Source organism: Nocardia sp. CA-084685 (assembly GCF_050955785.1).
Lineage (GTDB): Bacteria > Actinomycetota > Actinomycetes > Mycobacteriales > Mycobacteriaceae > Nocardia.
This window is the reverse complement of the sequence record NZ_CP192094.1, coordinates 5221769-5336592: the sequence shown is the minus strand read 5'-3', so window position 1 is coordinate 5336592 and position 114824 is coordinate 5221769. Positions and strand designations below refer to the sequence as shown.

At 63.8% G+C, this 114824-nt stretch carries 106 protein-coding genes, 11 pseudogenes and 2 CRISPR repeat arrays (2 of these 119 running past the window's edge); of the genes and pseudogenes, 60 read left to right on the top strand and 57 right to left on the bottom strand.

All coding sequences use genetic code 11. The features are described 5' to 3' along the window. Both ACQP2U_RS23985 and ACQP2U_RS23980 read right to left on the bottom strand, forming a co-directional pair. Positions 1–890 (bottom strand): annotated as a pseudogene (locus ACQP2U_RS23985) (MFS transporter); it reaches 496 nt to the left of the window's first position. A gap of 69 nt (positions 891–959) precedes the next feature. Next, positions 960–2549 carry an SMI1/KNR4 family protein gene (locus ACQP2U_RS23980; protein ID WP_433709538.1) on the bottom strand — a complete coding sequence of 530 codons (1590 nt, stop codon included), beginning with the start codon at positions 2547–2549 and terminating at the stop codon, positions 960–962. A gap of 1504 nt (positions 2550–4053) precedes the next feature. Between ACQP2U_RS23980 and ACQP2U_RS23975 the strand changes: the two genes are divergently transcribed. The 15 genes from ACQP2U_RS23975 (at position 4054) to ACQP2U_RS23905 (ending at position 16175) form a co-directional block, all read left to right on the top strand. Then, positions 4054–4194 carry a hypothetical protein gene (locus tag ACQP2U_RS23975; protein WP_433709537.1) on the top strand — a complete coding sequence of 47 codons (141 nt, stop codon included), beginning with the start codon at positions 4054–4056 and terminating at the stop codon, positions 4192–4194. A 15-nt stretch (positions 4195–4209) separates the two neighbouring features. Then, on the top strand, positions 4210–6105 hold the full coding sequence (locus tag ACQP2U_RS23970) for a hypothetical protein (protein ID WP_433709536.1): 1896 nt from the start codon (positions 4210–4212) through the stop codon (positions 6103–6105). Between the two features lie 185 nt (positions 6106–6290). After that, the gene (locus ACQP2U_RS23965) at positions 6291–6908 is read left to right on the top strand and encodes an ESX secretion-associated protein EspG (RefSeq protein WP_433709535.1); all 618 of its coding nucleotides are present in this window, start codon (positions 6291–6293) and stop codon (positions 6906–6908) included. Continuing rightward, a complete protein-coding gene (locus ACQP2U_RS23960; protein WP_433709534.1) occupies positions 6901–9057 on the top strand; it encodes a hypothetical protein in 2157 nt (718 codons plus the stop codon). The genes ACQP2U_RS23965 and ACQP2U_RS23960 overlap by 8 nt, the downstream gene beginning before the upstream one ends. After that, positions 9054–9899 (top strand): ESX secretion-associated protein EspG, encoded by an 846-nt coding sequence (locus ACQP2U_RS23955; RefSeq protein ID WP_433709533.1) that lies wholly within the window; start codon positions 9054–9056, stop codon positions 9897–9899. The genes ACQP2U_RS23960 and ACQP2U_RS23955 overlap by 4 nt, the downstream gene beginning before the upstream one ends. Before the next feature lie 112 nt (positions 9900–10011). Then, positions 10012–10359 (top strand): hypothetical protein, encoded by a 348-nt coding sequence (locus ACQP2U_RS23950; RefSeq protein ID WP_433709532.1) that lies wholly within the window; start codon positions 10012–10014, stop codon positions 10357–10359. Next, positions 10352–10687 (top strand): YbaB/EbfC family nucleoid-associated protein, encoded by a 336-nt coding sequence (locus ACQP2U_RS23945; RefSeq protein WP_433709531.1) that lies wholly within the window; start codon positions 10352–10354, stop codon positions 10685–10687. Before ACQP2U_RS23950 ends, ACQP2U_RS23945 begins: the two co-directional genes overlap by 8 nt. Positions 10688–10727: 40 nt before the next feature. After that, positions 10728–11294, top strand: coding sequence for a hypothetical protein (locus ACQP2U_RS23940; RefSeq protein WP_433709530.1), 567 nt, complete (start codon positions 10728–10730; stop codon positions 11292–11294). Next, positions 11291–12571, top strand: a complete 1281-nt coding sequence (locus ACQP2U_RS23935) for a hypothetical protein (protein WP_433709529.1) — start codon at positions 11291–11293, stop codon at positions 12569–12571. The genes ACQP2U_RS23940 and ACQP2U_RS23935 overlap by 4 nt, the downstream gene beginning before the upstream one ends. A 30-nt stretch (positions 12572–12601) precedes the next feature. Beyond that, the gene (locus ACQP2U_RS23930; protein ID WP_433709528.1) at positions 12602–12910 is read left to right on the top strand and encodes a PE family protein; all 309 of its coding nucleotides are present in this window, start codon (positions 12602–12604) and stop codon (positions 12908–12910) included. A 17-nt stretch (positions 12911–12927) separates the two neighbouring features. After that, entirely contained in the window at positions 12928–13923 is a 996-nt protein-coding gene (locus ACQP2U_RS23925; RefSeq protein WP_433709527.1) for a PPE domain-containing protein, read from the top strand. Then, positions 13920–14702, top strand: coding sequence for an ESX secretion-associated protein EspG (locus ACQP2U_RS23920; RefSeq protein ID WP_433709526.1), 783 nt, complete (start codon positions 13920–13922; stop codon positions 14700–14702). The genes ACQP2U_RS23925 and ACQP2U_RS23920 overlap by 4 nt, the downstream gene beginning before the upstream one ends. Positions 14703–14793: 91 nt before the next feature. Beyond that, on the top strand, positions 14794–15129 hold the full coding sequence (locus ACQP2U_RS23915) for a WXG100 family type VII secretion target (RefSeq protein WP_433709525.1): 336 nt from the start codon (positions 14794–14796) through the stop codon (positions 15127–15129). 37 nt (positions 15130–15166) lie between these two features. After that, on the top strand, positions 15167–15481 hold the full coding sequence (locus ACQP2U_RS23910) for a WXG100 family type VII secretion target (RefSeq protein WP_433709524.1): 315 nt from the start codon (positions 15167–15169) through the stop codon (positions 15479–15481). A 415-nt stretch (positions 15482–15896) separates the two neighbouring features. Beyond that, positions 15897–16175, top strand: coding sequence for an alpha-L-rhamnosidase C-terminal domain-containing protein (locus ACQP2U_RS23905; protein WP_433716569.1), 279 nt, complete (start codon positions 15897–15899; stop codon positions 16173–16175). Positions 16176–16947: 772 nt separating this feature from the next. Here the strand turns inward: ACQP2U_RS23905 and ACQP2U_RS23900 are convergent. The 3 genes and pseudogenes from ACQP2U_RS23900 to ACQP2U_RS23890 form a co-directional block, all read right to left on the bottom strand. Beyond that, positions 16948–17145: a hypothetical protein gene (locus ACQP2U_RS23900; protein ID WP_433716808.1), complete on the bottom strand. Its 198-nt coding sequence runs from the start codon at positions 17143–17145 to the stop codon at positions 16948–16950. A gap of 79 nt (positions 17146–17224) precedes the next feature. Further along, positions 17225–17458, bottom strand: a pseudogene (locus tag ACQP2U_RS23895) (methyltransferase); the annotation flags it as partial. Between the two features lie 364 nt (positions 17459–17822). Beyond that, positions 17823–18740, bottom strand: a complete 918-nt coding sequence (locus tag ACQP2U_RS23890; protein WP_433709523.1) for a sigma-70 family RNA polymerase sigma factor — start codon at positions 18738–18740, stop codon at positions 17823–17825. Between the two features lie 119 nt (positions 18741–18859). Between ACQP2U_RS23890 and ACQP2U_RS23885 the strand changes: the two genes are divergently transcribed. Next, positions 18860–19744: a hypothetical protein gene (locus ACQP2U_RS23885; RefSeq protein WP_433709522.1), complete on the top strand. Its 885-nt coding sequence runs from the start codon at positions 18860–18862 to the stop codon at positions 19742–19744. A gap of 182 nt (positions 19745–19926) precedes the next feature. Then, complete coding sequence (locus ACQP2U_RS23880) at positions 19927–20430, top strand: nitroreductase/quinone reductase family protein (protein ID WP_433709521.1); 504 nt, start codon at positions 19927–19929, stop codon at positions 20428–20430. Between the two features lie 451 nt (positions 20431–20881). Here ACQP2U_RS23880 and ACQP2U_RS23875 read toward each other — a convergent pair whose 3' ends face one another. After that, on the bottom strand, positions 20882–21250 hold the full coding sequence (locus ACQP2U_RS23875; protein WP_433709520.1) for a hypothetical protein: 369 nt from the start codon (positions 21248–21250) through the stop codon (positions 20882–20884). Positions 21251–21661: 411 nt separating this feature from the next. Then, complete coding sequence (gene eccE / locus ACQP2U_RS23870) at positions 21662–23305, bottom strand: type VII secretion protein EccE (protein ID WP_433709519.1); 1644 nt, start codon at positions 23303–23305, stop codon at positions 21662–21664. 99 nt (positions 23306–23404) lie between these two features. Between eccE and eccB the strand changes: the two genes are divergently transcribed. Then, entirely contained in the window at positions 23405–24943 is a 1539-nt protein-coding gene (eccB, locus tag ACQP2U_RS23865) for a type VII secretion protein EccB (RefSeq protein ID WP_433709518.1), read from the top strand. 47 nt (positions 24944–24990) lie between these two features. On the opposite strand, the pseudogene ACQP2U_RS23860 reads toward eccB, so the two are convergent. The 6 genes and pseudogenes from ACQP2U_RS23860 to eccA all read right to left on the bottom strand — a co-directional run. Then, positions 24991–25410 (bottom strand): annotated as a pseudogene (locus ACQP2U_RS23860) (transposase); the annotation flags it as partial. Between the two features lie 565 nt (positions 25411–25975). Beyond that, the gene (locus ACQP2U_RS23855) at positions 25976–26188 is read right to left on the bottom strand and encodes a hypothetical protein (RefSeq protein WP_433709517.1); all 213 of its coding nucleotides are present in this window, start codon (positions 26186–26188) and stop codon (positions 25976–25978) included. Positions 26189–26503: 315 nt separating this feature from the next. Next, positions 26504–26857 (bottom strand): hypothetical protein, encoded by a 354-nt coding sequence (locus ACQP2U_RS23850; RefSeq protein WP_433709516.1) that lies wholly within the window; start codon positions 26855–26857, stop codon positions 26504–26506. Between the two features lie 146 nt (positions 26858–27003). Then, on the bottom strand, positions 27004–28017 hold the full coding sequence (locus ACQP2U_RS23845; RefSeq protein ID WP_433709485.1) for a transposase: 1014 nt from the start codon (positions 28015–28017) through the stop codon (positions 27004–27006). A 106-nt stretch (positions 28018–28123) separates the two neighbouring features. After that, positions 28124–28450 (bottom strand): annotated as a pseudogene (locus ACQP2U_RS23840) (hypothetical protein); the annotation flags it as partial. Between the two features lie 171 nt (positions 28451–28621). Beyond that, positions 28622–30457: a type VII secretion AAA-ATPase EccA gene (gene eccA / locus ACQP2U_RS23835; protein WP_433709515.1), complete on the bottom strand. Its 1836-nt coding sequence runs from the start codon at positions 30455–30457 to the stop codon at positions 28622–28624. A gap of 123 nt (positions 30458–30580) precedes the next feature. On the opposite strand from eccA, the gene eccD reads away from it, so the two are divergent. From eccD to ACQP2U_RS23810, 5 genes are all read left to right on the top strand, one after another. After that, a complete protein-coding gene (eccD, locus tag ACQP2U_RS23830; protein ID WP_433709514.1) occupies positions 30581–32080 on the top strand; it encodes a type VII secretion integral membrane protein EccD in 1500 nt (499 codons plus the stop codon). Continuing rightward, complete coding sequence (gene mycP / locus ACQP2U_RS23825) at positions 32077–33459, top strand: type VII secretion-associated serine protease mycosin (protein WP_433709513.1); 1383 nt, start codon at positions 32077–32079, stop codon at positions 33457–33459. The genes eccD and mycP overlap by 4 nt, the downstream gene beginning before the upstream one ends. A gap of 629 nt (positions 33460–34088) precedes the next feature. Next, a complete protein-coding gene (gene eccCa / locus ACQP2U_RS23820; RefSeq protein ID WP_433709512.1) occupies positions 34089–38120 on the top strand; it encodes a type VII secretion protein EccCa in 4032 nt (1343 codons plus the stop codon). 27 nt (positions 38121–38147) lie between these two features. After that, complete coding sequence (locus ACQP2U_RS23815; protein WP_433709511.1) at positions 38148–39758, top strand: hypothetical protein; 1611 nt, start codon at positions 38148–38150, stop codon at positions 39756–39758. A gap of 238 nt (positions 39759–39996) precedes the next feature. Next, positions 39997–41532 (top strand): hypothetical protein, encoded by a 1536-nt coding sequence (locus ACQP2U_RS23810; RefSeq protein ID WP_433709510.1) that lies wholly within the window; start codon positions 39997–39999, stop codon positions 41530–41532. Between the two features lie 375 nt (positions 41533–41907). Here ACQP2U_RS23810 and ACQP2U_RS23805 read toward each other — a convergent pair whose 3' ends face one another. Genes ACQP2U_RS23805 through ACQP2U_RS23790 form a run of 4 tightly spaced genes read right to left on the bottom strand, consistent with a single transcriptional unit; the run spans position 41908 to position 44670 of the window. Continuing rightward, positions 41908–42705, bottom strand: a complete 798-nt coding sequence (locus ACQP2U_RS23805; protein WP_433709509.1) for a zeta toxin family protein — start codon at positions 42703–42705, stop codon at positions 41908–41910. Between the two features lie 3 nt (positions 42706–42708). Next, entirely contained in the window at positions 42709–43923 is a 1215-nt protein-coding gene (locus ACQP2U_RS23800; protein ID WP_433709508.1) for a zeta toxin family protein, read from the bottom strand. Then, positions 43920–44411, bottom strand: a complete 492-nt coding sequence (locus tag ACQP2U_RS23795; protein ID WP_433716568.1) for a recombinase family protein — start codon at positions 44409–44411, stop codon at positions 43920–43922. The genes ACQP2U_RS23800 and ACQP2U_RS23795 overlap by 4 nt, the downstream gene beginning before the upstream one ends. Positions 44412–44418: 7 nt before the next feature. Next, on the bottom strand, positions 44419–44670 hold the full coding sequence (locus tag ACQP2U_RS23790; protein WP_433709507.1) for a Smr/MutS family protein: 252 nt from the start codon (positions 44668–44670) through the stop codon (positions 44419–44421). Positions 44671–44944: 274 nt separating this feature from the next. On the opposite strand from ACQP2U_RS23790, the gene ACQP2U_RS23785 reads away from it, so the two are divergent. After that, entirely contained in the window at positions 44945–45544 is a 600-nt protein-coding gene (locus ACQP2U_RS23785; RefSeq protein WP_433709506.1) for a chloramphenicol phosphotransferase CPT family protein, read from the top strand. Between the two features lie 74 nt (positions 45545–45618). Here the strand turns inward: ACQP2U_RS23785 and ACQP2U_RS23780 are convergent, their stop codons facing one another. Together ACQP2U_RS23780 and ACQP2U_RS23775 are read right to left on the bottom strand one after the other, a co-directional pair. Further along, positions 45619–45930, bottom strand: coding sequence for a hypothetical protein (locus ACQP2U_RS23780; protein WP_433716567.1), 312 nt, complete (start codon positions 45928–45930; stop codon positions 45619–45621). A 379-nt stretch (positions 45931–46309) separates the two neighbouring features. Next, the gene (locus tag ACQP2U_RS23775) at positions 46310–46792 is read right to left on the bottom strand and encodes an Lrp/AsnC family transcriptional regulator (protein ID WP_433709505.1); all 483 of its coding nucleotides are present in this window, start codon (positions 46790–46792) and stop codon (positions 46310–46312) included. 111 nt (positions 46793–46903) lie between these two features. Here ACQP2U_RS23775 and ACQP2U_RS23770 point away from each other — a divergent pair, with 111 nt between their 5' ends. From ACQP2U_RS23770 to ACQP2U_RS23740, 7 genes and pseudogenes are all read left to right on the top strand, one after another. Continuing rightward, entirely contained in the window at positions 46904–47389 is a 486-nt protein-coding gene (locus ACQP2U_RS23770; RefSeq protein WP_433709504.1) for a DUF2000 domain-containing protein, read from the top strand. Positions 47390–47619: 230 nt separating this feature from the next. Beyond that, complete coding sequence (locus tag ACQP2U_RS23765; protein WP_433709503.1) at positions 47620–47877, top strand: hypothetical protein; 258 nt, start codon at positions 47620–47622, stop codon at positions 47875–47877. Beyond that, a complete protein-coding gene (locus ACQP2U_RS23760) occupies positions 47874–47996 on the top strand; it encodes a hypothetical protein (RefSeq protein ID WP_433709502.1) in 123 nt (40 codons plus the stop codon). Before ACQP2U_RS23765 ends, ACQP2U_RS23760 begins: the two co-directional genes overlap by 4 nt. A 169-nt stretch (positions 47997–48165) precedes the next feature. After that, positions 48166–48339, top strand: a complete 174-nt coding sequence (locus ACQP2U_RS23755) for a hypothetical protein (protein ID WP_433716807.1) — start codon at positions 48166–48168, stop codon at positions 48337–48339. Beyond that, positions 48279–48704, top strand: a complete 426-nt coding sequence (locus ACQP2U_RS23750; protein WP_433709501.1) for a DUF1254 domain-containing protein — start codon at positions 48279–48281, stop codon at positions 48702–48704. Before ACQP2U_RS23755 ends, ACQP2U_RS23750 begins: the two co-directional genes overlap by 61 nt. Next, positions 48610–49512, top strand: a pseudogene (locus tag ACQP2U_RS23745) (DUF1214 domain-containing protein). Before ACQP2U_RS23750 ends, ACQP2U_RS23745 begins: the two are co-directional and overlap by 95 nt. A gap of 58 nt (positions 49513–49570) precedes the next feature. After that, positions 49571–49804: a hypothetical protein gene (locus ACQP2U_RS23740; protein ID WP_433709500.1), complete on the top strand. Its 234-nt coding sequence runs from the start codon at positions 49571–49573 to the stop codon at positions 49802–49804. A gap of 198 nt (positions 49805–50002) precedes the next feature. On the opposite strand, the gene ACQP2U_RS23735 is transcribed toward ACQP2U_RS23740, so the two are convergent. Then, a complete protein-coding gene (locus ACQP2U_RS23735) occupies positions 50003–50164 on the bottom strand; it encodes a hypothetical protein (protein WP_433709499.1) in 162 nt (53 codons plus the stop codon). 28 nt (positions 50165–50192) lie between these two features. On the opposite strand from ACQP2U_RS23735, the gene ACQP2U_RS23730 reads away from it, so the two are divergent. From ACQP2U_RS23730 to ACQP2U_RS23715, 4 genes are all read left to right on the top strand, one after another. Then, entirely contained in the window at positions 50193–50795 is a 603-nt protein-coding gene (locus ACQP2U_RS23730) for a TetR/AcrR family transcriptional regulator (protein ID WP_433709498.1), read from the top strand. Then, positions 50792–51148 carry a DoxX family protein gene (locus tag ACQP2U_RS23725; RefSeq protein ID WP_433709497.1) on the top strand — a complete coding sequence of 119 codons (357 nt, stop codon included), beginning with the start codon at positions 50792–50794 and terminating at the stop codon, positions 51146–51148. Before ACQP2U_RS23730 ends, ACQP2U_RS23725 begins: the two co-directional genes overlap by 4 nt. A gap of 67 nt (positions 51149–51215) precedes the next feature. Next, the gene (locus ACQP2U_RS23720; protein ID WP_433709496.1) at positions 51216–51608 is read left to right on the top strand and encodes a hypothetical protein; all 393 of its coding nucleotides are present in this window, start codon (positions 51216–51218) and stop codon (positions 51606–51608) included. Positions 51609–51682: 74 nt separating this feature from the next. Next, entirely contained in the window at positions 51683–52288 is a 606-nt protein-coding gene (locus ACQP2U_RS23715) for an MFS transporter (protein ID WP_433716566.1), read from the top strand. Between the two features lie 136 nt (positions 52289–52424). Continuing rightward, a CRISPR array of direct repeats spans positions 52425–53126; the repeat unit is 30 nt; unit sequence GTTGCCAACCCTCGCAGGGGCGATGAGGAC. Positions 53127–53238: 112 nt separating this feature from the next. On the opposite strand, the gene ACQP2U_RS23710 is transcribed toward ACQP2U_RS23715, so the two are convergent. From ACQP2U_RS23710 to cas6, 8 genes are read right to left on the bottom strand one after another with little or no spacing between them, the layout of a single operon-like run. Further along, complete coding sequence (locus tag ACQP2U_RS23710) at positions 53239–53457, bottom strand: CRISPR-associated endonuclease Cas2 (protein WP_433709495.1); 219 nt, start codon at positions 53455–53457, stop codon at positions 53239–53241. A gap of 46 nt (positions 53458–53503) precedes the next feature. Next, the gene (gene cas1b, locus ACQP2U_RS23705; protein ID WP_433709494.1) at positions 53504–54484 is read right to left on the bottom strand and encodes a type I-B CRISPR-associated endonuclease Cas1b; all 981 of its coding nucleotides are present in this window, start codon (positions 54482–54484) and stop codon (positions 53504–53506) included. Further along, positions 54485–54982, bottom strand: coding sequence for a CRISPR-associated protein Cas4 (locus ACQP2U_RS23700; RefSeq protein WP_433709493.1), 498 nt, complete (start codon positions 54980–54982; stop codon positions 54485–54487). 3 nt (positions 54983–54985) lie between these two features. Further along, positions 54986–57361 (bottom strand): CRISPR-associated helicase Cas3', encoded by a 2376-nt coding sequence (cas3, locus tag ACQP2U_RS23695; RefSeq protein WP_433709492.1) that lies wholly within the window; start codon positions 57359–57361, stop codon positions 54986–54988. After that, positions 57358–58029, bottom strand: coding sequence for a CRISPR-associated protein Cas5 (cas5, locus tag ACQP2U_RS23690; protein ID WP_433709491.1), 672 nt, complete (start codon positions 58027–58029; stop codon positions 57358–57360). The genes cas3 and cas5 overlap by 4 nt, the downstream gene beginning before the upstream one ends. Beyond that, on the bottom strand, positions 58026–59078 hold the full coding sequence (gene cas7i / locus ACQP2U_RS23685) for a type I-B CRISPR-associated protein Cas7/Cst2/DevR (RefSeq protein ID WP_433709490.1): 1053 nt from the start codon (positions 59076–59078) through the stop codon (positions 58026–58028). The genes cas5 and cas7i overlap by 4 nt, the downstream gene beginning before the upstream one ends. After that, positions 59075–60472: a hypothetical protein gene (locus tag ACQP2U_RS23680; protein WP_433709489.1), complete on the bottom strand. Its 1398-nt coding sequence runs from the start codon at positions 60470–60472 to the stop codon at positions 59075–59077. The genes cas7i and ACQP2U_RS23680 overlap by 4 nt, the downstream gene beginning before the upstream one ends. Beyond that, positions 60469–61014 carry a CRISPR-associated endoribonuclease Cas6 gene (cas6, locus tag ACQP2U_RS23675; RefSeq protein ID WP_433709488.1) on the bottom strand — a complete coding sequence of 182 codons (546 nt, stop codon included), beginning with the start codon at positions 61012–61014 and terminating at the stop codon, positions 60469–60471. Before cas6 ends, ACQP2U_RS23680 begins: the two co-directional genes overlap by 4 nt. A 388-nt stretch (positions 61015–61402) precedes the next feature. On the opposite strand from cas6, the gene ACQP2U_RS23670 reads away from it, so the two are divergent. The 4 genes from ACQP2U_RS23670 to ACQP2U_RS23655 all read left to right on the top strand — a co-directional run bounded on the left by ACQP2U_RS23670 (position 61403) and on the right by ACQP2U_RS23655 (position 67809). Beyond that, a protein-coding gene (locus ACQP2U_RS23670) for an IS3 family transposase (RefSeq protein ID WP_433709487.1) occupies positions 61403–62514 on the top strand; the annotation gives its coding sequence in 2 pieces (ribosomal slippage) (positions 61403–61670 and positions 61670–62514; 1113 coding nt in all). 1181 nt (positions 62515–63695) lie between these two features. Further along, a CRISPR array of direct repeats spans positions 63696–64254; the repeat unit is 29 nt; unit sequence GTTGCCAACCCTCGCAGGGCCGATGAGGA. Between the two features lie 92 nt (positions 64255–64346). Next, the gene (locus ACQP2U_RS23665) at positions 64347–64784 is read left to right on the top strand and encodes a transposase (RefSeq protein ID WP_433709486.1); all 438 of its coding nucleotides are present in this window, start codon (positions 64347–64349) and stop codon (positions 64782–64784) included. Then, positions 64781–65794, top strand: coding sequence for a transposase (locus ACQP2U_RS23660; RefSeq protein WP_433709485.1), 1014 nt, complete (start codon positions 64781–64783; stop codon positions 65792–65794). Before ACQP2U_RS23665 ends, ACQP2U_RS23660 begins: the two co-directional genes overlap by 4 nt. A gap of 1337 nt (positions 65795–67131) precedes the next feature. Beyond that, positions 67132–67809 (top strand): transcriptional regulator, encoded by a 678-nt coding sequence (locus tag ACQP2U_RS23655; protein ID WP_433709484.1) that lies wholly within the window; start codon positions 67132–67134, stop codon positions 67807–67809. A gap of 413 nt (positions 67810–68222) precedes the next feature. Here ACQP2U_RS23655 and ACQP2U_RS23650 read toward each other — a convergent pair whose 3' ends face one another. Further along, entirely contained in the window at positions 68223–68945 is a 723-nt protein-coding gene (locus tag ACQP2U_RS23650) for a transposase (protein WP_433709483.1), read from the bottom strand. 341 nt (positions 68946–69286) lie between these two features. Between ACQP2U_RS23650 and ACQP2U_RS23645 the strand changes: the two genes are divergently transcribed. Then, the gene (locus ACQP2U_RS23645) at positions 69287–69574 is read left to right on the top strand and encodes a hypothetical protein (RefSeq protein WP_433709482.1); all 288 of its coding nucleotides are present in this window, start codon (positions 69287–69289) and stop codon (positions 69572–69574) included. A gap of 223 nt (positions 69575–69797) precedes the next feature. Here the strand turns inward: ACQP2U_RS23645 and ACQP2U_RS23640 are convergent, their stop codons facing one another. From ACQP2U_RS23640 to ACQP2U_RS23605, 8 genes are all read right to left on the bottom strand, one after another. After that, positions 69798–70391, bottom strand: coding sequence for an IS5 family transposase (locus ACQP2U_RS23640; protein ID WP_433709481.1), 594 nt, complete (start codon positions 70389–70391; stop codon positions 69798–69800). A gap of 243 nt (positions 70392–70634) precedes the next feature. After that, entirely contained in the window at positions 70635–71909 is a 1275-nt protein-coding gene (locus tag ACQP2U_RS23635; RefSeq protein WP_433709480.1) for an allantoate amidohydrolase, read from the bottom strand. Then, entirely contained in the window at positions 71906–73225 is a 1320-nt protein-coding gene (locus ACQP2U_RS23630; RefSeq protein ID WP_433709479.1) for an FMN-binding glutamate synthase family protein, read from the bottom strand. Before ACQP2U_RS23630 ends, ACQP2U_RS23635 begins: the two co-directional genes overlap by 4 nt. Before the next feature lie 10 nt (positions 73226–73235). After that, entirely contained in the window at positions 73236–73952 is a 717-nt protein-coding gene (locus ACQP2U_RS23625) for a protein glxC (RefSeq protein WP_433709478.1), read from the bottom strand. Further along, positions 73937–74836, bottom strand: coding sequence for a class II glutamine amidotransferase (locus ACQP2U_RS23620; protein ID WP_433709477.1), 900 nt, complete (start codon positions 74834–74836; stop codon positions 73937–73939). Before ACQP2U_RS23620 ends, ACQP2U_RS23625 begins: the two co-directional genes overlap by 16 nt. Positions 74837–74857: 21 nt before the next feature. Beyond that, the gene (gene glnT, locus ACQP2U_RS23615) at positions 74858–76195 is read right to left on the bottom strand and encodes a type III glutamate--ammonia ligase (protein ID WP_433709476.1); all 1338 of its coding nucleotides are present in this window, start codon (positions 76193–76195) and stop codon (positions 74858–74860) included. Positions 76196–76232: 37 nt separating this feature from the next. Then, positions 76233–77423, bottom strand: a complete 1191-nt coding sequence (locus tag ACQP2U_RS23610) for an NAD(P)/FAD-dependent oxidoreductase (RefSeq protein ID WP_433709475.1) — start codon at positions 77421–77423, stop codon at positions 76233–76235. Further along, positions 77420–78151, bottom strand: coding sequence for a HutD family protein (locus ACQP2U_RS23605; RefSeq protein WP_433709474.1), 732 nt, complete (start codon positions 78149–78151; stop codon positions 77420–77422). Before ACQP2U_RS23605 ends, ACQP2U_RS23610 begins: the two co-directional genes overlap by 4 nt. A gap of 501 nt (positions 78152–78652) precedes the next feature. Here ACQP2U_RS23605 and ACQP2U_RS23600 point away from each other — a divergent pair. From ACQP2U_RS23600 to ACQP2U_RS23580, 5 genes and pseudogenes are all read left to right on the top strand, one after another. Next, positions 78653–80968, top strand: a complete 2316-nt coding sequence (locus ACQP2U_RS23600; protein WP_433709473.1) for an FdhF/YdeP family oxidoreductase — start codon at positions 78653–78655, stop codon at positions 80966–80968. Then, positions 80968–81587, top strand: a pseudogene (locus ACQP2U_RS23595) (formate dehydrogenase accessory sulfurtransferase FdhD); the annotation flags it as partial. The gene ACQP2U_RS23600 and the pseudogene ACQP2U_RS23595, both read left to right, overlap by 1 nt. Next, positions 81588–82913, top strand: a pseudogene (locus ACQP2U_RS23590) (SDR family oxidoreductase); the annotation flags it as partial. A gap of 66 nt (positions 82914–82979) precedes the next feature. After that, the gene (locus tag ACQP2U_RS23585; RefSeq protein ID WP_433716565.1) at positions 82980–83300 is read left to right on the top strand and encodes a histidine kinase dimerization/phosphoacceptor domain-containing protein; all 321 of its coding nucleotides are present in this window, start codon (positions 82980–82982) and stop codon (positions 83298–83300) included. A 28-nt stretch (positions 83301–83328) separates the two neighbouring features. Beyond that, positions 83329–84321: a response regulator transcription factor gene (locus tag ACQP2U_RS23580; RefSeq protein WP_433709472.1), complete on the top strand. Its 993-nt coding sequence runs from the start codon at positions 83329–83331 to the stop codon at positions 84319–84321. A gap of 367 nt (positions 84322–84688) precedes the next feature. On the opposite strand, the gene ACQP2U_RS23575 is transcribed toward ACQP2U_RS23580, so the two are convergent. Then, positions 84689–86116 carry an amidase gene (locus tag ACQP2U_RS23575; protein ID WP_433709471.1) on the bottom strand — a complete coding sequence of 476 codons (1428 nt, stop codon included), beginning with the start codon at positions 86114–86116 and terminating at the stop codon, positions 84689–84691. A 733-nt stretch (positions 86117–86849) separates the two neighbouring features. Here ACQP2U_RS23575 and ACQP2U_RS23570 point away from each other — a divergent pair. Continuing rightward, positions 86850–87502: pseudogene (locus ACQP2U_RS23570) on the top strand (thiamine pyrophosphate-dependent enzyme). Between the two features lie 752 nt (positions 87503–88254). Here ACQP2U_RS23570 and ACQP2U_RS23565 read toward each other — a convergent pair. Beyond that, positions 88255–88926 carry an MspA family porin gene (locus tag ACQP2U_RS23565; RefSeq protein ID WP_433709470.1) on the bottom strand — a complete coding sequence of 224 codons (672 nt, stop codon included), beginning with the start codon at positions 88924–88926 and terminating at the stop codon, positions 88255–88257. Positions 88927–88991: 65 nt separating this feature from the next. Next, complete coding sequence (locus ACQP2U_RS23560; RefSeq protein WP_433709469.1) at positions 88992–89666, bottom strand: MspA family porin; 675 nt, start codon at positions 89664–89666, stop codon at positions 88992–88994. A gap of 1351 nt (positions 89667–91017) precedes the next feature. Here ACQP2U_RS23560 and ACQP2U_RS23555 point away from each other — a divergent pair. The 5 genes and pseudogenes from ACQP2U_RS23555 (at position 91018) to ACQP2U_RS23535 (ending at position 93138) form a co-directional block, all read left to right on the top strand. After that, complete coding sequence (locus tag ACQP2U_RS23555) at positions 91018–91266, top strand: hypothetical protein (protein WP_433709468.1); 249 nt, start codon at positions 91018–91020, stop codon at positions 91264–91266. A gap of 157 nt (positions 91267–91423) precedes the next feature. Next, positions 91424–91567, top strand: coding sequence for a hypothetical protein (locus tag ACQP2U_RS23550; protein WP_433709467.1), 144 nt, complete (start codon positions 91424–91426; stop codon positions 91565–91567). Beyond that, positions 91506–91850 (top strand): annotated as a pseudogene (locus ACQP2U_RS23545) (hypothetical protein); the annotation flags it as partial. The gene ACQP2U_RS23550 and the pseudogene ACQP2U_RS23545, both read left to right, overlap by 62 nt. 288 nt (positions 91851–92138) lie before the next feature. Further along, complete coding sequence (locus tag ACQP2U_RS23540; RefSeq protein WP_433716564.1) at positions 92139–92666, top strand: AmiS/UreI family transporter; 528 nt, start codon at positions 92139–92141, stop codon at positions 92664–92666. 226 nt (positions 92667–92892) lie between these two features. Then, a complete protein-coding gene (locus ACQP2U_RS23535) occupies positions 92893–93138 on the top strand; it encodes a hypothetical protein (RefSeq protein ID WP_433709466.1) in 246 nt (81 codons plus the stop codon). A gap of 198 nt (positions 93139–93336) precedes the next feature. Here the strand turns inward: ACQP2U_RS23535 and ACQP2U_RS23530 are convergent, their stop codons facing one another. Then, on the bottom strand, positions 93337–93519 hold the full coding sequence (locus ACQP2U_RS23530) for a hypothetical protein (RefSeq protein ID WP_433709465.1): 183 nt from the start codon (positions 93517–93519) through the stop codon (positions 93337–93339). A 385-nt stretch (positions 93520–93904) separates the two neighbouring features. Here ACQP2U_RS23530 and ACQP2U_RS23525 point away from each other — a divergent pair, with 385 nt between their 5' ends. Then, complete coding sequence (locus ACQP2U_RS23525; RefSeq protein ID WP_433709464.1) at positions 93905–94402, top strand: hypothetical protein; 498 nt, start codon at positions 93905–93907, stop codon at positions 94400–94402. Between the two features lie 437 nt (positions 94403–94839). Here ACQP2U_RS23525 and ACQP2U_RS23520 read toward each other — a convergent pair whose 3' ends face one another. The 12 genes from ACQP2U_RS23520 to ACQP2U_RS23465 all read right to left on the bottom strand — a co-directional run bounded on the left by ACQP2U_RS23520 (position 94840) and on the right by ACQP2U_RS23465 (position 104222). Continuing rightward, positions 94840–95094 (bottom strand): hypothetical protein, encoded by a 255-nt coding sequence (locus tag ACQP2U_RS23520; protein WP_433709463.1) that lies wholly within the window; start codon positions 95092–95094, stop codon positions 94840–94842. 294 nt (positions 95095–95388) lie between these two features. Beyond that, positions 95389–96609 (bottom strand): PucR family transcriptional regulator, encoded by a 1221-nt coding sequence (locus ACQP2U_RS23515; RefSeq protein WP_433709462.1) that lies wholly within the window; start codon positions 96607–96609, stop codon positions 95389–95391. Between the two features lie 302 nt (positions 96610–96911). Continuing rightward, positions 96912–97544 (bottom strand): GntR family transcriptional regulator, encoded by a 633-nt coding sequence (locus ACQP2U_RS23510; protein WP_433709461.1) that lies wholly within the window; start codon positions 97542–97544, stop codon positions 96912–96914. A 126-nt stretch (positions 97545–97670) separates the two neighbouring features. Then, positions 97671–97979 carry a hypothetical protein gene (locus ACQP2U_RS23505; RefSeq protein WP_433709460.1) on the bottom strand — a complete coding sequence of 103 codons (309 nt, stop codon included), beginning with the start codon at positions 97977–97979 and terminating at the stop codon, positions 97671–97673. Between the two features lie 19 nt (positions 97980–97998). Continuing rightward, positions 97999–98511 carry a flavin reductase family protein gene (locus ACQP2U_RS23500; protein WP_433709459.1) on the bottom strand — a complete coding sequence of 171 codons (513 nt, stop codon included), beginning with the start codon at positions 98509–98511 and terminating at the stop codon, positions 97999–98001. Next, positions 98511–98924, bottom strand: a complete 414-nt coding sequence (locus tag ACQP2U_RS23495; RefSeq protein ID WP_433709458.1) for an ester cyclase — start codon at positions 98922–98924, stop codon at positions 98511–98513. Before ACQP2U_RS23495 ends, ACQP2U_RS23500 begins: the two co-directional genes overlap by 1 nt. A 3-nt stretch (positions 98925–98927) precedes the next feature. Next, positions 98928–100424: an aldehyde dehydrogenase gene (locus ACQP2U_RS23490; RefSeq protein ID WP_433709457.1), complete on the bottom strand. Its 1497-nt coding sequence runs from the start codon at positions 100422–100424 to the stop codon at positions 98928–98930. Beyond that, positions 100421–101179: an alpha/beta fold hydrolase gene (locus ACQP2U_RS23485; RefSeq protein WP_433709456.1), complete on the bottom strand. Its 759-nt coding sequence runs from the start codon at positions 101177–101179 to the stop codon at positions 100421–100423. The genes ACQP2U_RS23490 and ACQP2U_RS23485 overlap by 4 nt, the downstream gene beginning before the upstream one ends. Continuing rightward, a complete protein-coding gene (locus ACQP2U_RS23480; protein WP_433709455.1) occupies positions 101176–101727 on the bottom strand; it encodes an amino acid synthesis family protein in 552 nt (183 codons plus the stop codon). Before ACQP2U_RS23480 ends, ACQP2U_RS23485 begins: the two co-directional genes overlap by 4 nt. After that, positions 101724–102332, bottom strand: a complete 609-nt coding sequence (locus ACQP2U_RS23475; protein WP_433709454.1) for an amino acid synthesis family protein — start codon at positions 102330–102332, stop codon at positions 101724–101726. Before ACQP2U_RS23475 ends, ACQP2U_RS23480 begins: the two co-directional genes overlap by 4 nt. Next, positions 102329–103474: an LLM class flavin-dependent oxidoreductase gene (locus tag ACQP2U_RS23470; protein ID WP_433709453.1), complete on the bottom strand. Its 1146-nt coding sequence runs from the start codon at positions 103472–103474 to the stop codon at positions 102329–102331. Before ACQP2U_RS23470 ends, ACQP2U_RS23475 begins: the two co-directional genes overlap by 4 nt. A 13-nt stretch (positions 103475–103487) precedes the next feature. Beyond that, positions 103488–104222: a GntR family transcriptional regulator gene (locus ACQP2U_RS23465; protein ID WP_433709452.1), complete on the bottom strand. Its 735-nt coding sequence runs from the start codon at positions 104220–104222 to the stop codon at positions 103488–103490. Positions 104223–104454: 232 nt separating this feature from the next. Between ACQP2U_RS23465 and ACQP2U_RS23460 the strand changes: the two genes are divergently transcribed. The 4 genes from ACQP2U_RS23460 to ACQP2U_RS23445 all read left to right on the top strand — a co-directional run bounded on the left by ACQP2U_RS23460 (position 104455) and on the right by ACQP2U_RS23445 (position 108326). Further along, positions 104455–105930: a purine-cytosine permease family protein gene (locus tag ACQP2U_RS23460; RefSeq protein WP_433709451.1), complete on the top strand. Its 1476-nt coding sequence runs from the start codon at positions 104455–104457 to the stop codon at positions 105928–105930. An 80-nt stretch (positions 105931–106010) separates the two neighbouring features. Continuing rightward, entirely contained in the window at positions 106011–107276 is a 1266-nt protein-coding gene (locus ACQP2U_RS23455; RefSeq protein ID WP_433709450.1) for a bifunctional 3,4-dihydroxy-2-butanone-4-phosphate synthase/GTP cyclohydrolase II, read from the top strand. Between the two features lie 22 nt (positions 107277–107298). Beyond that, positions 107299–107574: a hypothetical protein gene (locus ACQP2U_RS23450; protein WP_433709449.1), complete on the top strand. Its 276-nt coding sequence runs from the start codon at positions 107299–107301 to the stop codon at positions 107572–107574. A gap of 86 nt (positions 107575–107660) precedes the next feature. Continuing rightward, complete coding sequence (locus ACQP2U_RS23445; RefSeq protein ID WP_433709448.1) at positions 107661–108326, top strand: helix-turn-helix domain-containing protein; 666 nt, start codon at positions 107661–107663, stop codon at positions 108324–108326. Between the two features lie 80 nt (positions 108327–108406). Here ACQP2U_RS23445 and ACQP2U_RS23440 read toward each other — a convergent pair whose 3' ends face one another. After that, positions 108407–109753: an ammonium transporter gene (locus ACQP2U_RS23440; protein WP_433709447.1), complete on the bottom strand. Its 1347-nt coding sequence runs from the start codon at positions 109751–109753 to the stop codon at positions 108407–108409. Between the two features lie 302 nt (positions 109754–110055). Between ACQP2U_RS23440 and ACQP2U_RS23435 the strand changes: the two genes are divergently transcribed. Then, positions 110056–110424, top strand: coding sequence for a hypothetical protein (locus tag ACQP2U_RS23435; RefSeq protein WP_433709446.1), 369 nt, complete (start codon positions 110056–110058; stop codon positions 110422–110424). Here ACQP2U_RS23435 and ACQP2U_RS23430 read toward each other — a convergent pair. After that, a complete protein-coding gene (locus tag ACQP2U_RS23430; RefSeq protein WP_433709445.1) occupies positions 110415–110861 on the bottom strand; it encodes a MarR family winged helix-turn-helix transcriptional regulator in 447 nt (148 codons plus the stop codon). The genes ACQP2U_RS23435 and ACQP2U_RS23430 overlap by 10 nt on opposite strands. Positions 110862–111631: 770 nt before the next feature. Beyond that, a complete protein-coding gene (locus ACQP2U_RS23425; protein ID WP_433709444.1) occupies positions 111632–111805 on the bottom strand; it encodes a hypothetical protein in 174 nt (57 codons plus the stop codon). A 505-nt stretch (positions 111806–112310) separates the two neighbouring features. Here ACQP2U_RS23425 and ACQP2U_RS23420 point away from each other — a divergent pair. The 3 genes and pseudogenes from ACQP2U_RS23420 to ACQP2U_RS23410 form a co-directional block, all read left to right on the top strand. Beyond that, positions 112311–112775: pseudogene (locus ACQP2U_RS23420) on the top strand (SulP family inorganic anion transporter); the annotation flags it as partial. A 158-nt stretch (positions 112776–112933) separates the two neighbouring features. Next, a pseudogene (locus ACQP2U_RS23415) lies at positions 112934–113131 on the top strand (carbonic anhydrase); the annotation flags it as partial. 79 nt (positions 113132–113210) lie between these two features. Next, positions 113211–113438 carry a hypothetical protein gene (locus ACQP2U_RS23410; protein WP_433716806.1) on the top strand — a complete coding sequence of 76 codons (228 nt, stop codon included), beginning with the start codon at positions 113211–113213 and terminating at the stop codon, positions 113436–113438. Positions 113439–114661: 1223 nt separating this feature from the next. Here the strand turns inward: ACQP2U_RS23410 and ACQP2U_RS23405 are convergent. Continuing rightward, a protein-coding gene (locus ACQP2U_RS23405) for an IS5 family transposase (protein WP_433716563.1) crosses the window boundary here: on the bottom strand, positions 114662–114824 show its 3' end. It continues 632 nt past the right edge of the window; the window shows 163 of its 795 coding nt (coding positions 633–795); its start codon lies off the right edge, out of view; it ends in the stop codon at positions 114662–114664.

Here is a 114824-nt window from a genome sequence, read left to right as displayed (position 1 = left end):
AGTCCGGCGTGAAGTGCGTTGTAGCCCAGCACGTTCTGCAGGAACAGTGGGGTGAAACACCACATCGCGATGGAAGTTCCGCCGAGCAGCGCCAGCGCGCTGACCGCGACGGCTACTCGCCGGATTCGGAGGAGCCGCAAGGGCATCAGCGGCTGGGCTGCAAAGCGCGCCTCTACCACGGCAAAGGCCGCGAGCAGCAGGAGCCCCGCTCCTATCGAACCAAGTACACGGGGCGAAGTCCAGACGTGATCGGCGGTTTGCATCGCTCCGTATACCACAGCGGCCAACCCCGTCGTTGCGGTGATCGCACCGCTGAGGTCGAGCGATTCGCTCCGGCGGGTTTGCTTGTCCGACAACGTAATTGACGCCAGCACGATCAGAACCGCACCGATCGGCACATTGATCAGGAAGATCCACTGCCACGACAAGCCAGTAGTGATGGCTCCGCCCGCGAGCGCGCCCATCATCCCGCCAACGCCGCCCGCAGCAGACTAGACCCCGAAAGCCCTTGCCCTTGCCCGCTTTTCGGTGAAGCTGGTGTTGACCACCGCCAATGTCGCCGGTGCCATCATCGCGGCTCCCACGCCCTGCGCTACGCGGGCTGCCACCAGTATCTGCGGCGCAACCGCCAGACCTCCGGCAAGGCTCGACACAGTGAACAAAGCTAATCCGCCGACCAGCATCCGACGTTGGCCGAATAGATCGGTGGTCCGGCCGGCCAGCAACATCAATCCTGCGACGGCGATCAGGTAGCCGTCCACCACCCAAGCCACGCCGGTGGCGGTGAAACCGAGATCATGTTGGATCGTCGTCAACGCGATGTTCACGATGGACGCGTCGAGGATGACCATGAACTGGCTGACGGAAGCCAGCCCCAGCACCAACCGCATGTGATTGGTGCGCGAATTGGCCGGGTTATCGACTTCGACTGGGGTGTCGTTGGATTGGTACAAGCTCAGTCACCGGAGCTGGCCGGAAAGGCGGAACACCTCACCCGTCGGGATGCCTAGGCGCTGTGACCACGCCACGGCTTCATCCAGAGACGGAGAGTTGTCGATCAGCTGAGCTGCGGCGAGAGTGGCGGGGAGCTTTCCTTGGTCCAGCAGGATTTCCCACTGATACGGCCGGAGAGCCAAATAGCGTAGCTCCGGCAGATCAGCCAACACTTTCAAGTCGCGGACCTCGGCCTTCGAGAGATCCAAGCCGCGAAGGGTCGATACGGTGCGCAGTGGCGTGATATCGACAGAGACCATGGTTTGCACGGCCAGGGACGTGAGGGTGCGATGATCGCTGAGATCGCTGAGATCGCTGAGATCGCCGAGATCGGCGTTGGCCAAATTGATGTGCAGCGATTCAATAGGCAGGTGCCGAATCGGAGCGAGGTCTCGAACGGGGCACCGCACATATAGACGCCGCAGGTTCGGTGCGGCAGCCAGGGGGGCAAGATCGATCGGGCTCGAGCCGCTGATGGTGACCAGTTGAAGGCTCGGTGTGACATCGTCGAGGATCTCGGTTCCGCCTATGAGTAACTTGGGACCAGTCTCGTAGTCAGGGGCCGAGATGGAGATCACGTCACCGGGTCGGTATATCTCGAACTGTTCCAGGTCGAGCGCACTCAGATAGTGACCCAGCAACGAGGTTACCGAATCGGCGACATAGGCTGGGCCGTCGGAATAGTCGCGACCAGTGAGGATGACCTGGCCGGGGTGACCGTGACGGGCCGGAGCCATGTCCACCGCCATGTAGTTGCCAGTTAGGTTGGTGCCGATCGGTATCCACCCAGGATGGCCTCCACAGCGTCGAACAGTCTCGGGGGGTTGGGCATCGAGAACAACCCAATCCCAGGCCAGATGCCAGCCGAACTGCTTTGTCATGGTCGCGTATAGGTCTCTCTCCTCCTCGAGAGTCGCGACAACCGTTTCGAGCGGCATCCACGCTTTGCCGCCGAACAAACCCCCTGTGCCGCTGTCCATTTCGCCGTCGGCGTACAAGTACAATGCCCGCAGATCAGCAGGTAGCGGTTGACCGATGCGGCGCTCGGCGGCCGCGAGCGCTGCTGCCGATACCGGCGGTCGTAGTTGATCGGGCCGCCCCAAGATCGTCGCACGGCGCTGCAAGTACTCGTGAAACCGTTGTAGTGCGAGTTCGGGATCGCCTTGTGCATCGGATGCCCCAGCGTCCTGCGCGTCACCGGGCCACGGCATTTCATATGTGGGGTCAATTACCGCCAGATATCCAGGTGATGATCCGAGGGTCCGCATGACACCGTGCTGCACTGCAACCAATCGGTATTCGCCAGTTGGGTCGCATGTGAGTGTGATCGTTGCTTTTTCCCAGTTGTTGGACTCCTTCGCCTTCGCCGCAATTGCTCGCATATCTTCCTGCATAATCCTCAACGAGCCCAATGAGTCTTTACTCATGTATGGCACCGATCGACCGTCCACGATGTAGGACACCAACGCATTGGATTCCGATACGGCTGCCGTCCATCCTGCGGGCGCATTCGCGATCATGTTCTCGACGGCTCGTTGCACGGCGGACTCAATCAAGATGGTGCTCTCCTACAGTGACGGGGCGATCGGAATCGCGGTGACCACAAACCCGCGGGGCTACGCGAGGCTGTTGGTGTTGAAGATAGAAGCCTGGGAACGTCGCAGAGCGTAACCGTGCGGTGGCGGACTGAATATCCGCCATAGTGCCGATGTTCGTATGCCGCGTTGGAGAAATTCGCACCGACAGTGGGGATTCCCTTGTTCAAGTCACCGGTGTCATCGACTGCGAACATCGCAGCCCGTCGCGCGGGTCGACGCGAATGCATGCACTAGCTGTTGCACGAGGTGTTCTAACAGGCACTGCCACCCAAGAGAATTGGGATGAGTACGGCAGAGTCCTCTCCGACGAAGTCGCGAATGCAAGCGGCTACGACGGCAGCGGCAATGGCCGCCACATTGGGGGGAGGCGACGGCATGAACAGTGGCGTAGCCGCTAGTCGCGGTGGAGAGGGGGCCGCGGAAGCGGCGACACCGAACGCTGCGCCGATTTCCGCTGCCGCGGATGCGACTGGCGGGTATCGGAGGTCGGTCTACCTGCATGAGGTGGCGGATGTTGTTCTTGGCCCGGATCGTAAAGCGGGGAGGGATCCGAATAGATGCCGAGTAACGGATGCTCGTGATGAGTGGAGAGTTGCCGATCGCGCAGGACGATCCGTACCCCGACGCTGAGCGCCAGAGCGGATACGCCGAGAACGAAAAATGACGGCGGTATCGCCTCGATCGGGACTGTGCGCCAGGTACTTTCACAGATTCGCGACAGGCAGGCCGCAATCGCCGAGAGCGGAGGGTGCTACTTCGCCATCGTCCATAGGTTGTCGGCTGAGGAGATTCATCGTTTGCCTGGGCAATGAGATGCATGTTGAGGACCGCAACACATCTGCCAGGGATTGCGCCGGCCACGATCCCCGACGGCCTACACCAGGTCGACTCGGGTTTCTCGGTGGCCGATCACGAAATGCCTGCGGACGGCCGGCGCCGGATCTGACGTCGGCGGGTTCGAGTCCGCCGCGGTGGTGTGCATGATCTGGAGAACGCCGGGCTTAGTCCTCGACGGCGGGTGATAGCGGCCGATGTCGTCGACAATCTGACCAACCGCATTATATGCGACCCCGGCCCAAATCACGGAGCGAGGGCCCTTTCCTTGTGCGGTCAGTTTTTCCGCGAAGGTCCGGCACGAATCCAGCACCGGACAGCTGAGGCAGGTGCTGATGGCCGTACGCCAGGCTTTTTTCGAACCGACGTCGAGATCCCAATTGTCCGGCTGCGCGGCGCAGGGCGGTTGAGGGGCTGGTAGTGCAGAGTCTGTTGGTGTGATCGGAAAACCTGGCATCGCAATTCTCGGTTCATGGAACGTTTTGCAAATGCTATGGACGAGGCTGAGGCCGAAACATCCGCGAACATACGTAGATTCGCCGGCTATGGCCGGCCAGCCCGAGGTCGTGGCGCTTCCCATGTTTGGGAACAGGGGAGCTGCGGACTCGGCGGATGTACCGTTCCGCACGTGAGCGAGCCGAATCTTCCAGCGGTGGATAGCACGGCGTTGTCCGTGGTTGCGGTCATCAGCCTGGAACACCAGGAATGCCCCGACTCGGCCGAGATCGTCTTCGACTCGGCCGAGATCGTCTTCGGCCGCGTGTGCTGAAACGGCGGCGATGCTATGGCCAAGAACAACCCCGTCGACCAGATCGGGAATCAGTGGGCGCAGCTCGCCGAGAAGGCGGGTAGCGGAGAGATCCGGTTCGACCCCAAGGTCGCCGCCACCGTGGCGGCGAAGATCATCGCGGCTCTCGAACAGGTGGCAAACGTCGAGAGACAAGCCTCCGCAGATGGATTCGCCCTGCAAGCGGGCTCCTTCGGAATGCTGCCGTACGAGGCGGGTGATCGGCAATCCGGTGACTATCAAGGCGGCGGGCCGAGTCCTGGCGAGCAAACGCGGCAGATCTACACCACCCTTGCCTCGCACACCTTGAAGGACGGCCTGCTAAGCCATGCGAAGGTGCTCAACGAGATGTTGGACACCTATCTCAATATCGGCAAGATGTACCCCTCCACCGACAGCACCTCGGCAGCGATCTTCGACGATGCCGCGAAACGGCAGGCGGCCCTGCTGAATCCGTCAACCACGACCGCCCCCGCGGTCGCGGTTACGTTGGACACGAATGTGCCCACCGAAAGCTTGACGCAAGATCCGCCTTCAGGGCCAAAGGCCAATTCGCACGACTACGCCGACCGCATGGACCACGCCCAGATGGTGGCGGCGACCCGGCCCACATACTACGGCGGCAAGAGCGACAACAAGGCGGTCACGCCGTTGGACGCCACCCAGCTCAGCTATCACGATTTGTTCTATCTTGGCCAGACAATGGACCCGCAAGCCACGAGCTCGACAGCGGGATTCTGGTGGCAGATGGCAGGGCAGCTGTATTCCCGCTTCGCGGACTTGAAGTCAGTGCTGGGCGACCAGAGTGTTACACAAGCGTGGGACGGTGCGGGCTATTCGGCGGCCGTCAAATCGATGTCCACCTACGGCGAGCAACTCGACACACTGACCGGCGGTATGTACGGGGCGCACGGCATGCTGATGCACGTGGCGAGCTGGATGAACGTCGTGAAGCCGCAGTTGCCGCAGGATCCGGTTCCGCCGGAAGACCAGGGTGTGTCCGGCGGTGAGCTACAGGCGCTGAGCTATGGGGACACCCGTCCCTACCTCGATGCCTACGAGAATGGTTACGCGCCGAACGTCGTCACCGACCCGTCGTCATATGTGCCGCATATCCCGCCTGCCGCGCCGGTTACCTATGCCGCCGCGAAAGATTCAAGCCCTTGGGGCCCGCCCGGACAACCGGTCGGCGGCTTGAACACCAGCGGTCCCCGTATCGGCGCGCTGCCGGGCACCGGGCCCAGCATGACCGAGCTGCAGAATTCCGGGTTGTCGGATTGGAATCAAATCCCGCTTGACCCCGGGGATCCTTATGACCGGCCGTCGCGCGAGACTATATATCCCGGTATCGACCCGAATCGGATGCCGCCGGGTGGTAAACCCGGTGATCCGAACGGATCGCCCTACTCCACCAAACCCGCCGGGAATCCCGGCGGGAACCCATTGAGCCAGGCGGAAAACGCGCTGGGGCAGGCGAATTCGGCGGCACAGCGAGGACCGCAGCCCAATTCGCCAACAGCGAGCGGTTTGGCGAATCTGGCTAATGCTCATAAGGCGGCGGTGGGCAAGCCGAAAACCGGCGCGCTCGGTGGCGGTGGAGGGGGAGGCGGCGCCGGAATCAAGGCCGCCGAGTTGGCGAAAGAGGCGGCGCAGGAAGCCAAGTTGTTTCCACGAGCCGCGGCCGAAGCCGAGAAGGACGTGCTTGCCGCGCGGGCAGGCATGGCACCGCAAGGCGGGTACGGGGGCGGCTATCCGGGCAGCGGCATGGGTGGCGCCAAACCGTCGGGAGAGGAAAAGGAAAAGAAGCGCGCCGAGTACCTGTCGTCGAAACGGTATCTGGCGGAAGCATTCGGCAAGCCGCCAGCGGCCGCGAAACCGGTTGTCGAGCAATGACACTCGATACCGCACGGAAATGGCAATGCGGCGATCTCGAGTTCCTGGAGCGGTGGCGGGCGCGCACAGGTGAGCGGTTTCCGCCGCCGCCGTTGACATTTCGGACCTCGATCGTGAGCCCTGACGAGTTGAACCGGCGACGCGCGCAGGCGCGTGAGCACGCACGGGAGTTCCCGGACCCGGTGTTGGACGAAGTGATCGACAGCATCGCCCGCCCCGACATCCGGGTCACCGCACACGCCCTTGGTGCGGACCCGATGGCCATGTCGCGGTGCGTGCGTATTCTCGCGACCCGACGCGGCGGCTATGGCTACATCGTCACCCAGCGTTTGGGCGAAAGCATCTGGCATGCTAAGGGATACACGATCACCGAGTTCCCAGCGACAACCTTGGCCGACGTGGTAGTCGGGCACCTGCCGAAGGTCGGGCGGGGCAGCCATGCGCAGATCGACCTTTCACCGGTGGTGAGCCCGGACGACATCGACCACTCCTACCGCCGTCCAATGGCGACCGACTCAGTCGACGACTACAGCAGCGACACCGAGCGTGCCCGCGCGTTCGTCGAAGCGCCGGTGGATTCCCGCGGCCTGATCGAAATAGAGCAGGGCATTTCGAAATTCGGCCCACGCGGCCAGCTGCGGCTCCGGCTCGGCTGGCGTGACCTCGTCGGCGACGGCCGCTACGCATTGCTCGACGACACCACTCCGCGCGCAGTCGCCGTCGACGTGCCCCGCCTGACCGCCCTCATCAACGCCCGGATCATCACGGTGATCGAGACGATAAAGGACGAGAACCATGGCTAGCGGCGGCAGCAGTACCGACGGCGCGCCCCCGAGCGCCCCTCCCACGCCGGATGACACCAGCTATATCGACACGTCGAGCCCGCCGACGACGAGCCCGTCGAACCCGTGGACGGGCCTGACGGCACAAGGTAAGAGCCAGACACTCACGATGGCCCACAATTCCGCGATAGCGTGCGCAGCAGCGGCCGACAGAGCCCTGAGCCGGATCAGGGGCATCGAGTCGGCGACAAACCTGCTGTATCTGCGTTCGTCGATGGGCGAGTATCCCACTGGGTATCTGTCTTCGGGCACACAGATGGCCGTGGCTTTCAACGATCGGGCCACAAAGCTCGAGGACTGCCTCAAGCGGCACGAAGTGGTGCTACAAGGCATGATTGATACCTTCCATGCCGCCGACAAGCTATACAAGGCGACTGATAGCGCGAACGCTGGACTGTTTGGCAACAGCCCGTCCGTGGCGGCCACGTCACTCGCGCTCGACTCTGCTTCGGTGGATCTCGACCCCAGTATTTCGCCGAGCTCGGTGCTGCCATCCGGTGTTGCCTACGATCCAGATAAGACGGCACCGACCGACAGCGAGCTCTACACCCGCAAAGCCCAGTTACCTGGCGTGATCCACGATGAACACGGCGTCGACCACCTCGACAATCAGGGAGTCCTGAAGTCGATGGACGGGGACTCACAGCGGGCGTCGGCGGGTGCCAACCCTGCATTGACGGAACCTACAAGAGTCTTCGATGCACCGCTCAACCTGGAGAACTCCGATAGCCTGCACCGCGACGAATTCTACCGCTTATATCTCAGCATTGATTACGCGCAAGTTATGCACGCGGCCGCGCAGTGGCTCTACCTTTCGCAGCAGCTGTCGATGGGAATGAACGACCTTCGGACGGCACTTAAGGACATCGTCGGTGGTGGAGACTCCGGTGTGGGCATAGCGCCGTGGCAGGGCGCGGGGGCCGTCCAAGCGAATCAAGCAAGCAATGACTACGTGAACAGCGCACAAGACTTGGCCGACAACATGAAGATCATGGGCTCAAAGCTGATCTTCACGGCAGAATGGCTCAATCAGTTTCGGATCATGCTGCCCGACAATTCGGATTACAACTCAGACCACGAGTCCGATTGGCGCCACCACTTCGACCAGTTCTACAAGCCGGGCGCGACAGCAAGCATGGCCAGCATGCCGAAGATGCCGATGCCCGTCGACGCGACCACGGGTTCCACAGTGCCAAACCCACTGACGAACCCGGCAGGGGGCTCGGCGTTGACCGGGGTCGACCCAAAGGTACTCAGCGATGCGGTCTACAACGATGCCGCAGCACGTCTCGACGGGCAGTTGAAGGATCCGAACAGCGGGCTCGGCCACGTGTTAGCCGACTACAAGAAATATGCCGACGCCGCCGCTGCGGCTGGGGGCGGGCATTATGGTTCGTCGGGCGCGGCGAACGGCGGCTCGACCGGCGGAAATACCGCGGGCGCGGCGGCCAAGTCGGCTGCGACGGATCAACCGACTCCGCTGGAGCAACAGATTCTCACTAGATTGGACAAGCTCGAAGCCCAGGCCGCGAAACAGCCGAACTCCAATTACCAAGTGCCCACTGCGAACCCACCCGGCCCGCTGGAGCGGATTGTTCAGCCAATTCAGGGAAGGCCGACCTCGCCGCTGGACGGGCAGACTCAAACTAGCGCTGGCACAGCCGCAGGCGTGGCGGGCAACGCTGGGGATCCGGTGTATCCGGCAAGCTACAGCCCGTATTCGACGGCCGGGCAAAGCCAGGCGGAGCTGAGTGAGCTGGCGGCTATCGGGCAGCAGGTGGCCGGTGTGTTCCAGCAGTTCACGAATCTTCTGGCGCAGGAGATTCAGCAGCTGACGCCGTCGATCGAGCAGGCCCTCGACGCGGCGGCTCACCACGACATGATGGACCGCGAGGCGAAGGATCCGGGCGGGCACGACCAAGCTGGGCCCGGGCCGGACGAGCCTCCGCGTGCGCAACCCCGAATGTTCCCGCGCGAAGAACTTCTTGCCGACATGCCGATCGCGGCGGCCGGGCAGGCGGTCGACGCGGTGACCGGTGGCGCGGACGCAGCCCAGGATGACGCCACCACGCAGGCCAACGCTACGGCAGAGCCGTCGGTCGACGCATGATCCGTACCTGGAACCTGACCGATTTCGAGCTCAATGTCCGGTGGCGCGAGCTCTCCGCGGAGCGCCATCTTCCCAAGCCGTTGTACTTCACGTCGCGGATCATGATGGAAGACGATTACCAGCGGGAGATCGCCATCGTGAGCGATCAGCTGAAGGGCAGGCTGGACCTGTCCTTCGACTCCGCGCTGAGCATCATGATCGACCCGGACGTACGGTTGGGAGTGCACGGGTTCGACGGTAGGGAGCCGCGCAACGCGGCGGGGCGCATCCGGGTCGCTGCGGCGCGCAAATGGGAGCGGTGCGTAGTCATCACCCAGATACCTGGCGAGACGATCTACCACAGTGGCGGCTATGCCGTGAGCGAATGTGAGTCCATGGAACTGGCACGGCTGCTCGTCGAGCAGCTCCCCGACGTCGATGCGGGCAAGCGTGGCCGGGTGGAGCTAGCGGGCACTAGGGACTATTCGTTCGGTCGGTCGGTCGCGGCCGAGTCTTCGGACGCCGATGAGTACGACAACGTCGCGGAGCGCTCCGAGGCATTCCGCAGCACCACCGCCACCACGATCGGCCAGATCGAAATCCGCCAGGGCAGTTCGCGTTTCGGGCCGCGTGGGGTATCGCATCGCACGCTGGAGTGGCGGGACCTGGTCGATGACGGCCGGTATGTGATGGATGACAATGCCACCGTCGCTGTTCCGGTCGACAGGGACCGGCTGCGCGCCATGGTCGACACCGATATCGGCATGGTCATCGGCGCGATCGAAGACGAGACCGGAATCAGCGGGAGCTTGTACTTGCCTACCGAAACGCGACGATTCTCGGTCACTGAAGAATCGTGGTAACCAGCCCGCATCGCCCGTGACGCGCCTCGCAGGGCCAATTCTCACTATTGGGAACATCAGGCGATATCGGTAAAAGCCTGTCGTACCTTCGCTTTTGAAGGGCAGGTGTGAAATGTCAGCCTCGGAACTGGGACTCCTCGTCGGTACTGCCGAATCCGCCACAGGCCGGATATCGGTGGAGACAACGGAATTGGGATTGCCACTGTCGGTGGTTGTAGACCGAGCCGAGTTACAGCGCCATCCGGCCGATTTGGCGGCCGAGATTGTTCGGTTGTGTCGTCAATCAGCGAATCGTGCGCGGCTGGCGCGGCGGGCGGACCTGGCGGAGGCCGGTGTGGCACACGACGTGCTGAATCGGATGGGCCTGCCCACCGCGGACGGGCTCGCGCTGGCCGAGTTGGTAGAGGAGACCGAGTACGAGTACGCCCCGTGGAGTTGGCTGAGGAGCGGCCGTGACTGAAGCGAATTTCCGCTATTTGACGGATGTTTCGGCCGCAGTGGACGCGTTACGGTCGCATGCCGAGCGAATGCTGGAGCTGAACGAGCAGATATGCGCCATCCAGGTGGTGGAGACATCATCCAACGGCGCGGCAACTGTAATTGTGGATGGTGAGGGCAGATTGGTGGATATTCGTCTCTCCCATGGCATTTCCCGTTTGACACCGACAGAGTTCGGGCAGTGCCTCGTGGACACCTCGCGTGCCGCCGCGCGTCGCGCTGTGGAGAAACAGGCCGCTCTGGTGGCGGCATTCAACGACACCGACGCGGATTCCTCCAACTCCTCCTAGAACCTTCATGCCACGTGGCGTTGACCTAAAGGACAATCAGATGAATCAAGTAGCGGTCATTCCCGAGGCTTTCAGTGCGCACGGGGACATCAACGCGACCCAGGCGAGCATGGTGACGGTTGCGGGCACGGTAGACCAGGTCACCGCCATCCAAGCCGCCTCGGCGGTGTTCGGGCCGATCGCGGCGGACTTCCTCGCCGCCTTCGCGGTAGCGCAAGCCAACCACGCGCAGGCGGTGGCCGAACTCGCGAACGTGCATGCCGCCACGGATGTGACATCGCATGCGGCGGCCGCCAACTACGAATTGGCCGACGCTGGCTCCGCGGCGGGTTTCGACGGGCTCGTCTCGCCCGACAGCATGCCGGCGTTTGGCACCGACGATGGCGCGACGCCCACCTCCGCACCGGAGAACGACACCAATCCGGATGTCGCGGAGCAGCCTCCGGGGCAGGAAATGTCGCAGGGGGCTGCGCCGGGGTCGGGCGGAGTGTCGCCGGATCGGGTGTCGCCCCGGCCGATTTCCGTCGCCGCAGCGGCTGAGCACACCGTCGCGCAGCCGTTCGCCGCTGCAGTCAGATCGGCGACGACTGGTTCGGCGACGATATGAATCCGTCATCCCTCGGCATGCACCCTGCTCCCGCGCCACTGCACCCAGATGTGTTAGACGTATTGCGGCACACCGGAATCGGGCCACCGGGGAACAACCAGTCGTTGGATCAGATCCTCGCTGGCCTCGGATTGCCGCCGCTGCCGGACTTTCCGCCGCTGCCGCAGTTGCCAGGATTGCCGCCGCTGCCACCGCTCGACCCGGCCGCGTTGATGCGGCCGATCACAGACATGCTCGGGAACTTCGGTACCGGCAATCTCGGGATGGGGCCGATCAACCCGGTCCAGTTCTTCTCGCAGGTCGTCAACGGTCTCACCCAGGTGATGGCCCTGGGGTCGACGGCGATCAGCGCGTTGTCAGCGTTGCAGGGCGCGGGTACCCAAGCGGCGGTGGCGAAAGCGTCACAGGCACAGGGCAATGCGGGTGCGGTTACACAGCAGGCTGGCCAAATTCACTCGCTGCTGTTGTCCGCTGCGGCCGTGGTCCAGACTGGTAATGCTGAATTGGCGGCCATCGCTACGAAACTGGCCGCTGAGATCGCCGTCGCCGCGGCGACACCGGGCGGACAGGCATTCATCGCAGCGGCCACAGCCGAGGCAGCGACCGAAGCGGCGGCGGTGGTGGCGCAGGTGCGCGCCGGATTGAGCGCGCTGACCAGTCAGATGACGGTGGCAGGACGGCCGGTGCCGATCACGCCCCCGCCGAACCCTGCGCCCGCGCAGCTGCAGAATGCCGCCGAACAGGTTCCTCAGATGCTGGAACAGGTCGCGCAACCGGTGACACAGTTGCTGCGCCAAGGCGAGAAGGCCATCGAGCAGCAGGTTCGCTTGCGTCCGGAGTATCACGGGTCTGTCGCCGAAGCCAGAGCGCACGAGACCGGTACCGGCGCGATAGGCGCGGTCGCACCGATGGCGTTCGCCTCTCCCGGCGGCGGTCCGGTCGGGGTCGCACGTGTGCCGCTGCAGCAGGTCGTGACCGAGACGCCGGTCGGACCGCCCACTGAGGCGGTCGTGCGGGCAAGCGAGATGGATGCGGCCGCGGGCGCGGAACTGTCGGCTGAAGAGTCCGTCGCGACGCGGGGAGGCACACCGATGATGCCGATGGGCGCGGCGATCGGCGCGCGCGCCGCCGAGACCTCGGTGCCAGCCCGGGAGTACCTCGTGAGCGCCGAGCACGGCGATGAAGTCGTCGGCGAACTCGGGGATGTCGCGACGCCGGTGGTCGGCGGCGCGGCGTCGCGCCAGGCGGATTCACCGGACAAGGCATTGACGCTGTAGCCCAGTACCCAGCACGACCAGGAAGAAGTCATGAACGGACACGTCGAATTCGATTCGGTGGCGGCCGACCGGGTTGCCACGCGACTGGACGCATTGGCCGACAGGCTCGATCACACTTTGAGCGGAACGCATAGCGCACTCTCGCCTATCCCGGCCGGCGCGGACGCAGTGTCGGCCCGCGCCGCAAAGACCTTCGAGAACGTCGGCGACGGCTTTCGACAGTCCTATGCCGGTGGCGTGTACGAGCTGCGAAAGCTGGCCGCGCAGATGCGCTTTCATGCGCAGTCCTTCCGTAGCGTGGACGCGCTCAACGTGACGTTGTTCGACGGATTGTGCTGAGCGGACGGGAGACGGCTATGTTCGAGCCGAACGGCTTCACCGGGCGAATCTGGGAGGCCACGCCCGCGGACCAGCTTGTGCGCGATCTGGTCACCGGACCCGGCGCGCTGCCTATGGCCGATGCGGGCATGGCCTTCGGTCAATTGTCGGCGGTACTCGCCGAGGCAGCGGTGGAGTATCACGCGATCCTGGGTGAGCTCGGCAGCGCGTGGCGGTCGGCAGACAGCGATGCTGGGGTGCAGCAACTCGCGGCGTTGCGGAACTGGATGGTGGAGGCCGCCGAAGCCGCCGCGACCAATGCTGCGCGTGCGGAGGCGCAGGCCATCGCGTACACCATGGCGGCTGCCGCGATGCCGGGAGAGGCGGAGCAGGCCCTGTGGCAGGCGTTGAAAGATATGACGGCACAGGGTATTCCGCTGGGCGGACCGTTGGTGGGAGCGGCCGCGTCTATCGAGGACCAGGCGCACGCGGCGAAAGCGCGGGCCGCGCAAGTCATGCAAGACTACGAGGCAGCGACAGAGCCGGTCGCGCAGCCTTGGACACCGCCCCCGGCGCCCGTGCTCACAAGCGAGGCCGCACTGGTGGCCGAGAAACAGGACGCTGTGCCGCGCTCGCCGATGATCCGTCAAGGTCCGGCGCCGCTGGCCGCGTCTGCTGGATACCGCGGTCCATCGGTATTGCCCGTGCTGCAGACGATTGCGCCCATCCCCGCGGCCGCGCTGGGTGAGACTGTGCTCGTCGACGAGCAGATCGTCACCGATCAGCAGGTTGTCGAAACAGCAGCTCCGGCAATGCAGCTCACGCAGGCACCGATGGTGCCGGGAACGATGGCACCCGCGGCCACCGCGGATGCCGAAGAATACACCCCCGCACGCGCCGCCGCGGGGCCGAGCGCGGGCGCGGAGTTCGACGCGCTGGCTCCGGACGCCGGGTGGGCCGCCGCGCCACCCGTGCTCGGTGGCACCTCCGCACCCCAGGTGCGGACGATCGGCGCGGGGGCGGAGCAGATATGACAACCCTGACCGAAGAGGCGCTCACGGCTGCGGTCGACCTGCTCCAAATTCCCGCTCTGCCGGTGGTATTGGCGCTTGAGCCGCACTACGAGACGATTGCGGCGGCGCGGGGGGCCCACGAGGCGGCGCTCAGCGCGTTGCGGGTGCGTGGTCTGGTGGACGAATACGGCGATGTGGCAACCGATATTGCATCGGCCTTGTTCACCCTCGCGCAACCGGACCGGCAGTTGGTCGCCCGGTCATCCGGGCAATCGGGAATTCGGCGCATGTGCTTGGCGCGGCGTGGCGGCAATCATGCCCTGGCCGTCCGCGACGGCGACGATGTCGATATCCGGGAGGTATGGGCCGACGGCGACCCCGCCACGCTGACGCGGACGTTGGGTGCGGCATTGGGTAGGCTTCCTGCCGCCGACATCCCGCCCTTCCGGGCACCGGCCGCCGAGATCGGCGAAAGACTGAACACCGCAGCGGGTTCGGCCGACTTCACCGACGTGGCGTACCACTTCGGTGCTGCCGGTCGGGAGGCCGTCGACTTCGGCATGGTGATGTCGACCTGCCACACACATACCGAAATCGTCTGCTACGGCGAGGATTCCACGACAACAGTCGGTGCGGTCGCGGTGTACGACACCGACTGCGGCCGGATCCTCGCGGCCCCCGATCGATCGCAGGCGGACAACCGAGCCTGGATTACCTTCGCGCCCGGCTCCGATCAACGCCTCGGCCAAGCGATCGCGATCTTGATCGAAGCCTTGCCGGGAGGAAGGTGGATGCCTTAGTCCCCGCACATCGACATGAATGAAGAAGCGAATATCGACAGTATCCATTCGAACAAGGCATTCGAAGACGAAAAGAAAGAGGTGGCCAGCGATGGCCCAAGATATCTCCATTGATCATGGTCAGTTCCTCAAGGCGACGGGCCAAATGCGGGATGTGATCCCGACGCTCGACCATACCGCGAAGAAGCTGGACGCCAGTGTTCAGGCGGCGGAAGCGGGATGGAAGGGTCCTGCGAAGATCGCATTCGACCGCTATGCCCATCGTTTGCATGGATCGATTCTGAAGCTGAACAAGTCTCTGACCGACCTCACCACCGCCCTGGAGCAGGGCAACAAGGATCTGGGCGGAACCGACTCGGACAACCGTCAGATCTTCGGCAAGATCGACACCGAGCTCTCCTCGCACCCCTACACCAACCTCTTCTGATCTGCTTCACCGAACACTGCAAGAAAGGGACTTCGTCATGAGCTACGCGACAGACAACAGCAGCATCATGCAGTACAGCCCAGGGCACATCGAGGCGCTGCTCGGTGAACTGCGGGGCTTCAAGACCGCGCTTGTGACCTCGCAAGGCGATGCGAGCTCTGCCGACACCGCGATTACCAATGTCTGGCAGGGAGCCTCGGCGCAGGCTTATCACACTGCCTTCAGCGCTGTCTCCCAGAACCTCGACGATGTAATCAACGTGCTTCAGCAGGGAATCGATGGGGTGGAAGAGGCGCACAACAACGCCCAGACCACCGACGGTAGGGTTATGAAATCGTTCATGGGCAGCTGATAGCCAGTCGGGTCGGACGGCCGAAGCGCTCGCACCCCTCCACTTCGCGGCCCACGTTGCAGCATCCGCGAACGATAGACGGGGTGCGAGCGTGTGCGGCTCGATAATGCACTCAACAGAATCGAAGTAGTTCGTGCGGAATGGTCCCACCTCCTCCTTGTAGGGTTGCGGGTGGGAACGCCCTGCGGCAGAAGAAATCCAATGATGCCAGCGTTGGTGCCATTGGTCGGAATAACCGGCTGCCGCAGTTCTGCGCCGCTGACGCAACGGTCATGAGAAATTCGTATGAAATCACGAGGTTCGGCGACATCACCCCTGTTCCCGTTGTGCGGCCGAGCGTCTGGCCACATGTTCATATCAGTGGCGATACATCACGCTGTTGGACGCAACCGTCGGATTTCGCGTCGGCCCTACCGTGGTCGAGAAGCCCCACGATCGGAGGTGGCCTGGCATCGGTGCGGGTGGAGACACCTACGGTCCAACGGCATCTGCCTGGCAGCTCAATGACGACAAGGTGAAATTAAACATTCCAATACCGCTGGGCACAACCGCCCATGTACATCTGGACGGTTGCGCCGCCACAGTCGGCACGGGAGACCACGGCTTCATCGATACTTCTGCATGCGTGCGATCCCGCACTATCTTCACAAGGCGGCGACGGCATGGCACGGCGAAATCCGGCGACTTACGCTAATGGATAACTCGCGGAATCTTTCCCCGTCATGGGGAAGTTGAGGGGGATAAGGCGATAAAACTACGAAAGGCATCTTTCTTATGAAATTACTTCGATACTCTTCAGCTCTGACCCTGGCCGCTATGGCCGTCTTACTGTTTCCCGCAGGACCTGCGAGCGCTGCCGCTTCGGCGTCAAGTGCCGCACAAATTTGCGGGTCGGGATATTGGCCCATAGACCAGCAAGTCTTCCCCGGTGCCACATCTTATCTTTCCTATAACGGGAGCACAGACTGTGTGGTGACGATGAAGACTGAATACGTAGGTCAATCAACCCGTGTTTCGGCAGGTATAATCGTTTCCAATACTGATAGCAACCAGCCACAGGATTGGGATGATGGCAACTATTCCTATTACGCTGGTCCTGTTAGGGAATACGCGCCGGGGCGGTGTATCCGATGGAGCGGAGCAGCCTATAGCCCAAGTGGTCAGCCTCTGGGGGGATTCTTGAGCGCCCCTACACATTGCGGTTAGCCTCGATTTTTCGCCGGGGCCTGCGGTCCGGTGTGATCGGTTTCGGATTGGTTTTTGGCTGCTCGTGAGCAGCTTGTGGGCGAACTCGGGTCGGGGGCCCGAACATGTCCAGATTCCCGCCGTAGGTTTCCACGATTGCGCGGGCCTGCGCCTGACCGGCACCGGCTACCGGCAGCCGACGGTGTAGCAGCCGCTGTGCACTGCCACCGCTCGATAAAGACCAGGATTGCGCACCGTGACCATCATCGCGGCCTCGCCGCCTATCGAACCCTTTCGATCGCGTTGCGGCCGTTACCTTCGAAGCGTGCATCGATCAATGGCGACAACTCGCGAGTGAGGAAGGTTTCCCACTTGTTGGTGCCCAGGACGGGGTCGGGGCGCTGCCCGTCGGTGTAGACGTTGCCCGGTCCGCCCGTGGCCAGCACGATGTTGGATTCCTTGTCGGCGAAGAACTCCACATGCAGCGGTCGCCGACGGAGTAGCCAAGGACCTCGCGGGCACGGTCAAGCACGGCAGGCTGGTCGAATAGCGTGTCCCGACGAGTCTCGGGTATTTACTGAGTATCTGCGTAAGCAGAGCGCCCATTCCGCCGCCCATATCCACTGCTGAGTCAGCCCAGCCGAGATCGACCGCGGCCACGACTGCCGCGGGCACATTGCCATGTTGAGCGGTCATCAGCCGGTCGAATGACGGGCTCGCATCATGATCGGCTTCAAGTAGCTCGAAAAGTGGTGCGCCGTGTGCGGTTTCGGGGCCGATCCGTCCGTTCACAATGGGTTCTGGAAGCGCTGTCAGAGAATCGCGCCAGATCGGTCCCTCGAAGCAAGTGATCAAGTCGCGTGTGGAGGATGGGTGATCCCGGGTCAGCGTGGTCCCCGTTTCAGTCAATGAGTATCGCGTGACACCATGCGAGTCCTCCTCGGTGGCCAAGAGTCCTATGGACGTGGCCGCCCGCAATAGTTGCTGCAGCGGCCGGTTGCTGGTCAGTCGAGCCCGAGATCCTCGAGATGGTGCGGGGTTCTGTAACGAACGGGATGACCGTCGCAGCCGCTCTCGGTTGTGCGTTCGAATTCGCGGCGTCGGCGGTCCGCGCGGCGTGCGGCGTACGAACAGGGCGCGCGCCGGTAGCTCATCCTCATGCCATGGGGATTGTCGGGTCGACGATCGCCTCGATGCCTGCCACGCGGTCGCTTCGGATGGTGAGCACTAGCATGCCGTACAGCACGCGGTCGCGGTATGCCAGGACGCCCACGGTTGCGGGCGCCGGGTGCGACACCAGCGTTGCGCCGGATCCGAAGTAGCTGAGCATGTTCGACGCCACGGCCGTCGCGCCGTGGGTGTCGGGCGGCGCTGGCAACGAGCCCGCGACGAAGGTCGCCGATCCCCAGGCGTCCGGGGCCAGCACGGTCAGCAGGGCGTTGAGGTCGCCGCCGGAGCAGGCCGCGATGAAATTGTCCAGGACGGCTCGATGCGTCGATGCCGTGGCATGATCGACCGCGGCGGATGCGGGGTCGGCCCCGGCGACCGCGCGATCCGCCGCTACGAGCGTGGTTCCTGCTGTGGCCGGGGTGATCTTCGTACGCGCCCGCCGCGCCAGCTGCCTGCACGTACCCACTGGACGGCCCAGGATGGCCGCGATCTGCTCGAAGGGCAGCGCGAACACGTCGTGCAGGATGAAGGCCACCCGTTCGGGCGGATTCAGTCGGTGCAGCACCATCGCCAGTGCCGACTGGACGTGATCGTCCAGCGTCACCCGGTCCGCCGGGTCGATGCCCTGCGAGACCACCGAGTTCAACAGCTCTGAGTCGCCGAGTTGCTCGCGCCGGGCTCGGGCACTGCTCATCAGGTCCAAGCACAGGCGGCCGGTCACCACGGTCAGCCAGCCGCGGACGTTGCCCAGTTCGTCCGTGCGGGCGCGCGAGAGGCGCAGGAACGCCTCCTGCGCAACGTCTTCCGCCTCCGCGATGTCACCGAGCATTCGGAACGCCAAGTCCACCACGTAGGCGCGGTGCGCATCCCAGAGCGCGGTGAACTGGTCGCCATAAGTCTCCACATCAATTACGACGAAACGGCAGGGCGAAAAGTTACCGATTCGCCGCGGTAACTTTTCCGCCGCCCACTCCGTCATAGTGCTGACCCGCAAAACAACCGAGCACCATGCGAGGAGACCTTATGTCCCGCAGTTCGAGCCGACTGACCGTGATCGCAGCCCTGGCGTTGGCCGGCCTCGCGACTGCTCCGGTACCGGCGGGAGCAGATTCGACCGCGTTCTCCGAAACGGCCGGCTCCGTCGAAAAGTACCTGGGCACATGGAATTATGACCAGCCGGACCACACCGCCAGAACCAACATCGCCACCATGGACCTGTTCGGATATCGGCCCGACATTCCGCAGATCGGCACCATTACTTTCACCCACGGTGCCGACAGCGAGGTCCTCGGCCATACCGATCAGGGCTGCACCTGGCATTTCCGGCCCGCCGGCGACGCTCTGGAAATGACATCTACCACCCAGTACTGCTTCAACAACGTGATCGGATCCGGCTACAACATAGACCGCTGGCGCGTCACCGTCGATGATGGCGTCGAGCGAGAAACCCTGCACGCCAACAGCTATCTCGGCCCGGGGACCTTCGGATTCGATCTGGTCGACGGCCGCCGCACCAATGCAGCCGCAGGCACCCAGGCCGACACCGCGCGGCGCTTCAGCGGTACCTGGACCTTCGACCGCGCGCCCTTCCCCATCAACGCCGCCACCAACTCCTATTTCATTCCCTTGCCGTTCACGCCCGCCCTCATGTCCGGGCCGGTCACCTTCACTCCGGCGGCGGACAGCACTGTCACCGCGCATACCGCCGACGGCTGCGACTGGACCCTCGACGCCCACGGCAACACCGCCGAGCTGTCCCCTGCCACGCAGACCTGCGGCGCAACTACCCTGACGTTCTGGTCGATCGCCAACGATGTGGGACATCAAACCGCCATCCTGGCAGGACAGGATCACAGCACCCCGTTCATGATGACCTCGGGCTCCTTGACCAGGAAGAATTGGCCATAGTGTCGGCGGGAATTCGTCTTGATAGGCGACACGAACCCGGGGACCACAACTCGCACTGGCAGGCTGGCTCGACGGCCGTACAGACAACTCTCGACATCTGTGCAGATCAATTCATAAATCGACACTCGCGGCATAGTCACACACCGACAGACTGGGCGCGGGTGTACTCGGAAGGAGCGGACATGACCTCGGATTCCTCGGCGACCAACCCATACGGCACCCCCTCGACCCCGGGGCCCGAATCCCCCCTCGCGGTGCAGGGCGCGGTGAACAGGCTAGTCGGCATGTTGCTGCGGGCACCCGGCCTCGGCTCGATCGTCGGGCGCAGGCTGCTGGTGCTGCATGTGGTCGGACGCAAATCCGGTAAGCGGTACGACATCCCGGTCGCCTACACCCGTCACAACGGCGCGCTGTTGATCGGCACGTTGACCCGACCGTGGGTGAAGAACATCCGCCGCGATGTTCCCATCCGAGTCTCGCTCGGCGGCCCGCCGCGCACGGCCACGGCGGAGGTGCTTACCGACACCGACACCGTGATGCGGCTGTTCGAGGTGATCGCGCGCGACAATCGACGCAACGCTCGCTTCAACGGCATCGGCTTCGACGCCGCCGGCGAGCCCAACAAGGCCGACATCTATCAGACCTGGCAGCAGGGCGGGGCCGTCATCCGGCTCACCCTGATCTGAGTCAATCCTATTCGCCGTCCGCGGCAATCGGGCGACGGCGGCTCATTTGGGCAGAGTGGACACTGCGAGGTCCTCGGCGCGCTCGCTCGCGTCCCCGGTCTCGAAGAGCCCGAACGCGGGCACCCGTACCGGCTCGCCCGGCCCATCTGACACGTGAACAGCGACGTGGGCCGGGATATGGCCCGGCCCACGTCGCTGCCGCGTTGTTAGTACCTATCTATCTCTCTGTGGGCACCGGACCGCGTCGCCATACCTGCCAGAGATGCAGTAAGCGCCAATTGATCTCGGCGAGCGGGCCGGTTGGCTATGACTATTGTCCGGCAGAGGGAAATCATCGAAGGCAGTCGCGATCTTCCCATTGATCCGCGTGCGGCCGATCGGCTCCAGATGGGACAAGTCAGTTGCAGTGCACCGGGCCGCTGCTGCCCCCGGAATAATATGGGTCGGAAACCTACCACTCGATGCACGTGTGCGGGGCGTACCAGTAGACAGGGCCTGCGTAGTAGGCATAAGAGTCGAAATCGACGTCCGCATTGCCGTACCTGCCGTGTGTCTGGAACGGTACGTTGGTCGGGTTCGAGGAACCTACCGACGCCACTAGGGGCGTTTTCGTTCCGATCTGCTGTGTCTTCCAGGTGACGACGCAGTCAGTAGAGCCGTTGTACGTCAGCCAGCCGGTGGCTATTTTCAGGTCGTAGTGGTCGATCACGTAATACCCTGCGCCGCAGGTAGCTTCGGGTGTAGAGGCCGCTTCCGCGGTCCCGCTCGTCGTCAGCGACGCGGCGATGATGGCGGTTGCTACGACTGTGGACCGTGTCACGCATTGCAGGAAACGCATTGATTGCCTGTCTTTGGATCTGGATGGCAAGCATCGTGGGGTCGACTGACTCCCGTCGTCGTTCAAGCTTGCATAATTGGACCGTCAACGCGCCGGGCGAAACGGTTGCTAATCACCCAGCAGTATTTTGTAAAAGGTCTAGACACTCGGCCGAACTAGCCGAGTCGTTACCACCCGAATATCCGCCATAGTGCCTATATCTCGGGGTTGGCTGGATTCGGCTTCCTCCGCGCTCGTGGCCCAGGCCGAGGACGGCATCCGCCGAGAAGATCTACGCGGACAACAAGATCGAGGCCACTCTCGACCGCCCTGGCTTCACCGAACTGCTGCGGCACGCAGGTGCGCTCGGCACGACGAGTCCTCGATATCCCAACAATGGGAATGTCCTTCCCGTCAGTCGTGAGTGAAGGCCGAGGTGAGGTAGCGCATTTCGTCGGCGGTGGCGATCATGCGGACGGTGGTGGAACCGGTGGGGGTTTGGATGGTGACGATGTTGGCAGCTTCGGATTGGGTGAGTGTCACCTCGGCGTCGGGGTAGCGGGGTGTAGTGCCGCTGGGGTGTACGTGGACCGTGGTCGCTGGGGAGGTGTGCGCGGTCGACGGAACGCCGTCGTAGACGATGACATTCGGCGTGATCTGGGCGGTGCCTGCCGCGCCTGCGAGGCTGAGCGAGGCGGGCTCGGCGACTCCGGACACCAGAGAATGCCACGCCTCGGGACGCGAGGTATGCACCAGCACGTGTGCGCCGGTAGCTAAGGCACGCAGGATCACCTGCTGGGCCAGCGATGCGCCGATGATCTCCACGCGACGCAGGCCCGGACCGACTATTGGGATCGCAACGCCGCGGCCGAGATCGTCTGCGCCGATGAGTTGGCCGACTCCGCTCGACGGAACCGCTAGCACGGCAAGGGATTGCGCCGAGCCGAAGCAGACACTGGTGGGTGGGCCGAACTTCTGACTGGTCACCGGTAGCGTGGCGACGAGCGCACGGTACTGGTTGCCTGCCAGAGGGCGTAGTCCGGGCATCGGCGGGCGCTCCAGCGGCTGCTGGGTGTTGAACCGGACAAGCGCGGTGAGGGCGAAGTTGCCTTCGTGGCCGCCCGCGAGCGGCGCCGGGCGCAGTCGAAGCATGAGCGTGGTGGATACGCTTGCCACGGTCCAGACTTCGGCGAGGGCGGCGCTGTCGAGACGGGCCGTGTTGAGCTCGTAGGTGGTCAGGTGGATTCCTTCTTGCTCGGCACTCTGCCAATGCTCTACCAACGATTCGCCGCGTACGCCGTTGGCGAGATGGCGTACCGCCCGGTCGATTTCGTGTGCGGTAAGCACCGTGACCTCGAGCCCCCGTGCGGCGAGGCGGTTGGCGACTCGACGGGTGGCGATGGCGGCGGTGCGGGTCATACCGGCCTCGCCGCCGCCGCGGCCTGCGATAGCCTCGGCGTTGGTCAACGGATTCAGCCGGAGGGTGAGCCACACGGTGAGCCATGACGGTGACGCCAATGGTCCCAGCACCTGACCGTAGAGCTGGGCTAGCGAGCCGCCCTCAACCGTCGTGCGGCCGCCCACGCAGTTGACGTCTATCGCGTCCAAGCCGATATCGAACTGCGTAAGGCAGCGGGCGATCTCATCCAGCGGGACGGCATTCTCGGTCGTGAGCACGCCGGGCCCGAGCAGGTTCACGCCGGGGGCGGGGCCGTCGATGCGCAGCATTGTGAGCAGACAGTCGCCGTCCCACCGGATTCCGTACTGACCACCGTCCAGATCGGGTTGGGCGATATTGAACGGGGGGTGATAGCGAGTGGTTCTGAGGTGGCGGCGGTTCCACAGATACCGTGCGCCCGCGCCGATGTGGGCGGGAATGCCGCTGCCCCGGACCGGCACCACGCCGAGCAGGAACACCGCTGCGCCGACGGCCACGACGACCAGCGCACTGCTGCCAGCGACCGCCGCGGCCAATGAGGAGGCGAAAGCGACTACGGCGGCCGAGAGCACGACTGGCAACGGCCATCGGCGGAACAGCCAGAATTCGGGTGAGCGCATCGTGCTCGCAGGGCGGTGCTCCTGGCTCGCCGAAGCCGTGTTCGGCCGAGGATTCGGTTGGGTGGCCACCATTGGGGACTCTTTCCGTCACCGGGAAACGTGGCACTACGGTACCGTGTCGAAAGCTTCGCAGTAACCATCGAAGACAACTCGCCGCGTCGAGAATTGAATCCCTCAAGACAAATCGTCGCGTCAAAATCGAAATTGCCAAGGAGCGTTGTCGTGGCTTCGCAGTTGACAACTCGAGCGCAAGTCAACGGATATCGTTTTCTTATCAGGAGGCTCGAACACGCGTTGATCCGGCGGGACGTGCGGATGCTGCACGATCCCATGAGCGTGCAATGGCGTTCACTTCTGGTGGGTTTGGTGTTAGGACTGCTCGGCGTGGCGGGAGCCGCGATCCTCAGCTTCCTGCGTCCGCAGGGTGCTGTGGACAATAATGCCGTCATTATCGGCAAGGACAGTGGTGCGCTCTACGTGATGCTGAACGGGACTCTGCATCCGGCCTTGAACCTGGCCTCGGCCCGATTGATCGCCGGCGCCGATGCAGCACCGACATCGGTCAAGGAATCCCAACTCGTGGACTACCCGCGTGGCCCGATGCTAGGAATTCCGGGCGCGCCCGCGACGTTGCCGGGTTCCGCGGAGTCCGGTTCGGACTGGACCGCGTGCGACGCGACGACACCGGTCTCGGGCGCCTCGACGCTGGTGTTCGCGGGGCAGCCGCGACAAGATCGGTCGGTGCACCCACTGGGCCGCGATGAGGCGGTCCTCGTGTCCGTGCACGGCACAACGTATCTGCTGTACGACGGCAAGCACGCCGAGGTCGACCTCACCGACGACGTGATCGCCCGGTCGCTGAAGCTCGCGGGCGCGCAACCCCGCGCGGTGGGCGCCGGTTTGCTCGACGCTACCGTCCCGGTGCCTGCGATCGCCCTACCCGCAGTGCCGATGGCAGGTCAGCCGGGGCCGGTGGTGGGCGCCAAAGTCGGCTCGGTGATCAAGGTCAATGGCATCAATTCGAGCGAGCTATATGTGGTGGTGACGACCGGGGTGCAACCGATTTCCGCGTTCGCGGCCGAGGTGCTCCGCAACGCCAACTCGGTCGGGGACAGCGACGTCATCCAGGTGACGCCGGACGCCCTGAGCGGCGTTCCGGTGGTGAACACGCTGGCGCTGAATGATTTTCCGGTGCAGCGGCCGAAGGTGCTGTCGGCCGACGACTTCCCGGTGGTGTGCAGTTCATGGTCGAAGCCCGGCGACGACCGTGACGCGACGATCGGCCTGACCACGGCCAAGACCTGGCCCCTGCCCGCCTCCGCGACACCCGTGCCGATGGCCAGCGGCGGTGTCGGTCCAGACCGGATCGACACCGCCTATCTTCGCCCCTCGTCGGGCGAGTTCGTGCAGATCACTGGCATCGTGCCGGGCAGCGTCCGGCGTGACGGTCTGTTCTACATCGCCGACACCGGAATCCGCTATGGCATACCAGATCCCGGTACCGCCAAGATGCTTGGCATGCCTGCCCAGCCCAAGCTTGCCCCGTGGGAGATCGTTGGCCTGCTCATTCCCGGCCCCGAACTCACTCGTTCGGCCGCCCTCGTGGCCCACGACACTCTCCCCGACCGCCGCAAGTAAGCCTGAGGCTGGCGTCGCGACACTAATAGTGAGAGGAGATCGATAACCGGATCTTGTGGATTGGGCGCGCGTCGGGGTCGGGCAGCGACATCAACCTGTCGGGGGATGGCCGCCGAAATCCCCACGGCCAGAGTCAGGCCCACGCGGTCGGACAACACGTGGATCTTCGAATCGGACTTGCCTCGATCGACCGGGCTCGGGCCGGTCATATCGCTCCCTTTTTTCGCTCGCACCGACGCTGTGTCGATCGCCTCCCGCGACCAGTTGATCAGCCCTGGCTAGCCAGCTGCTCCAGGACCACCCGCGGTGTAATCGCCGCCATACACCGGCCTCGGTACAGACGGTGAATCGGCGATGCACCGTCGGGACAGTGGCCCCGAACGATGGCCGCAGCATCCGCCACGCACAACCGCTGGTCAGCACGAACACCACCGCGCGGTGAACACGGCCCGCTCATCGACCGGCGCTTCGGCCGGCGGTGAGTTGCGGTCTTCAACCAGGGTGCGGTGTTCTGTCCGCTCGCTGTCGAAGGTCCATGGTGTCTGTGAGCGTCCTCGTGCGTGTCACTTCGTGGCACGTTGTGTCGCCCGATAGCACCCTCCTCTGGGTGGTCTGGATCGATGGCGGTGACGATGAACGGCGATTCCGCTCAGTGTCCGATGACGGGCACGGCGATCTGTCGTGCCTCCCTCTCGACTATCCCCAAGCAGCCGCGACCTCGGCAGGTCCAGGAGGCATCGCCCCCTTTCAGAGTGGGCACACAAGACGGCATAGACCGTCGCTTTGGCCCCTGTTCTCGCAGGCTACTTTCGTTGGAATCGGCATGAATCCGGCAATGCGCCCCGAGTCTTCCGTGGGTTTCCGTATAAATGCGGATATTTCGGCGCTGTCCGTCGGCGTAAGGTGCGGTCGTATCTCAATTTGGCGATACATACTTTCAGAACACCGGAGTAAAATAGGGCGAGCGGGAAATCAGTTGCAGCTTCTTTGGCTGCCGCCGCGGTCTTGGCGAGTGGCGGAGTGATGTTAGGGTCAGGTACCGCGGCCGCGTCCTCGTACAATGGTGCGTGCGGCGCCGGGTATTCCGTAATCGATCATCACGACCTCGACGGCGGGACCATTTTCCTCACGTATAAGAACGGCTGGAACTGTGTTGTGACAGTCAGAAATCAGCCCGGTGCGGCCATCCATATGATGGCGCAAATCGAACGCAATACTGATTTCAACACTCTTCAAATCGACCAAGGGAATTACACTACATACGCGGGTCCGGTCTTCATCTATGCTCCGCAGACATGCGTTACCTGGGGAGGGCAAATTCAGCCACCTCCTCCCTATCAGGGTGGCAATTTCTGGACGCAAATCGGTGGGCACTGTGGCTGACATGCGACCAACGAGCGGACCAAGCCACGTGGTGGGCGCCGTTCAGTGAGGTTCTGCCGAACTGGTTGAAGGCGTTCGTCCGTCTCGAATGCCAACCAGTACGGCCGGTGACGTGGGTTGTGATCGTCTTTGAAGTCGCCGATCACCACCCGGGCCTCGAGCAAGCTCGTCCAGTGGTTACGGTTCAAGCATTCGTGCGTAGCCGCCGGTTGAACGACTCGACAAAGCCGTTGTTCCATGGCGTTCCGGCGGAAGGTAGACTATGCCGACGCTGTCGGCGCAGAACTGTTGCACCGCAGCCGAAACCATCTCCGGCCGTTGTCCATGCACAGCACCCGCGGCGGCCCGCCATGCGCGGTGAAACGCCTTTTCCAGCCTGGCGACGAGCCGCTCGGCGGTGATCGAGCGTTTCACCAGGTGCGGCAGTGACTCGTGAGTGTGCTCGTCGATCTTCGACGCGAGCTTCACCGCCCGCCCGTCGACGGTGGAGTCGAACTGGAAGTCCAACGCCCACACCACCTTCGGGCGCATCCGCGTCAACCAGCGGCGCAGTCGAGCAGCCAGCCCGCTTACGCGGATGATGAGCGCGCACCTGCAAGCCTTCCTCCCGCCGGAGCCGGTGCACCCGCTTCTTGTTCACCTGCAAGCCCGGAATCTGTCAAACCGGATGAGACCGGTCATGCCACGAATTCTGTGTTGATGTTCTCCTTCGCCGGTTCGTTGATCCAGGCCGCGCTGGGCAGCTTGGGTGGGGTGGGAGGCCGCCGGAACCGGCCGGGGTTGGCTGCGTAGGCGGCGGACAGCACCGTGGCGCGCTCGGCGCGGATCTGGTGGGCGGTGCCGTCGTGAACCGTTGCGGGGGTGTGCAATCCGATGCCGGAGTGCCGGTGATGGTTGTTGTAGTAGGTGAAGAACGCCTCACAGAAGCGCTGGGCCTCGCGGATGGAGGCGAAGCGGTCCGGGAAGGCCGGACAGTACTTGAGGGTCTTGAAGTTGGCCTCGGAGTACGGGTTGTCGTTGGACACGTGCGGGCGCGAGTGCGAGCGGGTGATGTTGAGGTCGATCAGCAGCTCGGAGACCGGTTTGCTGATCATCGGGCCGCCGTTGTCGGCGTGGATGTAGTCGGGCACGACCCCGTCGTTGGCGGCGATCGCGTCGAGCTGGAATTGCTTGGCGATCCACTGGGATTCACGCGGGACCACCCGCCAGCGGATCGCTTTGCGGGAGAAGATGTCCAGCATCACCAATAGCACGTAGTAGATTCCTTTGCCCGGTCCCGCCAATTTCGTTGTGTCCCAACTCCATACCTGGTTCGGGCCGGTGGCCACCAGCTCCGGTTTGGTCCGGGCCGGGTGGGTGGCCTGGCGTCGGCGCTCGGCCACCTCGCCGTGACCGCGCAGCAGCCGATACATCGTCGAGACCGAGCACAGATACCGGCCCTCGTCGAGCAGGATCGCCCACACCTGCGCCGGAGACTTGTCCACGAACCGCTCGCTGCGCAGCTCGGTCAGCACCGCGGCCTGCTCGGCCGCGGTCAGGGCGGCCGGATGCACCGCTGGCCGCCGCGGACCCTGGACTGGTGGTTTCGGGTTTCGGTGCCGGTGCAGGGTCGCCCGCGACTTGCCGGTCAACCGGCACGCCGCGCGCTGGCCGACCAGCACCTCCAACTCGCCGGTCGCGGCGTCGATCACTTCGGCGGCTTCGGCTCGGAATCCGAGCTGCTGGAGAGCATCTCCAGCAGCTCGACAGCTTTCCCAGCACGGCCATCGCTTTGTCCTTGCGCTCGAGCTCCGCCCGCAAACGCGCGTTCTCCGCTTCCAGCTTCTCGGCCCGGCGATCGGCCTCGGATTTCGCCGGCTTCGGCCCGGTTGTCTTGGCAGCCAACGCATTCAACGCACCCGCGTCCCGCGCCCGCCGCCACTCGATCACATGAGAGTGATACAGGCCCTCCCTGCGCAGCAGCGCGCCCCGCGCGCCCGGCTCGGTCAGCAAGTCGTACTCGGCCACGATCGCGGCCTTGTACTCCGGCGTGAACGATCGTCGCTTCGGCCGCGCCGAATTCGTCCCCTTCTTCTTCGGCTTCTTCGCCGCGCCGTTGTCGGCGGGCAGATCGGCCGCACCCATCGTCACCTTGCTCGTTGTCCCTGAACTCGCCCTACATCATCTACAGGAAAGATACAGACCGCATGGTCTCATCCGAGTTTGGCAGGTAGGGGCCTTCGTCGAACGCAGCGTCGCCCACGCACGGCGGAACCGTGCCCTTGATGTTTCGTGGCGTAGGTTCAGGGCGAGTAGCTAGCCGCCGAGCGAGGCGAGGACGGAGTCGAGGGCGTTGCGCATGTCGGCGGCCTCGATGCGCATGAGGGCAGTTTCGTCGAGGTCGGATAGATCGAGTTCGGCACCGCCACCGGTGAGTCGGAATTCTCGTTCTTCTTCGGCGGTTTCGATGACATTGCGGACGAATCGGCCATTGCCTGCGAGATCGATCGCGCGTCGGGGTGTACCGGTGGCGTCGGTGCGTTGTTGTTCGTAGAGATCTCGGCAGGCATGTTCGAGGAGGGCGAGTGCGTTGGGGGAGAGCATGGAGTCGCGTTTGCGAGCGATGACCTCGCCGATCTGCGCGAGTTCGGTGGGGGTGTAGGATTCGAACTTCACCCGCTTGGCGAATCGGGAGGCGAGGCCGTCGTTGGCGGCCAGGAGCCGGTCGATTTCGCCGTCGTAGCCTGCGATGATGACGACGAGGCGGTCACGGTCGTTTTCCATGCGGGCCAGCAGGGTGTCGATGGCTTCGCGGCCGAAGGCATCGCCGCCGGAGAGTCCGGTTTGGATTAGAGTGTAGGCCTCGTCGATAAATAGGACGCCGTCCATGGCGGTGTCGATGAGCGCGGAGGTTTTGATTGCGGTGCCGCCGAGGTTTTGGCTGACGAAGTCGACTCGTTTGGCTTCGATGACACGATCGGAGTGGAGCAGCCCGAGTCCTCGGTAGATCTTGGCGACGACACGGGCGACGGTGGTCTTGCCGGTGCCGGGCGGTCCGGTGAAGGCAAGGTGCTGGCCGCGGGGGATGCTGGCCAGTCCCTTCGTGGCGCGGAGCTTGGCGATCATGGCGGTGGATTGGATTTTGGCGACTTGGGTTTTCACCGCGGTCAGGCCGATCTGCTCGTCGAGTTCGGCGCGCGCATCCAGCAGCACCTGCTTCGCGATGTCATCCTGTTGCTGGCGTTGCGCTTCGGCTTCGGCCTTGGCCAGGTCGGGTGCGGAGTCGGGGTCCCATCGGTCGGCGCGGCTGTCGATCTGCTCACGAGAAGTCAAGGTGATGCGGAACTTCGGGTCGCGCATCGCGGCTGCGTTCGCTTCGAAATCGGGGGCCTCGGAGTAGACCTGCTCGAAAATCTGCCGTGCCTGTTCTTCAAGGCCCTGTTCGCGCAGACAGAGGCCGCGGCAGTACATCGCCGCGGTGCGGGCCGCGGGGATCGGGCCGGCTTCGGCCTTCTCCAGGCGCCGGGTGGCCTCGCCGAACAGCCCCAACTGCGCGCATGCCGATCCGACCATGACGTTGGCGCCGGCAGCCAGATAGGCGTCGTCCCAGTCAGCAGAGCCGGCGAAAACCGTCATCACGTCGTTCCACCGTTGTGTAGTGAAGTGCAGGTGGGCTCGCACGTAGGCGCTGATCCGGTCGTCGATTGCGGTGTCCGGTGTGGACGGTTGTGCGCGACGGTGCGCGGCCAGCTCGTCGAGCACCCGTTCGGCTTCGTCGTATTGGCGTTCGCCGATGAGTTGTGTCGCCTGGGCTAGCCAGACCTCGGGGTAACTGGACAACGGGTAGTAGATGTAGGGCCCCACAACGAAGCGACCCGCCAGTTGTCGCGGCCGCAGGCCAAGCCTGCGCTGTTCGCGTCCCAGCGTAGATCCGCTGGTCCGATGGAGATTGAATAAAACCTCGCTCGTGACCTCGCCCACGGCGGTGCGGCCGAGCCACGCGTCGGCCATGGTGGGATCCCACTCTGTCGCGCGTTGGAAGGCCTTCTTCGCGTATTCGAGGTCAGGCGTGGTCTGCTGCCCGTTGACAGCCAGACCCAAGGCCAACACACCAGCATCGAAGACTTGCTGTGCTTGCCGGACACCTGACATGTGTGACGCTCCCATGCATATGCTTGCCGGGCCTCCCTGTGCCGGCAATATGCGACAGCTTAACCATCGGTGCGCCGATACACTTCCCGTGACCAAATTGTATGAGTATCACGGGAATTGCCAATGAGCGAAGCTTTGACGTCGGATCCGGTCACCGCCGGGCCGGATTTGTGCCGCGTTTCCGTGGTGGGGGGCAACACGCAGATTGACGTGGGATTGCCCACGACCGTGCCGTTGGGCGAGTTCATCGCCGACGTGGTCGACATGGTCGAATCGCGCGACCATGACCCCACCGAATCCGAAGACGCCCCTATTCCCGCCAGACATTGGACGCTGGCGAGGTTGGGCCACGATCCGATTTCGCCGGACGCCACCCTGACCGAGGCCGGGGTGTTCGATGGCGAGTTGCTGGTCTTGCGCGCGGTCGGTACGAAGGACGCGCCCACCTTGTTCGACGACGTCATCGACGCGGTGGCCCGCCTGACCGAGAGCACCTTCCGTGGATGGAACGCGGCGTCAGCTGCGGTGATGGGGCAGGCCGCGGCTGTGGTGGCCGCTGTGGGCGCGCTTGTGCTGCTCGTAGTGGCGAAGCAACGCGGCAGCGGCGTGGTTGCGGGGTCCGTCGCAGAAGCGGTTGGACTGGCGGCCTTGGTCGCGGCGCTCATTATGGCGCGAAAGTATGCGGTGGGCACCTCGGAGCGGGGCAACGGCACATTCGCAAGCGCATCTGTCGTGCTGTCGCTGTGCGCGCTGGCACTGGTGGGACCCGGTGCGGCGCTGTTCGTTCCGGACGCGCTCGGTCCGCCGCACACTGTAGTGGCGGTTGCCGTGACGTTGGTCGTCGCGGTAGCCGCCTATCGACTGACGGGCGTCGGCGCGACGGTCTTCGCCGCGGTCATCACACTGTCGGTATTCGGAGTCGGCTTCGGGTTGGTGACGATGCTGTGGCACAACCCGCTCCCGAAAGTGGGCGCGGGATTACTGGTGGCAGCGCTGGCGGCGGTGTCGGCAGCTGCGAGGGTCGCGATGGCCGCCGCGCGGCTACCGGTACCGCCCGTCCCCACAGCCGGTGGCGCGATCGATCCGGCCGATCACGAGCCGCGTCCGACCATCGAGGGCATCGGCGCGATCGGCGCGACCGCGTTGCCGTCGGCAGTGGGGCTGGCCGAGCGGGCCCGGGTCGCTAACGAGTATCAGTCGGGCTTTGTCATCGGCGCGACAATCGCCGCGACCGCGGGTGCGGTCCTGGCCGCCGACCCGGGCGGTGCCCCTCGTTGGCAAGGTGTCACTCTGGCGCTGATCGCCGGAGTGCTTCTGTGCCTGCGCGGGCGGGCGTTCGCGGACCGAACGCAAGCGTGCGCACTGATCATGGGCGGTTGTCTCACGCTGCTCGCGGTGCTGCTCGGCCTCGGATTCGGCAGTGGCGTGGGCCCGATCACCGCGGCGGGCGCATTGCTGGGTGCCGGTGCGGTCGCCATGGTCGTCGGTGTCGGCGGACCGTTGTTCGAGATCTCGCCGGTCGCCCGGCGGGCCGGGGAGATCGTCGAGTACTTGATGATCGTGGCTATCGGACCACTGGTGTTTTGGATCATGGACTTCTACGCGGCGGCCCGCGGGCTATGAGACCTCATCGCTGGGTGGGCACGGTGCTGGCGATCGTGGTGGTGGTCTTCGGGGTTCCGGCGGCGGGGGCGGTGCCGCCGCCGGTGGTCGACCCCGGCGCGGCGCCCGCGCCGGGGATGCCGGCGCATCCGCCAGAGGAGGCCGTTCAGCGTTCACAGTGCGCGAAACCGGTGTTGACCGGCGGGCTGCCGAAGACTGCGCCCCGGGCGCAGCGGATTCTGGACTTGCCCTCGGCGTGGAAGTTCAGCACCGGTGCGGGGCAGACGGTGGCGGTGATCGACACGGGCGTCAACCGCCATCCGCGGTTGCCGGTGTTGATCCCTGGCGGCGACTATGTCTCCGATTCCGATGGGACCCTCGACTGCGACGGGCACGGAACACTCGTCGCAGGGCTGATCGCCGCGCAGCCGAGTCCGGACGACGCGTTTTCGGGTGTTGCGCCGGATGCGGCGATCCTGTCGATTCGGCAGCTGAGCCTGGAATACGAGTCGAAGGACTACAACAACCGGCCGGGCCCAGTGGCCATGTCGTCCGGTGGATTCGGCAATGTCTTGACCTTGGCGCTCGCAGTCGAACGCGCCGTGGATCTGCATGCCTCGGTCATCAATATCTCCGAAGTGGCCTGTGCTGCCGCCGGAACGGACCTCGGCGACGGGGCGCTCGGCGCGGCGGTGAAGTACGCCTACGAGCACGATGTGGTCGTTGTAGCCGCCGCAGGCAATGTGCAACCGGACGGCGCATGCAAGGCGCAGAACGACGGCACAGGCTGGGACGCGGTGAAAACGGCAGCCAGCCCGGCATGGTTCAGCCCCTATGTCATGTCGGTCGCCGCCACCGATGACGACGGCGAGCCGTCGTCCTTCTCGCTCGATGGCCCATGGGTGAGCGTGGCCGCACCCGGTACGAATCTGTATTCGCTCGACAGCGCTCCAGGTGGCACCGGACTTGTCAACGGCATGCCCGCCGCCGACGGGGCCACCAACGCCATCAACGGCACGAGCTTCGCCAGTGCCTATGTCGCAGGCGTGGTGGCGCTGGTGCGGTCACGGTTCCCGAACCTGACCGCCGCAGAGGTGATGGAACGAGTCGTGCGCACCGCGCACGCGCCCGGTCCTGGACGTGATGACCGGCTCGGATACGGCATAGTCGACCCGGTCGCGGCGCTGACCGCCGAGATCCCCGACCCGCCTGCGGCCGACGGCGCCAGTCGCGCCAGAGCGGTCGCGCCTCCGCGGGTCGCCGGCCCGGTCGACCCCCGCCCGCGCCGGATCGCCCTGATAGTGGCGATCGCGTCCGCGGTCGCCCTCGCCGCTGGGTCGGCGCTGGCGGTCCCGTTCCGCGGTCGCCGCCGCCGACTTACCGAAGGCGTCGACTACTAACTCGAGGTTCGAGCTTCGAGCGTCGTACCTTGTGCCCCGCTTTATCCTGAACGAACCCCCTGGTTGATGATTCTTCTTGCTACAGAAGGAAACTCGATCCAAGGGCTTCGGTGAATGGTGTGCATGAGACCGGCCGAGAACTCCCACCTAATGATCCTGGGGTGGCCGTATTCGGTGGTCTGCGTGCTGGAGGCCGGACGCAGTCGTCGGACTGCACCGCTGGATGTGGCGGCGCCGATACTCAGTGGCGCCGCTACCCTCCCAGCGGCCCAGGGTACGCACCGTGACCGGCAATCTGATCCACGCCGGTCACCGACGATTCGGTGACCCCGCGCCTGGATCGTCACCGACTCCGGCTACGAGATCGCACCCGTGACGGTCTTGGGATCGCGTCACAATTCTCGGCCGCGAGATCGGCGGTAGTGAAGCTGCAACCTCGAGGACGAAGAGCACGCCGCAATCAACACCGCGGCCGATCGGCCGCACTCATGGCGACAACGCAGGCAGCATTCGACGAACTCGCAGGTATCCCGGATTTCTCACGGTTGGGGAGATATGTCGACCTCGGAGGAGGGGCAGACAACGATAGGGGACCTGCGGGTAGGCGCTCGAGGTGAGGTGGAACGGGCTTGGGGACAGAGGGATTCGTGCGGCTGCCGAGGATCGCCCCACCACGGCCACCCGCTGGGGAACTGGTGCTCAACGCGCCGCCCGAACTGTCGCGCATGCTGCCCGGTGGTCTGCTGGGCAAGCTGATGCCGGTCGTGATGGTGGTCGCAATGGTCGGCATGGTGGCGATGATGGTCACCACCGGCGGGCGCTCGCTGCTCAGCAATCCGTATTCGATGATGTTCCCGATGATGATGTTGATGTCGATGGTCGGCATGTTCGCCGGTGGCGGCCGCGGCGGCGGAAAGAAGGCCGCGGAGCTGAACGAGGAACGCAAGGACTACTTCCGCTACCTCGAGCAGTTGCGCACAGACGTCCGCAAGACCGCCGCGATGCAGCGTGAGGCGCTGGAGTGGAGCCATCCGGCACCCGACGATCTGCTGTCGCTGCTGGGCACGCGCCGGATGTGGGAACGCAGGCCGACCGACCCGGATTTCGGGCACGCCCGCATCGGCGTCGGAAGTCATCGCATCGCAACGAAATTGGCCCGCCCGGAAACGGGCCCCTTGGAGGACCTTGAGCCCGTCTCGACCGTCGCCCTGCGCCGGTTCGTGCGCACGCATTCGGTGGTACATGGGCTGCCGACGGCCGTCTCCTTGCGCGCGTTCCCGGCGGTGAACCTCGAAGGCGAACGCTCGGAGACACGGGCGGCGGCGCGCGCGATGATCATGGCGCTGTGCGCATTCCATGGCCCCGACAATCTCCTGGTGGCGATCGTGTGTGCCGATCCTGACGGCAAGGCCTGGTCGTGGGCCAAATGGCTTCCACAAGCGCAGCATCCGGCTGCCCGCGATGGCATCGGCAGCGCCCGAATGCTCTACGAATCACTGTCGGAGCTCGAGGCGGCGCTGGCGGACGAACTCCTCGAGCGCGGCCGGTTCATGCGCAACGCTCCGCCTACGCCGGGACGCACCCACCTGATCGTGGTGATCGACGACGGCTATGTCGAAGGCTCTGAGCGGATGGTGGCCGAGGCGGGCCTGGATTCGGTGACGGTGCTGGACCTCACCGCGCCACCAGCGGGCCTGGCTGTACGGCGTGGTCTGCAATTGGTGGTGTCCGATGGCACGGTGTCGGCGAAATCGGCTGGCGGGGTGGAGAAATTCGCGACCGTCGACAACGTCACACAGTCCGAGGCGGCGGCTTTTGCACGGCATCTCGCCAGATACCGCATCGCTACCGTCGCGCAGATCGTCAACTTGGGCGACGACACCCGTGCGGATCCGGGTTTGATGAGTCTGCTGAAGATTCCCGACGCGGCGCAGATCGATCCGGTCGTGGTGTGGCGCCCGCGCAGTGGGCGGGAGCGATTGCGCGTTCCGATCGGCGTGACCCCCGATGGCACGCCGGTCGAGATCGACATCAAGGAAGCCGCCGAGAACGGCATGGGGCCGCACGGGCTGTGCATCGGCGCGACCGGCTCGGGCAAGTCGGAGTTCCTTCGCACTCTGGTGCTTTCACTGGTCACGACCCATTCGCCGGATCTGCTCAACTTGGTGCTGGTCGACTTCAAAGGCGGTGCCACCTTTCTCGGCTTGGACCCGTTGCCCCATGTCGCGGCGGTGATCACCAACCTCGAGCAAGAGCTGTCGATGGTGGACCGAATGCGCGACGCGTTGGCGGGCGAACTCAATCGCAGACAGGAGTTGCTCCGCTCGGCGGGCAATTTCGCCAATGTCACCGAGTATGAGCGCGCTCGCGCGGGTGGAGCGGCGCTCGATCCGCTGCCTGCGCTGTTCATCATCGTCGACGAGTTCTCCGAATTGTTGTCCCAGAAGCCGGATTTCGCGGAGCTGTTCGTGATGATCGGCCGTCTGGGCAGGTCACTGCGGGTTCATCTGCTGCTGGCGTCGCAGCGGCTGGAGGAGAACAAGCTGCGTGGTCTGGACTCCCATCTGTCCTACCGGATCGGCCTGCGAACCTTCTCGGCCAACGAGTCGCGCCAAGTGCTCGGTATCTCCGACGCGTACCACTTGCCCAGCGTGCCTGGTTCGGCCTTTCTCAAGAGCGACGCGGCCGATCCGTTGCGGTTCAACACCACCTATGTCTCGGGACCCTATGCCTCGCCGCGTGGTTCGCGCCAGGCTGGTGGCAACGCGACCGGCGGGCAGCGTGCGGTGCGGTTCACCGCGCGGCACGTAGCGGCTGTAGAGAGTGCCATGCCCGCAGCCCCGGTGCGGGTGGAGTTGCCGGATTTGGATGCCTTGGTCGGCCCGGCGCCGGTCGGCGCCGAGCAAACCTTGCTGCAGGTGGTCGTGGAACGGCTCACCGGACACGGTAGGTCTGCGCACGAGGTGTGGCTGCCGCCGCTGGATGTCTCACCGAGTGTTGACATGATGCTGCCGGACCGGGACCCGATGGCGGAGGCGAATCGGCACGGGCGCTTGCGGATGCCGATCGGCGTCGTCGACAAGCCCTTCGAGCAGAAACGGGACGTGCTCACCATCGATCTGTCGGGCGGCCTCGGCAATGTCGCCGTGGTCGGCGGTCCGCAGTCGGGTAAGTCGACCACATTGCGGACGATCATCATGGCGGCCGCCGCGACGCACACGCCGGAGCAGGTGCAGTTCTACTGTCTCGACTTCGGTGGTGGGACTCTGGCCGGGCTGAACGGGCTTGCCCACGTCGGTTCGGCGGCGGGCAGGCTAGAGGGTGATCGCGTCCGGCGCACCATCGCGGAGCTGATGACGCTGATGCGCCGCCGTGAGGAGCGGTTCTTGGCGCTCGGCATCGAGAACATGGTGGAATTCCGAAAGCGCAAGGCCGAACTCGCGCAGCTGACCGCCGCGGAGCGGGCCGCGCACCCGCTGTCGGAAGACCAATTCGGTGACGTGTTCCTAGTAGTGGACGGCTGGGCTGCGTTCCGCGAGGAATTCGAGCCACTCGAGTCGAGCGTGAACGCCATTGCCGGGCAGGGCCTTTCCTACGGCATCCACCTGATACTGGCCGCGTCCCGGTGGCTGGAGATCCGCCCGGTGGTCAAGGACCAGCTCGGCACTCGGTTGGAACTGCGCCTCGGCGACCCCGGCGACTCCGAAATGAACCGCCGGGCGGCGGTGCATGTCCCGGTCGGGCGGCCCGGCCGCGGCATCACCCCGGAGGGCCTGCATATGCTGATGGCGTTGCCGCGGTTGGACTCCGGCACCGACGCGAGCACGTTGTCAGAGGGCGTGAACGCCGCGAAGGCGGCGCTGGCCGCAGCGTATCCCGGTAGACGTGCACCCGAGGTTCGGATGTTGCCCGCCCGGATTCCCCGTGAGGACATCATCGCCGCCGCGGCAGCGGCGGGCCTGGATCTGGGGCCCACGCGAGTCGCGATCGGTTTGGGAGAGTCCGAACTGCAACCGGTGGTCCTGGATTTCGATGCCCAGCCTCACCTGATGGTGTTCGCCGATGTGGAATCGGGCAAGACGACACTGCTGCGCACCATCGTCACTGGCGTGGTCGAACGAAGCACGCCGGAGCAGGCGCGGGTCGTGCTAATCGACTATCGGCGCACCATGCTAGGCATCATCGAGGGAGACCACCTGGCCGGCTACTCGACCACCGCGCAGACCTCTCACGGGATGCTCAAAGAGGTCGCCGAGTACTTGGCCAAGCGCATTCCGGGATCCGACATCACACCACAGCAACTGCGCGAACGCAGCTGGTGGACCGGCCCGGAAGTCTACGTCGTCGTAGACGACTACGACATGGTCGCGTCCAACAATCCGCTACTGCCGCTGCTCGACCTGCTCCCGCAGGCACGTGATATCGGCCTACATCTGATCGTCGCACGGCGAGCCGGCGGCGCCGGCCGGGCGTTGTACGACCCGGTGTTGGGACCGCTGAAGGATTTGTCGGTCGACGCCCTGCTCATGAGCGCACCCAAGGACGAGGGCGTCTTGCTGGGTGGGGTCAAGTCGACGAAGCTGCCGCCCGGACGCGGCACATTGGTGTCGCGCAACCGGGACAACGAAATGATCCAGGTGAGCTACGTTCCGCCGCTGTGACGGTAGCTGATTCGAATAGGAGCGATCATGCAGGACAGCGCCGAAGACGGCGGCGTGCCGACTCGGGCATCGGGTAACGAAGACGGCGATGAACAGCCGGACGTCGCCTTTACCCTCGGTCGTAGCGATCCTGCCGGCGGTGCCTCTGAGGCGGAGGCGAAAGCTGAGTCACAGTCGAAAGTATCTGGGCAGCCACCGACGCCGCAGGCTCTGTCCGCTCCAGTGGAAGCAGTTCTATCGAGCGATGTGGAAGCGCAGGCGCGCGAGTTGGCCTACGACATCGGCAGTCGCTTGGCTGAGGTGGGACCGGAGGGGTGGACGCGGCTGGACGCGGTGTTCTCGGTGACGGTCACGGACGCGTTTCGCCGGGTGTTCTACACCCTCGCCGACAGGACCGTTGTCGAGGCCATGCCCAACGAGTCGATGCTGATATTGGCGCGGGCACAGCGGGAGTTGGTGGCGGAGTTGGAGGATGAGCCGTGGTGGCGGATAATCGTCGGGCTCAGTGAGGACGGTGAGATCACCGTCGACTACGACTATGGTGACGAGCCGTTTCCCGAGGGGCAGCTGCTGTCGCGGCAGGCGTATCTCAATGACCTGGAGGTATTTCCGCGTGAGCGGGTGCCACTGTGGTTGGCTGCGTACATCGCCAACGATGGTAGACAGTCCCGGACTGCCGAGCGGGCGGCGTTTCACGCCGAGTTGGACCGCGTCGCTGGATCGCGGGCGACACTGACCGAGAACGAGTTCCCGTCTCTGGGGGGCATATGGGCGCGGTGGGTAACGTTGGCGGCGGTGTTCGTGGGGACCGGATCGCAGCGGGGTCCGCGAATCCTGCCCTCGTTGGGATGGTTCGAGGGGGCGGCACGCAGTGGCAGCACGTTGTTTCTGGTGCCAGGTGGTCGCGCGGTGTTGTCCGGGGGTGTGTGGAACGCGCCCGAGTTGGAGGCGGCCTACAACGGTGCAGGGGAGATGCCCGAACTGTATCGTGGTGCGCCGTTCTGGGTGGCCAACCAGGTGCTCAACCCCCGTGCCTCGCAAGGCATGTTGTCGTTCTGCTACTGGTGGGACGGGACCGGTTGGTATCGAGGGGATTCGCCGTCCCCGTCGGAGTTCGCGTCCGCTGTTCCGGGCATCTGGACGGTGGAGACTGTGGTCAATCTGGTTGCCGCGAGATTCGGGGATGAGGCAGATCGGCGCGTCCGCGCTGCGGCACGTGCGTTGTTGTCGGCGGCTGAGCGGGCCGAGGTGCGCCGCGAGCATCTGGTGGATCTGCTCGCCGAGGACTCCGACTTCGATCTCGACGGTGCCTATTACCAATTCTGCCTCGCAGGTCTGACCGCGCTAGAGGTAGCCAAAATAACTGCGGACGAAGCTAAGCACCGTGTGCGCCAGTTCTTTACCGACGCAGGTCACTCCCTCTCGGACTATCCGCTCGATGAGCTGGTCGCCGAGCGCCTCGACGTCGGCTGGATGATGTGGGCACCTACCGGTGCCGACGAAATCGTCCTCGGTCGCGCGCTGTTCTACGTCGCTGATGATGGAATCGTCGAACGGTCTTCCTCGTCGCAACCGCCGCAGGACTTCGCCACCGATTTCGCCAACCGCTACCGCGCCCGCCTCGCCCGCACGGTGTGATAAGACGAACACTCGCACTGTCGGCGCACGGTTTCCCTCCGAGTCTTGTGAGTGGACCGGGAAAGCGCGGGATCCATGGGTATAGAGATTCCGCACGATGTGGCGTTGTTTCTCAACTACGCTGGTGTGCCCTATCCGGATATCAACGAGGATCAGCTTCGCGCGCTGGGGACTCATGTGCGGAACTTCGCGAACGGGGTGGCGGATACCCACGATACCGTGACCAGTGTGATCAAGTATGGCCGATCTCGATGCGGCGTGCCGGGTGGTGGCCGATGCCCTGGATGCGGCTGCCGTGGTGATCAAGGTGACCAAGGTCGCAGTGCTGGCCGAACTCGCCGGGCTGGCAGCCAGTTACGCCGCCGCGATGGCCGCGACGATCGTCACCGACGGTCTGTCGGTCGCGATCGAGCAGGCGATCGCGGCTGCCGCGCGCAAGATTTGCCAGGTCATGGAGCAGGCGCTGATCGGTTACATCCTGGCCGAGGTGATCGGAAAGGCGATCGAGCCGCTCGGGCATGTCATCGACCGCATGGTCCGGGGGATCGTGGACGACGCCGCAAGCCATTTGCTGGGCCCGCCGCCCGGTCCGGCCGACCAGACGCTGCACATCGAGCCCGACGAGGTCATCAACTACGCCCATGCGCTCGATGGGCTCGCGGATGACATCCTGCGGCAGGCATCGGATTTCGCGGACAAGGTCGCGGGACTGGACTTCACCTCACCCACCTTCGACGACGGTGGCGGCGGCGCGCCCGCCGTGGATCCGGGCACGGATCCCCCCGCAGGAGTGGGATCGCCGGGCGTGAGGAACGACCGCGCCCCGGCGTCGGTGGCCTATACCCCGCCGACGGCCCCACCCGGTGTGCATGGCCCTGCCCATATCTCCTCTGGGTATCCGCCCGATCACTCCGGCACGCACATGTCCGGGAGGCCTGCTGAGGCCACCGGGCATCCGGCGCATCATGCCGTCGGCCGGTTGCCGGGATCGGATGCTGCGTCGAACACGGGAATCGCTGGTGTCCAACCGAATCCGGAAATCAGCGATGCCACCTCGGGCGCCGGCGGCGGTCATGCGGCAGCGGGTCCCGATGATGGGGCGCCGAGTCCCGGGCATGTCGCGGCGGGAACGAGTTCGGATGGACTGGCGGCAAGGGCCGACTCCGGCGTCACCGCCCAGCACGACACCGGCGGTACACCCGCACGCTACGGCCCGCAGAGTCCGATGTCCGATCCGCAATCGTCGTGGAGTGCGGACCTGTCGGGGCACCCCTCCTCGGCGATGGGGCAGGATCGGGCGGGCAGCCCCTCCGACGAGGTAGGCGATGCCGACGATCGGTTGTCCTCGCGCCTGTCGAACTCTGGCGGGCGTGCCGGCCGAGAATCCGACCAGCGCGTCACACCATGGCGAAAGCGCGCTGGCCGCAACGTGGTTCGCAAGAAGTCCACCCCGAAGCCTGCGCCGGACTCCGCAACGCCATGGTCCGCCCGTGGTGTTCCGCGGGAATCCGAGCCCACAGTGTTCGCCCTGCCGGATGCACGACCGACGCCCTGGCGGACCAACCGGCCCGCGGATAAGGCCGATGCAGCCGATGCAGCGCAGGCCCCGGAATCCGAGCATTCCTCCGGGCAGGTCTCGGAGGAGAAGAAGGCCAGCGCGACGCGACAGCCCGAATCAGCGTCGGACGGGGGACGCCCCAGGGTCGTGGCGCCATCGGTCCTCGGCGGCAACCGTCCCGAACCGAACGCCGAAACCCTGTTCTGGCCTTCATGATCCAGCTGAAACTAAGGCGCGCGCCTGCTGGCGTTGTTCGTGGCGGGCGCGGGCATCGGCCAGCACCGACCGCCGGTCGGCGGCTTTGCCGGTAGCCAGCCCGTAATAGGCTGAATGAGACCGGTGGGAATCTCACGCAGGATGACGTTTACGCGTGCGGCGGCTCGCTCAGATAAACGCGATCGAGAGCGTTGTTCGTGCGGGTGCCCGACTCATGAAAGGTAGCGGCGCGTCGATTTCCTGAGCAAGCGATCCCGAGCCTGTGCTTATCGCGGTGTTGAGGCCGTTGCCGGAACAACTGCGACAACGGGATAGAACGGCGTTCCGCCGTACTGTCACAGTCGAACCGGCTACTGCACGATGCTGTCCCCTGTGTCACATGTCCGATGGAAACAATGCTTCCCAGTTCCCTTGGCGGCATTGTGTCCGAAGCAAGAGGTGTAATTTGCGGACCGGCTCTGCAGCTACCGCCATGTGCACATCCACTCGGTATCCCTCATCACACAACAGGGTGGCATAGTCGTTGATCTCGGCAATACTACTGGTTGCCGTCTCCAGAAAAATGCCGGCTTGCAATCCGATCGCATAGTCCAGCGCCATCATGGCCCACGATCGCGCATCCTCGATTACGGCATTTTTAGTACGCGTCTCGCCAGTCCATATCGAATCCCAATTCCCCGGATGGTAAGCCGCCAACAGATCTGGATCTATCAGTACAGGTGCCGCAGCTGTCTGATCGTTTCGGAGCCTGCGGATCATGCTGCTCTTGCCCGAACCTGCTGTGCCACCGACGATTACCGCCTGGAGACCGCCATCTCCGGTGCTAATAACCATTTCGGGGAGGATCTTCTGTTCGAAGATTGCGGCTCGCTCGGCAGCGTCGAGCGGGAACTCAGCGGGTTTTGATAGTGACTTTTCGTAAGTCTGTGTTCGCAACACGCGAATTGTCGGACCATGTGTGCGAATGACATCGATGACTTCAGCCTGATCCGCTCGATCGAGGTCGTGCAGTGCCGCGAGATAATAGAGACGCTGGAGCGTGTGCCGGCCAGCCGCTTGTTTATCCGGCGGGTTGCCGAGTTCAACAGCTCTTTGCGCCGCAGAAGATCCGGCTATCAAGCTGATAATGATGTCCCGTGCGCACTCGTAGTACAGCGCTTCATCCTGCTCCATGCCTCATTGTCCCTCACTGTCTTGTCCCGCATCTTCAACCTCTGGGCTGTCGGCACCGCTGTCGACCACGCGTGATACGCCGGTTGCGGACGGAGCCTCGTCCTGAACAGAAACCCATGGTCTGGCGTGCTGTTCGATATCGTCGGCTTCACGCGCGAGGCGTTCCCATCGTTCTGCATCCAGCGGATCATCCCGAGCTTGTCGAGAGACCCAGTCGCGGAAGTTCCCGAGCCGCTCGTTGAATGATCGCGCTTCCCGGGCGGACAGTGGTTCATTGCGCTTGGTCTCCAGTGTCTCTGCGGCTCGGGGCGGCTCGGGCCACTCTCCGGACGCGTCGCGCTGGATATGGTACAGGTCCCCTTCGCGGCTCGACACGGCCAAGCCGTTAACTTTAACCGGAGGATTGTCCGACTGAAGCATTCGAATCGTTTCCGTCGCCCCTGAGACACCGGCATCATGAATCTCCAAAGGAGTCAATAACCCGATTCCCGTTGTATCTCGCTGTTCCATGTACCTGGTGCGTGTCGATAACCGGCTCTCAGGCGGTGGCACCGCTAATGTCTTCACCGTCGCCGTATACCGTCTCTCAACGAAGCGGTCGATCATTCGCGCTGCTCCTCGATGGTTCATCAGGGTCTGTTCGAGTAGCACGTTGTAGCGGTTGTCGATCGCGTGATCTACGCTCTTGCTCATCAACTTCCAGGCGTCATCGATGAGTAGGTGTGTGGCAGTATCGTCATGCCTGACTATCTCGTCGTATCGGGGAAGATACTTCATGAACGTATCTGCGGTCCCGATATAGACGGCGCCGCCACGCCCTTCGAAAGAGGCAAGCAGGTCAGGCACCATAAACGACTTTCCCGATCCGGGCTGTCCGCCGAGCACGAGCACCTCGGGGTTATCTACGCTACTCAGATTCTCGCCGCTGAATATCCTAGGATAGACCTTCTGTCGAAAGATATCGTTCAACTCGTCGTCAGAGAGAGAAATCGCGTCCGCCCGAACCGTTAACCTGGAACCGACGTCTGCCGAACCGATATTATGAATATCGCGGAACCCCTCGTCGGCGTTTCGATATTCTTCGACTGCACTCTTGATTTCACGAGGGAAGGGCTTTATGCCGTGTTCGGCATCAGCCCTTGCTAACCGCCTAATTTCGCTTTCCAGGTGGCGGGTGAGTCGGATACATGCCCGCGCAATCTCTTCGGATCTGTTCAACAGGACAACGCCTTTGGCTTGATCAGCGCAGCTTTCCCGTCTTCTCCCAACACCGTCGCCGGTGTCCGTGTGGCCATATGATCTGCGGGTCTCAGCAGTGCCCGCGATCGCGACCGGGCCGAGCCTGCACTGCCATCAAGGGAATCTTGTCCTTGTGTGTCTGTTGGTTGGGGGACTACTGCTGTTGGTGGCGGTATCACCTGGGTTGTGTGGCGTGCCCACGTTGAAGGCTGCGGTAGATGGTGGGCCGAGAGAGGCCGAACAGTTCGCCGACGTCGGCGATGGTGTACTCGCCATGGCGTGCATACGCCGCAGTTCCGGGCGCTGCTTGGCTGAGAGCTTGGGTTGACGGCCGCGGAGGCGCCTTTGGCGCGGGCGACGGCCATGCCCTCGCGGGTGCGCATGCGCAGCAGGTCGACTTCGAACGCGGCGAAGGTGGCCAGGATGTTGAAGATCGAATATGGCTGGGTATCAGGGCCCGTTGGGATGCTCCAGTCAGAAATGAACGAGAACCCGGCCCTCGTTTCCTGGATCTGCCTCGACGCGCCGGTAGAACTTTTTCAAGCTCGGCTGGGCGAGTTTCGCGAGAACACGGCGCTTCAGGGTTCCGGAGCCTTTGCCTGGGATTATCTCCAACAAGCCGGCCTTCTGCGCAACCGCACGGAAGATCGCGCTACGTACCGCATTGTCGATATCGCGATCACTTCGGAAAACCGGGTGAAGATCAACTGTCAGCGTTTCGCCCACATTCAACTCCTGAAATCCTAAGCAAGACAAACGATCGTCGTACCATCCGTACTGGTCATAGTGTCATCTCGGATGGCAAATCAAAGGCATCCTCCCAACATTGGGAGGTTTCCTTGGCCAGCCGCTGTGGCCCGAGTTATTCGATCAGGACGTGCATGCTCATAGGCGGCGCCATCGGTCCAGCGTTCAAGCGCCGTTGTAGTGCTCGGAGCGCTGGCCTTCGTAGATAACTGAATCGCCTGGTGAGTCCGGATACCAACGATAGTGTGATCTGATGCGCAGCGCTGGACTCCCAAGCCGCGTCATCTTCCTCAACGGGACATCGAGTTCGGGCAAGACGACCTTGGCCCGGGCCATCCAGGACGAGAGCGACATCCCGTTCGTCTACTGGGGAATCGACACCCTGTTCGGCCTGGTGCCACCGAACTGGGGCGGCGGACGCGGCGGCCCGCTCAGCCGTGACGGCTTCTGGTACGACCGCACCGTCGACCACTCCGATGGCCACCCGGTGGTAGTCATCCGCTACGGCGAGGTCGGACGACGGATGCTTCGGTCTGCGTGCGCCGCAGCTGCCCAGTTCGCACATGGCGGTGATCATCTCGTCATCGACGAGATGCTGCTGACTCCCGATCTGCTGCCGACGTGGATGGATGCGTTGGCTGGCCTGGATGTCCAACTGGTCTGCGTCACCTGTCCGCTGGCCGTGGCGGAGCAACGCGAACTGTCTCGCGGTCACGAAATCGGACTAGCCCGCGGCCACCTCTCCACCGTTCATCATCACGGCTACACCTACGACACGATCGTCGACACAGCCACAGCGTCGCCCACCGAACTGGCCAGAGTCATATTGCGACAGCAGACCACGTACATCTGACGCGCCTGACGTCCGGTGACGCTCACATCCACTCAAGGTCGGTCAATGACCGTCCGTGCACAAAAAATCTAGAACTAGACGGGTACCGATCGAATCAGCTCCGCGGACGGTCGCGTGACGTGCATGGGGCGTTGCAGCAAACCGAAAGACGGTACTCCGGTGGCGGTTTGCTCGATCACTTCGCCGTCGAGGATCAGCGCCCGCCCCTGCGCGGCTCCGGCCAGCGCCGTCGCGAGCTCGGGATAGGAACCGGTGATGTCTTGGCGTTTCCTGCTGTGCAGGCGGGTTTCGGTGCCATCGCAGACAGCGATGGCGCGGACGCCGTCCCACTTCATTTCGATCGCCCAGGCTGCATTATTCGGAGGCCGCCTTGCGGCGGCCAGCATCGGCGCTGGCACTGCCACCGCCGGATCAGCGTATCGCCAGCTATCGATCCGTGTGTGACTGACCACCACAACTGTCACTGATCGCATCGGTTGAGCTGGCAGGAGTCGAAGTTCTGATCACGGTATCCGTCACCGTTTTTCCATCGTATGTGTCACCGATCTGCTCGTTCTTCTGCGCGGTGGGACGCGATGGGAGTGGATACAGCGGTGGCGTTGAGCCGTGAACCGTTATGGTTGCAGATGGGTAGTTGGACCGAGTTGGCTATTCCCGCAGTGGTTTCCGTTGAGGCACGATCGCAGCTGCGGCTTGATGAGAATTGGTGTTGCAGGGCGACCCGGTGAGGCAGGTACTCGTGCCTGCCCCGCGGAGATCAGCCGGTTACGGATTCTGGCGGCGGGAGGCGGGTTCGGATGCGGGGGCGATCCGAGTGTTGCGGACATGTTCGTAGACAACGGAAGTACGGACATCGGCGACCTCGGGGCGTTCGGTGAGTTTGTCGATAACGAAGGCGTACAGACTGTCGTTGTCGGGTACAGCGACGTGGATGAGGAAATCCTCGGCGCCGGTGGTGACGAACACGCCGAGCGTGTCGGGCAGACCACACACCCACTGCCGGAAACCCTCGATCATTCGACGGGAGGGGGGTCTGATCCGTACCGCTATTAGTGCCTGCACCGGCCGCCCGAAGGCAGGCAAATCCACATCGAGCAGCGCACCGCGGATCACCCCGCGCCGAGTCAACCCGCGGGTGCGTTCGAGCGCGGTGGTGGGTGAGACCCCGACTGCGGCGGCGATGTCGCGGTTGGTGCGCCGTGCATCCGATTGAAGCTCCCGCAGGATCGCCTTATCAAGTTCGTCCATATCCATCAAAAGGCTCCTTGATCCGAACTAAGTACGGACTTGATTGCATCCTATTGAACCACTACGTACCTTCCAGGCAATCCAATTGTATGAAGTTAGGAAGATGTGACGATGCCGAATCAGCCGGATACCAAGGTGGAGGTGGGTTTTGAACCCGAGGAGATCAGGATCGATGAGCCGACCCGCGCGGCTCGCCTGAAATGGGTGGTGATCGTCGACGCGGATCTGCCGCCGGGGCGGGCGATCAACGCGGCGGTGTGTGTCGCGGCGGCGATCGGCGCGGCGGTCCCCGGTCTGATCGGCCCCGACGGGAAAGATGCCTCCGGCGAGGTCCATCCTGGTCTGCCATGGGCTGGGTGCACCATCCTGGCCGCCGAAAGCGCCGAACTCCGCACCCTGCGCGATCGGGCGGCTGCTGGCGGAGGCACGTTCGTCGTTGACATGCCCAGCCAGGCGCAGCACACACGGGTGTACGGCGAATACCTGGACACGCTCGCCCGCGCCGGACAACACCGCATGTCGTATTACGCGGTCGGGATCATCGGCCCGCGTAACCGAGTAGACAAGCTCGTCAAGAAGCTGCCGTTGGCCGCATAGCTGATGCGCGGTGGGCTGGTGCCACGAATCCGACCGTGGCGACGGTGGAATGAGGACGCTGGTCGAGGCTCGACTGGAACCCATCGATGAAAACCGGACCCGGACTTCTGGAGGCCATGAAGGCTGCACTTCCTGGCACGGCCGCCGACAACCCCTGGGAACCGCCATCTATACCGAGGTCACATCCGTCGCGACAAGCACCCAAGCCTGGTGACAGAAATAGTGATCAGGTGATAGATGACAGCACCGAGATGCTCGGCGGTGTGGTGCCCCCCGAGCGGCTGGGCACTTTGATGATGTCGGCGGTCGCGCTCACCGCCTACCTGCACGAGCAGTTGACGGCGCCCAGAGACGTTGCAGCACAATCGGAGTCGGGCGCCAGCCTGCTCGAGGTGTTGGCCTGTGCGGTGGATGCCGGGGAAATACCGCACGAGGTCGCGGTGCTCAATCTGGTCCAAGCGCCGGTCAGCCATCGGCCGGTGAGGTGACAGCACTGATCGTGTGCACGGTGATCGCCACGGCGACGGTCCTGGTTCCGGTCATCGGCTACCAGCTCGCCGCGGATCGGCTGCACGGGAGCCTGGACACGTTGAAAACGTGGCTGTAAACCAACAAGCACATGATGATGGCCATCGTGCTGGTGGTGATGGGAGCAGTCGTGCTGGGTAAGGGGCTGGGCGGATTGTGAATCGCGGTCCGGCAACCGCAACCGAAGCCGATTGAAATGAGGCAGCATAAGCAAGCCACCGTTGCAGGGACCGCTGGACCAGGTGCGCATGGCCGGCGAATTGCCCGACCGGGCAAGCCTTTCCACGATCTTCGACCACCTGGACTATCAGCTCGCCTGCCAGGCCTACCTGTGGTCGCTGCCGCTGGTGTCTTATGCGCAATGGCAATCCAGCATCGAAATGTCTTCGGGGCCAGTGATTTCGACCTCGTGCACTATGTGAGCTATCAGGACCGCCTCGGCCTGATCACCGCCAACGCCACCACACCGTACATCCTGAACTTCATTGATTTGAGCAAGACCGGCCCCCTGGTGATCGAGGTACCGCCCGGTCACGCCGCCGGCGGTTTCTCCGACTTCTGGCAACGAGATTTCGGCATCCTCGGCGAAATGGGGGCCCGACCAGGGACGCGGCGGGCAACACCTCATCCTGCTTCCCGGCCACACCCCGCCGACGGGCGAGGACCCGTACTTCGTGCACCAGGCCACCGGCATGAACGTCACGTTCGGATTCCGCGCCCTCGACCCGGATCACGAGACCGCCCGCGCCCTGGTCAACGGCGTCCGTGTGCGGCCACTGGCCGGTGAGGCCCCATCCACTCGCCTGATCTCACCGAACGGGCGCGCATGGACCGGAGACCGGCCGCGTGGCCTGGAGTACTGGGCTCGGCTGCACGAGATCTATCAGAACGAGATCGTCGACGAACGTGACCGCTTCTACCTGGCCATGCTGCGGCAGTTGGGTATCGAGAAGGGCAAATTCTTCGCACCCGATGACAGGCTCACCGCGATCCTCACCGAAGCCGCCGCTGCCGGAGAACTGATGGCCCAGGCCAACACCTTCGCCAAACGCTTTCCCGGCGCGAAGTATTGGCCTGACCGCCAATGGGATCTGGCCGTCCAACTCGATCACTCCGACCAGCGCCGACCCTACTACGACCAGCTCCTCGAGCGTGCCTCCTGGTTCTACGAGGCCGTCAGTTTCTCCGAGGCTATGAAGAGCCGGACTCCGGGTGTCGGGCAGGCCTACCTCGGTTCCTACACCGACGCCGCCGGCGAGTGGCTCGACGGCGGGGCCTCCTATAGCTTGCATATCCCCGCGAACCCGCCCGCGAGGTTGTTCTGGTCGGTCACCGTGTACGACGCGTAGACGCGCTGCCTGATCGACAACGAACAGCAGCGTGGGGACCGGGGGTCACGCAACCCGGAACTGGCGGCCAACTCCGACGGCTCGGTCGATGGGTTCTTCGGGCCGACCCCACCGGCGAGTGGCACCACCAACTGGATCCAGACGATCCCGGGCAAACACTGGTTCCCCTACTTCCGCTTCTACGGACCGATGGAACCCTATTTCGACCGTAGCTGGAAGCTGGGTGACATCACGACCGGCGGCTGATTCGTCCCGGTTTCGAACTGCCGAGTTCACCGAGAACGTTGAGTAGGCGCTGCGTTCCTTGACCGAGCTCGCTACTCGCATCGACCGCGATCTGCGGTACCCCATTCGGCGTGACGAGCGTCTGCAGTGCGGATTGCGCTGCGAGGTGTACCGCGCTGACGGCGTGGTGCTCGAGTATCTGCACACCCACGTACCCGCGACCGCGGTACCGGCCAGGCTGCGCGTCCTGGCGCTGAGCATCGAGCTCAGAACACGCCCCGGCCAAGTGCGTATGACAGTCGCCCGCGACTGACCTGCCCCACCGCTCTCCGATCCCCCCGCCACCGTGCGCCGTGTCTGGCACCACCACGCGAAGAATTCGAGCTCACCATCCGGACCTACCGGCCCAAAACTGAAGTCGACAACGACGACTGAACCACCACCACCGATTCACCGAACCGCCTAGGCCCCCGAGCACGCGAGTCCGGGCCCGCTGTTCAGGCCCGTCCGATCAGTTGGCCGCCCACGGGTAGGCGGTGCACGATTCGGTGAATCCCGCGCCGAATTCGGCTTCGTTCACACCGCAGTCACCGTCGCGATCCAGTTGCCGGTACCCGTGCGAGAGTTCGGCGCCTAGGCCATCGACCGACCGATGACACCGCGTTTGCGTCAAAGACCAACCATGATATAGCGTACTGAACATGTTCAATGAACATGTTCAGTCGCGGTCGGAGCAACAAGCAGCGACACGGCAGAAGGTGTTGTCGGCAGCCGATCGGCTCTTCCGCGCCCAAGGCTTCAAGGCAACCACGATCCGGCAGATCGCCGCCGACGCGAACGTGAGCACCGGGACCGTCATGGGGGTCGGCGAAAAGGACGCGCTGCTCGTCTCGCTCTTCGACAACTGGATCAGCGCGGTGCACAACAGCAGGCGAACCGAACTCACACCCGCAACGTCGACTGCGACCACCGAGGACGTGCTGATGCTCTTCGAGCCCTTCGTCGGATATTTCGCGGTCGACTCCGAGCTCTCACGCGAGTACTTGTCGATCCTCGTCCGCGGAAACCATGAGTCCGCGATCTTTCGAGACCTCGCGCTGGCCCTGCTGGCCGAACTCGAAACCGTGCTCGCCAGATCAGCGCTCCCCCGCAGCCAGGTCGGTCTTGGCGCTCGGACCATCTACCTCGCATACCTCGGCTTGCTGATGACAGCGGCCAGCGGTGCCATCGCTATGCCCGACGCGGCCGACCAACTACGACAGACCATCGAATTCGTCATCGCGCACCCGAAAGGGAACCAATGATCCACGCTCCCGAACCATGGTGGCTACCAGCACTACTCGCGCTCTCGCTGTTCTCCGACGCGCTCATGTCCGTGCGTCCACCGATGTTCATTCAGCGATGCCTTGACGGCGTCCGGTTTCCGCGCGACTGGTGGTGGACGCTGATCGCGATCAAGCTGGCGGCCACAGCCGGTCTCGTTGTCGGACTGAAGTATCCCGGCGTCGGATTCGCCACTGCGGTCGGCGTGATCGCCTATTTCCTGTGCGCCGCGTACGCCCACTACCGGGCCCGGTTCCTGGGATCCGAGTTCTGGATCAACTGCCTCGGCATGCTGGCACTGTCGGTGGCGGCGGCACTCCCGTACGTGGTGTGAGCGGCAGCGCTGTTCGATACCCCGACTGGTCCGCCGCACGAGGCAACAGCGGCAGGCCGCAGGGTCAATGGGTACCGACCATGCGCTGGCCAGCCAACTCGAAGGCCTCCGAAGAGCGCAGTGCCACAAAATCTGGCATCTGGTGCAGACCATGCTCGGTCATCGCCGGGTCGAGACAACGAAAAACGGGCGATTGCTCGACGCGGGGCACAGCGTGCACGTCATCGAGGCCGGGGCGGTGGACAGCGACCCGGCGATCCACTCGCCACAGGGTTGGCCCGTGCTGCTCGGTGGTGCGCACGACTGGGGCCTGTTCACGACTCCGCAGCGGCACGCCGCCGATCGCCGGATCTTTCCGTGCGCTGAAGTGGCCGTCGGTGCTTCGGGATCGGCAGAGCAATCCCATTTCTCCTGGACGCCATCAGCTTCGGCGTCGGGCTACTTCTCATCGGATCGGTAAGAGAGACAACGCCGGCGAACCTCGACCGCAAGAAGACCTCGCTGCTGCAGGACGTCCGCGATGGGATCACCTAGCTGCTGAACCATCCGTCGATGCGGTCGTTCACCGTCGTCGTCACGGTGGTGAACCTGACCCAAGGCGCCAGCCAGGCATTGCTGGTCCTGCTTGCAGTCAACGAATTGGGCATGTCGACCACAACATTCGGATTCGTGATCGCTGCAAGCGGTATCGGCGGTTTCCTGGGGAGCATGCTCGCCCAAAGGATCGGCAACTGGCTCAGCGTCCCCCGAGTGTTGCTGCCCGGCATTGCTATCACCTGCCCGCTATTTCTCCTTATGGCCTGGACCCATCAACCCCTCGTGCTGGGAATCGCCGTCGCGCTCAACGCCTTCGCGGGAGTGCTCGCCAACGTACAGATGGTCTCGCTACGGCAACGTCTGGTGCCCAACAACCTCCTCGGCAGAATCGGCAGTGTCAACCAATTCCTGGCCTTCGGCGTCGCAATCCCCTTGGGGGCATTGGGCGGAGGTCTCCTTGCTCAGGCGATGGGTGTCCGTGCCGTATACACCACAGCCGCCGCCGTGATCCTGATCTTGGTGATCGCTGTAGCCCGCATCATGCGCCCCCGCGCAGTCTCACAAGCCATCACTGAATTCGAGACAACGGCCGCCGCCAGTTGACCGCCCTATTTCAAACCCGGGGGAGAGGATTAAGACCGATCACCATTTCGAAAGAAGGCGTGGCCATGAACGCCGCTATTCGGATAGGGATTAACAGTGGGCAATACGGGCTTGAGGCGTCGCCTGGCGAGTACGTGTTGCTAACCCTCGCAGGGGCGATGAGGACGCGATATACACCGCCAGCATCCCGCGCCAGCTCGCCGCGTTGCCAACCCTCGCAGGGGCGATGAGGACCACACCCGCGCGTCCCTGAACGGTCAGGTCGTCACGTTGCCAACCCTCGCAGGGGCGATGAGGACCCGGTCGTTCTCGGGGTTGTCCCGCATCAACTGCTGTTGCCAACCCTCGCAGGGGCGATGAGGACCCGGTCACGCCGAGACTCACACGCTCACGCCATAGCGGGTTGCCAACCCTCGCAGGGGCGATGAGGACGGACAAGGCGGAGCGCATTCTGGCGCTCCGGCTTGATGCGTTGCCAACCCTCGCAGGGGCGATGAGGACCGGATCGGCACGCGCCGCGCACGCGTCGGCGCCATCAAGTTGCCAACCCTCGCAGGGGCGATGAGGACCAGCCAAACCGGACCCGAGAGACGTCGCGCCGCCGAGTTGCCAACCCTCGCAGGGGCGATGAGGACGCGAGGCCCGGCTGCTCGGACATTGCCGCGGTTTCGACGGGTTGCCAACCCTCGCAGGGGCGATGAGGACTCAAACCCTTCTCGCGCAGCACGCCAAGGGCTCCGTGTTGCCAACCCTCGCAGGGGCGATGAGGACGCGCCTACATCGTCGGGGATTTGGCCCGCGATATCGAGTTGCCAACCCTCGCAGGGGCGATGAGGACCCCAGGGTAAAACCGCTGGTAGTCGAGCACTGCGGTGGGCATATGAAGGTCTTTAGTGCAGCGGACCTTCGGTTGTGCAGATGTGGTCGGCGTGTCGCTGCGATGATCTTGGTCAGAGGATTGTGGTGGGTGCTGACTGCTCGATGCCCCACGATTCGCGGTGCGGGGCCGTGCCGGGTGGGTAGGTGTAGATCAGCACGCTGTCGTAGCTGGGATCGATCGCCGCGTGGACAGCGGTTTGGAATCGACGGTATTGAGCCGCGCTGAGGGATCCTTCGAACACGCTGCGTTGCACATGATGCAGATAGCGTCGACATGTTTTGAGGATCATGGGTTCGTTCGGCTGCGGTGTCGTAGACCACTATCACGTACATGGTTTACCACCAGATCCTGAACGGGGTGTACGGGTTGCGTTCGAGTACGGTGCGGGTGAGTTTGAGTGCTTCGAGGTAGATCAGCTCGTCGTATGCGACTTTGCGGTTGAGGCTTCGATGTTGGACGGTGGTGCCGAGTTCGTCGCGGACCGTCTGCACGATGAGTTTGCGTCCTGCCTCGCTCAATGCCGTCTGGTCGACTGTGCTGTCGAAGTGCTGTGGTGTCAGCTGGCCTCGGTGGGCCATGCGCAACAGGAGTCGTTCGGCGTAGAGCGGTTTGAAGACTTCCGCGAGGTCGAGGGCGAGTGAGTGACGTTGACGCTGCGTGCTGCTGTGCAGGAAACCGATGCCGCTGTGCAGGGGTGTCAGTCGGATCCCGGTCAGAGCACGGGCATAGGTGATGCCGTTGACGTAGCTGATGAAGGCGTTTCCGGCGTTGCGTGGTGGGCGTCGAGTCCTGCCTTTCAGCTGTAGCCAGTCGGGCAATCGAGTGTCGAGGACTTCCCATGCGCTGCGCCGGAAGGTGCCTTCAGCACCCATGAGCTGCTCGCAGCTGTCGGCCTGTTGCACGGACGATTCCAGTACTCGCAGTGGATGAGTCAGCAGTTGTCGGTCTATCACTCTGCGGACGTTGAATGCTGTTGCTCGAACAATCTGTCGGGCGATGTCGAGGCTGGCTGTCGTGTCGGTGGCAAGTTGTGCCTGTGCAAGAACGGTTTGTCCTGATGTGCTTGTCTCGGCGGTGAGGACCGATCCCGCGTAGTCGCCATAATGGCTCAGTAGGTGGATGTCGATCCGGTGGGTGTTGAGCAGACTGATCACTGCGGTATTGAGGTCGACTGGTTCGCAGGCGACGATGTCGGCGACGTCGGTGATCGGGATGTGGATCGGTTTGTTGTCGGTTCGTTCGATGACGAGCGACTGGTCTTTACGTCGGATGCGGCACGGAGTTGTGAGCCAGTAGGTTCGTGTTGCGGCAGGCATCTATTCGGTCCAGCAGTATTCGAAGTAGCTGCAGCCGTGGCACTTCGGCTGTGGTAGGCGAGGTGCTGAGTCGATCGCGGTGATGACTTCGAGGGCGGTTTGGATGTCGGTCGCGGCTGTGTCGGCTTCGGCTTGGTTGAACAGGATGCGGACGGTGCGTCTTATTTTGGGGTATTTGAGGATCGCGCCCTGGACGTCGATTCCGATCTGGTCTAGCCGGTAGCAGTAGTGCATGGCTTGGGCGCGGTCGGCGTTGGTCGGGTGGCTTGATGACTTGACCTCGTGTACCCAGTGATGCCCGTCGAGGTGGTCGAGTTTGGCTGAACCCAGGTCGATGGGATGACTTCGGAGATAGGAGGTGTCGTGTACCGCTTCCCCGAGTTGTACTCGGTCGCTGAGTGATTCAGGACGAATGCCGCGGGTGTAGAGCCATAGTTGTCGCGGGCAGTGGTGGAGGTATTTGATGTGGACACCACCGATGTCGTCTGCATTGATCATCGCTCAGATGACCTCGCCGAGTCGGTAATCGGCGCCGCGGGTGTCGCGATGTATTTGTTCAAGTCCGTGTGTTTGGCTGTAATCGGCGTTGATGACAACAACTTTCAGTTGTTGGTCGTAGGCGCCGAGGTAGCGGCCGTAGTGGGGCAGTGGGATCAGGTATTGGCTGCCGAGGAGTCGACCGGCGCGCGGATCGTCGACTGAGTCGAGCGCCGTGGCATAGTCGTCGCGGTCCTCGGCGAGGATAGCTTCGGCACCGTCGAAGAGTTCGTCGAATTTGTCGGCCAATTGTGCGCGGGAGTCATCGAACGGGAGTGTGAAGCTGAGGAAGTCCTCGGCGAAGCGGTCACGATGGTGGCGTACCTGGTCTGTCCATTGCTGTCCCCATTTGGTCTGGTAGAGCTGGTCGAGCCAGGTGCCGAGAGTGTGTTCGTCGAGGGCGGCACTGTTGTTGGCGGTGAGGATGCTCATGGTGAGTTCGGTGGGTTCGCGCTCGTAGACGCCGTCGGCGAACTCGTCGGCTCCAGCGCGTCGGGTGCTGTAGCGGGGTGTGTGGACGACGACGTCGGAGGGGCGACGGGTGCCGGTGCGGTTGATTCGACCGAATCGTTGGATCAATGCTTCCAACGGTGCCCCGGAGGTGTGCAGGGCGTCGAAGGACACATCGAGGGACACTTCGACGACCTGTGTCGCGACCAGTAGTCCCGGCTGATGAGGGCGCCCGGTGCCGTATCGGGGCCGTATTCGGGCTTCGATTTCGGCCCTGTCCATTGTCTTGAATCGCGAGTGCAGCAGTAGCGCGGCATCGTCGCCGTATAGATCCTGTGCGATCGGCGCCAGTTCTGTGTAGATCTCGCGCGCGTCGGCGACGTTGTTGGCGACGACGAGCACCGATTGCCCGTCGCGCAGCCGGGCGTCGATTTCCGACAGTGATTGCTCGCAGGTCAGGTGGGCCTCGCGCAGCGACAGTCGGTGCCGTAGTGGCCACGATTGGTTGTCGGCATCTATTGGTGTGAGTTCGGTTGGCTCGGTGGCTTCATTGAGAAGGGTGATGAGTGGCTGGGGCAGTGTGGCGGAGACGATGGCGACTCGTCCGCCGATGCGTGTCCAGAAATTGATCATCGCCAGCACCATGCCGAGCCGCTGGGGCTCGTAGGCGTGTAGTTCGTCGAGGATGAATACCGAGTTGGCGGCGTCGATGAGTATGGATGCGCAAGCGGGGCCCGCCAGCGCGCCTCGCAGCAGCTGATAGGGGGTGCCGACGCGGACGAGTTCACGAAACAAGCGCGTCGCCGCGGCTCGTGAGACGGCTTGCCGGGCGGAGTCGGTGAGATCCTCACTGGCACAAAGTGATCGGTTCAGGTGGTAGGAGGCGGCTTTGGAATGCACGACTCCCACCGCGGCGCTGTCGCCGGTCAGGTGTGCGAGCCGGTCGACCATCGCGTTGATCGAGGCAAGGTAGGGCAGCAGATAGAACACTCTGGGTTGGCCGCCGACCTCTGCGTGGATCTGTTCGACCTGGGCTGCGGCCCACAGCAGCGCGGCTTCGGTTTTGCCGGACCCTGTCGGGGTGCGCAGCAGTAGGTGCCCCGTCACGGCGGATGCACCGAATTGATGCTCGCGGATCGGTTTCCCGGCCGTCTCCATACCGGTGACCAAACCGAGTGCGAATACGCGGTTGATCGGCTGGTCGGTGAGCAGTCGTCCGTGGGCTGAGGACACATGGTCAGCGAATGTCACCGCCCCCTGCAGCAAAACCGCGATCAGGCAGTGGCCGGGGTCGATGTCGTCCTCGTCCCACTTATCCCGGATCGCTTCCAACAGTTGGTAGCCAGCCTTCGCGATATCGGTTCCCGGATCAGGCAGATCGGTGACCAGATGCGTGGAGTGCAGCACACGCGCCAACCAGGACCGCAGCTGAGTCTGTGCTGTCGGGTCGACGTCGCCGAACCGCGCGGCGAAGGTCACCGGATCGGGATCGAGGTGGGTTGAGAAGATGGCCCGCGCGGCTGGCCCGGTCAATGGACGGTGGTGGGTCAGCACCCCGAGGCCCACCCAGAGCTGATCTTGGTTCGGCCACAACGCCAGTAGGTCAGCGACGAACCCGAGGGAGTACACCTCATGGCGTTGCCCCCATACCGGACCCCGAGACGCGGCGACCATCAACTGAAACCCGTCCGGCACTTTCCCGGCATCGTGCAACAGCGCCGCTGCTTTCACCCACGTCCAAAACCCTTCGGGCACAACAGCCAACGAACCGACACGGTCGTGCAGCCGTTGCGCACCGACGAGAGTCGCGGACAGGTGATCGGTCAGCGCCTCACCATCAGGAAACCCCGTATGCGGGCTTTTCGCGCGCAGACGTTGGAGCTCACTCATCGCCAGGCCCCGGCTGCGAACGCAGCGGGATGAACATCACCGATCAGCACGACCGCCTGACCGTCGGGCTCGGCTTCTGAAGGTGCGGTGCGCACTCCGGTGATCAGCTGCTCGGATCCGGCACCGGCGTATCGGTAACCGTCCCAACGGGTTCGGGCCCGATCGAGGCTGACCGCAGTCGGTAACCGCAGCAAGGTCCCGGCCCGGGTGAGCGAGTCCGGAACGATGGCGGATCCTTGGCGGCCAGCACCATGATCCAGCTCTATCCTTCGGGTCCGTGCCGCAGCGAGGTCCTGGCTGCGGCCCAACCGCAGCGGCCACACCGGCCGCCGCACCGCGTGCTCCCAGAAGTCTAGATCATCGACCAACCACACCGTCAGCACCGCTCGGGCCAGGAAATCCCGATCCTTGGGTGTCGGGGAGGTGCGGCGACCGCGTCCGTCGAGAGGATGGTAGGTCTCCAGATCTACACCCGCTCCATGCGCGGTGAACGCCGCAGCGAACCGCAGATCCGGTGACACCTGGTCCCAACCTCCGGCTGCCGCAGCCAACATCCCGGCCACCGTCGCTGGGGGAGGGCACGGTAACCCGACCTGCACACCCGCATACAACGGATTCCGGAACGACACCACATCGGCGGTGACAGTCACCTCGAGCGCACGACTCACCGGCGCGGGTCCTCGAACCAATCGTCGTGCTCGCCGGCCTCGAACGCTTTGGCCAAGCCCCGCAACACAGTTCGTGGATGGTCAACGATCACAGTCCCGTCCGTGATCAGGTCATCGAGTTCGTCCCGGACCCGATCTCGTTGATCGGTCAGGAAACCTGGCGCCCAGCCCAATTGGACCGGACCGTCGAGTTCGTCGGACCACGCGTCGATCTCCTCCCGCAACACCTCGGTATCGAACACCGTTTCCAGGTGCGGATAGCCGCGGTCCTCACGGACCGCGCGAGCTGTCAGCACGCGGGTGAAGGGGTTGTTGCCGCCCTTGAGCGGTGCCAGCAGCACCAACGCGGGGGATCGTTCACCGTAGTGCAGCGCACGCTTGGCTCCACCGCGCACCTCGGCCAGTGTATTCAACAACACCGCGATCCGATGGCGGCGATGCTCGATCGGTAGTCCGATGCTGTCGAGACCACGGAGCGAAGTCCGTTGCGCGCCTGCAGCTTCGGCTTCCTGGGCTGCGGCGTCGGTGAGGTTGCGTCGCAACCCACTGCCCTGCACCTGAAACACCCCCACACGCGGCAGGTCGACAAGGATATCGGCGGCCAGCTCCGCCGAATAGTGCTCGTGCTCGTGGATCACCGGATTCTCATCCGCGCCGAACCCTCGACTCATCGTCCCGAAATCCCGCGTCGGTGTGCGCGGCACCACCGACACCAGCGTGCCCGTCGCCAGCACCGTGTCACGTTGATAGCTACCGTCTTTCAACGCAACCATGTAGCCGAACAGATCGTCATCGAGATACAGGTCCGGCCGCCCAGCGGTGTAGGCCTGCTGATTGGCCTTCGAACCCGACCGCGTCACCGGCGACACCTCTACCTCCGCGGGCAGGCTGTCGCGTACCCACCGGCGAAACGCCTGCGCCGACACGTACGGATGGCTGTTACGGCCGATCCACATCCGCTTGACTTCGCCGACGTTGTTTTCCCCGCGCGCGTTATTCGGTGCGCCCGCGGTGATGTCCAGGGCGATCTTGCCCACAAGGTAGGTCACTGGTTCTCCTCCGCAAGAATGGTGTCGTCCTGGTCGTCGCGATCGGTCGGGGTGCCTGCTAGCCACCCGGTCTTCGCGAGGTGCTCGAGCACCGAAACGAACAGCAGGTCGCGATGGAAACGAACGCGGTCACCGGGTTCGAACAGCAACCGCCACTGCTCGGTCGTGACCAGCGCCTCGGACACTTGGCGCTGCAGAGTCCACGCGGTGGCTTGGCGTTTGAGCCAGGCCTGCAACCTGACCGGTTCGGAGTGGACGTGCTCGAACTCCTTGAGCGTGCCGCGTTGCGGATGCTTGCGTAGCAACTCCCCGATCCGGTCAGCGAGTTGGACGATCTGATCGACTTCGCGCTGCGGCACGCCGAGCACCTCCCTGATGAAAGACTGATACAAACCGGCGAGCTCGATCGTTTCCGGCGCGGGCGCACCCAGCGCATCAGTGAGCCGAGCAAGATAGGACACTGCGGTCCCGGCCAAGCGTTGAGGATGATGAAAAGCGTTGTAAGCCAACCGCACCGAGCCTGCCGCCTTGGGCGAGTGGTGGGCGCGAATCAAGTACCGAAACCCAATACCGAGCACAGTGGGTTGCAGGGTCGTGCGCAGCCACTCGGCCAACGGCTGCTCGATACTGTGTACATCGAGGGTTTGCTGTTTGTTGGAGTTGCTGAACACATACAGTTCGACTCCGGCACGGATCGGGTGCTCATAGGTCCGCAGCGCTCGCAGCGCTTCAACTTCGCGCGAGTAGACACCAGCGCTGGCACTGGTGGTCGTGAGGTCCGCCTGGAGCTTCGTCCGAAGTACCTGGCGGAGAGTCATTTTGGCTAGGACCTCGTCGTCCCAGCTGTGCAATGCCGCTGCTTTGCCGCCGCGGATCGAACACCCATAAGGAAGAGCATGAAAGCTGGTCAGGCAGCCAACGCACAGCGCCATCCCGTCATGACCCGGCACAGTGGTATTGCGGTGCTCGACGCTCGCCGCCAGCGGAATATCGACCTTGCCGTAGAAGCCGCACGCCACCTGTCCGCACAACACGCACGGCACATCCAGCACGGCGGTCGGGCGCTGACGCCACTGCATGATCTGATTGCGCCGTTCCACAACGGACAGCGATTTGCGGTTGGTCGGATTCATCTTCGAGTTCGGCCACAACAGATAACTCGCCGCCAGCCAGAACGAACCTGGCACCTTCGTATCAGCCAGGTCCGCGGTAGCCACCACATCCGCAGTCATCCGACCGCGCGCGAACTCGATCTCCTCTGACGACAACGACTCTGGCGAGCGGCGACGATCCTTCACCCCAGCCAATCCTGCAACCGCGCACGCACCGACCCGCTGAAGCGGGTGGGCGGTCAACCTCACCTGTGCGGAGGTCGTGACGGATGCGGTGCTCACGCCGCCACCCACCCGAACCCGGCCGCATTCGCCTGCCCGAGTCCCCAATCACGAATCATGTTGAGAACATCAGGTTTTCCACGAAGGACCACCTCGACCGCAGCACCCGGTTTCTGTCCATCCCCGACAGTGAACGACCGCTTCGGGCCAACCCAGCTGATCTGCTCCAGGGCCACTTCTGGTGCCATATCCAAGGTTTCAGCCTTTCGGCGCAAATTCTGCTCGAAGTAATGGTGAAACTCCGGCTCAGTGGGCAGTACCCACGCGTGCCGAGTCGTGCGATCTCCTTCGTCGTTGCGGCCGGACCCCTTCATCACCACCGGCGTCCGCGTCCGCAACCGCGCGGTATCGCTCTCGGCGGCTGTCTCTACCAACGCGATCTCGTGAACGCGCAAAGCCACACCGCCCCAATCGATCAGCTGCCGCCCGGACAGCGCCACAGACCACGCCGCGATCACCTCGGGCAAAGGGCTCCCGAGTTCGATGTAGCCACGTCCACCCGCGGAATACACCCCGCGCCGCTTCGTTGCATGCGGGAACACCGGGCCGGAATAGCCGAACGGCACCATCCCATGAGGCCCCCAACCATGCTCATGCAGACGGCGAGCCAACGCTGGCGCAGCGGCAGTCAGCAACCCATAGCAAACCGCCCGACCCGGTTCAAGAACCTTGTCCCACGGCAGTTCTCGCGCCGACGTCGAAACCCCAACTCTCAGCCTCACGAAACCTCCATCCCCTAACGTGACGCAGCATCGGCCACGGTACCGGCACCCACCGACAAACCAGCCCCGATCACACAACCAACCTGCAGTTGGTTTCGTACTCGACTTACCCCTATCGGAGTTGACCGCGTGACCTGACCCTAGGTTTTCGGTCCGGGGAGTGTGAGAGCCTTGCGGCCCACATAGTGGGCAGGAAGGCTCGAAGACCATGGCGACACGCAAGAGGCACACCCCTGAGCAGGTCGTGCGCAAGCTGAGCGAGGCCGATCGACTGTTGGGCGAGGGCAAGGACGTCGCCGACGTGTGCCGGACCCTGCAGATCACCGAGGCCACCTACTACCGCTGGCGCAACCAGTTCGGCGGCCTGAAAGCCGACGACGCCAAACGGTTGAAGGACCTCGAACGCGAAAACTCCACCTTGAAAAGGCTTCTCGCCGAAGCCGAGCTGGAGAAGGCAGCGTTGAAGGAGATCGCCAAGGGAAACTTCTAGACCCGGAACGCCGGCGGGCGGCCGTGGCGCACCTGATGCGCGTGCTGGGCCTCAGCGAACGGTTCGCCTGCCGGGTCACCGGGCAACACCGAAGTACCCAACGTCGGCCATCGGCCGACCAGACTGCGACCGATCCTGATGCAGCGCTGCGTGATTGGTTACGCGACTGGGCCAAAGCGCATCCGCGGCAGGGTTTCCGCCGCGCCTATCACGACGCTCGCGGCGAGGGCTGGATGGTCAACCACAAGAAGATCCAACGCCTTTGGCGCGACGAGGGCCTGCGAGTGCCGCAGCGGCGCCGCCGAAAACGCCTGGGCACCTCCACTGCCATGGCGGTGACCGCGAACGCACCGAATCGGGTATGGGCAGTCGATTTCCAATTCGACGCCACCGACGACGGCCGCCCGGTCAAAATCGTCTCGATCGTCGACGAGCACACCCGCGAATGCCTCGGCGGCCTGGTCGAGCGCTCGATCACCGCCGACCGACTCATCGACGAACTCGACCGCATCGCCGTCGACCGCGGCTACCCGGGCGCGCTGCGCTGCGACAACGGCCCCGAACTGGCCTGCCAGGCGATGGCCGACTGGGCGGGTGAACGCGTCGGTTTGGCTTTCATCCCGCCCGGCCAACCCTGGCGCAACGGCTACATCGAATCATTCAACGGTCGCCTGCGCGATGAATGCCTCAACATCAACAGCTTCTGGTCCCTCACCCAGGCAAGGGTCGTAATCAGCGACTGGAAGGACGAATACAACCACCACCGCAGACATTCCGCGCTGGGCTACCAGACCCCGGCCCGATACGCTGCAACCTGCATCCACCGATAACCGGCTCTCACACCCGGTGGACCGAATCACGGGGTCCCGTCACGCGCGCATCGCTCGGTGTTTGTCGCATTGGTTACTCAATCGGGGTCGACTAGCGTAATACTGTTAGCCGAAGAGCTGGTTGAAGTTTCGGTCGCATGGCAGTAGTGTCGCCTGCCGTGCGCCGCGTTTATGGGCCGGAGAGTCCCTCCACGAGGGTTCGCAAAACTAGTGCAATCGGGTCTGCCGAGTCATACAGCAGGTCATCATCGCCCCTATGAGGGAAAGCGCACGTAAGTCCGGTCGGACCGCGACGTGACATCCGCAACGCACACGGATGGAGGCCAGTCGCGGTGACTGTCGGTACGAACCGAGGCTGCCTGCTTGCGGATCATGATCCAGTGACTCCGACGGCATCGAGGTACCCCGGTGTCTTTGCCGCGCTTTCGATCTGGACGCCTAGTCCGCGATGCGAAGCCATTCCGCTGCTGGCGGCGTGGCTTCGTATCGCAGAACAGGAAGGACAGTATGGGAAAGCGATGCAGAAAGAGAACCTCGACGGCAGAGCGTATTACCGCCGAGATCTCATTGGTGTGCCCAGTCCCAGCACTGGCGCTGCTGATCGTGCCATTGCTGATCGCGCAGTAGTACGAGAAACCACTGGCTGCTGTACCCGCAGCAGCCGGTGCAACGCGGCCGTCATAGGCGCGCTACATAGAGCGCTCGGCTACCCCAGCGTATCTGCTGACTGAACCACGCAAAGGTTACACCGAGTCACTGATGCAGTCTGCGAACGCACGTCATCCTCGCGGAGGTGGTGAGGACCTATGACCAATCTGGCGAGGGCCCGGCCGCATCGCCGAGTTGTAACCCTCACATGGGCAACGAGGATCCGAGATCCGCTATGACCGAATCGTTTTCGGAATGGTGTTGCCAACCCTTGCGGGGGTGACGAGGACCCCACTCCTGCACGGCGTCGCGCTGATGCTGCATAGCTAGTTGCCAATATTCGCAGGTGCGATAAGGACCCGCAGATCGCGAAACCGCCATAGCCCCAGATGATTCCGCGTTGCCTACCCTCGCAGGGGCGATGAGGACCCTGACCGAGCAAGGCCGCAGCCTTGCGCAGATCGCGTTGCCAAACCCTCGCAGGGAATGAGGACGGGCCAGGACCACATCCACATCGCGGCGAGCCTGGTCCGGTTGCCAACCCTCGCAGGGGCGATGAGGACCTGTCGCCTGACCGACCTTGATGCTATCGATAGTCAGGTTGCCAACCCTCGCAGGGGCGATGAGGACGAGCGGACCGCGCCGTCCGCCGCGCGATACCAACCGTTGCCAACCGTCGCAGGGGCGACGAGGACCAGATCCCTAACCCGGCGTTTGAACATCGCGACGTACTAGTTGCCAACCCTCGCAGGGCCGATGAGGACCCGGGTTGCTGGCACGGTCGCTGCGGTCGCGAACCTGTTGCCAACCCTCGCAGGGCCGATGAGGACAAAGTGTTGCGGTAGATCGCGTCTCGGTTCTTGCCGAGTTGCCAACCCTCGCAGGGCCGATGAGGACACGGTTACCGGCGCGCCGTTGGCGCTGGTCATCTTCTCGTTGCCAACCCTCGCAGGGCCGATGAGGAGCTGAGGGTTTGGCGTTCCTGATTCATGTGTACGAGTTGCCAACCCTCGCAGGGCCGATGAGGACGGTCGGTCACCTACACCCGGGGCAATCCGGTGCCGTTGCCAACCCTCGCAGGGCCGATGAGGACCCCTACCTGCCAAACTCGGATGAGACCATGCGGTCTGTATCTTTCCTGTAGATGATGTAGGGCGAGTTCAGGGACAACGAGCAAGGTGACGATGGGTGCGGCCGATCTGCCCGCCGACAACGGCGCGGCGAAGAAGCCGAAGAAGAAGGGGACGAATTCGGCGCGGCCGAAGCGACGATCGTTCACGCCGGAGTACAAGGCCGCGATCGTGGCCGAGTACGACTTGCTGACCGAGCCGGGCGCGCGGGGCGCGCTGCTGCGCAGGGAGGGCCTGTATCACTCTCATGTGATCGAGTGGCGGCGGGCGCGGGACGCGGGTGCGTTGAATGCGTTGGCTGCCAAGACAACCGGGCCGAAGCCGGCGAAATCCGAGGCCGATCGCCGGGCCGAGAAGCTGGAAGCGGAGAACGCGCGTTTGCGGGCGGAGCTCGAGCGCAAGGACAAAGCGATGGCCGTGCTGGGAAAAGCTGTCGAGCTGCTGGAGATGCTCTCCAGCAGCTCGGATTCCGAGCCGAAGCCGCCGAAGTGATCGACGCCGCGACCGGCGAGTTGGAGGTGCTGGTCGGCCAGCGCGCGGCGTGCCGGTTGACCGGCAAGTCGCGGGCGACCCTGCACCGGCACCGAAACCCGAAACCACCAGTCCAGGGTCCGCGGCGGCCAGCGGTGCATCCGGCCGCCCTGACCGCGGCCGAGCAGGCCGCGGTGCTGACCGAGCTGCGCAGCGAGCGGTTCGTGGACAAGTCTCCGGCGCAGGTGTGGGCGATCCTGCTCGACGAGGGCCGGTATCTGTGCTCGGTCTCGACGATGTATCGGCTGCTGCGCGGTCACGGCGAGGTGGCCGAGCGCCGACGCCAGGCCACCCACCCGGCCCGGACCAAACCGGAGCTGGTGGCCACCGGCCCGAACCAGGTATGGAGTTGGGACACAACGAAATTGGCGGGACCGGGCAAAGGAATCTACTACGTGCTATTGGTGATGCTGGACATCTTCTCCCGCAAAGCGATCCGCTGGCGGGTGGTCCCGCGTGAATCCCAGTGGATCGCCAAGCAATTCCAGCTCGACGCGATCGCCGCCAACGACGGGGTCGTGCCCGACTACATCCACGCCGACAACGGCGGCCCGATGATCAGCAAACCGGTCTCCGAGCTGCTGATCGACCTCAACATCACCCGCTCGCACTCGCGCCCGCACGTGTCCAACGACAACCCGTACTCCGAGGCCAACTTCAAGACCCTCAAGTACTGTCCGGCCTTCCCGGACCGCTTCGCCTCCATCCGCGAGGCCCAGCGCTTCTGTGAGGCGTTCTTCACCTACTACAACAACCATCACCGGCACTCCGGCATCGGATTGCACACCCCCGCAACGGTTCACGACGGCACCGCCCACCAGATCCGCGCCGAGCGCGCCACGGTGCTGTCCGCCGCCTACGCAGCCAACCCCGGCCGGTTCCGGCGGCCTCCCACCCCACCCAAGCTGCCCAGCGCGGCCTGGATCAACGAACCGGCGAAGGAGAACATCAACACAGAATTCGTGGCATGACCGGTCTCATCCGGTTTGACAGATTCCGGACCGGCAACGAAAAGCCCGCCGAAACCAATCCTGACAGCACGTTGCCAACCCTCGCAGGGCCGATGAGGACGATAGGGAGTGTGCATCGGTCGTCCTCGTTGACGTGTTGCCAACCCTCGCAGGGCCGATAAGGACCGGATTCACCGTCGGCGACTTTTCGTTCAAGTTGCTGGTGTTGCCAACCCTCGCAGGGCCGATGAGGACTTCGCGTTGCCAACCCTCGCAGGGCCGATGAGGACGCGTGACGTTGGCCCCCGAAGCGGAGGAAGTGGTGGCGTTGCCAACCCTCGCAGGGCCGATGAGGACCTCCAACGCCGCCGCCTCGAGCGGTATCAGGGTTTCGTGTTGCCAACCCTCGCAGGGCCGATGAGGACCCCAGAGTAAAGCCGCTGGTGAGTGGCGTTCCAGTCAGGCACTCGAATACCTGGTTTGCAGCGGACCTCCGGTAGTGCGCAGAAGTGCGGTGTGTCGCTGATCGATCTTGGTCGAGATTGGATGCGCGGCTTGGAGTTATGCACGTTCGGCGGGGTCTTGCGCGAGCCCGCGAACTGGTATCGACACCGGACCGCTACGGTCGAACCGATTGAGTAGCACAGTAGTTGCTCACCTGTGTGGACCAAGAGCGGAGTGGATGTGTATCGGAGCCTGCAAGTTGATGCTCGACCTCCGACAGGCATCCAGGTGGTCACCATTTACTCTCTATTTTCATCCGAATACGATCGAAATCCGTAGAAGGTCAACATATCCCAGGCTCACGCTCGCTTGGAATATTCGACCAGTTAAACCGGTGAAATCGAACGTAATCGAATCCGATCGAATCGGCTGGTCAGCCATAGACTGCGAATCCATTGGTCGCGGGTTCGGGGATCGACTTTTGTTGCTAAGCGACGCGGAACATCGAGCCGGTCCGCCCAGGCTGCTCTGTGGCGGACTGTACGTGAGCCGAGGACTGTGTCCTGACCATGTCGGTTCGGTCTGTGGCTCGCCTGCGGATTCCGGCACTACAGCGATCTGCTGCATGCGTCGTATGGACGGCGGTGGTGGTGGACGGCACGCTGATCATGTCTATGTCACAGCAGCAGGTGCTGAAGTGGTTTGCGGTTCCCGGTCGTCCATGAAGCTGTTGGCCAAGGAATCGCCACTGAGAGTTCGTGTCGCGTTAAGCCGGCTATACGGCGGACTTAGGAGAACCAGCACGCGGAATATGTGTCTGAGCTGCGTCTTTGTGCTTCGGCGGTGACGTTGCCCATCGGTACCTCTTTCCGTGGTTCTCCTGGCTTGAACAGGGGCGGAATATCAATGTCAGTGTGCAGGTGTTGAATTCGGTTGCGCGGACGTTGTCGTTGGATGCTGCGGAGAAGGCGCATTTGTATCGACTTGCGGATGTGCCGACGGTGCCGACTGCGCATGCGGGAACGGCTCTGCCAGAAGAGCTTCAGGTGATTTTGGATCATCTGGAGCCGTTGCCGGGTGTGGTGTTGAGTCCGCGTTATGACGTGCTGGCGCACAATAAGTCGTATGAAGCGCTGTGCCCGGGTTTCGTCAAGGGCGAGCGTAATGTTGCTCGTCGGGTGTTCCTGACCCCGGAGTGCTGCAACACCTATCACCATAATTGGGATGACTTGCGGCGCATGGTCGGTTACCTGCGCGGGTCGTATGCGAAGAACCTCGGCGATCCGGGTTGGCAGGATTTCATCGCTGAATTGTGTGCCGAGAGTGAGACTTTCGCGTCGTTGTGGGCTCGTAATGATGTTGCCGTTCCGGCGAGTCGGACCAAGCAGATTCGTAATTTGGCGGTGGGGGAGTTGGAGATGTTCTTGACGAGCATGTCGCTGCCCTCGGTTCCGCATGCGTGGATGCAGATCTATACTCCGGTCGATGAGGTGGCGTGGGGGAAGTTGGGTGAGTTGTTGGCGATGAGTGAGGAACAGCGGCAGCGTCCGTGGATCGAGCATCGCGAGCAGTATCACGCTGCTGCGGGGTAGTGGGCGGTTCGTTGGGTTCGCTGTCGTGGTCCGGATCGTGTCGAGGTCATGGTCTGTGGGGATACAGTTGGCGGCAAGGTGGGCTCGGTGCTCGGTCAGAGTCTGCATACCGGAAAAGGTTTCAGTGGCGTGCACGAGAAATGGCGACCCACAATCGCGCACGCGACGACAGAGAGCAGTTTCAGCAATCGCTCTGGTCGCCGACGTAGTCTGCGGGCGGGGAGAGCGGCTGTTGTTCGCCGGTGAGGACCGAAACCGCCCGGGCCGTTCTTCGGTCCCGGCGCAGGTGTCGAGGCACGGTGTCGTGGTTGGCCACGGAGCAGCCTGACAGTTCGGGTAGTTTGGAACGCGGGAGAATCAGCGGACGGGTGTGTCCGCTGCCAGGGGGAAGGGTTCTGGTGTAGGAACCGTGATCATTTCATTGGCGGATGCTGATCGACGGTCGAGTGGCTGAGCATCAAGCGTTTGCGCAGAAGAACCAGTTTGGCCTGACCGAAGCACTGGCGCTTGTGGTGCTTCAGTTTATTAACGGTGCCCTCAACAGGGCCGTTGCTCCACGGAAGCGTCAGCCCGGCGGTGACCGCGGCGAAGTCATGTTCGAGACCGGTGACGAACGAATGCAGCGCTGGCAGGTTATCGGCACGGACCTGCGCCATCCACTCGGGAAGGCGATCACCGCGCAGGTCGCGCGTCATGACAGCGAACGCGCCGACGCGGCCGCGGGTAACCTCCAAATCCGCGCAGCCGGCCAGAATCCCGGCGAGCTGCTGAGCGTCATCACTGGCGAGATTGTCCGGATCTCGCATGATCCACGCGGTCACGGCGCGGACCTTCGGCACCGCCGCAGGGACTGTGGCTACCCGGGTCTTGTTCCGGCCCGCGCGGTAGGGCTGCAGGTAGCGGTAGACGGTGCGCTGGCTGCCCCGGTAGCCGAGTTCGCGAAGCTCCTGGGTGAGGACCGCGACATCGGTGCATCCCGCGTTCCATCTCGTGAGCAGGTGCGGAACAAAGTCGTCCAACAGCGCGGCCCGAGACGTGGCAGCGGCGATCACGTCTTCCGGATCGGACGCGATAGCGAACCGCCGAGCCGTTTTCCGGTCGATGCCAAGCTCTTTCGCGATCGTGCGCAGGCCCATACCCTTGACCGCGCAACCGCTGCACCGCGTCGTAACGCTCGATGGTGCGGGCCCGCAACTGCACGAACCGATCCCGGACCTCGGAGATATCTACCTTTGCCATAGAATCAGCGGCATCGGTATTGCCCGATCGGGCAGGATGGCGGCGGAAACTTGTTGGTGCAGTGAATGATTCACGCACACAATCACGGTGCGCGATGACGGTCTTCTCCACCGCCTGGCCGAGGTTCTGCCAGATATGCCAACGATCGGCACATTGAATCGCCTGCGGCGCACCGCGTCTGGCTCCCTCCAATGGCATAGGCTCCGGCACGGTCTCGAGTAATGATCTCGATCCCTGGATGCGCCGACAACCACGCCGCCAAGGTGTCGGCCTCCCGATCGTCGAGGACATCGATCGGGCGATGCGTGGCCGTATCCAGCATAAGGTGCCATACCTGCGGCCGCGTCTGACAGCGAAATCGTCGACACCCAGCACTTTCACCACACCGACCGGCGGATCGGGCATTCCACGGACCAGCCGGAGCAGCGTGTCGCGGCTAGCCGACAACCCGAGCCGCCGCGCCAAACGCACACCGGCACGTCCGGCCAGGGCCAGCCCGATCGAGGTCAACATCGAGGTCAGCTGATCGGTCCGGCGCGACCGCTTGGTGGTGAGCCCGTCCACCTGAAGAAACGGCGCACGACCAGCGACAGCGCCATCGTCCGCCCAGCGACCGCTGCATCGGCCAACTGGCCGCTGACGGATGTAGCACTCGCCGCTTTCGTCCCCAGCGATCCGATGCAAGTGCAGATGCAACGCTGTCGTCAAGTGAGAGTGTCGGAACCAATCCCAGGTGCGGAGCGGAGCCCCTAATTTAGGTTCTGTCCAGCCCTTGGCTGCGCGACGTGCGACCTGGTCGTCGCGTTCGGGGCTGACGAACCGGACCCGGCGCCGCCGTAGCGCCTGTCGTGTCGAGGGATGCGAGTACGCTTGTCCGCGATCACTACCTCTGGCCGCACTCGTGGTCGGCCGGGTCCGGTGCGGGCCACGCTGATGCCATCCAGCAGCGGCAGTATCTGCGGGTTGTCACCGGCTTGTCCTGCGATCAGCAGTACCCGCATCGGCAGGCCGCGACCGTGTACAGCAAGGTGGATCTTGGTACTCAGCCCGCCTCGGGACCGGCCGAGTGCGTCCCTGTCGGGGGTGATGTCGGCGCTGGTCGCGCGGTTGGTGCCCCCTTTTTTTCGGGCTCCGGCAGCGTGCGGGTGGGCCCGGACGACGGTGGAATCCACGCTGAGGATCCACTCGATCTCACCGATCGAGTCGTCCTTGACTATCACCTCGTCCAGGATCCGTTGCCAGGTTCCATCAGGGGTCCAGGTCCGCAGCCGCTCATGCGCAGTTTTCCACGGCCGGTACCGTTCGGCAGGTCGCGCCACGGAGCGCCGGTCCGCAGCTTTCACAGGATGGCGTTGATCACCTGCCGGTGATCGCGCCAGCGCCAGCCACGACCGGACACCGGCAGCGTGGGCTCGATCCGAGCCCACACCCGATCCGTCAACTCACCACCACCAACCACGCCCTACAGATAACACCAACTGGCACAACCAATTACAGGACAGGCCCTAGCTGCGCCGCGCGCCGTGCCGCCCGCGGGGGTAGTCGAGAATTGGCGGTGATATGGATGGTTCTGGACATGGTGCTGCTCAATGAGTGGTTTCTCTGGGCGAGGCTGGTGGACGCACCCATTCCGTCATGACATCGGCGAGTGCCGCGACACCGAGATGACAGTCGCTGGATTCGGCGAACTCGACAGGGGAGTGGGAGATGCCGGTCGGATTTCGGACGAACAGCATTGCGGTGGGAACGTGTTCGGAAAGGATCCCGGCGTCGTGTCCTGCCGCGGTGGGCAGGACCGGGACATCGCCGAGATGTGCGAGGGCCCGTAAGATCCTGGCCCGTTGTGCATACGGGAATTCGACGATGGGACTGGTCGATTCGGTACGGACCGCTAGTCCGATGCCGTCGTCCTCCGCGTAGTTGCGGGCTCGGTTGGCGATGCGGGTGACCAGGGTGCACAGGGTGGCTTCGTCCGCGGCACGGGCGTCGAGCCAGGCACGCACCTGCGACGCGATCGCATTGGTTCCGTTCGGTGCGACCAGAACCTTCCCGAAGGTTGCCGCAGAATTGAGTTTCGCGGCTTCCTCGCGGGCAGCCTGGACCGACGACGCGAACGCCAGCATCGGGTCGTGCCGATCGACCAGGCGGGTCGCCCCGGCGTGATTGGCCTCGCCGGTGAAGTCGAATTCCCAACGGCCGTGCGGCCAGATCGAGGAGGCGACCGCCAGTGGCCGGTCGATGAGATCGAGGGTACGGCCCTGTTCGATGTGGAGTTCGACGAAAACACCCACGCGGTCGCCGAGCGCCGGGTCGGCGCCGAGATGCTCGGGATTGCGCCCCGCCCGGGTGAGCGCTTCCGCCAGGGAGATGCCGTCGCTGTCGCGCAGACCGAGTGCCCGATCCGGTGCCAGCGCGCCGGTTGTCAGTTGCGAACCGATACAGGCGACCCCGAATCGAGCTCCCTCCTCATCGGAGAATGCCACCACCGCGATGGGGATCGAGGGTTCGATACCTCGGGCCCGCAGCAGATCCACCGCGGCGAACGCCGACACCACTCCCAGCGGCCCGTCGTAGGCGCCGCCGTCGGGCACCGAATCCATATGCGATCCGGTGACGAAGGCGCCCGACGGGTCACCGATCCAGCCGCGCGGCAGCCACCAAGCCCACAGATTGCCGTTGCGGTCTTCCTCGACATTCATGGATCGGGATTCGGCGCAGGCGGTGAACCATTCCCTCAGGGTGAGGTCGGCATCGGTCCACGCGTAGCGCCGGTAGCCGCCAGTGCCCCCATGCCTGCCGACGTGCAGGATCGGCGTCCAGAGTGAATCGAAAACTTGTGCGGTCTCTCGAGTTTCGCTCATGTGATTGATCCCGGAATCCAATTGGTGCCGGCGAGCGGAACGCGCGCCATGGCCGAGGCCTCCACGGTCAGAGCGACCAGGTCTTCCGGCTCGAGATTGCGCAGGTGCGATTTCCCGCAGGCCCGGGCCAGGGTCTGCGCCTCCATGGTGAGCACTCGCAGATAGTTGGCAAGCCTGCGCCCGCCTTCGACAGGGTCGAGGCGCTGCGCCAGATCCGGGTCCTGCGTCGTGATTCCGGCAGGATCACGGCCTTCTTGGAAATCGTCGTAGAAGCCTGCGGCCGAACCGAGCTCGGCGTACTGCTCGGCGTAGCGGGGGCTGTTGTCGCCCAGGGCGATCAGGGCAGCGGTGCCGATAGCCACGGCGTCCGCACCGAGCGCCATCGCCTTCGCGACGTCCGCTCCAGTGCGGATGCCGCCGGAAACGATCAGTTGCACCTTGCGGTGCACATCCATTTCTTGCAGCGCCTGTACGGCCTGGGGGATTGCGGCGAGAGTAGGGATGCCGACGTGTTCGATGAAAACGTCCTGGGTGGCCGCGGTTCCGCCCTGCATACCGTCGACGACGACTACGTCCGCGCCCGCCTTGACCGCGAGTTTGACGTCGTAGTAAGTGCGGGTGGCGCCGACCTTGATGTAGATCGGCTTCTCCCACTGCGTGATCTCGCGCAGTTCGATGATCTTGATAGCGAGGTCGTCCGGCCCGGTCCAGTCCGGGTGCCGGCAGGCCGATCGCTGGTCGACGCCCTGCGGCAGGGTGCGCATTCCGGCGACGCGGTCGGTGATCTTCTGTCCCAGCAGCATGCCGCCACCGCCCGGCTTCGCGCCCTGACCGAGGACTATTTCGATGGCATCGGCCTTGCGAAGATCGTCCGGGTTCATTCCGTAACGTGACGGAAGGTATTGGTAGACTAGGTGCTTCGACTGGCCGCGCTCCTCCGGCGTCATACCGCCGTCGCCGGTGGTTGTCGAAGTGCCCACCGCACTGGCACCGCGACCGAGCGCTTCCTTCGCCCGACCCGACAGCGCACCGAAACTCATTCCCGCGATGGTGATCGGTATATCGAGGTTCAGCGGGTGTTTTGCGTGCCGATCACCCAGCACGATATCGGTGTCGCAGCGTTCGCGGTAACCCTCGAGCGGGTAGCGCGACATGGACGCGCCGAGAAACAGCAGGTCGTCGAAGTGCGGTAGTGGACGTTTGGCGCCCCAGCCACGGATATCGTAAATACCGGTTTCGGCGGCGCGCTGGATTTCGGCGATGACCCGGCGGTCGAAGGTCGCGGACTCGCGTAGTGCGGGATTCGGCGTGCTCATCTGCGGCCTCCTAGTACGCGGTCGCGTTGTCGACGTGGAAGTTGTACAGCTGTCGGGCAGAGCCGTAACGGGTGAAGTCGCTGGCGTCCGCGTCGAATCCGGCCGACAGTAGTAGCTCGCGAAGTTCGATAAGATGTTCGTCGCGCATGGGTTTGCGGACACAGTCCGCGCCGAGCGATGCCACTGTGCCGCGTACGTAGATCCGAGCCTCGTACAGCGAGTCACCCAACGCCTCACCGGCATCGCCGCATACCACCAGCCGTCCGGCCTGGCCCATGAAGGCGCTCATATGTCCGATGCTGCCGCCGACGACGATATCGACACCCTTCATCGATATTCCGCACCGCGCGCCGGCATTGCCCTCGATGACGAGCAGCCCGCCGTGCGCGCTGGCACCGGCCGACTGTGAGGCATCGCCACGCACCCGCACGGTGCCGGACATCATGTTCTCGGCGACGCCGACGCCCGCACTACCGTTGATGGTCACCGTGGCCATCTGGTTCATGCCCGCGCAGTAATAGCCGACGTGCCCGTCGATCGTCACGTCGACATCGCGGGTGAGTCCGCACGCGACTGCGTGTGCCCCTCGGGGATTGGTGATGGTCAGTTCATCCGGCGCAGCGCCGGACGCGAGCAGTGCATTCGCCGTGCGCACACCGTTTTTCGAGAGATCGAGCACGGCCGAGGTGACGGCAGGCTGCTGATCGGTGGTCACTGTCGGTGCCATACGTACACCTCTTCCGGTTCGGGTTCGAAGATGCGAGCCCGGTCGATGCCGGGCAGTTCGGCCAGCGCGCGAAATTCCGATGCCATGGCGACCCACTGCTCGGTCTCGGCGATGATGGCCGGTTTGCAGGAGATGGAGTCACGGACGACGGCGAAAGAATCGCTGGTCGAGACCAGCAGGGTGTAGAAGCCGTCGAAGGTTTCGTTCAGCAGCAGCAGCGCCTTTTCGAGATCGGCGCCACCGGCCAGCTGTTGAGCCACGAAACGCGCACCGACCTCGGTGTCGTTCTCGCTGTCGAATACCGTGCCGTGGCGTTCAAGCTGGTGCTTGATGCTCATATGGTTGGAGAACGACCCGTTGTGCACCAGGCACTGGTCGGTTCCCACGGAGAAGGGGTGTGAGCCCGCCGCGGTGACCGCCGATTCGGTGGCCATCCGGGTGTGGCCCACGCCTTGCCAGCCCTGTGCCTGCGGCAAGCCGAAGCCGTTCGCGAGTTGGGTGGGGTTCCCGATGCCCTTGAGGACCGTGAGATCGGAGCCGAAACCGATAACGCGGGCTGTGGGGTCACTCACCCGGACGGCCGCGACGAGTTCATCGGTGCCGAGTGGGCCGTGCAGCACCGTGGTCGGCGCCAGATCATGCGCCGTGATCGGCACACCGACTGTGGTGGAGAGGAGTCCAGCCCAAACCTCGGCGGCCATCGACGCGCCGAGTACCGACACGGTCGCGTGGCCGGAAGCCGACCAGGTCGGATCGCCGTAGACTGCGACTCCCGCCGAATCGGGTCCTCGGTCACACATTTGGTCGAGCATGCCGCTGAGCAAGGTGCCCAGTGACGGGTAGAGGGCAGGGTCACGCAGGTGAAGCCCGACGATTCCGCACACGATGCACTCCTTTCGATCGGGTCAGAACGCGGTGAGGTAGTGGTCGATCTCCCACGCGGAGACGGTGTTGTGCCAGGCGAAGAACTCTTCGCGCTTGTGCTGGGCGAAGTAGGCGCTGACCCCTGGTCCTGCGATGTCGAGTGCGCCGGTCAGCACCGGGTCGGCTTCGAACGCGTCCATCGCGTGCGCCAGTGTCATCGGGAGAATGTCCCCGCACCGATCGCCGGGGCGGCCCGGTTCGAGGCCGCTGTCGATTCCGGCGAGCCCGGCCGAAAGTGTGGCCGCCACGGCGAGATACGGGTTGGCCGCGCCGTCCGCGCCGCGCAACTCGACGCGGTTGCTATCGGGCACGCGCAGATAGTGGGTGCGGTCGTTGCCGCCGTAGGTGGCGTACCGCGGCGACCAGGTGGCGCCACTGGTGGTCGCCGTCGCGCCGATTCGCTTGTAGGAGTTCACGGTTGGCGCTATGACGCCTTGCAGTGCGCAGGCATGCTCGAGGATGCCCGCGACGAACGAGTACGCGGTCGCTGAAAGTCCGAGTTCGTTGGGGTCGTTCGGATCGGGAAACAGGGCCCGGTCGCCGTCCCACAGTGACAGATGCATATGCATGCCCGAGCCGGTGCGATCAGTGAACGGCTTCGGCATGAATGTCGCCGTCATGCCGCGCTTTTCGGCGATCATCGACAGCAGGTAGCGAGCCGTGATCACCCGGTCGGCAGTCGTCAAGGCGTCGGCGTAGTCGAAGTTCTGCTCGAACTGACCGTTGCCGTCTTCGTGGTCGCTCGCGTAATTGCCCCAGCCGAGACTGTTCATCGCCTGCGAGACCTCGGTGAGGTGGTCGTACATCCGGGTGACGTCGCGGGCGTCGTAACAGGGCTGATCACTGATATCCGCAGCGTCGGCAGTAGTCAGACCGCCGGAAGAAGTGCGGTTGACCAGGAAGTATTCGACTTCGGCGCCGACATTGACGGTGTATCCACGCTCGGCCGCCCGCGCGAGGGTGCGTTCGAGGATGACTCGGGGTGCGAACGGCCACGGCTTACCTTCGACATGCGGCGAGCAGTGCACGATCGCCAGGCCCGGCCGGACAAAGGGAATCGGGGTGAACGAGCGCGGATCCGGCACCGCGACCAGATCGGGATCGCGCGGCTCCTGGCCGATCATTCCGGCCGCGTACCCGGCAAACCCGACTCCATCACGCTCCAGTTGCCCGACCGCCTCGACCGGAACGAGTTTCGCGCAGGGCTTTCCGGACAATGTGACGAACAGGGCGAGGATGAACTTCGTATCGCTGGCCAGGGCCAGATCGGTCAGGGATCGCGTGGCGGCTATCGGTGCTGTGGTGGTGTCGAGCGACATCTGGTCTCCTGCTGGTGCGGTCTGGTTGGTATCGGGATCAGCGCATTTCCCCGGCGCCCTCGTAGGGGTGCCGGCTGAGCAGGGGCTTGCCCTCCGCGAAGCGTTCGTATCGGAAATCGGCCGGGTCGACGTTCGGTAGCCGGGTAGCGCCGTCGAGCAACAGATCCGACACCAGTCGTCCGACCGCGGGTGAGATCTTGAAGCCGTGTCCGGAGAATCCCGTGGCCAGGAACAGTCCAGGAACCGGAGCGGGGCCGATAATCGGGTTGTAGTCGGGCGTCACGTCGTACGCGCCGACATAGCTGCTGGTGACTCGAGGATCGGGCATCTGGGGAAGCCGGTTGTCCAGCTTGTCGATGACTTTCTCGATCGTGGCTTCGTCGGCCCGGTTGATGTAGCGGTCCGGATCGATGTATTCGGGCTCTGCGTGGTCACTGTTGCCGACCAGCAGTTCGCCGTTCGGCTCCCGGCAGATGTATTGCAGCCCAGCCAGATCCGAGAGAACCGGAACCTCGGGAGTCGGTTCACCCTGATCGACCAGGACCAGCTGGGCGCGCTGGGCGCGTACCGGGATATCGAGGCCGATGGTCGAACCGAGGCCAGGTGTCCACGGACCAGCTGCGAGGATCACGTGCTCTGCGTGGATTTGCGTACCGTCGGCCAGAACCGCACCGTAGACCTGGCCGCTCGGGCCCTGTCGCAGTTCGGTGACCGGTGTGCTATGGCGGATCTGCACTCCCGCCTTTCGTGCCGCCGCGGCGAACGCCATTCCGGTCATGTATGCCTCGCCGCGACCGCCGCGCGGTTCGTAGGCAAAGGCGGCGAAGTCGTCCAGGCGCAGACCGGGCCACAATTCGGCCATCTTGTCGTGTCCGATCATTTCGACCTCGACACCCAGCTCCTGCTGCATGGCGACATTCGCCTTCAGTGGATCGACGTTGTTCTCGCCGACGCCGACCACGTAACCGCATTGGCGGAAGGCCATATCGTCGCCGAAGATCTCGGTCGCCTGCTCGAAGACGGCCACGCCGTACCACGACATCGCGGCCAGCGAAGGGGTGCCGTAATGGCAGCGCACCACGCCGCTGGACTTGCCCGTCATACCCGAACAGAGCGTGTCGCGTTCGACCACCAGCACCTGGGTTTCGCCTCGGTCGGCAAGCGACCACGCTATGGACAGCCCTTCGAGACCCCCGCCGACGATCAGGAACTTGGTGGTTGCGGTCATTTCCCATCCTCTGCTGAGCATTCGACCCAAGAATTGGAGTATGCTGACATGAATCGATGTTGAATGTCAAGAAACAGTATTTCTGCATAGTCGCGTGCCCGGCACTCGCCGCGCCCCACGGCTGTCAATGCGGCACTGTCGCGATTCCGAGGGGTTCGATGCTCGATTTGCCTGCGGTGGAGACGATTTCGACGATGAGCAAATGGGCCGATCCCCGGAAGACGCCGGACCTGCCGTGGCAGATCACGCAATCGCCGCTGGTGAGTCTCGTCCGGTCGAGGCATCCGGAACCGCTCGCCACGAAGATGGCCATTATCGAGTCGGCGGAGCTGTGGATGTCGGCTCGCGTGATCACCCGTAGAGGTCACGGATGCGGTCGCGGCGGTTCGCTCGACCATCACGTTGAAGGCTTCTGTCGGTGCCGTGATCTCGCAGAATGGGCTGTCCTCACCCGCGAACGCGTATGGCACGAGTGGTGCGGCCCAATGATCGTGATCCGCGAAGTGAAGTGTGGTGCCGACGTTGCCGACAACGGTGAAGACTCGGTCGATGTCGCGCAGCGGAGAGAAGTCCGCGTCCTCACGCAGCGAAGCGACGCTGAGGCGCCAACTCGGCGTTCCGCTTTGTGTCGGTGTTCCGCGCACGATCTCGCTGGTCATTCCGTGCCGGTTGAACCAGGGCACCGATTGGCGATCGCGGCGTGCCACTGTTCGGATGGTTTCGAGCATGAGCGCTCCTTCTGGAGATCCGGGGCGACACACCGGGAGGCTTCCTGGGTTGAGGTATGCCGATATCGGGTTGCATCAAGGTGATACTATGTTTCATAGTAGGAAACTCGAGCGTCGCACCAACGGTAGGCTGCAATCGATCCGAGAACAGGAGCGCCCCGATGACTGACTCCACATCCGCGGATCGGAGGATCGCGCCGGCGGGGCATGGCGCTGTGGTCATGGGGCGTGGCACTCAGGAGCGGCGGCCGTTACTGCTCGGCGCGCGGCGTGGCAGTGCAAGTGGCTGGAGCCGGTATCGGCGACCCTCACCGGGGGGAATGGGCCTACTTCACAGCCGCGTCGAGTGATAGTCGGTTGCTTGCGATCGCCTTAATTGGTGTTCGGTATTCGGTACAAAGTTCCGAAAATATTCACCCCATTAGGTTGGCGCTATCGGCGGAAGACGATCCACGAAGCCGTTGGTTTTGCCAACGGTTACCCTGAGGAAGGCCTGCGGACTTGGAAGAATTCGAGCTCGACGACGATCGGCACCGGTTCGACGAGCGGGACCTGGTTGTCACCCCCGCGAAGTCCTACGCGGCGGGCGTACCCGCGGTGCTGGTGTCGTTACGTCGCGGCATGGAGCAGATGGGTGCCACTCGGACCGCGCGTACACTGCTGAAACTGAACCAGCCCGACGGTTTCGATTGCCCAGGCTGCGCATGGCCCGAAACGCCGGGACACCGCAAACAGGCCGAATTCTGTGAGAACGGAGCCAAGGCGGTGGCGGAGGAGGCCACCACCCGCAGGCTCGGACCGGAATTCTTCGCCGCCCATCCGATATCCGAACTGCTGCGACAGACCGACTACTGGCTCGGTCAGCAGGGGCGCTTGACTCACCCGATGGTGCGCTGGCCCGGCTCGACCCACTACGAGCCGATCGACTGGCACGGCGCGTTCGAACTCATCGCGGGAAAACTGCGGACGTTGCCCTCGCCGGATGAGGCGGTCTTCTATACCTCCGGGCGCACCTCGAATGAGGCGGCATTCCTCTATCAGCTGCTCGTGCGCTCGTACGGCACCAACAACCTGCCGGATTGTTCGAACATGTGCCATGAGTCCTCGGGCACCGCATTGACCCAGGCGATCGGGATCGGCAAGGGATCGGTGTCGGTGACCGACCTCGAGAGTGCTGATTTGATCCTCGTCGTCGGCCAGAACCCGGGTACGAACCATCCGCGAATGCTGTCGGTGTTGGAGAAGTCGAAGGCGAACGGCGCGAGAGTCATCGCGGTGAATCCGCTCCCCGAGGCGGGGTTGCTCCGATTCAAGGATCCGCAGCGGCTGCACGGTGTGCTCGGTGACGGGGTGGTGATCGCCGACGAGTTCCTGCAGATTCGCATCGGCGGTGACCAAGCGCTGTTCCAAGGCTTGGCGAAATTGCTGCTGGAGGCGGAGGACCGAAATCCCGGCACGGTTCTCGATCGCGCCTTCATTGATAGTTCGTGCGCGGGATTCGAGGAATACTGCGCGCACATCCGGGGGCTCGACCTGCGGAAGGCAGTCGAGGCGACCGGTCTGACCTCGGCGCAGCTCGAAGGCACCGCGCGCGCGTTGATCGACTCGAAGCGCACGATCATCTGCTGGGCGATGGGACTCACCCAGCAGGTGCACGGCGTTGCCACCATTCAGGACGCGGTGAGTCTGCTGCTGATGCGCGGGATGATCGGGAAGCGTGGGGCTGGAGTCTGTCCGGTGCGCGGGCATTCCAACGTCCAGGGAGACCGGACGATGGGCGTCTGGGAGAAGATGCCGGAGCGGTTTCTGGCCGCGCTGGACGCCGAGTTCGGTATCAAGAGCCCGCGTGCGCACGGCCTGGACGCGGTGGATTCGATCCGGGCGATGCGGGACGGGAAGGTCTCGGTCTTTGTGGGGATGGGCGGCAACTTCGCCGCCGCCATGTCCGATACCGAGGTGACCGAGGCGGCGTTGCGATCGTGTGCGCTGACAGTGCAGGTATCGACCAAACTCAATCGCAGCCACCTCGTACACGGTCGCACAGCGCTGATTCTGCCCTCGCTCGGGCGTACCGACACCGATATCCAGGAGACCGGCAAGCAGAAGGTGTCGGTAGAGGATTCGATGTCGATGGTGCATCTGTCCCGGGGTAGTCTGCCCCCCGCCGGACCGCAGCTGCGCAGCGAGGTCGCCATCGTGTGCGGGCTCGCGCAGGTGCTGTTCGGCGCCGAACATCCGGTGCCGTGGGGTGAGTTCATGAAGGACTACGACCGGATTCGCGACAGTATTTCCCGAGTCGTTCCGGGATTCGCGAACTTCAACTCTCGCGTCCGGCAACCCGACGGTTTCGAACTCCCGCATCCGCCGAGGGATGAACGGCGATTCGACACCGCGACCGGCAAGGCCACCTTCGTCGTCAACGAACTGCGTTGGGTGCCGGTGCCGCCCGGCAGGCTCATTCTGCAGACGATGCGATCGCACGACCAATACAACACGACCATCTATGGCCTCGACGATCGCTACCGCGGTGTGAAAGGCGGTCGGCGGGTACTTTTCATCGCTCCCGAGGACATCGCGGCACTCGGCTTCGCGGCGGGGGACCGGGTGGACCTCGTGTCGCACTGGACCGAGGCCGACGGCGGGTCGCGGGAACGCCGGGCCGAGAACTTCCGGTTGGTGCCGTACTCGACGCCCGCCGGAAACGTAGCGGCCTACTATCCTGAGACGAACCCGCTGATCCCACTCGACCACGTGGCGGACCAGTCGAATACACCCGTATCCAAGGCGATTCCGATACGCCTGGAACGACGTCCCTGATGGGACGCGTCACCGCCCGCAAGTCGATCACCAGGTTCTTGGAGGGTCGGCGTTCGACGCGATGGGACAACGTGGTCGTCGAGGAGCCGCTGGAGATACGGATCAACGGGAACCCGCTCGCGGTGACGATGCGGACCCCCGGCGCGGATTTCGAACTCGCACAGGGGTTCTTGTTGACCGAGGGGGCGATCGCCGACAGGTCCGACATCGTTTCCATTCGGTACTGCGGCAATCTCGATGATGAAGGTCGCAACACCTACAACGTTCTCGATGTCGAACTCGCACCCGGCGTCGAGCTGTCCGCTGCCGGGATAGAGCGCAACTTCTACACGACATCCTCCTGCGGGGTATGCGGCAAGGCGTCGCTCGATGCCATTCGGCTGCGCACTCGGCATCTACCGGAATCCGATCCGATCGTGGTGCCCGCGCATACGGTCGTCGGCCTGCCCGATGCGTTGCGGGCGGCGCAGAAGGTCTTCGAGACTACCGGGGGACTCCACGCGGCGGGGCTGTTCACGGCCGATGAGGGTGTGCTCGCCGTCCGGGAAGATGTCGGACGGCACAACGCGGTGGACAAGCTATCGGTTGGGCCGTCGAACGTGATCGGATTCCGTTGCAGATGGTCGAGGTTTTCTCCGCGGCCGATGCCGACCCGGCCTGGTTGATGTGTGATCGCCACCCCGCCGGGGCCGTGGCCTTCACCCTCGTCGAGCCGGACGGCTCGTGGACGGACCTGACCTTCGGCGAGCTCCGGGAGCGATCGGAGCGCTTCGCCGGTGTGCTGGCAGGGCTCGGGGTCGGTCGGGGTGACTGGGTGGCGACCCTGATGGGTAAGAGCGCCGATCTGGTGACGGTGCTGTTGGGCATCTGGCGCTCCGGCGCGGTCTACGTGCCGCTCTTCACCGCATTCGCCGCCCCCGCCGTCACCTCGCGCCTGGCCGGCGCTGACGTAAGGGTCGTCGTCGCTGACGCGGGCCAGGCCGCCAAAGTGCCCGAGGGGTCGTGGGCGGTCCTCGTGTCGGGGAGCGAGGCCGATGTGCCGGACGTGGGGCGACGGCTGGCGGATCGCCTCGCCGGCGCAGAGTCGGTGACAGGAAGCGCCGCGATCGGTGGCGATGGCGCGTTCGTGCACATGTTCACCTCGGGTACGGCCGGGGCCCGGAAGGGGGTTGTGCATTCTCTGCGCTACGTCGCGGGGTGGCAGGCCTACCTCGAGTTCGGGCTCGGGGTTCGCGCGGACTCGGTCTACTGGTGCGCTGCCGATCCGGGCTGGGCCTACGGCCTTCGTGCCATGGCCCACCGCTTCGCCTCCGAGGGAGCCGCGGTGATGATCGGTGAGATCAACGAGACCACCGGTCGCGAGCTCGCCGCCGAGCTCTCGGATAAACATGGCGTGCCCGCCGCGGCGCGCGCCCTGGATGTCACGCGCTCCGCCGATGTCGATGAGTGGATCCGCCAGGTGCACGCCGAGCATGGGCGCATCGATGTCCTGGTCAACAACGCCGGGATCATCCGTGACAACCGCGTCGCCAACATCAGCGACACCGACTGGCACGCTGTGCTCGACACGAGTCTGTCGGCCGCCTTCTTTTGCATCCGCGCGGCGTTGCCGTTCATGTAGGAGCGAAGCTACGGCCGCATCCTCTCGTTCTCCTCGATGAGCTGGCGGGGCAACTTCGGGCAGGCGAACTACGTCGCCGCGAAGGCCGGAATCGTCGGTCTCACCCGTACGATCGCCCTCGAAGGAGCCCGCCAGGGAATCACTGCTAATGCCATCGCCCCTGGACTGATCGAGACTCCGATGTTCGCTTCGATGGACGGCCGGGCTCGCGACAAGCTCGTCGCCAAGGTCCCGCTCGGCCACACCGGCGATCCCACCGACATCGCCGAGGCCGCTGCCTACCTCTGCTCTCCCGCGGCCGGCTACGTCACCGGCGGTGCCAGTAAGCATGATGGAATCACGATCTCGAACGTTCATGCCCAGCTCAACGCCTCACGAGTACGTGTCAGGGTGGCAGTGATCAGCTGGCGGCGGCTCGAGCGGGATCTGCACGATGCGGTCCAGCAAGGGCTCATTGCGCTCGCGCTCAACCCGCGTGGCCTGGGAGCGATGATGCCTGCCGATCTGCCACGCCTGCGGGCGCGAATCACCGAGATCGGGGACGGCCTGATCCGGGTGCTCGGTGAGCTTCGCGAGTGTCAAGGCCGCCAGCCAGTCATGAACACGATCGATCAGACTTCTGCAGAAGATGCAGAATCACCGAACATTAGCTGCGCTAGAGTGGGGTACGCGATCCGACCCACGGTATGGGCCAGCGTGGAGCGATCTTGAGGTGATCCCGTTGGTTACGCAAAACGAAATGAGTTTGCTGAGGGCGGGAAATGAGGGCAGCCTCCTAGGCTATCCGCGCGATGAGATCCGGGAGCGGGCCGAGGAGACCACGCGCCTGCTCCGAGAGTTGGTTCCCTGTTCGGCCTACCTCCTAAGCGCGTGGAACCCCCTCACCGGCGAGCATGTTCACCGGGAACTGGCGAGCGAGGGGTTCTCGAAAAGGGTCATCGAGCATATCAATGATGGCTTCGTGAGCGACAATCCCGCCTTCCCGCTACTGCACACGGGAACCTCGGGAGCGCTGCGATGGCGGGATATGGCTCGGGACTGGAATCTCGACTTCTCGAGGACGATCACTGCGGAGGAGTTCCTCATACCGGAGGGGTTTCATGAAGGGACGACCTTCTGCTTGTGGCTGCCGGATGGCCGGTACACCGGTTCCCTGCACATGGGCTGGTCGAAGCCCTCCGAGGCGACCGACGAGCGGCGGGAGACACTCGAGCGGTTTCGGGGACTTTTGGCCCTGGTGTGTGACACGCTCCGGACGCCGCAGACCCTCGTCGATACGCTCGCTCCCGGAGCCGGGGCGGTCGTCGTGTCGTCTCACGGGCTGGTCGCCGAAGTACCCGGGCACCAGACCGGGCCCAAATTGGCCGAAGACAGCGCACTGCTGCAGCTTCTCACCAGGCTGGGCGGGAGTTGGCAGCGCCGTAGTTTTCTGTGGCCGAAGCAGTCCGGGTCTTGCTGGAGAATCACGGTGGTCCCCTGTCCAGACGGTGTAGCTTTGGTGACTGCGGAGGCCGGACCGTGGCCATACGGCCTGACGCCCCGCGAGTTGGAGGTCTTGCATCTCGTCGCGCGCGGCTTGTCCAATCCCCAGATCGCCCAGCGGTTGTATGTAAGCGTGCGGACCGTATCGACCCACGTGGAGCACGTCTTGGCAAAACTGGCCTGCTCGACGCGCTCACAACTCGTTGCTATAGCGGTCGGTCAGGGGTTGCTCCTCGGCGAAGAGCCATGAGGGGGCAGTCTTCCCTTCAGAACAACACTTCGTAGCGTGTGCTGTCCTCGTACTCGCGAGGCAGGCGGCGCATGACATTGGAGTGCGCGCGAGACCTTGTATACGGCAAGGCGCGTCGGCAGTCGGCCGTGAGCGCGTGTGTGGGCGGCCCTACACAACAGCGCGGGGCACGGTCCGAAACGGCGTGCCGCCGGAAGGACTTTCGATCCGCTTGTCATCCCACGCCACATCCACCCCCCGACGGGCCAGCTTGCCGACATTCTGCGGCCGTGGTGGGGACAAGCTGACCTCGTCCCCACCACGACCTTGAACATCGCCTCTCGCTACACCAACTCGGGCTGGCGTCCCGTGAGGACCGCCACCCGGACTATCCCAGTGCGATGGCCGGCCGCCGGTGCGTCCACGGCGACGCCTCCTCAAAGCGTGCCGCCAGCCGCAGGACATCCGTCTCCCGGAAGCGCCTGCCGACGATCTGCATGCCCACGGGAAGGTTCCCTGAGGTAAATCCGACGGGAACACTGGCCGTCGGGTGCATCGACAGATTGAACGGCCATGTCAAGACCCAGCCCAGCCACGTGTGAACATGCTTGCCGGCAACCATGTCTGGGCCAGAGGACATTCCTTCGGCAGAAGGAGGCGGAACTGCGATGGTCGGGCAGACCAGGTAGTCGTACTTGTCCAGAACGCTCTGGACCTGGTCATACCAGCGACTGCGAGCGATGTCCATTTTGATGTAGTCGGCCGCCGACCTGGCGTTACCGAGGTCGAACATCTCGAGGGTGAAGTCACACATGCGCGACCGATTCTCTCGCGTCGCGTACTTCTCGAAGAGTGCAGTGGACAGCGACGCCCACTTGACCAGCTCGGCCTCATAGACCTCCTCGGTAACCTTGATCGGAACCTCTTCGACCTGGCAGCCGAGGTCACTCAATGTCGATACCGCCTTCTCGACGACCTCCCTGACTCGCGGGTCGACAGCCCAGCCCAGATCGGGTGAGTACGCGACCTTCGCGCCGCGAACATCGCCCTGAAGCGCGCCGAGCCAGTCCTCCCCTGTGTCCGGCAAGGAGAGGGCATCACGTCCATCTGGGCCCGCCCAAACCGACATCAAGAGAGCCGCGTCCCGGACGGTCCATGTCATGGGTCCGAAGTTCAGAAGACTCTCATAGTGAGTCTCCAGAATTCCAGAGGGGATTCGGCCGAATTGCGGCTTCAAGCCGAAGGTTCCGCAGCAAGAGGACGGGATCCGAATGGACCCTCCGCCATCGGTCCCCTCGGCAATCGGAGCCATAGCGGCAGCGACCGCGGCTGCGGAGCCACCCGACGACCCACCGGCGGTATGCTCGAGATTCCAGGGGTTACGCGTGGGACCGAAGACGAGGTTATTCGTGAATGGTGAATGCGCGAACTCTGGCGAGTTGGTCCGGCCGATTTGAATCGCCCCAGCCTTTTCGGATCGCTCTACGATGATTGCGTCCTTGTCGGGTATGTGACCCTTGAGCGCCCACGACCCGAACGTCGTCTCGATTCCCTTCGACTCGGTGATGTCCTTGATCGCGATAGGCACACCGTGAAGAGGCCCCAGTTCTGCGCCGGAAGTGACCGCAGCCTCCGCTTCACGAGCCTTCGCACGCGCTCGCTCGTGAAGTGTGAAGCAGTAGGCGTTTACCTGAGGGTTGACGCGGTCGGCTTGATCAAGAAAAGCATCCACCACCTCGACTGGCGAAAGGATCTTCTGCCTGATCTTCTGCGCCAATTCCGTGGCATCCATCAAGCAGATCTCATTCAGACCCATGGCACTCTCTTTCTAGGTAAACAGGCAATCAAATGTCCACGACTCGTAAACGTCCGATCGCCTTGGTCGTCGTCAGCTGGCAGAGATTCGTATCCGCCGAGGCAGCTGCCCGAGCGGTCCTTTTATCTGCTCCATGCCGACACTCGTAGGATCTCTGCCTGAGCACGCCGAGGCCATACGTCAATCGACCGATTTTGTGTGACCCGAAGTCTGCCCCGACTAGCCTCCGTCGGTGTCGCGGCGGCGGTGCATTCGCTCCATCTCCGTGCGTCGTATCGGGACGGCGCTGCGCCGTGCCGAGTTGCCGATTTCGAAATTCGCGTGTTGCCACCTGTCGCCGCAATGTGGGCTCTTTCTGCAGCGTGGCGAGATGGCAGGGGCGGAGTCGGCTTCGGTACTGCCAGACGCTGGTAGCTGGCGGCGGTTTTCCGCAACTGGGTCACGGCAATTCCACCCCCGCCCAGGTCGGCCCCGCCCCGAGCGTCGTAGCGGGGAATTAGAACCATCGGCAGCCTGACCGGGGGCAACGCCGGGGCCAACGCCGACCTCGAAACACGCCCTCGCCGACTAGATCATCATCACGCCCGTCCAGCATTTAGTTTCAGGTCAATATCGCGGCGACTGCAAGTACCTGAAGGCCAGCCGCACGTCTGACGTATTCCACCGAAGTGTCAGGCAGCGCTACGACAGCTACGGCCGAAGTTGATCAAGCGGCCGCGGCAGGGGCGGCAGCATGCACATTGCCGACTTCTCGGTCGGGATGCTCGGCGCCAACGGCATCGTCGGAGGTGGTTTCGCCATCGCCGGCGGAGCGGCGCTCTCCTCACTGCTCCTTAAGCAGGACCGGGTCGCATTGTGCTTCTTCGGCGAGGGCGCGATCAACCAAGGCGCGTTTCACGAAGTCTCGAACATGGCGGGATTCTGGAACCTGCCACTCGTCCTATTTGCGAGAACAACCACTGGGCGATGTCGGCCCGACTCGAGGAGATGACAGCCGGAGGCGATCTTGCTGGTTGCTCAGCCGCCTACGGGTTCCCGGGCACACAGGTGGACGGGATGGACGTTGTGGCCGTGCGGGTCGAGGTGTCGCGCGCCGTCGAGCGTGCCCGTTCCGGCGGAGGGCCATCGCTCGTTGTTGCTGACTGCTTTCGCTTCGAGGGTCACTTCTCGGGCGACCAGATGCTCTACCGCGACAAATCAATCCTCGAGTCGTGGCGCGACCGCGGACGGCTGCTGCGCGAGCGGCTGCTCACACATGGCTTCGCCGACGAGAACGAGCTCGCGACCATCGAGCGTCGATGCGACGACGAGGTGCTCGACGCGCTCCAGTGGGCCTACAGCGCGGCCCTCAACGAGGCACTGCGCGAAGACATTTCGGCACCGTAGTCTTGGATCCGGTCGAGCGTTGTCGTCGCCCATTCTCGATGGAAGGCAACGCCGATGTAAAGCCCAGCCCGGGCCTCCACGAGGTCGCTGGCGAACAGGGCGGGGAACTGATACTCGAGCACGTAGGCCGCGGGGCACCGAAGGTGACCTCGTCGCGTGGTTGCCGGAGCAGAAGATCGTTGGCCACCGAGGTCGATCGATACCCGGTCAGCGAAGGTCAAAGTTGGCCGCGTGAGTCCGGGAATCGTCTCATTACCCTTTGCGAACCGGGGAAAGTGAACTCGCTGGTCCAGTCCTCGAAACCCCGATCCAGGATCACGGCCACAGTTGCTCGTGCGAGACAGTTATGCCTGCCATGAACGCGGACGCGCCGACCGCCCGCACCGCATGGTAGTGCGAGAGCGCCGAATAGCGTACCGGCTTGTCTGTGTACTGACGAAGCTGATCGATTCAGCGCTTCGCTGCCATCGGTGCGGCAGAGCCCGAAGCAGAAGAGAAAGTCCTCTCCTTCGATTGCTCCAATGTTGGGATCGTCATCCGCGGTGTGGGCGTACACGCCGTCGGCGACTATCCCGAGCTGTTCGGCGCGGTCAGCGAGATCGGTCGTGGACGCGAGAGGACCGGACTTCAAACGAAACTACAGACGGTCATAAGCCCTGAGAATGTAGCTATCGAACTGCTATCGGGGCTGCGGATGGGCCCTGTCGCGATGACTATAGGCCCATTCGTGTTATGCAGATTGGCGTCCAGCCTCAGCCGAGGCTGAAGGGTTGTCCCCACAGCGTCACCCAGGTGGTAATGCTCTCAGTCTCGACGTGCACGCTGACGAACGAACGCGCCTGGGCGTAGCCTCCGCAACCGTTCAGACCGATGGTCTCATCGGCCCACGTCACCGAACCCGACGTGCCCTTGAACGCATTACGAGTCTTGTGCGTCTCGTTACCGAAGTCATCGGCCTGCTCCAAATCGAGCACATAGAACGACTTCGTCTGGCCGGGGCCGAGCGAGAGGTTACCGCCCGAGTTGGCGCCCACGCCGCCGGTGACATTCTGCCCGTCGCTCCAGTCCACATTGCCGTCCACACCACCGGTGGCGCCGCCTCCGGCGATGTTGACCCGGCACCCGACGGTGTAACCGGGGAAAAGAGCTCCGCTGGTGGTGCCGGAGAGCTCGACCTGCGCACTGCCGGAGACCCACGCGTTGCGGTGCAGCGGCGTCGCGCCCATGGACGGGTTGATGTTCGCCGACTCGCCGACCAGCCGGATGGTCACGACGGTGCCGTCCGACAGCGTCTTGGTGAGCTCGCCGCCCGGCAGCGGGACGAAGGTGTCGGCGTTGGCCGCACCCGTGGAGAACAGGCCCATGGCGATGGTGGCAGCGGCGCCGACGCCGGCCATCCGCGCCAGGTTCTTACGGTTGATCATGGTTGGTATCCCTCGAGGGTTGAGTCCGCTTCAGCGGGAGGATGGTTCGTTGGATTCGACAGACGTCAGCCGATGCTGAACGGCATCCCGTAGAGGGTGGTCTTCGAGTAGTGATCGCCGATGATCTCGACGACCGTGTACGAACGCGCCTGCGCGTAACCCGCGCAGCCCTGGATCTGAATCTCGGCATCCTGGTACTCGACGGAGTACACACCCGGCTTGAGGATGTCCTTGTAATCGATCTGAACGAACTTGACCTCGCCGGGGCCGAGGTTGACACCGATCGAACCGCCCGCGCTCGCGCCGCCGAGGTTCACGCTGCCCGACACTCCCGCGGAGATCGCGTCGTCGGCGATGCTGACCTGGCAGCCGACGATGTAACCGGTGCTCAACTGGGACGCACCGTGCGTCGAGGAGTTGTTGGTTCCGGGGTTCCCGGTCGGACCGTTGTTCGGGCCGATCTCGCCCTCTGGGGTGACGGTCACGTCGGCGACCGCGTTGCCCGACACCCAGACCACGCGACCGGCGCCGTTGGCAGCCAGCGACGGCGAGATCAGGGCCCGCTCTCCGTTCCGGGTGATCGTCACGCCCGGCCCCACCTTCTGGCCGTCCGGCAACGGCACGAAGGTATCGGCATCGGCGGCACCTGTCGAAAGCAGGCCCAGGGCAACAGCCGCGGCAGCGCCCACGCCCGCGACGCGGGCACGGCGGCGCAGACCTTTGGTGCGGTTCTCATTCATACATTTCCTCATCACATGGTGCGTGGAGTTATCCCCGCTGTGGTTGCAAATTACATATTCGCGACAACTATTTCCGCCAGCGATCCTCCATCTGCGCGGCGATACAACCCGGCTGTCACCGAGGCGTCAGATTCGGAAACTAGCCAGATAGATTTCTGATGCGACAGTCGCCGAGATTGAATGACGAATGTATGCCAAAAGAGCCACGAGTGCGGGATCTCTTATCGAGCCGATTCGCTGGCGACGTCAATCGAATTTCAGGGCCATAACCTTCCGTGGCGGGCTTGTAGGGTTTCCCCATGCCTTACGCGCTTGAGTCGGTCCGCTCACTCGGCGCCCATTTGTCCGATCAGTTTACTTTGACCTGGATTGAGCCAACCGGCTACAGCCTTCCAATCGGCTGCGGTCATCCGACGATAATCACATTCTTCTCGCCGGATGTGAAGTATGTGAAAGCCTTGCTTCTCGTCCACTTCTCCTAACGGCATCCTTCCGCTCATGCAGTTCATGGAGAGTTCTCCATAGTTTCCTCGTAGTGGAGGTCCACTTTTGCTCGAGCTCCGCCGCCCGCAATGCTGGTATTTCCCTCTCGACTTCGTTCTCTGCGTGCGCGGCACGGTCGACCAGTTCCGTCCAGAGACCGAAATCCCGATACAACTCATATTCGCTAGTTCGCTCCATCGTAATCTCCTTGACATTTATTGCCCTGTTTCAACCCCCTCAACTCGTCCATCATCCGAATTAATGCTCTCGCGTCGGTTTGTTCGCGTTGCTTCCGCAAATAACGCAACCGTCGATTTCTACACGGCTATTTGTCAATGGTGAATGCGCGAACTCTTGGCGCTCTCTTTCTATGTAAACGGCAATCAAATGTCCACGACTCATGAACGCTCGGTCGCCTTGGTCGTCGTCAGCTGGCAGAGATTCGTATCCGCCGAGGCGACAGCCCGAGTGGTTCGTTGATCCGCTCTTCGCCGACACTTGTAGGATCTCTGCCTGAGCACGCCGAGTCCATACGTCAATCGGCCGATTTTGTGTGACCCGAAGTCTGCCCAGACCAGCCTCCGTCGATGTCGCGGCGGCGGCGCTTTTCGCTCCAACTCGGTGCGTCGTATCGGGACGGCGCGGCGCTGTGCCCGATCGCCAATTCGCGAAGTCCGCAGGTACCGCCTATCAGCGCAATGGGCGCTCTTTCTCCAGTGTGGCGAGGCCGGACGCGGCAGAGTCGGCTTCGGGTACTACCCTTCGGGTACTACCAGACGCTGATAGATGGCGACGGCTTCCTCCCTGATCTCGGTGCCAGCTTGCCCACGCTCGCAGTGGTGAGAGGTGACCCAGGGGGCTGCCGCAGATGGCCGTCATCGCGAGCCTTCCGCCATCGCCGCCCGACCTCACCGGTGGCATCAATGAGGTAGCGGTTCTGAGCGCAATCAGCGAGCAGGCTGCCACACTGATGGATGGTGTTCCGACCGCCTACTACTATCTGCTGGCGCATCCCGACTTCGACAACTACGACCTGTCGAGCCTGTCGGTCGCCAGACCGTGCCGCGGCGGCCCAGTCGGTCGAGTTCACAGAGCGAACGGGCTGCCCCGTTCATGAGGTCTGGGAGGTGACCGAACTGGCTGGTGTCATCAGGGCCAATTCCGTGGTCGGCCCCAACAAGCCTGGGATGGTCGCCATCCCTTTCCCGGCAATGGCGGATCGTCGACGCAAAGGATACGAGCAGTAGGGATGCCTGTAGGGGAGCACGGAGTTGATGTTCCGGATGATGCTGGGCTACTACGGCAACCTGGCTGCGACGACGGGCACCATTGAGCCGGGTGGCTGGCTCCAGACCGGTGATATCCCGACGATGGACGACGACGGGTACTTCACCATTGTCGACCGCAAGAAGGAATGATCCTGACTGCCGGTTTCAACGTCTATCCCGCGGAGATCGAGCGCGTACTGTGCATGCGTCCCCGCAGTCGCTCTCGCTGCCGTGGCGGCCACGCTGGTGGACGCCGGGTCCTCGGACCGGTGCGAAGACCTCACGAGCCGAACTGATGGCTTGGTGGCGCATAGTCAGAATGCTGCTCGCGCAGACTCTCCAGCCCGAAAGCCGGAGGCTGCCCTGGTTCGGCCAGCCGATGAGCCTGAGCTCGATGGCAACCGCCCGGTTCATGGAAACGTGGGCGCACGGCCTCGACGTCGCCGAAGCTATGTGCCTTGCTCCATGCCGACCGACCGCGTGCGGCATGTCGTGCATCTCGGCGTCCGGGCTCGTACCTTCGCGTTCCAGGCCCACGGCCTTGCGGTCCCTGAGGACGACGTGTTCGTGTCTCTCCGACTGCCCTCCGGCAACGTATGGGAGCACGGCTCTCCGGGCGCGGACAACACTGTCCGCGGCTCAGGAATACGACTTCGCGTTGCGGGTCACCCAGCGCCGCCATCGCAGCGATCTGGACCCTGTCACGAAAACGTGCCCAGAAATGCTCCCAGTATTTCTTGTGTTCGTCGGCGCGAGCCTGTTCGTCAATGGAATCTGGATGTGGCGTTCCACCACGATGGATTCCTCGATTCAGCTGGCTGGCAAAGACATTGCAGTTGTCAACTTGTTCACCGGGCTCCTCGGTGCAGTGATCATCACGTTGATTTTGGCGAAGAGCCCCGACACCGCGAGCGCGGCACCCGCTGCCTACATCGGACTGTTCGCACTGACATATCTGTGGGTGGGTGCCAACCAGTTCACCGGAGCCAGCGGTACCGCACTCGGGTGGTTCTCACTCGTGGTGACGGGGATCGCCCTTCCCATTGGCATCCATTCGCTGTCGATCGCCCGCGGTACCTTCGACCACTGGATCGCGGTCAGCTGGTTCGCGTGGGCCGGGCTGTGGTTCCTGTTCTTCCTTACCCTTGGACTTGGCAGACCCCTTATCCGCGCCACCGCGCCACCGCGCCACCGCGCCACCGCGCCACCGCGCCACCGCGCCACCGCGCCACCGCGCTGGTCGCAGTAGCCGAAGCGATCGGCACCGCACTCGTTCCAGCGGTCCTCTTGTTCTCCGGAGTGATTCAGGCGTGATACCAGAGTGAAGACGAACTGAATATCGACCGAAGACACCTCGGCGACAGTCTCTTAGCTGCCGCCCCCAAATTCGCCGTGGCGGGCGAACTCAGGAGCCCGTTGCAGGACACCGCGGAGTCACCGGCGTGCCGCGGGTCCACTCAGCGGTGTTCTTTTGCATGGAACCTCGCAATCGGGGCACGGGTCCCCTTCCTGTTCCACTCGGGGACACACTCCAGTGGCTGGAACTCGCGCGAGGCAGTGTCGGTGACACTCTCGACGTCTTCGAGCAAGGTGGCTCGATTGTCGTCGACGTGATCGTGCACCCCGATGTCTACGAGCTCACCGACATCGGCGCCAGCCGCCCGGCGCGCGAACGCTGGACCGTCGACATTTCGACCGCGAAGTCCGTCAAGACCTGCTGAACGATCGCCCGCAGGTTTTCCTACCCATGAAAGATCGACTTGCCCGAGGGCCCATACCGGTACGGATACACCGCCGGCCCGCCTCTCACACACAATGGCCAGTCCGATGCCTCCGATTCGGCGCTGGGGTGCATCGGCACACGTCGCGCTACTGGATGGGCACCTCCGACGCGGCGCTGTACTCCGAAGTGGCGACAGTCACCGCAGCCGTTGTCCAGCATGCGCATACTCCTCGGCCCGCGCCGCTGCGACGATGTTGAGCATGCCAAGGGCTTGACCACCGGAATCCGCGATCATCTGGCGGAGATCGCACAGCCGACGTCTGCAGAAGACGATCTCGAAGATCACCGACTCCGTGGCCAGCGAGGATCGGTTCGGCACTCATCGGTCGGTCGTGGCGCACCCATGCCGCGCTGGCGAACCCGCCCTGATCGGCCACTGCCGAGCGCAGTAATGCCACACTCTCGCCTCGGTACGCCCGTTTGCGCAATATCGGTCAACTTACGGATTCCGGGGGCCAGGTACAACTGCCATGCTGGATACATCGTTCTTTTGTGGATGTTCAGAAGGAGGCCAATGATGAACTCGATGTTGCATTCTGGTGCCGACCTCGGCGGCACCTGCGGCTTTGCCGTTGTATTCGACAGCGACGGACGTTCACCGATAGGTCCCCTGGATCGGCGCGGTAAGGATCGTGGAGCGCAGCGCCGCCCTTGGAGGCAACCCTGTGAGGTAGTGAGCGATGTATATACACGGATATGCGTCAGTGATCACTGAGCAGGCCGCACAGCCTTCGTCGAACAGGGCGGTGCCGTTATTGGAGCCCGAACATTTGCTTCAGGCGATTTCGGGACGCTGTGACAATACGACACCCCTTGTTGGTTGGGCGCGAGATCTCAGCGACCTGCACGCCGAACTAATACATTTCAAGCTGGACCGCGAGCTTCAACGAGTCGGCATCACTTGTGAGCAAGTCCGGGCACGAATCGAGGAAGTTGTCGATGATATCAATGTGTGGGCGGCACGCTACGTACCGCGCACGAAAGGCGCGCGCAAACATACACACTCGTTGGGCCAGGTGATCAACCACATCGCAAAGACCTTCGCGGAAGCGTGGTGGACAGTTCTGCATTCAGCGGAAGCCGAAAAGCGGCACCAAGCATGGTTTCACCTGGGCGAAGCTCGCGAAGGATACGCCGAAATGGTGGACCAGATCCGGGAACGGCGCCTCCAATTGCCCTTGGGATGGAGGGGAATCGGATGACGCAGGATGGTTAGGAAACCCTGAGAACTGTCGTCTCCTGCAGGCCGTGCACGCGACAGAACGATCAGAACTGCACACCGCTCCAGTCCGGAAGGACTGGAGCGGCGTGCGGTTATGGTCAGTCTGTCGCGTGCACGGTATGTACGAGACTTCAAGGGCAACGCTGAGCCCCAATTGACATCATCAGTGCGCCGAGGCCCAATACCGCGGCAAGGCTGCAGGTGCTGCTTCGTCGTACCAAGCGAACGAATCCCGCAACGGGCAGCGCTGAAACATACTCCGGTATCCGCACCGGCGAATCAGCGGGCTCGCTGACCAGTTCTTCCGGTATCGGGTAGCCGAGGGGCCCTTTCCGGCCGGGTCGCGTCGGACCATATGGCCGTGGTCGTCGGTTGACAGCCCGGTGCGCACGCAGCAGTGGGCGCGGGGTTTCAAGATCACGTCCATCGCCATTGTCGACACAGTGGTTGCGGCGGAATGAGTTTGGTCCAGAAATCGTGCCGTACTGCGTCCCACAACTCGTTCATTTTCGGAAGGAGTTCTCGCGCTCGTGCGAGATCCGGAAACTCCTCGGGGCCGAAGGACACGATCGGCGTGGCGCCGGATATCTCATGGACGGCGACGATAGAGATCAGCTGGCCTTGAAACGGACGCCATGTCGCGCGCAATCCGTCGGCTTCGGTTCGTCGCATATCATCCATGTTTTGTTTCCAACTCGTCGACTTTTTTCAGGGCGTTTTCGACCGTTGTCAAGGCCGATCTCCTGTTGATTCTGATTGCACAAAGCTATCGATCGGTTCCGGCACCGGCAGCGGTGAGAAAACGCAAAAATCCCCATATTCGCAATTCATAGGCATATCGGGCGGTGTGGTCTGCGATTGGGAGCACCTGGCGGCGCTGTCCAGCGCGGGCGCCGCCGTGCTGCGGCGGGAACGGCGGACGCTGATCGACTGGAGCAATTCCGCACCCACTCGACCGCATTCTGCTCAGGTGCGGTAAGTGTGGGCAACCATTGCCGAACGAAGGTGCCATAGCCCGCTCGCCTCGGTGGGATCGAACCCTGTGAGTTGACCGATCCGCTTGAGCCGGTAGTCCACGGTGTTGGTGTGTACGTGTAGCTGCCGCGCAGTGCCCTGCCGGTTCAGGTTGTGCGCGATATGGACCTGCAGGGTCTCCAGCAGTTCTGGATGCTCATCCAGTGGATCGAGCAGCGACCCGAGATATTCGCGGGCGGGGCCGGGGCGGGTGAGCTGGTATTCCAGAGCCAGGTCGTCGAAGCGATACAGACCCGGCACTGACCGCAACCGGGTGACCATGTCGAGTAGTTGGTGGGCTTGATCGGCAGCGGTGGGCACGGTGTCGGCGGGGGCGGTGACCACGGTGGCGGTGATGTGCACGCGGGCCGCCCGCGACAGATGCCCGATCAGTTCCTTCAGGGTGCCCTCGGTGATGTGATCGGCGGGGATGAGCAAGGTGCCGCCATCGATCGACAGCAGCGACAGCACGGTGTCGTCGCAGCGGGTAGCCAGTTCCGCCTGCACGCGCCGGAGTTTGCGTCGGGCAACGACTTTCGCGTCCAGCATCGGGTTGGACTCGTCCGGGTGGGACGGAATGGCCAGGGCGATTACGCGATAGCGGTCGGAGATGTCGATGCCACACTCGCGGGCCATGGTGGAGGTGGGGTGCCCCCCGAGCAGCGCCGAGGTGAGCGTGTGCACCGCGGTGTGGTGCTCCGACACAACCGCGCGCAGTTCGCGCACATAGGCCACCGACACCGCCGTGGTCATGGTGTCGAGCATTTCTACGACGAGTTTGGCGCCGTCGAGGATACTGTGATAGTCGGCCATGCTGGGGGTGAGCATCGGCTCGGTGTCGTCCGAGCCGGAGGCGCGGTGCTGGGCCAAGGCGGGGGACACCACCAAGTCGAAGCCGATCTTGAAGCCCTCGTGGATAGCGTGGTGAATGGTGCCAATGGGCACGCCTTCGCGAGCCCATTGCGCCGCAGCGTCCTCGAGCCGCCCGGTCTTCTCCGGAATGTTGCTGCCGTCCAGCATGCTGACTGCCAGCTCCAAGCACACGCGGGTGATGACCGTGATGTCGCCGTGGATCGCGTCACCGGGCAAGGTGCCGCAGGGGGCGACGGTTTCGACGAAATGCCCGACCATCTGCCGCGACAAGGCCCGAACGTCTTTCAACGGCAACGACATGGGCCGGCCGGATACTCTGAGCCCTTCCCGGCGGGGAGCGGTGACAGACATAGTCGAACTTCCTTCCATCCCCGTTAACTGCACTATTGCACCAGCGTAACCAGAACAAGATTCGTGAGAACGGCTTACTCCGAGTCACGTGAAATTTCAGGAGGAGCGGTCGACAAGCGATAGTGATAGTTCACAACGACGGTTGCTGAACTGCCACTGATGTGCCGAGATGCCGGAGAGCAGCGAATCGCACACGACCCGGGAAGTCGCCGAAACAAGCCCCACCGGCGAGATCGAACGTGGATCGTCCCTCAGTTATCGAGCTGGGACATGAGTGCCTGGCGGCTGGCGTCGACGTGGCGCCGCATGCAGAGTTCGGCCCCGATGCCGTCCTTGGCAATGATCAGTTCGAGGACCCTGTGGTGCTCGCGTTCCGACTCGAGGGATCGGCCGGGTTGCGCGAGAGACGTTTTCACGAGTCGTGAGTAGGCGAGCTGGTTCATCAGGAGTCGGTAATGGGTGGCCAGTTTGCCGTTGTCCGCACCGGTTATGAGGATCTCGTGGAAGTCGTGGACAAGCTGGGCGTAGCGTTCGATATCGCCGAGAGCGACAGCCTGGTCGGCGTCCCGGACGTTCTCCTTCATAGCGGCGAGTTCAGGGGTGTCACCCCGGGCTGCCATCAGTCGCGCGGCGCCGCCCTCGAGGAGTTGTTTCATCTCGAAAAGCTCGTTGATTTCGCGCCGCGACGGGACCGAGACGAATGTACCGACGCGGGGCCGGACTTCGACGAGACCTTCGATCTGCAGCTGTTTGAGGGCCTCGCGGATCGGTGTCCGGCTGATCCCGAAGGTCTCGGCGAGGGACACCTCGGACAACGACTGTCCCGGAGCGAGTTCGCCGGAGATGATCATCTCCCGCAGCCCCTGGGCCACGCGTTCTTGCAAATTGCTAGTTTCCAGCTTCCGTGACCGCACATCGGCCATCGTTGCCCCCTCGACTCGCGCCATGCATCTTGCATGGCAACGGTACAGTGCCGCGAGCGAGAAGGAGCGGACGGCACAGCGGAGGTGTCAACTGAACTGGATGTGTGCCCGTACCGTCGAGGGGTCGGCCGAGACCCAGCTGCGGGATCGGGCGTATTCGATCATTTCAGCGAACTCGTCATGCCATCCGGTGGCGACCATCGCACGGGCAGTGTCCACCAGCCAGTCGATCGACAGCCAAACGTGGTCTCCCACAACGGTCCCTGCCCCGGCTCGACGCATCGCGGCATCGATTCGAGTCGGATCCCACCCGGACGGCGCGGTAACGTGCAAAGCGGTACAGTCGGTGGCCTCGACCAGGGTTGGGATCCCGTCGGTGGCAATTGCTACATACATGCGGCCGCCTTTCAATAATTCAGATGCCCAACGGGACCAGCTGTGCGCCGTCGAAGAACTGCCCTCCGGCGTATACCAGCGGTTCGGCCTCGGTGCTGCACGCGGCCAGGACCGATCCGAAGAAGACGGTGTGCGTCGAGGTGCGGACTCGCTGGGTGATGTCGGCCTCGAGGTACGCGCAGGCACCGGCGATCACGGGGTTGCCGAAGTCGCCGAAGTACCAGTCGATGCCCGTGAACTTGTCGGCCGCCTTGGTGGCGAAGACCTTAGCGACCGGCAGTTGGTCGTGAGCGAGGAGATTGACTGCGAACCGGTCGGCCCGGAACAGCACCTCATGGGTGGACGACGTCTTGGCCACGCAGATCAGTACGACCGCCGGTGACACTGTGACACTGCTGAAGGCGTTGACCGCCAGACCACGCGGCTGATCCTCGGCGGTCGTGGTCACGATACTGACGCCGGTGACGAACTTGCGGTGAAAGTCGCGGATTTCCTTGTCGGACACGATCTTCGGCGTTCCGGTAGGGCTCATCACGACTCCCAGAGATTGACGACGCCGAGACTCACGAACAGGTCCGCCCCGTCCCACGACACCCATTCCTCGACGACCTGACCATCGACGAAGCGTGCGAACGTCATGCCGGAGGTGGTGATTCTCCGACCGGTGACAGGCAGGTCGTGGAAGGGTCCCGTGTGGGTTCCGGTACTGCTCCAGTGCACGGCGACCAGGTCGCCGTCCTCGGCGATGTGTTCGATGGTGGTGCGCAGGTCCGGGAAGGCCTCGCGTGCGCTGTGGATCGATCGGATCAGGGCCACGAGATCAGCGGTGGACCTGGTCGTGTGCCTGCGGTACGTGGGGGCGAGAAGGGTTTCCAGAACGGTGGTATCGCCGTGGTTCCAGGCCGCGTCCCACACTCGCGCGATGTCGGTTTTGTGTGTACTCATCGTTCACCGCATCACGAACGGGTCCGCGGCCGGTGAGTCGTCGGTGTTGACCCAGACACTCTTGGTGCGCGTGTACTGCTCCATCACGGCGAAGCCGTTCTCCTTGCCGAGTCCACTGGACTTGAACCCACCGAGCGGAGACATCGGCGACAACGCCCGGTACGTGTTGATCCACACGGTGCCGGCCACCAGACGGGCCGCAACCCGATGCGCGCGCCCGACATTCGAAGTCCACACCCCGGCAGCGAGGCCGAACGTGCTGTCGTTGGCGATCCGAACAGCTTCTTCATCGTCATCGAAGGGAATGATTCCGGCGACCGGTCCGAAGATCTCGTCCTGCGCGATTGTCATGTCGTTGCGGACGCCACTGAACAGAGTGGGCTGGTAGAACCATCCGGGCAGTGGGTTCCCCGCTGGATCATTCGGCCGCGCGCCTCCCACCTCGAGGGTGGCGCCCTGTGCGATCGCGCCCGCGACAAAACTCTCCACCCGGTCGCGGTGCGCTTCGAATGCCAGCGGTCCGATCTCGGTGCTTTCATCGAGGGGATCACCGACAACGATGGTGCGGGCGCGGTTCGCGACACGTTCGAGGATCTCGTCGTGGACGTCGCGGTGTACGAGGACTCGTGATCCGCCGACGCAGGTTTGGCCGGCGGCCGCATAGATGCCGGCAATGATGCCGGTCGCGGCGTTGTGGAGGTTGGCGTCGGGAAAGACGATATTCGGTGACTTGCCGCCGAGTTCGAGGGTGACCGGCACGAGGCGCTCGCCGGCGACGGCGGCGATCCGGCGTCCGGTTTCGGTGCCGCCGGTGAAGGCGATCTTGTCGACACCGGGGTGCCGGGTCAGCGCGTCACCGGCATCGGCTCCGTATCCGGTGACGACGTTGACCACGCCGTTGGGAATCCCGGCCTGCTCCACGAGTGGCATCAATTCCAGCAGTGACGCCGAGGTGTGTTCGGATGGCTTGATCACGATTGTGTTACCTGCGGCCAGCGCCGGGGCCAGTTTCATGGTGGTCAGCAGCAGCGGCGAGTTCCACGGGCTGATGGCCCCGACGACACCGACGGGTTCGGCGAGGGTGTAGTTCAGGATCGCCGGGTTCAGCGCCGGGATGACGTCGCCCTGGACCTTGTCGGCGATACCCGCGAAGTAGTAGAACCACTCTGGCAGCGTCGCGAGCTGGCCGCGCATCTCGCGCAGCAGCTTGCCGTTGTCCTGGGACTCGGCGCGAGCCAGCAACTCCGCGTTCTCCCCCACGAGGTCCCCGAGTCGGCGCAGCAGATGGCCGCGTTTGGTCGCGCTCAATGACGACCATGCGGGTGATTCGAAGGCTTTCCGCGCAGCCTGGACGGCAAGATCGATGTCCTCGGCGGTACCGCGGGCCGCGTAGTAAAGAGGTTGGCCAGTCGCGGGATTGATGCTCGGGAAGGTGTCGCCGAGTACCGCGTCGCGCCATTGGCCGTCGATGTAGTGTTGTCGGACGATCTTGTCGGTCATGGGGTCTCCGTGAGGTTTTGGGATTCGGCCAGATGATTGCGGATCGCGGCGGCGAGTTCGGTGGGCCGCTCGAGTGGGAGCAGATGCGCGGCGTCGTCGATGATGCGTGCCCGGGCGCCGGGAATGCGCGCGGCGAGACGGTGAGTCATCGCCGGGGTGGAGCCGCCATCACGGTCGCCGGTCACGACGAGCGTCGGCACGCTGATATGCGCTGTACGCGGCCACAGTTCTCCGTCGGCCTCGGCGAAGACGCGATAGGCCGCCAGGTACGAAGTGCGGTCGTTGCCCAGTAACGTCGTCAGAATCGTGTCGGGAAGTTCGGGGCGGGTGGCGCGCAACGATGGCCCGAACCACCGATCGACCGCGGCGTGCGCACTGGCCTCGAACGACTCTGCCGCGCGCTCGTATCGCCTCCGCACGGCGAGGCGTTGTTCGTCCGATCGATCCGCGACGGTGCTGACCAGGGTCAGACTGCGGACTTTGGCCGGGTATTCGATACCGATCTCCTGTGCGACGAGACCGCCGAGCGAGAAGCCGACGAGATGGACGGGCTCGTCGAGGGCCTCGACGACGTCGCGAGCGAGGTCGCCGAGGGTGAGTCCGGACGCCACCGGTGCACGACCGCCGTGGCCGAGCAGATCCGGGGTCAGTACGTCTGCGACGGTGCTCAGGCGCTCGACGACCGGCTCCCACATCGTGTGGTCGAGCCCGACCCCGTGTAGCAGCACTACACGGGGGCGGCCCCTCATAGTCATCGTTCGCTCGACAGCGGCGCGAGCCGTGCCTTCGGCCGCCCGGAACTCGCGGCGGCCAGCCCGATGACGATCTCATCGGCCCGGGGTGCGTCCGACACCCGGACTTCGATGCTCTGGTGGTGCGAACGGATTGTCGCGTCGGTGATGTGCTTGAGGGGGATGTCGAATGACGCTCCTGCGGGCGCAACCTTCTCCACCGCGGGCAGCAGTGTCGTCGCGTTGGCGGCGTCGCGGAAGAAGTTGCCGAACTTCAGGGTGTGGATCAGCCCGGAGCCCTGCTCGACCTCTCCGCCCAGTCCGACGATCGCCGCCTTGCCGTAGGCCTCGACCGGCCGACCGAGCGCCTCGACCGCCAATGGCGCAAGCAGCGCACCCAACTGGGGGGCGACGTCGTCGATCACCGACGACAGGTCCTCCACGTAACCCTCACCCCGCCAAGGGTTTTCGATGACCGCGAGCACGACGGCCACCCGGACGGGCGGTTCCACCGGCACCCCATTCTCGGTCCGGGTTTCCTCGACGTGGGTGATGATCTTGCGGATTTTCATGCGTGCACCTTTCGCAGGATGTGGGCAGGATCGATCGCGGTGTCGGTGCGGCGGTCGCCGATCCGGGCCAGTGGCCGCGGGCCGGCGGATACCCCGAGCGCGATCAGGATTTCGTGGGGTCGAGGAGCGTCGCTGACCGACAAAGCCACCGCTTGGTAGTGGCTGCGGGTGGACGCGGCGGTCTTGTGCCACATCGGGATCGTGAGGACCGTGCCGGCCTGCGCCCGGTCCTCGCCGAACGCGATGATCGACTCGCCCTCGACGATGTGCCGGAACAGATCGCCGAGGAAGGGGGTGTGGATCAGGGCGGAGCCGTGCTCGACTTCGCCGTCGAGGCCGACCAGTGCGGCCTTGCCGTAGGCTTCGACATTATCCGCGCCGCCGAGGGCCGCGGTAATGCTCGTCGCCAGAGCTGCCGCGATCTGCGGGGCAAGGACGCGGACCTCGGGATCGAGATCGCGGACATGCCCGCGGCCGAGCCAGGGATTGGTGATCACCGCTGCGGCTACAGCTTTTCGCCAGGGGCGTTCGAGCTGCAATTCGCCTTCGGTATGGACGATCTCGGTCCGGGTGACGACCTTCCGAATCGGCGAGGATGCCGTCATCGGACCGCTCCGGAGAGTTCGCTGAACTGTGGAATAACCTTCTCGGCGAACAAGTCCAGGCTCTTGCGGGCATGGCGTGCCGGCAGCCCCGGGTGGGTGGTCCAGAGCATCAGGTGCTCCAGGTTGATCTCCGACCGCAGCTCCTCGATCTTTTCGGCCACGTAGTCGGGGGTGCCGACGAGTTGGTTGCGCGAGAGCAGGAAATCGAAGTCCAGTTCATGGGCGTCGGTGAGTTCCTCGCCCTCCTCCATGAGGTTGCCGAGTCCACGCCAGTGGGTGATCCACTTGTAGCTGGTCATCACCGCGGCCTCGAACTCGGCGCGCGCCTGCTCCATGGTCTCGGCGACGTAGCAGTCGCGGACCAGCGCGATGCCCTCGCCGAGCGAAACCTCACGTCCCTGCGCCTTCGAGGCGGTGTCGCGGTACAGCTCGAAGCGGCCCTTGAGCGCGGACACCGGGGGCAGCCAGAAGATGCCCTGATAGTTGTTCTCGGCGGCCCACTTGATCGAGCGCGGAGTGTCGATGACCTGCCACATCGGAGGGGTCGGCTGCTGCAGCGTCCGGGGCGAGAGCGCGATCTTGGTGATGGTGTTGTTCTCATCGGTGAACTCCCGCGTCGACGGCGACATCGGGTGGTTCCACTTCACCCCTGGGGCCGGGAACTCGTAGAAGGTGCCCTTGTGGTCGAAGAACTCGTTCGACCATGCCTTCTGCAGGATCTCGACTGTTTCCTCGAACAGTGCGCGATTCTGCTCCTGATCGCGGGGATCGGCAGCCGGATTGAGGTTCAGCGCCTCACGACCGTAGAGGCCGCGACCGACGCCGACCTCGAGCCGGCCACCGGAGAAATGGTCCAGCATGGCCAGATCCTCGGCCAGCCGCAGCGGGTGCCAGAAGGTCACGATATTGGCGGCCTGCCCGATGCGAATGTTCTTGGTGTGCGCAGCGATGTCGACACCCATCAGGACCGGGTTCGGGGTGATCTCGAAGCCTTCGTGGCCGAAATGGTGCTCGCTGTACCAGATCGACCAGAAACCCGCCTCGTCGGCAGCCTTTGCAAAATCACGCGCCTCGTCCATGACGACGTTGTACTCACCGAGGCGACCGGGCGCGCCGAGGTTGTGGAACAGGGAAAAACGCATGGTAACTCCTCTTTCAGAAATCTCGGTTGCCCTGGGGCACAGTCTTTTCCGGCTCGGCGAAACCGATCGCCGACACGGCACCGTCGAGCCCGGCCATCACTGCGTGGTGACTCGCCTGGACGTGCTGACGCATCAGGCGCTCGGCGCTGGCGCCATCCCTGGCGATGATCAGGTCGAGCACCCCGTGGTGTTCGCGCTCTGAGTCGAGCGACCGGCCGGGCTGGGCCAGCGAAGTCCGCACCAAGCGGCCGTAGGCCAGTTGATTCATCAGAATGCGGTAGTGGGTGGCGAGCTTTCCGTTGTCGGCACCGGCAATCATGATCTCGTGGAACTCGTGGACGAGTTCGGCGTAGCGTTCGGTGTTACCGTCGAGAACCGCAGCGTCGGCCTCGGCGACGTTGGCACTCAGAGCGCCGAGTTCGGGAATGTTGCCGCGCGCGGCCATCAACCGGGCAGCCGCACCTTCGAGGAGTTGCTTCATCTCGAACAGCTCGTTGATCTCACGCCTGGACGGAGCGGCAACGAAGGTGCCGACCCGGGAGCGCACCTCGACCAGCCCTTCGATCTGCAGTTGCTTGAGGGCTTCACGGACGGGGGTGCGGCTGATGCCGAACGTTTCGGCCAGGGTCACCTCCGACAGCGCGTCACCAGGGGCGAGTTCGCCCTTGATAATCATCTCGCGCAACCCGTCGGCCACTCGCTCCTGAAAATTGGTGGTTACCAACTTCCGGCTCGATGCGACGACCATGCTCACACCTCCACACATGTGCTGACATCTTGTATGGCAGTCACCTAGGTCAACTTATAGCCATCTCGACACGGCAGTCAAGCGTCTCCAACACCCGACTTTCGAGGCATTGTTAAAGCTAGGGCTCTTTACGTGACGAGTTGGTTCAAGGGGTTGACTTCGACGAACGCTTTCTGCACAGTGATCTGCGATACACCTACTGCCATACATCATGGCATTCAGAGAGGTCGCTATGTCCCAGACCCCTTTCCCGGAGATCGAAGACCGCCGGTACCGCAGCAAAGTTGCCGCGATCGAACCGTACGGTGTCGACCACATCCCCGACGTCGAACGTCACGGCACTGCCAGGTCGCAGTTCTCGATCTGGTTCGCCGCCGGCATGAACTTCCCGATCATGGTGCTGGGGTTCTCGGCCGTCAGCTTCGGTTTGTCGCTGACCGCGGCGGTCACCGCGATCGTCCTCGGATCGCTGGTCGGCGCGGCCGTCCAGGGGATCTTGTCGCAGATGGGCGCCCGTCTGGGTGTGCCGCAGCAGATCCAATCCCGCGGTCCCCTCGGCTTTTTCGGCAATTTCGTCCCGGTCGCCTACATCAACGTATTCGCTGGTATCGGATGGGCGGCCGTCACGATCATTCTCGGTGCCCAGGCCCTGCACGAGCTCACGCACGCCATCCCGTTCTGGCTCTCGGCCCTGGTCCTCGTCATCATCCAGTTGGTGGTCGCGGTCTTCGGCTACAACATGATCCACTTCCTGCAGAAGATTCTTTCGGTCGTGTTGCTCGCCGGCTTCGTGCTCATCACCGTCGTCTCGATCACCCACGGCAGTACCCCGCACTTCACCGCGAACCCGGAGGCGCCGTTCTATATAGGAGCGACCGGTGGGTGGATCACCTTCGCCGGATACTTCATGTCATTCCTTATCGCTTGGTGGCCGTTCGCTTCGGATTACTCCCGCTACCTGCCCGACGACGACCGCACCGCCAGGCGCGCGGGCGCCTACACCGTGGCCGGAAACTTCATCACGCTGACGTGGCTGGGAATCACCGGCGCACTCCTGGGCGGATCAGCCGTCTCAGGAGAGGAACCCATCGAGGCGCTAGCCAGGTTGACCGGGTCGTGGTCCTCGGTGGCTCTGATCATCGTTATGGTGTCGTCGTTCTCGCAGAACTTCCTCAACGTCTACGGCGGGGCCATCTCGGTGCAGACACTGCGGATCCCGGTCAGCCGTCGCACGGCCGTCATCGTCATTTGCGTCGCCGCATATGCCATCAGCCTGTGGGCCGGCGCGGGCTTCGAGGCGAAGTTCAAGAACTTCCTGTTCCTCGGCGCGTACCTCATCGCACCCTTCGGTGCGGCTCTGCTCCTCGACTATTACGTGGGTGGCCGCAAGGACAAGTCGCGCATCGCCGAACTGTACGACGAGTCACGGATACTGAACTGGGGTTTCTTCGCCTGGATCGTCGGTGTGATCGCTTCCGTCCCGTTCTGGAACCTATCCTTCTATCAAGGTTCGGTCACTGTCCATCATTCCGAGTGGGGAGATCTGACCTACGTCGTCGGGTTCGCGGTGGCAGTGATCGTGTACATGATCACCTACCGGCTGCCCGGACTGCGCCGACGCACCACAGCACAGTCCGCACCGGCGGAAACGTCACGTGACGGCAGCCGCCTGCCGCTCCCTTCCGTGAGCGGCGAGGTCGGGCGGTGATGGGCGAGCGCAGCGAGCGAACAATAGGCGCAGCCGAGCCACTCGCTCATGCCGGAGTCGAGCGCCGACGAGGCGCAGGCATGAGCGAGCAGACACTCGAGATGGTCCCGGCGGCGGTTCCGGCCTTCGTCGCCGATGTCGAACGCGCACTGACCGATATCGCCTCCGGGCGCGCCGTGGTCGTGGTCGACGACCACGACCGCGAGAACGAGGGCGATCTGATCTTCGCCGCCGAATGCGCAACAACCGAATTGGTCGCCTTCACCATCCGGCACGGATCCGGGGTGCTGTGCGTACCCATGACGGGCGAACGCCTCGACATGCTCGGGCTGCCGCCGATGTGCTCCGACAATGAAGATCCCAAAGGCACCGCGTATGCGATCAGCGTCGATGCCCGTGACGGGGTCAGCACCGGCATCTCGGCGGCGGACCGCGCTCGCACCCTTCGCCTCCTCGCCGCCGGCGATACCCGGCCCAACCAGCTGACCCGGCCCGGGCATGTGTTCCCGCTGCGTGCCCGACCGGGCGGGGTGCTCGAACGCCGTGGACACACCGAGGCCGCCGTCGATCTCACCACACTGGCCGGCATGCGGTCAGTGGGCGCCATCTGCGAGATCGTCAATGACGACGGGACGATGACCCGCGGTAGCGAACTCGACACATTCTGCACCACACACAAGCTGCACAGGCTCGCGATCGCCGATCTCGCGCGGTATCTCCAGTGGCGCAAGCCCGTAATCTCCAGTCCCCCAATCCGGCTGCCGACGAAGCACGGCGTCTTCGAGGCCATTGGATACAACGGGGATGACGGAGCGCAGCACCTAGTGTTGACGCTGGGCGAGACCGCCGATCGGGACGACGTGCTGACCCGTGTGCACTCGGAATGTCTCACCGGTGACGTGTTCGGATCCGACCGGTGCGATTGTGGACAGCAACTCGACCAGGCACTGGCCGAAATCGCCCGTGTGGGCAGAGGAGTCGTGGTCTACCTGCGTGGACACGAGGGGCGCGGGATCGGCCTTATCAAGAAGCTGCGCGCGTACGGTCTGCAAGACGGCGGTTACGACACCGTGGACGCCAACATCGCGCTTGGATTGCCCGTCGACGCCCGCGATTACGGGATGGCCGCGAAGATCCTCACGGACCTGCGCATCCGGTCGGTCAACCTGATGTCGAACAATCCCGACAAGGAATCGGCACTGGCGTTCTACGGGACCCGCATCCTGCGCACCACACCGCTGCACGTGGCACCCACCGCCGACAGCGAGCGCTATCTGCGAACCAAGAGCGACCGCATGGGCCACCGTGCCCCGATCGCGCCCCTTTCCACGGCCCGTCGGTCGTGACGTCGTCATGAGAAGAGAGCGCATGCCCACCCTCATTACTCGGCACGAGGTTCATAATTTCGACGCGTGGCGACAAGTATTCGCCAGGCACCAGGACAACCGACGTGCGCACGGCGCAACCGGGCACCGGATTTACCGCGCCGGCAACGATGTAACCGTGCTGACCGACTTTTCCACCCACAAGGCGCTCGACAACTTCCTCGCCGACCCGGCGCTGCGCGACGTCATCGCGCGGGCGGGGTTCGCCGCCCCGCCTACCACACTCATCGTCGATCTCGTCGACAGCGAACAGTACTGAGCTACCACCTCGACAATTGGGCCGAACACTCACGACCGTGGTCGCGTGTTTACCGAGAGTAAACCTGATTGCCTACACTGGTGGCTATGACGCAGCCGGTCGCACGACCCCAGCATCGCGACACCGGCGATCCCGCGCCGGTGCAGCGCGAGATCCCGCGGGATACGCCTACCGGGATCGATCTGGAGCGGGTGATCGGTAAGCAGGTTCGCAGCTTGCGTACTGCCACTGGCCTGTCGGTCGGCGATATGGCAGCCAAGATCGGCATCTCCAAGGCCATGCTATCGAAGATCGAGAATGCGCAGACCTCCTGCAGTCTGTCCACGCTGGCGAGGTTGGCGGCCGGTTTGGACGTGCCGGTAACCTCGCTGTTCCGCGGGGTCGACAGCGTACGCGAGGCCGTGTTCACACCGGTCGGCCACGGCGCGGTGATCGTCGGGCGCGGTACTCATGTCGGCCACCATTACGAACTATTGGGTGCACTGCGTGGTCAGCACAAGCGGTTGGAGCCGGTACTGGTCACCCTGACCGAAGCCAGCGAGACATTCCCACTGTTCCAGCACGCGGGTACCGAATTGCTATACATGCTCGAAGGCGTCATGGTGTACGGGCACGGTGACGCGGAATACACACTGCGGCCCGGTGATTCACTGTTGCTGGACGGTGAGGGTGCCCACGGTCCGAACGAGTTGGTGCGGCTGCCCATCCGGTTTCTGGCCGTCACCGCCTATCCCGACAAACATGTCGAATAGCGAAAAGTACCGCGCCCCTGCCTCGTTCGCACGTTCGGTGGCGTGAGAGCGCAGCGGCAGGGGCGCGGGGTTCGGGGCCGCTACCGCTCGGCAGCGGCCCCTGCGGCGGTGAGAGATTCGGCGGCGGCCACCGCATCGGCAGGTTGCGCTGATTTGCCGGATAGTCCGATAGCGTCGAGCACGTAGGCAGTTTCACCGTGCACCGCGACGTCGAGTCCTTCGGCTTCGCTATCGGAATCGACGCGGATGCCGCGAGCCAGATGCATGGTCTTGGCGATGATCCAGGTCACCGCGAACGAGTAGGACAGTACGGCGAGCACGGCGACAGCTTGGCGCCACAACTGATCCAGTCCGCCACCGTAGAACAGTCCGGCCGCCGCATTCGGCGCGGCGGGATCGGCGAGCAGCCCGATCAGCAACGTACCGAGGATGCCACCAACCAGATGGATGCCGATCACGTCGAGTGAGTCATCCAGTCCGACACGGAATTTCAGCGCAACAGCCAGGCAGCACACGGCCCCGCACGACGCACCGACCAGCAATGCGCCCAGCGGTGACACCGCACCGCACGCGGGGGTGATACCAACCAACGCTGCGATCAGACCTGATCCGGCACCCAGCGACGTTGCGCGCCCCTCCCGTATTTTCTCCACGACGAGCCACGCGCATGCACCCGCACAGGCGGCGGCCAAGGTGTTGAGGACCGCCACCGAGGCTGCGTTACCCGCCGACAGGGCCGAGCCGCCGTTGAACCCGAGCCAGCCGAAGAACAACATGCCCGCACCCAGCATGGTCAACGGAAGACTGTGCGGGCGTGGAATGCTGGGGAACACTCGCCGATTGCCCAGCACCAGCACCAGCGCCAGACCGGCCACGCCGGCATTGATGTGTACCGCGGTGCCACCGGCGAAGTCGATGGCCTTCAGCTTGTTGGCGATCCAACCACCGGCGACCGAACCATCCTTGGCATCGAATGCGAACACCCAGTGCGCCACCGGGAAATACACCAACACTGCCCACAGACCGGCGAACAGCATCCACGACCCGAACTTCATCCGATCGGCCACCGCACCCGCGATGAGAGCCACGGTGATCGCCGCGAACAGCAACTGGAACGCCGACACCACCGCCGGCGGCAGCCCGTCACTCGGTGCCGTGAGTAATTTCGACGAGCCGAAGTACTCGAGCGGATCACCGAGCAGGCCCAGCCCGCCCAGCGAATTGCCGAACGCGGCCGAGTAGCCCACCACGATCCACAGCACACCGACGACGGCCAGTGCACCGAAGATCATCATGGCCATGTTGAGCGTGTTGCGCACGCTCACCATTCCGCCGTAGAACAGCGCGAGCCCGGCCACCATGAGGGACACGGCCGCAAATGCGGCCAGCATCCACGCAGTGTCAGCTGCGGCGACTGCTTGGTTCATCGTCATCACCTTGCCTAGGAAGAGGTCCGAATCACGACATTTCAGAGGAATCGTCGTTGAACATCAGTAGACGATGACTATGTTGCGGACGTCCGCTACCGCATGAACTCCAGGTAAATCGGGTGTCGATGCGAGCGTAATCGGAGCGTAGATACGGCTAAGTTGCACCCTGCAATGTTCTCGTCACACTTCGATGGTTTCCTGTTAATCAACGATGTTTCATATCAGGGAACTAGCGATCGCGAAAGTCGAGGATGTTGCGATGACCGAGAACCCCAGAATTCCTGATCGTCGGCGGCGGCTTGGAGGGACTCGCCATCGCCTGGTCACTGGCCGATCGCGGCGCGACCGATGTGCTCGTGGTCGAGCGCGACATACTGTGCTCGGGAACGACGGTAAATCCAGCGGAGTGGTGCGCTGCCACTACGGCACGCCGTCATTGGCCGCCATGGAGTGGTACGGCAACGATGTCTTCAGCTGCGCGAGCGAAGCCGTCGCGCCAGGGTTCGAGTTCGTCTAATGCCTTGTGCTGTGAAGAATCTGCAAGGCTCAACAATGGAAGGCTCGAATTCGGTCCCGATCACCAGTGCCCGCCGCCTGGCCCGCGCACACTATCGACCAAGCATTCGCTCGCAGCAAGCCGGTGTGGGGTATGGGTAGATTACCGGTAGGCAATTCTCTCGAGCAGATCCAGCGCTTCGTCTAGCTTATGCAGTTCGCTGGAAGGCAAGCTCTGCGACAAGACCTGTGCGAGAGCGTTGTTCAGTGGCGCCTGCTGTCCGCGCACCCACGCCCGACCTTCGTCGGTGAGCATCAGGTTCACTCGGCGTCCATCGATCGGGTCGCGCGCGCCGACGATCAGGCCCTGATCGCGTAACCCGTCGACGACGTTGCGCATCGTCTGCGGGCGCAATGCCTCCAGGTGGGCCAGATCGACGGCGGCCATGGCTCCGCATCGATGTAGACGTCCCAGCACCGCCCATTGCGTCGCGGACAATTGACGCTCATGGGGACCCCTCCGGGTGCGGCGCAAAATCACGGTCAGCGCAATGCGCAGCCGCGTCGCCGTGGCGGACAGTGCTATGGCGTCCGCGGTATCAACACTCACGTACAACTCCTACTTACCTGATCGAATGATCCATGGGTGGCGACGGCCGCGGAAAGGCTATCAGCCGGCCTGACCTGTGCGTTAGTAATGACGAAATTGTCACAATTCTTATTTCGATCGCCGAGCCGTGCAAAACTTGCGATTCTATCTCCGGCGTCCTTCGGACAGGCTAGAAGTGAAACCCGAGAAGTAGACGACATGAGCCGTTCGTCATCCCTTGACCGATAACTACGTCCGCGAATTACGCGTACTGGGGATTTTCAACTCCTTTCCTTCAATTCTCAACGCTTTACGATATCGCTCGTTTTCCAACTGCGCCTTTCTAGGTCAAATCCGCCTCCTGACCGGATCGTCAAGCGAGTTCCCGTCTGCCGACGGGCACCCGCTGGCGTCTGCCTCCGCGGACACCGACGCCGCCGGCGCTGGGGCATCGCCGAGGGCCGACGGGCGCTGCAGGCCGCCAAGCCCTGATCCACGCTCGGTGATCGCGGAGGAGCCCAGGGCGCCGAAGGTGGCCGCCGTGCACGAACACGGCCCGACGTCCGGGCTGTTCGCCTGAGCCCGGCGCTGACCCGGTTCCGCAGCACTCGCCCGGGCGAGGTGGTGCCGCACGCGTGCAAACCCGCCGGTTCCCTGCCTGGAGCTACGCAACCAATTCCAGGTCGACCTTGGTGCGCAGGTTGCGAGCGGTGACGACTCCGAACTGGAAGCGCGGAGTCGTGCGCACCATGAACGGTGTCGCCACCGCCGCGCCACCTCCGGCTAGCCGGTTACAGGCAGAAGCTCAGCTCGATAGGGCCGACCGGGATGGGGACGCACACTTCCACCGAGCCCGCGACGGGGGTGGCCACGGACGCATCCGCTGAGGCCGTGCCGATACCGAGGGCGGTGGCCGACACTACGAATGCGACGACGGCGAGCGGGCGGATAATTCTCGAGTTCATATAGTCATCCTCAGTCGTGTTATGCGAAAAGCCTCAGGCCCGAGACGGCCCAATCAGATCACCACCCCGGGAGTCAGGGCACGCCGTTTTCATAAATTTCGGATTCCAAGATCAATTATTGGCGAAACTATTGTGAACAATCACAGTAATCCACTACATTCGCGCATTAACTATATCGTGAAGACACACGATAATTCTGTAGATTGATTATGGTCTTTCGTCATCGACATCGAGTACCTCGAGGTCTGCCACGAGGGCATGTTCTGCCACCCCAGGTTGTGACGCCGAGGAAGACGCTGCCGTTGGGAATAGTGTCGGTCACAAATATTCGCCTGGTCCGTTTTTCGCTGTGCTGCTGCCAGTAGTTTGATCTTGGAAACTCCTTACGCCTGAGAGGCTGCTGGACATCGAGGTCTCGGACATCGTTGTCCGGCAGCTGCTTTCGATGTCGGGAGAACATGTTCGACAAACTGGGGCCGGCCCATCGGTCTGGTGAAGGAGAAATATGTCTACCGACACCGATACGACGCCTGAGTCGGATGCGCTGCCGGGCAGGTTCTGGTCCGATCGGCTTTCGTCGATCACTCGCCATGATGTGCCCGCCTCGGTCGTGGTGTTCCTCGTCGCCTTGCCGTTGTCGCTGGGCATTGCCATCGCTTCCGATGCCCCCATCGCAGCCGGCCTGATCGCGGCCGCCGTGGGCGGCATTGTCGTTGGCTTCCTGGGTGGCTCCCCGTTGCAGGTCAGCGGGCCCGCGGCCGGTCTGAGCGTGGTGCTCGCCGAGACCATCCACCAGTTCGGTTGGAAGACAACCTGTTTCATCACTGTCGGGGCCGGCCTGCTACAGATTGTGTTCGGGTTGAGCCGGATCGCGCGTGCCGCGTTGGTGATTGCGCCGGTGGTTGTGCATGCGATGCTCGCTGGTATCGGTGTCACCATCGCCCTGCAGCAGGTGCACGTGCTGTTGGGTGTGGGCGTCGTGCAGCAGGTCCCGAAGTCGGCACTGGCCGGGTTGCTGATCGTGGTGGGCATGCAGCTGGTGAAGCTGGCCCACATCCGGCTCGCCCACCGCACCGGCGACCCGGCGGTATACGCGGTGACCATGGTCTGTGTGGTTCGGACGCCTCGGTGGAAGCGGCGCTGTCCTTCGCGGTGGACAACCTGAAGGTGCGCAACGTGGTGGTGTGCGGCCACTCCTCGTGCGGTGCGATGAAGGCGCTGCTCGCCGGCACCTCCGCCGGAACGAGGCTGGACGCCTGGCTCGCCCATGTCCGGCCCAGCCTGGACGCCTACCGGGCCGAGCACCCGGTACGGTTAGCCGCGGCGGCCGCGGGCTACGACGAAGCCGCTCTGGGCATGGTGAACGTCGCCATGCAGCTCGAAGACCCTGCAGAATCATCCAGTTATGCGCGAGGCCGTCGCGGAGCGCGGCCTGAGAGTGTCGGGCCTGTTCTTCGACATCTCCACCGCCTGCGTGCTCGAGGTCACCGCCGCCTGCATCAGCGAAATCACCGACCAGGACGCCACCCCGAGCGGCGTGACCGGTCGGGTGCGAGTTCGCCAAGTGAACTCGCAACAAGTTCCGGTGGCAACACCATCCGGACGACACGTCGATCGCCAGATTTCGGCCTGAAACGCGAGCTGCGTTCAGCGACTGTTTCTTTCGGGTAGTGGCGATCGGCGCCGCGGCCAGGGCGTGTGCCGGTTCGGCAAGGCCACGATCGACGCCGATCGCGGCAAGAGTGGGTCGACTGGCACTGATATGTGGGCGGGTTTGATCGGGCGTGGCGACACGAAAGGTATTGCTACCCACAGTGCCGGCGCAGATCCGTCCCGCCTACAAGTCCAATTCGGGGCTCCTGGACGAGCGTCAGAGGCATCGACGCTCTCTCGGCGAGCTCGACGTCCTTGGCCACGTTCGGCGCGGTGAAGCCGAATCTGATCGACGGCTCCTAGATTTTCATCGAGACTGTGAGACATCTGACTCCGACTCAGGGGAACATGACCAGGGCCCGTTCGAGGTCCACGCCATGGTGGACCGTCCTCGGCGTCGTTGCCGGACCGCGGGATGTCGAGCACCCATACCTGAAACGGGCATTCAGGAAAGGACTGGATCGGCGTGCCGTTCTGGCGGGTCCGAGCTTGCAGGATTGGTTTGTGCAGGAGTGGCATGAAAGTATTTGTGCCGCAAGGACTATCAGATCTCCGGTGGCGGTTTTCGCGCCACGCACCTGTCGAGGGAATGGGAAACGGTTGTTGTTGATCGGCGGATCTATCGTGGGTGTCATCGTCGTACTGGTGTTGCTAGGTATCGCGGCCGCAGCTCTGGATCCACGTGGCCGCGGGGAGCGGCGCGACCGGGTCGATTCCGATGTGCACGAGCATGTTCGGCGGCAGTCTCAGTGGCCGAGAACTGATCATCGACAGCGTCGATGATCCCTTGTCTGTCCGGCTTCGGTTGCGCTGCAATGAGATTCGACCGTCTGGGACGATCCCCGCACGTGCTGGCACTCGGTGGACGCGCAGATCGGCGCAGTGTCTTGCCGTGGTCCGGGCACGGGCCTGACCGGAGGTCCATCCCGACCAGGTCGCAGTCTCGGGAAGTTCCATGTCGGGTGGGATGTTCGTCACTGTCGCCTCCTATGCCCGGCGATTGCGGCGGTCATTTGCAAGCCCCGCTGGCCGACGGTCGCGCCGGAGTTTTTCAAGGTGGATGAGTCCAGCGGGTCTTAAGCAGCTGCCGTTTCGGCCTGCTGGGCTGGTGGGTTGATCCAGACGGTGTCGGGTAGGTCGAGGATCTTCGGCGACCTCGGCGTGTTCGCTCATTCCCTTAGAACGTGTTTGAGAACCGGATGGTCACGCGGCTGCGGTGGGTTTGCTGCGGGCGAGGCGGCGGGACATCGTGTAGATCATCGCGATGTAGATCATGGCTTCGTGGTGGTCGGGGCGAGTCTCGTAGTCGCGGACCAGGCGGCGGTGCTTGACGATCCAGGAATAGGTGCGCTCCACCACCCAGCGT

Bases quoted from the DNA above. Each gene is read 5' to 3' on its own strand.
- ACQP2U_RS23970 (WP_433709536.1), top strand. From the start codon at position 4,210: ATGGCCAAGAACAACCCCGTCGACCAGATCGGGAATCAGTGGGCGCAG.
- ACQP2U_RS23960 (WP_433709534.1), top strand. From the start codon at position 6,901: ATGGCTAGCGGCGGCAGCAGTACCGACGGCGCGCCCCCGAGCGCCCCT.
- ACQP2U_RS23955 (WP_433709533.1), top strand. From the start codon at position 9,054: ATGATCCGTACCTGGAACCTGACCGATTTCGAGCTCAATGTCCGGTGG.
- ACQP2U_RS23950 (WP_433709532.1), top strand. From the start codon at position 10,012: ATGTCAGCCTCGGAACTGGGACTCCTCGTCGGTACTGCCGAATCCGCC.
- ACQP2U_RS23940 (WP_433709530.1), top strand. From the start codon at position 10,728: ATGAATCAAGTAGCGGTCATTCCCGAGGCTTTCAGTGCGCACGGGGAC.
- ACQP2U_RS23935 (WP_433709529.1), top strand. From the start codon at position 11,291: ATGAATCCGTCATCCCTCGGCATGCACCCTGCTCCCGCGCCACTGCAC.
- ACQP2U_RS23930 (WP_433709528.1), top strand. From the start codon at position 12,602: ATGAACGGACACGTCGAATTCGATTCGGTGGCGGCCGACCGGGTTGCC.
- ACQP2U_RS23925 (WP_433709527.1), top strand. From the start codon at position 12,928: ATGTTCGAGCCGAACGGCTTCACCGGGCGAATCTGGGAGGCCACGCCC.
- ACQP2U_RS23920 (WP_433709526.1), top strand. From the start codon at position 13,920: ATGACAACCCTGACCGAAGAGGCGCTCACGGCTGCGGTCGACCTGCTC.
- ACQP2U_RS23915 (WP_433709525.1), top strand. From the start codon at position 14,794: ATGGCCCAAGATATCTCCATTGATCATGGTCAGTTCCTCAAGGCGACG.
- ACQP2U_RS23910 (WP_433709524.1), top strand. From the start codon at position 15,167: ATGAGCTACGCGACAGACAACAGCAGCATCATGCAGTACAGCCCAGGG.
- ACQP2U_RS23885 (WP_433709522.1), top strand. From the start codon at position 18,860: ATGTCCCGCAGTTCGAGCCGACTGACCGTGATCGCAGCCCTGGCGTTG.
- ACQP2U_RS23880 (WP_433709521.1), top strand. From the start codon at position 19,927: ATGACCTCGGATTCCTCGGCGACCAACCCATACGGCACCCCCTCGACC.
- eccE (WP_433709519.1), bottom strand. From the start codon at position 23,305: ATGCGCTCACCCGAATTCTGGCTGTTCCGCCGATGGCCGTTGCCAGTC.
- ACQP2U_RS23850 (WP_433709516.1), bottom strand. From the start codon at position 26,857: ATGCGCCCGAAGGTGGTGTGGGCGTTGGACTTCCAGTTCGACTCCACC.
- eccA (WP_433709515.1), bottom strand. From the start codon at position 30,457: ATGTCAGGTGTCCGGCAAGCACAGCAAGTCTTCGATGCTGGTGTGTTG.
- eccD (WP_433709514.1), top strand. From the start codon at position 30,581: ATGAGCGAAGCTTTGACGTCGGATCCGGTCACCGCCGGGCCGGATTTG.
- mycP (WP_433709513.1), top strand. From the start codon at position 32,077: ATGAGACCTCATCGCTGGGTGGGCACGGTGCTGGCGATCGTGGTGGTG.
- ACQP2U_RS23815 (WP_433709511.1), top strand. From the start codon at position 38,148: ATGCAGGACAGCGCCGAAGACGGCGGCGTGCCGACTCGGGCATCGGGT.
- ACQP2U_RS23810 (WP_433709510.1), top strand. From the start codon at position 39,997: ATGGCCGATCTCGATGCGGCGTGCCGGGTGGTGGCCGATGCCCTGGAT.
- ACQP2U_RS23805 (WP_433709509.1), bottom strand. From the start codon at position 42,705: ATGGAGCAGGATGAAGCGCTGTACTACGAGTGCGCACGGGACATCATT.
- ACQP2U_RS23785 (WP_433709506.1), top strand. From the start codon at position 44,945: ATGCGCAGCGCTGGACTCCCAAGCCGCGTCATCTTCCTCAACGGGACA.
- ACQP2U_RS23780 (WP_433716567.1), bottom strand. From the start codon at position 45,930: ATGCTGGCCGCCGCAAGGCGGCCTCCGAATAATGCAGCCTGGGCGATC.
- ACQP2U_RS23775 (WP_433709505.1), bottom strand. From the start codon at position 46,792: ATGGACGAACTTGATAAGGCGATCCTGCGGGAGCTTCAATCGGATGCA.
- ACQP2U_RS23770 (WP_433709504.1), top strand. From the start codon at position 46,904: ATGCCGAATCAGCCGGATACCAAGGTGGAGGTGGGTTTTGAACCCGAG.
- ACQP2U_RS23755 (WP_433716807.1), top strand. From the start codon at position 48,166: ATGGCCGGCGAATTGCCCGACCGGGCAAGCCTTTCCACGATCTTCGAC.
- ACQP2U_RS23750 (WP_433709501.1), top strand. From the start codon at position 48,279: ATGGCAATCCAGCATCGAAATGTCTTCGGGGCCAGTGATTTCGACCTC.
- ACQP2U_RS23730 (WP_433709498.1), top strand. From the start codon at position 50,193: ATGTTCAATGAACATGTTCAGTCGCGGTCGGAGCAACAAGCAGCGACA.
- ACQP2U_RS23725 (WP_433709497.1), top strand. From the start codon at position 50,792: ATGATCCACGCTCCCGAACCATGGTGGCTACCAGCACTACTCGCGCTC.
- ACQP2U_RS23720 (WP_433709496.1), top strand. From the start codon at position 51,216: ATGGGTACCGACCATGCGCTGGCCAGCCAACTCGAAGGCCTCCGAAGA.
- ACQP2U_RS23710 (WP_433709495.1), bottom strand. From the start codon at position 53,457: ATGATCCTCAAAACATGTCGACGCTATCTGCATCATGTGCAACGCAGC.
- cas1b (WP_433709494.1), bottom strand. From the start codon at position 54,484: ATGCCTGCCGCAACACGAACCTACTGGCTCACAACTCCGTGCCGCATC.
- ACQP2U_RS23700 (WP_433709493.1), bottom strand. From the start codon at position 54,982: ATGATCAATGCAGACGACATCGGTGGTGTCCACATCAAATACCTCCAC.
- cas3 (WP_433709492.1), bottom strand. From the start codon at position 57,361: ATGAGTGAGCTCCAACGTCTGCGCGCGAAAAGCCCGCATACGGGGTTT.
- ACQP2U_RS23665 (WP_433709486.1), top strand. From the start codon at position 64,347: ATGGGTGCGGCCGATCTGCCCGCCGACAACGGCGCGGCGAAGAAGCCG.
- ACQP2U_RS23650 (WP_433709483.1), bottom strand. From the start codon at position 68,945: ATGGGCCTGCGCACGATCGCGAAAGAGCTTGGCATCGACCGGAAAACG.
- ACQP2U_RS23645 (WP_433709482.1), top strand. From the start codon at position 69,287: ATGCGCCGACAACCACGCCGCCAAGGTGTCGGCCTCCCGATCGTCGAG.
- ACQP2U_RS23635 (WP_433709480.1), bottom strand. From the start codon at position 71,909: ATGAGCGAAACTCGAGAGACCGCACAAGTTTTCGATTCACTCTGGACG.
- ACQP2U_RS23630 (WP_433709479.1), bottom strand. From the start codon at position 73,225: ATGAGCACGCCGAATCCCGCACTACGCGAGTCCGCGACCTTCGACCGC.
- ACQP2U_RS23625 (WP_433709478.1), bottom strand. From the start codon at position 73,952: ATGGCACCGACAGTGACCACCGATCAGCAGCCTGCCGTCACCTCGGCC.
- glnT (WP_433709476.1), bottom strand. From the start codon at position 76,195: ATGTCGCTCGACACCACCACAGCACCGATAGCCGCCACGCGATCCCTG.
- ACQP2U_RS23610 (WP_433709475.1), bottom strand. From the start codon at position 77,423: ATGACCGCAACCACCAAGTTCCTGATCGTCGGCGGGGGTCTCGAAGGG.
- ACQP2U_RS23605 (WP_433709474.1), bottom strand. From the start codon at position 78,151: ATGCTCGAAACCATCCGAACAGTGGCACGCCGCGATCGCCAATCGGTG.
- ACQP2U_RS23580 (WP_433709472.1), top strand. From the start codon at position 83,329: ATGAGTTTGCTGAGGGCGGGAAATGAGGGCAGCCTCCTAGGCTATCCG.
- ACQP2U_RS23575 (WP_433709471.1), bottom strand. From the start codon at position 86,116: ATGGGTCTGAATGAGATCTGCTTGATGGATGCCACGGAATTGGCGCAG.
- ACQP2U_RS23565 (WP_433709470.1), bottom strand. From the start codon at position 88,926: ATGATCAACCGTAAGAACCTGGCGCGGATGGCCGGCGTCGGCGCCGCT.
- ACQP2U_RS23560 (WP_433709469.1), bottom strand. From the start codon at position 89,666: ATGAATGAGAACCGCACCAAAGGTCTGCGCCGCCGTGCCCGCGTCGCG.
- ACQP2U_RS23555 (WP_433709468.1), top strand. From the start codon at position 91,018: ATGGCCGTCATCGCGAGCCTTCCGCCATCGCCGCCCGACCTCACCGGT.
- ACQP2U_RS23550 (WP_433709467.1), top strand. From the start codon at position 91,424: ATGTTCCGGATGATGCTGGGCTACTACGGCAACCTGGCTGCGACGACG.
- ACQP2U_RS23540 (WP_433716564.1), top strand. From the start codon at position 92,139: ATGCTCCCAGTATTTCTTGTGTTCGTCGGCGCGAGCCTGTTCGTCAAT.
- ACQP2U_RS23535 (WP_433709466.1), top strand. From the start codon at position 92,893: ATGGAACCTCGCAATCGGGGCACGGGTCCCCTTCCTGTTCCACTCGGG.
- ACQP2U_RS23520 (WP_433709463.1), bottom strand. From the start codon at position 95,094: ATGCGACGAACCGAAGCCGACGGATTGCGCGCGACATGGCGTCCGTTT.
- ACQP2U_RS23515 (WP_433709462.1), bottom strand. From the start codon at position 96,609: ATGTCGTTGCCGTTGAAAGACGTTCGGGCCTTGTCGCGGCAGATGGTC.
- ACQP2U_RS23505 (WP_433709460.1), bottom strand. From the start codon at position 97,979: ATGTATGTAGCAATTGCCACCGACGGGATCCCAACCCTGGTCGAGGCC.
- ACQP2U_RS23500 (WP_433709459.1), bottom strand. From the start codon at position 98,511: ATGAGCCCTACCGGAACGCCGAAGATCGTGTCCGACAAGGAAATCCGC.
- ACQP2U_RS23495 (WP_433709458.1), bottom strand. From the start codon at position 98,924: ATGAGTACACACAAAACCGACATCGCGCGAGTGTGGGACGCGGCCTGG.
- ACQP2U_RS23490 (WP_433709457.1), bottom strand. From the start codon at position 100,424: ATGACCGACAAGATCGTCCGACAACACTACATCGACGGCCAATGGCGC.
- ACQP2U_RS23485 (WP_433709456.1), bottom strand. From the start codon at position 101,179: ATGACTATGAGGGGCCGCCCCCGTGTAGTGCTGCTACACGGGGTCGGG.
- ACQP2U_RS23480 (WP_433709455.1), bottom strand. From the start codon at position 101,727: ATGAAAATCCGCAAGATCATCACCCACGTCGAGGAAACCCGGACCGAG.
- ACQP2U_RS23475 (WP_433709454.1), bottom strand. From the start codon at position 102,332: ATGACGGCATCCTCGCCGATTCGGAAGGTCGTCACCCGGACCGAGATC.
- ACQP2U_RS23470 (WP_433709453.1), bottom strand. From the start codon at position 103,474: ATGCGTTTTTCCCTGTTCCACAACCTCGGCGCGCCCGGTCGCCTCGGT.
- ACQP2U_RS23465 (WP_433709452.1), bottom strand. From the start codon at position 104,222: ATGGTCGTCGCATCGAGCCGGAAGTTGGTAACCACCAATTTTCAGGAG.
- ACQP2U_RS23460 (WP_433709451.1), top strand. From the start codon at position 104,455: ATGTCCCAGACCCCTTTCCCGGAGATCGAAGACCGCCGGTACCGCAGC.
- ACQP2U_RS23455 (WP_433709450.1), top strand. From the start codon at position 106,011: ATGAGCGAGCAGACACTCGAGATGGTCCCGGCGGCGGTTCCGGCCTTC.
- ACQP2U_RS23450 (WP_433709449.1), top strand. From the start codon at position 107,299: ATGCCCACCCTCATTACTCGGCACGAGGTTCATAATTTCGACGCGTGG.
- ACQP2U_RS23445 (WP_433709448.1), top strand. From the start codon at position 107,661: ATGACGCAGCCGGTCGCACGACCCCAGCATCGCGACACCGGCGATCCC.
- ACQP2U_RS23440 (WP_433709447.1), bottom strand. From the start codon at position 109,753: ATGAACCAAGCAGTCGCCGCAGCTGACACTGCGTGGATGCTGGCCGCA.
- ACQP2U_RS23425 (WP_433709444.1), bottom strand. From the start codon at position 111,805: ATGAACTCGAGAATTATCCGCCCGCTCGCCGTCGTCGCATTCGTAGTG.
- ACQP2U_RS23410 (WP_433716806.1), top strand. From the start codon at position 113,211: ATGCGCGAGGCCGTCGCGGAGCGCGGCCTGAGAGTGTCGGGCCTGTTC.